General features: G+C 68.3%; 89 protein-coding genes, 2 tRNA genes and 1 pseudogene (1 of these 92 running past the window's edge). 54 read left to right on the forward strand and 38 right to left on the reverse strand.

Annotated features, from left to right (window positions below; translation table 11 throughout):
- The first annotated feature begins 148 nt into the window (after window positions 1-148).
- From VF106_RS47315 to VF106_RS47325, 3 genes are all read left to right on the forward strand, one after another.
- Window positions 149-1,093, forward strand: a complete 945-nt coding sequence (locus tag VF106_RS47315; protein WP_330846677.1) for a helix-turn-helix domain-containing protein — start codon at window positions 149-151, stop codon at window positions 1,091-1,093.
- Entirely contained in the window at window positions 1,059-1,184 is a 126-nt protein-coding gene (locus tag VF106_RS47320) for a DUF397 domain-containing protein (RefSeq protein WP_330846766.1), read from the forward strand. The genes VF106_RS47315 and VF106_RS47320 overlap by 35 nt, the downstream gene beginning before the upstream one ends.
- Window positions 1,185-1,323: 139 nt before the next feature.
- Window positions 1,324-2,418 (forward strand): Gfo/Idh/MocA family protein, encoded by a 1,095-nt coding sequence (locus tag VF106_RS47325; protein ID WP_330846678.1) that lies wholly within the window; start codon window positions 1,324-1,326, stop codon window positions 2,416-2,418.
- On the opposite strand, the gene VF106_RS47330 is transcribed toward VF106_RS47325, so the two are convergent.
- Window positions 2,419-3,393 (reverse strand): LLM class flavin-dependent oxidoreductase, encoded by a 975-nt coding sequence (locus tag VF106_RS47330; RefSeq protein WP_330846679.1) that lies wholly within the window; start codon window positions 3,391-3,393, stop codon window positions 2,419-2,421.
- 171 nt (window positions 3,394-3,564) lie between these two features.
- On the opposite strand from VF106_RS47330, the gene VF106_RS47335 reads away from it, so the two are divergent.
- From VF106_RS47335 to VF106_RS47360, 6 genes are all read left to right on the forward strand, one after another.
- Entirely contained in the window at window positions 3,565-4,371 is an 807-nt protein-coding gene (locus VF106_RS47335) for an ABC transporter ATP-binding protein (protein WP_330846680.1), read from the forward strand.
- Window positions 4,368-5,147, forward strand: coding sequence for an ABC transporter permease (locus VF106_RS47340; protein WP_330846681.1), 780 nt, complete (start codon window positions 4,368-4,370; stop codon window positions 5,145-5,147). Before VF106_RS47335 ends, VF106_RS47340 begins: the two co-directional genes overlap by 4 nt.
- 92 nt (window positions 5,148-5,239) lie before the next feature.
- Window positions 5,240-6,097, forward strand: coding sequence for an ABC transporter substrate-binding protein (locus tag VF106_RS47345; RefSeq protein WP_330846682.1), 858 nt, complete (start codon window positions 5,240-5,242; stop codon window positions 6,095-6,097).
- Between the two features lie 54 nt (window positions 6,098-6,151).
- Entirely contained in the window at window positions 6,152-6,676 is a 525-nt protein-coding gene (locus VF106_RS47350) for a GNAT family N-acetyltransferase (protein WP_330846683.1), read from the forward strand.
- A 110-nt stretch (window positions 6,677-6,786) separates the two neighbouring features.
- The gene (locus tag VF106_RS47355) at window positions 6,787-7,992 is read left to right on the forward strand and encodes an AAA family ATPase (RefSeq protein WP_330846684.1); all 1,206 of its coding nucleotides are present in this window, start codon (window positions 6,787-6,789) and stop codon (window positions 7,990-7,992) included.
- Between the two features lie 4 nt (window positions 7,993-7,996).
- Window positions 7,997-8,668: an RloB family protein gene (locus VF106_RS47360; RefSeq protein ID WP_330846685.1), complete on the forward strand. Its 672-nt coding sequence runs from the start codon at window positions 7,997-7,999 to the stop codon at window positions 8,666-8,668.
- Here the strand turns inward: VF106_RS47360 and VF106_RS47365 are convergent.
- The 3 genes from VF106_RS47365 to VF106_RS47375 all read right to left on the reverse strand — a co-directional run bounded on the left by VF106_RS47365 (window position 8,607) and on the right by VF106_RS47375 (window position 10,835).
- Window positions 8,607-9,383, reverse strand: coding sequence for an alpha/beta fold hydrolase (locus tag VF106_RS47365; RefSeq protein WP_330846686.1), 777 nt, complete (start codon window positions 9,381-9,383; stop codon window positions 8,607-8,609). The genes VF106_RS47360 and VF106_RS47365 overlap by 62 nt on opposite strands.
- Window positions 9,380-9,715 carry a ferredoxin family protein gene (locus VF106_RS47370; protein WP_330846687.1) on the reverse strand — a complete coding sequence of 112 codons (336 nt, stop codon included), beginning with the start codon at window positions 9,713-9,715 and terminating at the stop codon, window positions 9,380-9,382. Before VF106_RS47370 ends, VF106_RS47365 begins: the two co-directional genes overlap by 4 nt.
- Window positions 9,716-9,830: 115 nt before the next feature.
- Window positions 9,831-10,835 carry an NAD(P)/FAD-dependent oxidoreductase gene (locus tag VF106_RS47375; RefSeq protein ID WP_414639236.1) on the reverse strand — a complete coding sequence of 335 codons (1,005 nt, stop codon included), beginning with the start codon at window positions 10,833-10,835 and terminating at the stop codon, window positions 9,831-9,833.
- Window positions 10,836-10,937: 102 nt separating this feature from the next.
- On the opposite strand from VF106_RS47375, the gene VF106_RS47380 reads away from it, so the two are divergent.
- The 7 genes from VF106_RS47380 to VF106_RS47410 all read left to right on the forward strand — a co-directional run bounded on the left by VF106_RS47380 (window position 10,938) and on the right by VF106_RS47410 (window position 17,858).
- Complete coding sequence (locus VF106_RS47380; RefSeq protein WP_330846689.1) at window positions 10,938-12,134, forward strand: Rieske 2Fe-2S domain-containing protein; 1,197 nt, start codon at window positions 10,938-10,940, stop codon at window positions 12,132-12,134.
- A gap of 1 nt (window position 12,135) precedes the next feature.
- Window positions 12,136-13,062, forward strand: a complete 927-nt coding sequence (locus VF106_RS47385; RefSeq protein ID WP_330846690.1) for a DODA-type extradiol aromatic ring-opening family dioxygenase — start codon at window positions 12,136-12,138, stop codon at window positions 13,060-13,062.
- Complete coding sequence (locus tag VF106_RS47390; protein WP_330846691.1) at window positions 13,059-13,904, forward strand: alpha/beta fold hydrolase; 846 nt, start codon at window positions 13,059-13,061, stop codon at window positions 13,902-13,904. The genes VF106_RS47385 and VF106_RS47390 overlap by 4 nt, the downstream gene beginning before the upstream one ends.
- 115 nt (window positions 13,905-14,019) lie before the next feature.
- Entirely contained in the window at window positions 14,020-14,874 is an 855-nt protein-coding gene (locus tag VF106_RS47395; RefSeq protein WP_330846692.1) for an alpha/beta fold hydrolase, read from the forward strand.
- Window positions 14,871-15,803, forward strand: a complete 933-nt coding sequence (locus tag VF106_RS47400; protein ID WP_330846693.1) for a quinone oxidoreductase family protein — start codon at window positions 14,871-14,873, stop codon at window positions 15,801-15,803. The genes VF106_RS47395 and VF106_RS47400 overlap by 4 nt, the downstream gene beginning before the upstream one ends.
- The gene (locus VF106_RS47405; RefSeq protein ID WP_330846694.1) at window positions 15,800-17,077 is read left to right on the forward strand and encodes a hypothetical protein; all 1,278 of its coding nucleotides are present in this window, start codon (window positions 15,800-15,802) and stop codon (window positions 17,075-17,077) included. Before VF106_RS47400 ends, VF106_RS47405 begins: the two co-directional genes overlap by 4 nt.
- 10 nt (window positions 17,078-17,087) lie before the next feature.
- Window positions 17,088-17,858 (forward strand): IclR family transcriptional regulator, encoded by a 771-nt coding sequence (locus tag VF106_RS47410; RefSeq protein WP_330846695.1) that lies wholly within the window; start codon window positions 17,088-17,090, stop codon window positions 17,856-17,858.
- A gap of 683 nt (window positions 17,859-18,541) precedes the next feature.
- On the opposite strand, the gene VF106_RS47415 is transcribed toward VF106_RS47410, so the two are convergent.
- The 5 genes from VF106_RS47415 to VF106_RS47435 all read right to left on the reverse strand — a co-directional run bounded on the left by VF106_RS47415 (window position 18,542) and on the right by VF106_RS47435 (window position 25,531).
- Entirely contained in the window at window positions 18,542-19,306 is a 765-nt protein-coding gene (locus tag VF106_RS47415; RefSeq protein WP_330846696.1) for an enoyl-CoA hydratase/isomerase family protein, read from the reverse strand.
- A complete protein-coding gene (locus VF106_RS47420; RefSeq protein WP_330846697.1) occupies window positions 19,303-21,399 on the reverse strand; it encodes a CaiB/BaiF CoA-transferase family protein in 2,097 nt (698 codons plus the stop codon). The genes VF106_RS47415 and VF106_RS47420 overlap by 4 nt, the downstream gene beginning before the upstream one ends.
- The gene (locus tag VF106_RS47425; protein ID WP_330846698.1) at window positions 21,396-22,874 is read right to left on the reverse strand and encodes an AMP-binding protein; all 1,479 of its coding nucleotides are present in this window, start codon (window positions 22,872-22,874) and stop codon (window positions 21,396-21,398) included. Before VF106_RS47425 ends, VF106_RS47420 begins: the two co-directional genes overlap by 4 nt.
- Window positions 22,875-23,178: 304 nt before the next feature.
- Window positions 23,179-24,435, reverse strand: a complete 1,257-nt coding sequence (locus VF106_RS47430) for an amidohydrolase (protein ID WP_330846699.1) — start codon at window positions 24,433-24,435, stop codon at window positions 23,179-23,181.
- 88 nt (window positions 24,436-24,523) lie between these two features.
- Window positions 24,524-25,531, reverse strand: a complete 1,008-nt coding sequence (locus VF106_RS47435; RefSeq protein ID WP_330846700.1) for an Lrp/AsnC family transcriptional regulator — start codon at window positions 25,529-25,531, stop codon at window positions 24,524-24,526.
- Between the two features lie 122 nt (window positions 25,532-25,653).
- On the opposite strand from VF106_RS47435, the gene VF106_RS47440 reads away from it, so the two are divergent.
- From VF106_RS47440 to VF106_RS47460, 5 genes are all read left to right on the forward strand, one after another.
- Window positions 25,654-27,210: an ABC transporter substrate-binding protein gene (locus tag VF106_RS47440; RefSeq protein WP_330846701.1), complete on the forward strand. Its 1,557-nt coding sequence runs from the start codon at window positions 25,654-25,656 to the stop codon at window positions 27,208-27,210.
- A gap of 131 nt (window positions 27,211-27,341) precedes the next feature.
- Window positions 27,342-28,340 carry an ABC transporter permease gene (locus VF106_RS47445; RefSeq protein ID WP_330846702.1) on the forward strand — a complete coding sequence of 333 codons (999 nt, stop codon included), beginning with the start codon at window positions 27,342-27,344 and terminating at the stop codon, window positions 28,338-28,340.
- A complete protein-coding gene (locus VF106_RS47450) occupies window positions 28,333-29,988 on the forward strand; it encodes a dipeptide/oligopeptide/nickel ABC transporter permease/ATP-binding protein (protein ID WP_330846703.1) in 1,656 nt (551 codons plus the stop codon). The genes VF106_RS47445 and VF106_RS47450 overlap by 8 nt, the downstream gene beginning before the upstream one ends.
- On the forward strand, window positions 29,981-30,757 hold the full coding sequence (locus VF106_RS47455; protein ID WP_330846704.1) for an ABC transporter ATP-binding protein: 777 nt from the start codon (window positions 29,981-29,983) through the stop codon (window positions 30,755-30,757). The genes VF106_RS47450 and VF106_RS47455 overlap by 8 nt, the downstream gene beginning before the upstream one ends.
- Window positions 30,754-31,974, forward strand: coding sequence for a metal-dependent hydrolase family protein (locus VF106_RS47460; protein WP_330846705.1), 1,221 nt, complete (start codon window positions 30,754-30,756; stop codon window positions 31,972-31,974). The genes VF106_RS47455 and VF106_RS47460 overlap by 4 nt, the downstream gene beginning before the upstream one ends.
- Before the next feature lie 35 nt (window positions 31,975-32,009).
- Here VF106_RS47460 and dmpG read toward each other — a convergent pair whose 3' ends face one another.
- Together dmpG and VF106_RS47470 are read right to left on the reverse strand one after the other, a co-directional pair.
- Window positions 32,010-33,035, reverse strand: a complete 1,026-nt coding sequence (gene dmpG / locus VF106_RS47465; RefSeq protein WP_330846706.1) for a 4-hydroxy-2-oxovalerate aldolase — start codon at window positions 33,033-33,035, stop codon at window positions 32,010-32,012.
- 115 nt (window positions 33,036-33,150) lie between these two features.
- On the reverse strand, window positions 33,151-34,044 hold the full coding sequence (locus VF106_RS47470) for an acetaldehyde dehydrogenase (acetylating) (protein WP_330846707.1): 894 nt from the start codon (window positions 34,042-34,044) through the stop codon (window positions 33,151-33,153).
- Window positions 34,045-34,084: 40 nt separating this feature from the next.
- On the opposite strand from VF106_RS47470, the gene VF106_RS47475 reads away from it, so the two are divergent.
- From VF106_RS47475 to VF106_RS47500, 6 genes are all read left to right on the forward strand, one after another.
- The gene (locus VF106_RS47475; RefSeq protein ID WP_330846708.1) at window positions 34,085-34,846 is read left to right on the forward strand and encodes an IclR family transcriptional regulator; all 762 of its coding nucleotides are present in this window, start codon (window positions 34,085-34,087) and stop codon (window positions 34,844-34,846) included.
- A 41-nt stretch (window positions 34,847-34,887) separates the two neighbouring features.
- Window positions 34,888-35,637 (forward strand): hypothetical protein, encoded by a 750-nt coding sequence (locus tag VF106_RS47480; protein WP_330846709.1) that lies wholly within the window; start codon window positions 34,888-34,890, stop codon window positions 35,635-35,637.
- 93 nt (window positions 35,638-35,730) lie between these two features.
- Entirely contained in the window at window positions 35,731-35,853 is a 123-nt protein-coding gene (locus VF106_RS47485; RefSeq protein WP_330846710.1) for a hypothetical protein, read from the forward strand.
- 92 nt (window positions 35,854-35,945) lie between these two features.
- Window positions 35,946-36,018, forward strand: a tRNA-Thr gene (locus tag VF106_RS47490).
- Between the two features lie 2 nt (window positions 36,019-36,020).
- A tRNA-His gene (locus tag VF106_RS47495) sits at window positions 36,021-36,097 on the forward strand.
- Between the two features lie 44 nt (window positions 36,098-36,141).
- On the forward strand, window positions 36,142-38,307 hold the full coding sequence (locus tag VF106_RS47500) for a hypothetical protein (RefSeq protein ID WP_330846711.1): 2,166 nt from the start codon (window positions 36,142-36,144) through the stop codon (window positions 38,305-38,307).
- A 511-nt stretch (window positions 38,308-38,818) separates the two neighbouring features.
- On the opposite strand, the gene VF106_RS47505 is transcribed toward VF106_RS47500, so the two are convergent.
- The 3 genes from VF106_RS47505 to VF106_RS47515 all read right to left on the reverse strand — a co-directional run bounded on the left by VF106_RS47505 (window position 38,819) and on the right by VF106_RS47515 (window position 45,427).
- Window positions 38,819-39,556, reverse strand: coding sequence for a YcnI family copper-binding membrane protein (locus VF106_RS47505; protein WP_330846712.1), 738 nt, complete (start codon window positions 39,554-39,556; stop codon window positions 38,819-38,821).
- A gap of 19 nt (window positions 39,557-39,575) precedes the next feature.
- Window positions 39,576-44,678, reverse strand: coding sequence for a hypothetical protein (locus VF106_RS47510; protein WP_330846713.1), 5,103 nt, complete (start codon window positions 44,676-44,678; stop codon window positions 39,576-39,578).
- A 227-nt stretch (window positions 44,679-44,905) separates the two neighbouring features.
- Entirely contained in the window at window positions 44,906-45,427 is a 522-nt protein-coding gene (locus tag VF106_RS47515) for a DUF4352 domain-containing protein (RefSeq protein WP_330846714.1), read from the reverse strand.
- A 355-nt stretch (window positions 45,428-45,782) separates the two neighbouring features.
- On the opposite strand from VF106_RS47515, the gene VF106_RS47520 reads away from it, so the two are divergent.
- A complete protein-coding gene (locus VF106_RS47520) occupies window positions 45,783-46,976 on the forward strand; it encodes an MFS transporter (RefSeq protein ID WP_330846715.1) in 1,194 nt (397 codons plus the stop codon).
- A 95-nt stretch (window positions 46,977-47,071) separates the two neighbouring features.
- Here the strand turns inward: VF106_RS47520 and VF106_RS47525 are convergent, their stop codons facing one another.
- From VF106_RS47525 to VF106_RS47535, 3 genes are all read right to left on the reverse strand, one after another.
- Window positions 47,072-47,824, reverse strand: coding sequence for a hypothetical protein (locus VF106_RS47525; protein ID WP_330846716.1), 753 nt, complete (start codon window positions 47,822-47,824; stop codon window positions 47,072-47,074).
- Window positions 47,825-47,864: 40 nt separating this feature from the next.
- On the reverse strand, window positions 47,865-48,968 hold the full coding sequence (locus VF106_RS47530; RefSeq protein ID WP_330846717.1) for an LLM class flavin-dependent oxidoreductase: 1,104 nt from the start codon (window positions 48,966-48,968) through the stop codon (window positions 47,865-47,867).
- 364 nt (window positions 48,969-49,332) lie between these two features.
- Window positions 49,333-50,046, reverse strand: coding sequence for a nitroreductase (locus tag VF106_RS47535; protein ID WP_330846718.1), 714 nt, complete (start codon window positions 50,044-50,046; stop codon window positions 49,333-49,335).
- 83 nt (window positions 50,047-50,129) lie between these two features.
- Between VF106_RS47535 and VF106_RS47540 the strand changes: the two genes are divergently transcribed.
- Together VF106_RS47540 and VF106_RS47545 are read left to right on the forward strand one after the other, a co-directional pair.
- Window positions 50,130-51,596: a type I 3-dehydroquinate dehydratase gene (locus VF106_RS47540; protein ID WP_330846719.1), complete on the forward strand. Its 1,467-nt coding sequence runs from the start codon at window positions 50,130-50,132 to the stop codon at window positions 51,594-51,596.
- On the forward strand, window positions 51,593-52,792 hold the full coding sequence (locus VF106_RS47545; protein ID WP_330846720.1) for an acyl-CoA dehydrogenase family protein: 1,200 nt from the start codon (window positions 51,593-51,595) through the stop codon (window positions 52,790-52,792). Before VF106_RS47540 ends, VF106_RS47545 begins: the two co-directional genes overlap by 4 nt.
- A gap of 352 nt (window positions 52,793-53,144) precedes the next feature.
- Here the strand turns inward: VF106_RS47545 and VF106_RS47550 are convergent, their stop codons facing one another.
- From VF106_RS47550 to VF106_RS47565, 4 genes are all read right to left on the reverse strand, one after another.
- Window positions 53,145-54,836, reverse strand: coding sequence for a copper resistance CopC/CopD family protein (locus tag VF106_RS47550; RefSeq protein WP_330846721.1), 1,692 nt, complete (start codon window positions 54,834-54,836; stop codon window positions 53,145-53,147).
- Window positions 54,837-54,853: 17 nt separating this feature from the next.
- Entirely contained in the window at window positions 54,854-56,059 is a 1,206-nt protein-coding gene (locus VF106_RS47555; RefSeq protein WP_330846722.1) for a LuxR C-terminal-related transcriptional regulator, read from the reverse strand.
- Between the two features lie 1,026 nt (window positions 56,060-57,085).
- A complete protein-coding gene (ligA, locus tag VF106_RS47560; protein WP_330846723.1) occupies window positions 57,086-59,077 on the reverse strand; it encodes an NAD-dependent DNA ligase LigA in 1,992 nt (663 codons plus the stop codon).
- Between the two features lie 46 nt (window positions 59,078-59,123).
- The gene (locus VF106_RS47565; protein WP_330846724.1) at window positions 59,124-59,783 is read right to left on the reverse strand and encodes a GntR family transcriptional regulator; all 660 of its coding nucleotides are present in this window, start codon (window positions 59,781-59,783) and stop codon (window positions 59,124-59,126) included.
- A 41-nt stretch (window positions 59,784-59,824) separates the two neighbouring features.
- Here VF106_RS47565 and VF106_RS47570 point away from each other — a divergent pair, with 41 nt between their 5' ends.
- Entirely contained in the window at window positions 59,825-60,241 is a 417-nt protein-coding gene (locus VF106_RS47570) for a VOC family protein (RefSeq protein ID WP_330846725.1), read from the forward strand.
- A gap of 2 nt (window positions 60,242-60,243) precedes the next feature.
- On the opposite strand, the gene VF106_RS47575 is transcribed toward VF106_RS47570, so the two are convergent.
- Together VF106_RS47575 and VF106_RS47580 are read right to left on the reverse strand one after the other, a co-directional pair.
- On the reverse strand, window positions 60,244-61,233 hold the full coding sequence (locus VF106_RS47575; RefSeq protein ID WP_330846726.1) for a hypothetical protein: 990 nt from the start codon (window positions 61,231-61,233) through the stop codon (window positions 60,244-60,246).
- Between the two features lie 182 nt (window positions 61,234-61,415).
- A complete protein-coding gene (locus VF106_RS47580) occupies window positions 61,416-61,634 on the reverse strand; it encodes a DUF8836 family protein (protein WP_330846727.1) in 219 nt (72 codons plus the stop codon).
- A 62-nt stretch (window positions 61,635-61,696) separates the two neighbouring features.
- Between VF106_RS47580 and VF106_RS47585 the strand changes: the two genes are divergently transcribed.
- The 4 genes from VF106_RS47585 (at window position 61,697) to VF106_RS47600 (ending at window position 66,396) form a co-directional block, all read left to right on the forward strand.
- A complete protein-coding gene (locus tag VF106_RS47585; protein WP_330846728.1) occupies window positions 61,697-62,542 on the forward strand; it encodes an LLM class F420-dependent oxidoreductase in 846 nt (281 codons plus the stop codon).
- 84 nt (window positions 62,543-62,626) lie between these two features.
- Window positions 62,627-63,895 (forward strand): cytochrome P450, encoded by a 1,269-nt coding sequence (locus tag VF106_RS47590; RefSeq protein ID WP_330846729.1) that lies wholly within the window; start codon window positions 62,627-62,629, stop codon window positions 63,893-63,895.
- A 61-nt stretch (window positions 63,896-63,956) separates the two neighbouring features.
- Complete coding sequence (locus VF106_RS47595; protein WP_330846730.1) at window positions 63,957-64,712, forward strand: alkaline phosphatase D family protein; 756 nt, start codon at window positions 63,957-63,959, stop codon at window positions 64,710-64,712.
- A 277-nt stretch (window positions 64,713-64,989) separates the two neighbouring features.
- Window positions 64,990-66,396, forward strand: coding sequence for a helix-turn-helix transcriptional regulator (locus tag VF106_RS47600; protein WP_330846731.1), 1,407 nt, complete (start codon window positions 64,990-64,992; stop codon window positions 66,394-66,396).
- Window positions 66,397-66,829: 433 nt separating this feature from the next.
- Here the strand turns inward: VF106_RS47600 and VF106_RS47605 are convergent, their stop codons facing one another.
- From VF106_RS47605 to VF106_RS47615, 3 genes are all read right to left on the reverse strand, one after another.
- Complete coding sequence (locus tag VF106_RS47605) at window positions 66,830-66,979, reverse strand: hypothetical protein (protein WP_330846732.1); 150 nt, start codon at window positions 66,977-66,979, stop codon at window positions 66,830-66,832.
- A gap of 301 nt (window positions 66,980-67,280) precedes the next feature.
- A complete protein-coding gene (locus tag VF106_RS47610; RefSeq protein ID WP_330846733.1) occupies window positions 67,281-67,733 on the reverse strand; it encodes a hypothetical protein in 453 nt (150 codons plus the stop codon).
- 14 nt (window positions 67,734-67,747) lie between these two features.
- Window positions 67,748-68,218, reverse strand: a complete 471-nt coding sequence (locus tag VF106_RS47615; protein WP_330846734.1) for an Imm1 family immunity protein — start codon at window positions 68,216-68,218, stop codon at window positions 67,748-67,750.
- 642 nt (window positions 68,219-68,860) lie between these two features.
- Here VF106_RS47615 and VF106_RS47620 point away from each other — a divergent pair.
- The 4 genes from VF106_RS47620 (at window position 68,861) to VF106_RS47635 (ending at window position 72,898) form a co-directional block, all read left to right on the forward strand.
- On the forward strand, window positions 68,861-69,262 hold the full coding sequence (locus VF106_RS47620) for a WhiB family transcriptional regulator (protein WP_330846735.1): 402 nt from the start codon (window positions 68,861-68,863) through the stop codon (window positions 69,260-69,262).
- The gene (locus VF106_RS47625) at window positions 69,259-69,591 is read left to right on the forward strand and encodes a hypothetical protein (RefSeq protein WP_330846736.1); all 333 of its coding nucleotides are present in this window, start codon (window positions 69,259-69,261) and stop codon (window positions 69,589-69,591) included. The genes VF106_RS47620 and VF106_RS47625 overlap by 4 nt, the downstream gene beginning before the upstream one ends.
- A 65-nt stretch (window positions 69,592-69,656) precedes the next feature.
- A complete protein-coding gene (locus tag VF106_RS47630) occupies window positions 69,657-70,460 on the forward strand; it encodes a hypothetical protein (RefSeq protein ID WP_330846767.1) in 804 nt (267 codons plus the stop codon).
- Window positions 70,461-70,504: 44 nt separating this feature from the next.
- Entirely contained in the window at window positions 70,505-72,898 is a 2,394-nt protein-coding gene (locus tag VF106_RS47635; RefSeq protein WP_330846737.1) for a hypothetical protein, read from the forward strand.
- Window positions 72,899-73,459: 561 nt separating this feature from the next.
- Here VF106_RS47635 and VF106_RS47640 read toward each other — a convergent pair.
- Complete coding sequence (locus VF106_RS47640) at window positions 73,460-75,091, reverse strand: recombinase family protein (protein WP_330846738.1); 1,632 nt, start codon at window positions 75,089-75,091, stop codon at window positions 73,460-73,462.
- 216 nt (window positions 75,092-75,307) lie between these two features.
- Between VF106_RS47640 and VF106_RS47645 the strand changes: the two are divergent.
- From VF106_RS47645 to VF106_RS47665, 5 genes and pseudogenes are all read left to right on the forward strand, one after another.
- Window positions 75,308-76,135, forward strand: a pseudogene (locus VF106_RS47645) (alkaline phosphatase D family protein); the annotation flags it as partial.
- 16 nt (window positions 76,136-76,151) lie between these two features.
- Entirely contained in the window at window positions 76,152-76,889 is a 738-nt protein-coding gene (locus VF106_RS47650) for an SDR family oxidoreductase (RefSeq protein ID WP_330846739.1), read from the forward strand.
- 163 nt (window positions 76,890-77,052) lie between these two features.
- The gene (locus VF106_RS47655; RefSeq protein ID WP_330846740.1) at window positions 77,053-77,904 is read left to right on the forward strand and encodes a hypothetical protein; all 852 of its coding nucleotides are present in this window, start codon (window positions 77,053-77,055) and stop codon (window positions 77,902-77,904) included.
- Between the two features lie 75 nt (window positions 77,905-77,979).
- Complete coding sequence (locus VF106_RS47660) at window positions 77,980-85,992, forward strand: beta-ketoacyl synthase N-terminal-like domain-containing protein (protein ID WP_330846741.1); 8,013 nt, start codon at window positions 77,980-77,982, stop codon at window positions 85,990-85,992.
- Window positions 85,989-87,440, forward strand: a complete 1,452-nt coding sequence (locus tag VF106_RS47665; protein WP_330846742.1) for a tryptophan 7-halogenase — start codon at window positions 85,989-85,991, stop codon at window positions 87,438-87,440. The genes VF106_RS47660 and VF106_RS47665 overlap by 4 nt, the downstream gene beginning before the upstream one ends.
- 17 nt (window positions 87,441-87,457) lie before the next feature.
- On the opposite strand, the gene VF106_RS47670 is transcribed toward VF106_RS47665, so the two are convergent.
- Window positions 87,458-87,766 carry a hypothetical protein gene (locus VF106_RS47670; RefSeq protein WP_330846743.1) on the reverse strand — a complete coding sequence of 103 codons (309 nt, stop codon included), beginning with the start codon at window positions 87,764-87,766 and terminating at the stop codon, window positions 87,458-87,460.
- Between the two features lie 128 nt (window positions 87,767-87,894).
- On the reverse strand, window positions 87,895-88,458 hold the full coding sequence (locus VF106_RS47675; RefSeq protein ID WP_330846744.1) for a TetR/AcrR family transcriptional regulator: 564 nt from the start codon (window positions 88,456-88,458) through the stop codon (window positions 87,895-87,897).
- A gap of 48 nt (window positions 88,459-88,506) precedes the next feature.
- On the opposite strand from VF106_RS47675, the gene VF106_RS47680 reads away from it, so the two are divergent.
- The 3 genes from VF106_RS47680 to VF106_RS47690 all read left to right on the forward strand — a co-directional run bounded on the left by VF106_RS47680 (window position 88,507) and on the right by VF106_RS47690 (window position 92,244).
- Window positions 88,507-89,025 carry an FBP domain-containing protein gene (locus tag VF106_RS47680; RefSeq protein ID WP_330846745.1) on the forward strand — a complete coding sequence of 173 codons (519 nt, stop codon included), beginning with the start codon at window positions 88,507-88,509 and terminating at the stop codon, window positions 89,023-89,025.
- Window positions 89,026-89,128: 103 nt separating this feature from the next.
- Window positions 89,129-90,958, forward strand: coding sequence for an FAD/NAD(P)-binding protein (locus VF106_RS47685; protein ID WP_330846746.1), 1,830 nt, complete (start codon window positions 89,129-89,131; stop codon window positions 90,956-90,958).
- A 56-nt stretch (window positions 90,959-91,014) separates the two neighbouring features.
- Window positions 91,015-92,244, forward strand: a complete 1,230-nt coding sequence (locus VF106_RS47690) for a putative PEP-binding protein (RefSeq protein WP_330846747.1) — start codon at window positions 91,015-91,017, stop codon at window positions 92,242-92,244.
- Window positions 92,245-93,060: 816 nt separating this feature from the next.
- Here the strand turns inward: VF106_RS47690 and VF106_RS47695 are convergent.
- The 4 genes from VF106_RS47695 to VF106_RS47710 all read right to left on the reverse strand — a co-directional run bounded on the left by VF106_RS47695 (window position 93,061) and on the right by VF106_RS47710 (window position 100,143).
- Window positions 93,061-94,293, reverse strand: a complete 1,233-nt coding sequence (locus VF106_RS47695) for an alpha-L-fucosidase (RefSeq protein ID WP_330846748.1) — start codon at window positions 94,291-94,293, stop codon at window positions 93,061-93,063.
- Complete coding sequence (locus VF106_RS47700; protein ID WP_330846749.1) at window positions 94,290-97,388, reverse strand: alpha-mannosidase; 3,099 nt, start codon at window positions 97,386-97,388, stop codon at window positions 94,290-94,292. Before VF106_RS47700 ends, VF106_RS47695 begins: the two co-directional genes overlap by 4 nt.
- Window positions 97,381-98,736: a 6-phospho-beta-glucosidase gene (locus VF106_RS47705; protein WP_330846750.1), complete on the reverse strand. Its 1,356-nt coding sequence runs from the start codon at window positions 98,734-98,736 to the stop codon at window positions 97,381-97,383. The genes VF106_RS47700 and VF106_RS47705 overlap by 8 nt, the downstream gene beginning before the upstream one ends.
- Before the next feature lie 654 nt (window positions 98,737-99,390).
- Window positions 99,391-100,143 carry a DeoR/GlpR family DNA-binding transcription regulator gene (locus VF106_RS47710; protein WP_330846751.1) on the reverse strand — a complete coding sequence of 251 codons (753 nt, stop codon included), beginning with the start codon at window positions 100,141-100,143 and terminating at the stop codon, window positions 99,391-99,393.
- A 123-nt stretch (window positions 100,144-100,266) separates the two neighbouring features.
- On the opposite strand from VF106_RS47710, the gene VF106_RS47715 reads away from it, so the two are divergent.
- From VF106_RS47715 to VF106_RS47730, 4 genes are read left to right on the forward strand one after another with little or no spacing between them, the layout of a single operon-like run.
- A complete protein-coding gene (locus tag VF106_RS47715) occupies window positions 100,267-101,238 on the forward strand; it encodes a PfkB family carbohydrate kinase (RefSeq protein ID WP_330846752.1) in 972 nt (323 codons plus the stop codon).
- Between the two features lie 8 nt (window positions 101,239-101,246).
- Window positions 101,247-102,530: an extracellular solute-binding protein gene (locus VF106_RS47720; RefSeq protein WP_330846753.1), complete on the forward strand. Its 1,284-nt coding sequence runs from the start codon at window positions 101,247-101,249 to the stop codon at window positions 102,528-102,530.
- Window positions 102,531-103,502 (forward strand): carbohydrate ABC transporter permease, encoded by a 972-nt coding sequence (locus VF106_RS47725; protein WP_330846754.1) that lies wholly within the window; start codon window positions 102,531-102,533, stop codon window positions 103,500-103,502. It abuts the gene before it with no gap.
- The gene (locus VF106_RS47730; RefSeq protein WP_330846755.1) at window positions 103,499-104,326 is read left to right on the forward strand and encodes a carbohydrate ABC transporter permease; all 828 of its coding nucleotides are present in this window, start codon (window positions 103,499-103,501) and stop codon (window positions 104,324-104,326) included. The genes VF106_RS47725 and VF106_RS47730 overlap by 4 nt, the downstream gene beginning before the upstream one ends.
- Window positions 104,327-104,384: 58 nt before the next feature.
- Here the strand turns inward: VF106_RS47730 and VF106_RS47735 are convergent, their stop codons facing one another.
- Complete coding sequence (locus VF106_RS47735) at window positions 104,385-105,263, reverse strand: hypothetical protein (protein WP_330846756.1); 879 nt, start codon at window positions 105,261-105,263, stop codon at window positions 104,385-104,387.
- A gap of 185 nt (window positions 105,264-105,448) precedes the next feature.
- Here VF106_RS47735 and VF106_RS47740 point away from each other — a divergent pair, with 185 nt between their 5' ends.
- Window positions 105,449-107,872 (forward strand): ATP-binding protein, encoded by a 2,424-nt coding sequence (locus VF106_RS47740; protein WP_330846757.1) that lies wholly within the window; start codon window positions 105,449-105,451, stop codon window positions 107,870-107,872.
- A 310-nt stretch (window positions 107,873-108,182) separates the two neighbouring features.
- On the opposite strand, the gene VF106_RS47745 is transcribed toward VF106_RS47740, so the two are convergent.
- Window positions 108,183-108,335, reverse strand: coding sequence for a hypothetical protein (locus VF106_RS47745; RefSeq protein ID WP_330846758.1), 153 nt, complete (start codon window positions 108,333-108,335; stop codon window positions 108,183-108,185).
- Between the two features lie 376 nt (window positions 108,336-108,711).
- Here VF106_RS47745 and VF106_RS47750 point away from each other — a divergent pair, with 376 nt between their 5' ends.
- Complete coding sequence (locus VF106_RS47750) at window positions 108,712-110,391, forward strand: GAF domain-containing sensor histidine kinase (protein WP_330846768.1); 1,680 nt, start codon at window positions 108,712-108,714, stop codon at window positions 110,389-110,391.
- Window positions 110,392-110,394: 3 nt separating this feature from the next.
- On the opposite strand, the gene VF106_RS47755 is transcribed toward VF106_RS47750, so the two are convergent.
- Genes VF106_RS47755 through VF106_RS47765 form a run of 3 tightly spaced genes read right to left on the reverse strand, consistent with a single transcriptional unit; the run spans window position 110,395 to window position 114,472 of the window.
- Window positions 110,395-111,042 (reverse strand): response regulator, encoded by a 648-nt coding sequence (locus tag VF106_RS47755; protein ID WP_330846759.1) that lies wholly within the window; start codon window positions 111,040-111,042, stop codon window positions 110,395-110,397.
- 26 nt (window positions 111,043-111,068) lie between these two features.
- The gene (locus VF106_RS47760; RefSeq protein WP_330846760.1) at window positions 111,069-112,133 is read right to left on the reverse strand and encodes an acetate/propionate family kinase; all 1,065 of its coding nucleotides are present in this window, start codon (window positions 112,131-112,133) and stop codon (window positions 111,069-111,071) included.
- On the reverse strand, window positions 112,121-114,472 hold the full coding sequence (locus VF106_RS47765) for a phosphoketolase family protein (RefSeq protein WP_330846769.1): 2,352 nt from the start codon (window positions 114,470-114,472) through the stop codon (window positions 112,121-112,123). Before VF106_RS47765 ends, VF106_RS47760 begins: the two co-directional genes overlap by 13 nt.
- Window positions 114,473-114,731: 259 nt before the next feature.
- Here VF106_RS47765 and VF106_RS47770 point away from each other — a divergent pair, with 259 nt between their 5' ends.
- Window positions 114,732-115,343: the 5' portion of an Acg family FMN-binding oxidoreductase gene (locus VF106_RS47770; protein WP_330846761.1), read on the forward strand. 288 nt of this gene lie beyond the right edge of the window; only the first 612 of its 900 coding nucleotides appear in the window; it begins with the start codon at window positions 114,732-114,734; its stop codon lies off the right edge, out of view.

Here is a 115,343-nt window from a genome sequence, read left to right on the forward strand (position 1 = left end):
GCCTGCGCCGTCTTCCGTCGACGTAACCATCCACTCAGGACGCTACGTTCCTCGTCGGACAACACCACCGGGGCGACTTTCGGGCTCGGCACGCCCACACTCTACCAACTACCGACGAACTAATGACTCAGGACACTAGCGTGACGGCATGGGCATTCGTTACTCGTCGGCCGCTTGCCGGGAACTCGGCGGGCTGCTGCGCCGGATCCGGGACAACGCGGGTCTGACGGCCATGGAAGTCGCCCGCAAGGTGGGCTGGCCGCTGACGAAGATCTCGCGCATGGAACACGGCTGGCGAACCGTGACCACCACGGAGGTGATCCTCTACGCGGTCGTGTGCGGCCTGACCTTGCCGGAGGCGGAACCGCTACTCGAACTAACGAGACGAGCCGAACGCAAGCAGGGCTTCTATCTGTCAGACGAACGAATCGGAGGCTCGCTGCAGTCGCTGATCTTCCACGAATCCTCGGCCGAACACTCGATCATCTATGAACCGCACCTGATCCACGGACTGCTGCAGACACCCGAGTACGCCCGTGCCCGCATCCGTGCCCTCAACTCCTCAGGCGTCTCCGAAGAAACAGTTGCAGGCGGTGTTCGCACCCGAATGGAGCGGCGACAGGTTCTGAATCTCTCGCGGTTCACGATCTACATCCACGAACAGGCGTTGCGATTCCGGGTCGGCAACGACCGGATCATGCATGAGCAACTGCTGCATCTCGTGCTCACCGCCGCGCTCGATAACGTCACAATCCGGATCGTGCCGAGCACCGCCGGCCGGTTCGGTGACGCGTTCCACCTGATGGCCTTCTCCGAGCACCAACCGATCGTGTACCTGGACAACCTTCGGTTCGGCGGCCTGATCCTCGAAGATCCAGGCTATGTGAACAGTTATCGCGAGCAGGTACCGATGCTCGCTGAGGTGGCGTTGGATGCGGGACAATCTCGGGAGTTCGCGGCCGAACTGGCCGACGCGTACGACCGAGGGAGTTGGCGTGTCACAGCTGATCTGGCGCAAGAGCAGCCACAGCAACGACGTGGGAACCAGTTGCGTGGAGGTGGCGTGGTCGACCCGACCCCGATCTACGAGTGAGGGGGTATTGGTCCGCGATTCGAAGAACCCGGATGGCCCGGTGCTCACGGTCCCCACCACCGCCTGGCAGCACCTCCTCACCACCCGCTGACCTGAACCCTCGCGAGTCGCGCGGGGGCCGAACGCGCGACTCGCGGAGTTGGACGGTTCGGTGATCGGAACGTCGTGCTCGTGTCGGGTGACTGTTGAGTGCTCTCATGGCCGGGTTCCCGAAAAGATAAGGAGAACTCGTGGCGACGACCAAGCCGATCCACCGCGTCGGCATTCTGGGGTGCGGCAACATCTTCGGCCGCTACATGACCGGGCTGAGCCGCTTCCCCGAGCTGAACGTCGTGCGGGTCGCCGACGTCGACACCCAGCGGGCGAAGCAGGCCGCCGACGAGTTCGGTGTGTCGGTGTGGGGCGACGACGGTGACCTGTACGCCGACGACTCCGTCGACATCGTCGTGAACCTGACTCCGCCCGTGCACCACGCCGCCACGATCATCGCCGCCACGCGTGCCGGCAAGCACGTCTACGTCGAGAAGCCGCTCGCCACCACCGTCGAGGCCGGGCGTGAGGTGATCGCCAACACGTCCGGGCGCATCCTCGGTTCCGCCCCCGACACGTTCCTCGGCAGCGCCAGCCAGACCGCGCGCCGGGCGCTGGACGACGGGCTGATCGGCGAACCGGTCGGCGTTTCGATGTTCGTCGGGCACAGCAAGGCCGAGCGGTGGCACCCGGACCCGCGGTTCCTTTTCCGGGCCGGCGGCGGACCCGTCCTCGACATGGGGCCCTACTACCTGGCGATCCTCGTGAACCTGCTCGGGCCGATCCGGTCGGTGGCCGCGGCGAGCCGGATCGGCGCACCGGTCCGCACCCTCACCGCCCCCAACCGGGCGGCCGACAGCGTCGAGGTCGAGGTCGCGACCCACGCCTCCGCGGTGTTCACGTTCACATCCGGGGTTCTCGGCACCGCACAGCTGAGCTTCGACGTCTGGGACAGCGAACTGCCCTACATCGAGGTGTACGGCACCGAAGGCACGCTGTCCCTGGCCAACCCCAACAACTTCGACGGCGATGTGCGCGTGAAACGGCACGAGGACGAGTCGTGGCGCGTGCTCGACCCCGTGGTCGAACTGTTCGGCGCCGTCGGCACCCGCGAGCAGCACCGCCGCGGCCTCGGGGTCCGGGACCTGGCCGACGCCATCGAGGGCGGCCCGCACCGCGCCAACGCCGAGTTCGCGTTCCACGTCCTCGAGGCGTTGTGCGCGGTCGACGATTCCTCCGGCAAGGGCACGATCATCCAACTGGACAGCACATGTGAGCGCCCACAGCCCAGGTGATCACCTGAGTGGCTGGACCCGGTCGGCGAAGTCGGCCACGAGCCGCTCCGGCAGGTCGTAGGAACCCACGTGCTGCAAGAAGATCGCCGTGGCGCCGAGCCGACCGGCCTGTTCGATGCGGTCCACGATGTCCTCTGGCGTGCCGAAGAGGCAGAACGTGCTGGCGAACGCGACCGCGTCGTCGTCGCTGATCCACTGTGCACAGACGTCGACGGCGTGGTCCCAGTCCTCGGCGTGGACGAGATCGGGATAGACACCGGGGATGTCCGCCGGGACATCGACGTCGATACCGGCCGCGGCCAGTGCCGTGCGCCCACCTCGCTGTGCGATGCCGGCACAGATCGGCTTGAGCACGCGTGCGTCCCGCCGCAGGTCGTCGGTCACCATGGCGTACGCGGAAACGGTGATCTCGGGGTCCCGGCCGGCTTCCCTGACCAGCTCGACCGCGCGTGACAGCGGCGCCGGCGCGACGCCGGACAGCAGGATGGCGCCGTCGGCCAGCTCGCCGGCGAGGCGCAGGTTGCGGGGACCGGTGGCCGCCACGTGGACCGGAATGTCCGGGTGCGGGTCACGCATCCTGGCGCCGTCGACCTCGTCGCCGGCGACGAGTCTTCTGATCTGGTCGATCCCGGCCCGCAGGTCGGCCTGCGTGCTGGGCCGCAGCCCGACCGGTTCCACCGAACTGTGGCCCACGCCGAGACCGAGGAAGAACCGGCCCGACGCCTCTTCCGCGACCGTTCGGCACAGCGACGCCACCACGCTCGGATGGCGCGTGACGACGTTCGACACGGCGGTCCCGAGCCCGAGCGTCGTGGTGCGCAGGGCGGCGGCGAACAACGTCAGGTAGGAGTCCCGCCACAGGAGCTGTGAGTCCGGGACATACAACGTGTCGAAGCCGGCAGCCTCCACGTCGGCAGCGAACGCCGCGACCTCGGTCGCCGGGCGGCAGGGCGGGACTCGGACACCGATCCTCATCGGCCGAGAGTAGAGCCGCGCCCGGCTCCGCCACGGCCTCTTCCGGATCGCTCACCGGACCGGTCACCGGTCCGCCTGGCGAACCGGTGATGTTGTCCGGGCGCGTGAGCTGGTGCTGTGCTCCCCGGAACGCACGCGGACGTGCAGCCGTCACACGACCCGGGAGCCGACATGGCCGAGACCGTGCCACCACCCATCTCCCCACCGGCCATCGCCGCGTTGTCGCTACGCGGCGTTCGCGTCGCGTTCGGTGAGTTCGTCGCCGTCGACGACGTGGACCTCGAAATCCATCCGCACGAGTTCCTCTGCCTGCTCGGCCCGTCGGGCTGCGGGAAGTCGACGCTGCTGGCGCTGATGGCCGGCTTCGCGGCACCGAGCGCCGGCACGATCGAGATGGGTGGCGAGCCCATCACCGGTCCCCGTCCCGAGCTGGGCGTGGTGTTCCAGAGTTCAGACGCCCTGTTCGACTGGCTGACAGTCGCCGACAACATCGCCTTCGGACCACGCATGCGGGGCATGAGCAAAGTGGACCGCGCGCCCGTCGTTGCCGAGCACCTTCGGCTCGTCGGGTTGTCCGGCGCCGCGGACAAACGTCCGCCACAGTTGTCCGGCGGCATGCGCCAGCGGGTGCAGATCGCCCGCGTGCTCGCCAACTCACCGGACATCGTGCTGATGGACGAGCCTTTCGGCGCGCTCGACGCCCAGACCCGGACCGTGATGCAGCGGGAGCTGGACCGCATCTGGCGGGAACGCAAGAACACCGTCGTGTTCGTGACGCATGACATCGACGAGGCGCTCATCCTGTCCGACCGGATCGCGGTGATGAGCGCCGGTCCGAAGGCCGGCATCAAGAGCGTCTACGACGTGACACTGCCGCGCCCAAGGGACGAGGACTCTTCGTCCTATGTGGATCTACGACATCAGATCCGCGAGGACATCGCCGTGGAGGTCGAGAAGTCGTTGGGAGAGCAACCATGAGCCTGGTGGCAACGGAAACCCGGCGTTCCGCGCGGAAAGCCGGCTACACGGTCGTCTCGCTCGTCGCCGGCATCGCGGTGTGGCAGCTGGCGGCCTGGTACTTCGGCCCGGGCCTGGTCAGTGCTCCTGGTGTGACGTTGCAGGCGGCGATCGAGCTGACCAAGGACGGCACGCTGATCGAGTCGTGCCTGGTGTCACTGCGCCGAATCCTCATCGGGTGGGCGTCGGGCATCGTCGTGGGTGTCCCGCTCGGGATCCTCATGGGCCGGGTCAACGCCATCCGTGTCCTGCTGGACCCGTACATCGAGTTCTTCCGTTTCATCCCGCCGATCGCGTTCGTCACGGTGGCGATCGCGTGGTTCGGCATCGGCGAGACGTCCAAAGTGGTCCTGATCTTCTACACGTCGGTCTTCATCATCACGATCAACACGATCGCCGGTGTGCTGGCCATCAACGAATCGAAACTGCGTGCCGCGGAAAGCCTCGGCGCGGGCAAGCGGCAGATCCTCGTGTCGGTCGTCCTGCCCGCCACCATCCCCCACGTCGTGACCGGCGCGCGGCTCGCGCTCGGCAACAGCTTCCTCACCATCGTGTCCGCCGAGATCGTGGCCGCGCAGACCGGGCTCGGCTCACTGATCTGGACCTCCCGCAACTACGGCCGCATCGACTGGATCTTCGTCGGCATCATCGCGCTCGGCATCCTCGGCTACCTGTGCGACCGCGCGATCCGCCTCATCGCCCGCGCCACGCTGCGCCACTACAACGTCAAGGTCTAGGAGGCCTTCGGATGAAACGGCTATCTCTGGCAACAGTCGCGTTTGGACTAGTGTTGGCGGCGTGCGCCCCGGCCGCGTCGGACGGTGGCGGGATGAAACCCGTCGTCCGCATCGCCACCGGCGTGGACCCGTCGTTCACCCCGGTGTACGTGGCCGCGGAGAAGGGCTTCTTCGACAAGCACGGCGTGACGGTCGAGTACATCACCACCGAGGGCGGCCCGACCATGACGCAGGCGGTCATCGCGGGCGAGGCGCAGATGGCGACGCAGTCCGACGCCACGACGGTGACGTTGATGGCGTCGAACGCCGGACTTCGTGCCCTGTCGGTGTTCGAGCAGTCGTCCACCTACATCAAGGTCGTGTACGGAAAGGACGTCAAGACCCCGAAGAAGGTCGGTGTCGTCCCCGGACTCATGGCCCTCGCCACCGACAGGTACCTGAAGAGCAAGAACATCGATGGCGTCGAGAAGGTCACGGCCACCCCGCCGGACATCCCCACGCTGCTGGAACGCGGCGACATCGACGCGGCGGTGATCTACGAACCGTGGGCGTCCCGCGCGGCAGAGCAGTCCGGCGGCTCGATCGTGGGCGACATCGGCGACTTCGGCCTGAGCTACGCACAATGGCTCGTGGCTGACGAGAAATGGCTCAGCCAGAACGAGAAGGCGGCCGCGGGTGTCGTGGCCGCGATCGAGGAGGCGGGTGCCTACGCCACCAAGAACCCGGACGAGGCCGCCCAGATCACCGAGAAGGCCATCAAGATCCCGAAGGACCAGGCGCTCGACATCACCAGCGAACTGGAGTTCGTCACCCGCGACTTCACCGACGCCGACCTCGACCAGGCCAAAGCCGCGGCCACGTTCTTCGTGGACTCCGGCGCGATCAAGTCGGCCCCGGACGTCGGCAAGCAGGTGTTGAAGGGCTGGTACACCGAACACGTCAAGTCCTGACAGCTTCGCGGGGCGGGCACACGGCGCCCGCCCCGCGTCTGCGAACATCGGGGTGTGAACTACCGGGAGGCGACGGCGGGCGATGCGGAGGCCATCGCCGACCTGCACGCGGACAGCTGGCGGCGACACTACCGGGGCGCACTCCTGGACTCCTACCTCGACGGTGATGTCGTCGAGGAACGAAGAACCGTGTGGACCAACCGACTCTCGCGACCCGCGCCGGACCGGCACACCGTGGTAGCCGATGTGGACGGTGCCATCGCCGGCTTCGCACACACCGTCCTCGACGCCGACCGAAGGTGGGGCTCCCTCCTCGACAACCTCCACGTCCGTCACGACTTCACACGCCAGGGAATCGGCGCACGCCTACTGACCGAGACAGCACGAGCGGTAACCCGGTCCAGACCGTCGACCGGCCTGTACCTGTGGGTGCTCGCACAGAACACCGCCGCCCAGGCGTTCTACCGCACACACGGCGGCATCCGCGTCGAACGCGAACTCGCAGGGCCCTTCCCGGGCGGCGGCCGAGCCTTCGCGTTCCGGTACGTGTGGCGGGATCTTTCCGAACTGATCGGATAGCTGGCCGTCCCTTCAACTGGTCGTCGACGTGTCGACAGCGGTAGATTGTCGTCGGATCATGACGAAATCGGCGTTGTGCACGTCGCTTGGCTGCTGGAAGGAGGCTCATCGTGCTGATTCGGTTCGAAGTGTCGAACTTTCGTTCGATACTTGATCCAGTCGAGCTGTCGATGGTGGCGGTCGACAAGGATCGGAGTGAGACGCACGCTGTGCCCAACCTGGGCGAGAGCCTCCTCCCGGTCGCGGCCATCTTCGGCCCCAACGCCTCGGGCAAGTCCAACGTCCTGGCCGCAATGGAATGGCTTCTGTCCGCGGTGCGTGATTCCCTGCGGTTCTGGGATGGCGAGATCCCGTTCGAACCCTTTGCGTTTGCCGAGAGCCCGGTGCCCGCGGAGTTCACCATCGAAGCCGTCATCTCGGGCGTACGTTTCGAGTACGTTGTTGAACTGGACCGGGAAGCCGTCAACCACGAGGGACTTTTCCATTATCCAGAGAAAAAGCGGCGACGCGTCTTCGAACGTGAGGGCACCAAGGTGACGTTGCAGCGCGGGCTTGGCAGCTTGTCCGGAACTCGCGAGCTGCTGACGGCGCGGACATTGGCGCTGTCCATCGCGCGGCGATTCGACGAGCCTCTCGTGGCGGAGTTCGCTCGTTACCTGCTCAGCGTTCAAGTGCTTGGTGTTGGGCCGTACATGGATCTGTCGCGCGTGCCGGAGGTGCCGAACTTCCCGACACGGCGTTTGTTCGAGGAGCTCGTCGATGACGGGCCAGATCGAGCGCAGGCGCTGGCCATGCTGCGTATGGCCGACCTCGGCATCGACGACGTCGCGATCGATGTGCACGAACAACGGAGAAAAGTGCGTCTCGTCCATCGAACGGCCGGTGGGCCGATGCCGCTCGAATTCCATGCCGAGTCGGCCGGCACTCAGGCATGGTTCAGGCTGATTGGACCGGTCCTGGCAGCACTCAAGGAGGGCTTCCTCGTCCTGTTCGACGAGTTGGACGCGAGTTTGCATCCCACTTTGTCTGCACACCTGGTCCGCCTGTTCCACGATCCGGCGACAAATCCCAAGGGTGCGCAGTTGGTCTTCACATCCCACGACACGAGCCTGCTCAACTACCTCAACCGCGACGAGGTCTGGCTCACCGAGAAGTCGGACGATGGCGCGACACGGTTGGGAGCGCTGGCGGAGTTCGCCGGTGAACGGGTGCGGAAGTCACAGAACCTCGAAAAGGCATATCTGCACGGCCGGTTCGGCGCACTCCCGGACGTGGACCGGACCGAGATGCTACGTGCACTTGGATTGATCGGCTGACCCGGTGCCACGAAGGACTCGCGCGAAGGACCTCAGGCGAAAGGTCGCCAGCCGACCGGAACGCAAGACCGTGGTCATCTTCTGTGAAGGCGAAGCGTCCGAGCCGGACTACATCAACGCGTTGAAGCGGCTACCGGAGGTTCGGGGCAACACGTCGATCAACATTGAGATCGCCACGGAGCGTGGAGTACCGCTCCCGCTGGTCCGGCGGGCCGTCGAGCGCGCCTGCGATGACGAGGTCGACGAGTGCTGGTGTGTGTTCGACGTCGAGTGGCCCAAACACCATCCGAATCTGGACGAAGCCGTCCGCTTGGCGCAGGAACACGGCATCAGGCTCGCGATCTCGAACCCGTGCTTCGAACTCTGGCTGATCCTGCACTTCGAGGAACAAACCGCCTTCCTGAGCACGGCCGACGCCGAGCGGAAGAGTCACAAGCTCGACGGCCGAGCAGGCAAGCGAATCGACGCCGCGGCCTATATGGACCGAAGGACCACGGCGACCGTACGCGCGTTGCGTCTTTCGCGTCGTCACGAGAAGAACAGCACTATTTTCCCGCGACAATCCGTCTTCGTCGATGAACGACCTTCTTGCCGCGATCGAACCGCCCGCGTGATCAGGTGTTGCGGAGGAACTCGTTCACGAATGTCGCGACTTCGTTCGGGCACTGCTCCATGACCGGGACCGTGCCGCCCTCGATGGTTCGTACTTCGACCGATCGCGCGTTGACCAGGTGCTCACGCAGCACCGGTAGGCCACGCATCCCGAACGGGTCGGCGGAGGCGCCGAGCAGCAGCACCGGCGCGGTCACCAACCCCACGCGGTCCTCCATCACATAGCGGCCACACGCTCGATGACCCTCCACGGGGTCGACGGCCAGCGCGTCACGGACGAACCGTTCCAGCAGGTCGGGTCGGCCGGCTGGGTAGTACGGCTGCCGAATCCGCCAGAGCGACGTCAGATGGCTGCCGTCCTCGGCGCACGGCACGTTGTCCACGGCGGGGGAGTGCGTCCGGTACTCGGGACCGGTCCACGGCGTCGACGACAGGACCAGCGCGCGCACGCGGTCCGGTATGGACGCGGCCATTTCCATGGCCACCACCGCGCCCGTGTGGTGGCCCAGCACGGCGACGTCCGGCACGCCGAGCGCGTCGAGGAGCGCGAACGCGCCGGCCGCGAACTGTTCGATCCGTTGCGGGGCGGGCAGCGGCGCGCTCATACCGAAGCCCAGCATGTCCATCGCGATCACGCGCCGGTTCACGGCCAGCAGTGGCTGTACCTCACGGAACTCGTCGTGTGAGCGCGGGGTTTGGTGCAGCAGCAACAGCGCCGGGCCCGAACCCGCCGACGCGTAGTGCAGGTGGCCGAACGGGGTCTCCGCGTACGCCCTCACAGGCCAGCGACCAGCGCGGTGTCGACGCCGACGTCGCCGATCTTCTGGGCGCCGCCCGGGTCGCCGAGTGGTTCGGGGCGCCCGGGCAGCGGAAGGGCGAAGAACGCCCGGGAGTCCTCCAGGTGCACGTTCAGAACATCGTCCTTCCGTGCGACCCGGTCGACCGTGATCGCCGAGACCGGGCACTCTTCCTCGCACGCGCCGCAGTCGATGCACTCGGTCGGGTTGATGTAGCTCTTGCGCTCACCGACATAGATACAGTCGACCGGACAGACCTCGATACAGGAACGGTCGAGTTCGTCGACGCAGTCGGCACCGATCACGTAGCTCATGCCGCCCCCTCGCTCGCTCCGTGGCGCCGGTACGCTCCGCAGGCTCCGCTACACCGGCGCCCTCCGCGGGAGAGGTGCCGTCCTGAATATCGATGATTCACTCCGCAAGCTCCGTTCATGCGGCTCCTTCCGTGGAATGGCCGGGAAACAGGGTGAGTGACGGGTCGATGTCGACGGCCGCGTGGTTCACCGCGGTCGCCACCTCGCCGAAGCCGACGGACATCAGCTTGACCTTGCCGTCGTAGGCGGTCAGGTCGCCTGCCGCGTAGACGCCGGGGAGGTTCGTCCGCATCGCGCGGTCCACCGCCACCGAGCGGGCTCGTAGCTCCAGACCCCAGTCGCGCAGTGGGCCCAGATCGCTGACGAAGCCCAGCGCCGCGATCACATGGTCCGCCGCCACGACCGTTTCCTCGCCGGACTTCGCCCGCAGCGTCGCCTTTTCCAGGCGGTCGGCGCCTGTTAGCGCTACCACCTGCGTGTCCGTGTGGATCCTGGCGTGGGAACGCACCCGGTCGAGCGTGGCGGCGTGGCCCCGGAACGACGCACGGCGGTGCACCAGCGTGACCGACCGGGCGATCGGCGCGAGCGCGTCCGCCCAGTCGAGTGCGCTGTCACCGCCGCCGACGACCACCACGTCCTGGTCCTCGTGCGCCGACGGGTCCACCACGAAGTACGACACGCCATTGCCGACCCACTCCGCGCCGCATTCCAGCGGCCGGGGTGTGGGGGTGCCGATGCCGGCCGTGAGCACGATCGCGCGGGAACGGACGGTCGTGCCGTCGTCGAGCGTGACGGTGAGGTCGTCCGACAGTGCCACGGCCTGGCGCCCAAGAAGGAACGTCGGGTCGTAGGCGGCCGCCTGCTCGACGAGGGCGCTCACGAAGTCCCGGCCGCGGATCGCGGGAATCCCCGCCACGTCCCGGATCTCCTTCTCCGGGTACAGCGCCATCACCTGGCCGCCCGCCTGCGGCAGCACGTCGACGACGGTCGTGCGCAGGCCGCGAAACCCGGCGTAGTAGGCGCCGTACAACCCGGTCGGGCCGGCGCCGACGATCAGGACGTCGGTCTCGTAAGTCGTCACGAGGCTGACGGTAAGGACGGCGCGTGCCGGCGGCCGCATACCGCGGACCGCTCACCGGAATGCGCAGGTCCTGGGCTTCCGGGTTCGGTAGGCGGACCGACATCCTTGGTTCGGCGGGAGCGCCGGTGGTCTGCTCGGAGCGTGACCGAGACCGTGAACTCGAAGCCCGCCAGGCGGCACCGCGCGGGCCGGCTCCCGGGCCGCCAGGACTGGTCCAGCTGGCCGCACTACCAGGCGGCGAACGCCGGCTTCCGCGGCTACTGGTATCCCGTCTGCTTCTCGAACCAGGTTGGCGAGAAGCCGCACGCCGTGACCCTCCTGGGGGAGCGGCTGTTCGTGATCCGCGACAAGGGCAAGGTCTTCGGCATGAAGGACCGGTGCCCGCACCGGGGTGTGCCGCTGAGCTTCGGCAACAAGCAGTTCCCGGGCACAGTGTCCTGTGTGTACCACGGGTGGACATTCGACCTGGAGACCGGCGAGCTGAAGGCCGCGATCACCGACGGTCCACAGTCCCCGATCTGCGGCAAGGTCACCCAGCCGACCTACGACGTCGAGGAACGCCTTGGCATGGTGTGGGTGTTCGTCGGCGACGGCGAGCGGCCACACCCCATCGACGAGCAGCTGCCCGAGGAACTGGTGGACAACCCGGCCGTCGTGGGGGTGCGAATCCAGTCACGGGAAGGGAACTGGCGCTTCGCCTGCGAGAACGGCTACGACGAGGGGCACGCCAAGTACCTGCACCGCACCTCCCTGTGGCGGCTGTTCAAGCCGATGCCGGTGTGGAACACCACCAAGATCGTGCGCCGCGGCCGGTGGATCTTCCGCGTGCAGCAGGAACAGCACTGGGAAGCGGACTTCCCCGGGCTGGGCCCGTGGTCCGGAACGGCGTGGTACAAGGCCCGCCCGCCCAAGACGACGACCAACGTCGGCAACACGGCCACGCACCGCGAGGTCAACCCGACGATCGCGGCGCAGGAGTTCCCCGGGTTCGCGTCGGTGAGCATGCCGGGCGTGCTGAGGATCGTGTACCCGACGTTCATCCACTACGAGTTCTACGTGCCGGTCGACGCCGACAACCACCTGTATGTGGGTGTGCTGGCCGACTTCCGGAAAGGCTTTCGGGCGCTTCCGTTCTACGCCAAGTACCTCGGCGCGGTGCGGTGGCTGTTCCACGGCCAGTTCTCGGGGCAGGACAAGTGGATGGTCGAGGTGACCGACGCGCCGCCGGAGAAGCTCTACCGGCCAGACGACTCGCTGCTGCAGTGGCGCAAACTGGCTGAGGACGTCACCGAGGAGCGCATGGACCGGTTGCGTGCGCAGGGTCTGGTGGGGGACTGACATGTCGGGGATCGTGCTCGGGGTGGGAGCGTCCCACTCCACCTTGATGAACACGCACTGGGACAAGGTCGTGCACACCGACCGTGCCGAAGCGTTTCGTGACGCGCTTTCGACCGCCCGCCAACGGATCGCGGACGCGGCACCGGACGTCGTGGTGATCGTGGGCTCGAACCACTTCCGCGGCTTCTGGCTCGACCTGATCCCGTCGTTCACGATGGGGGTGGGCGAGGTCATCGCCGCCGGCGAGTCCGGCACACCCAAGGGTCCACAACGGACTGACCCGGAGTTCGCGCAGGCACTGGCGACCCAGCTGGTCGAGGCCGGCACGGAGGTGGCGATCTCGGCACGGCTGCAGATCGACCACGGGCAGTCGCACGCGATCCAGTACCTTCTGGACGGTCTCGACGTGCCGGTGGTTCCGTTGGTGGTCAACGTCTTCGCGCAACCACTGCCCACACTGGACCGCTGTGTCCAGCTCGGGAAGAACCTGGCCGCGGCCGTCGACCGGCTGGACCGGCGCGTGGTCGTGATCGCCTCCGGCGGGCTGTCCCACCAGCTGCCATGGCCGAGCGACTGGACCCAACCCGACGGCGACGACGAGGAGTTCCTCGTCGAGGCCTGGCTCAACGGGCGAGGGGAGTGGGAGCGCTACGACAAGCGGCGACGGGAGATCATCGTGGCCGCCCGCCCGACTATATTCCCCGAGTTCGACCAGGCGTTCCTCTCCGACCTCGAAAGCGGCGAGCTCTGGCGCTACGCGTCGATGACGACCGCCGAGCTCGAGGACGCCGCCGGCAACGGCGGCCAGGAACTGCGTACCTGGCTGGTGATGGCGGCCGCGTGCGGTTTCGCGCCGGGCAAGGCGCTGGTCTACTCGCCGATGCCCGAGTGGCTCACCGGCATGGGAGCGGCGGTGCTGGAACCATGACTGTGCCCGAGAGCCGGTTCGCCGACGCGGACGGCGTCACCTACCACTACCACGAGCTGGGCGCCGGACCCGACACGATCTTCCTGCACGGCGGCGGCCCCGGCTGCACCGGCTGGAGCGACTTCGGCCCCGTGACACCGTACTTCGCGGCCGACCGCCACTGTCTGCTCGTCGACATCCTCCAGTACGGCAAGTCGGACAAGTGTCGCATCCAGGGTCCTATGTGGAACTTCCACGCCGCCAAGACCGTCGCGCTGATGGACACACTCGGGGTGGAACGCGCGGACTTCATCTGCAACTCCTGGGGCGGCACGATCGCGCTGTGCCTGGCCGCCCGGTACCCAGACCGCGTCCGGTCGCTGGTCGTGACGGGGAGCATGCCGGTGTTCTACGGCCCGCTCGCGCCGCTGCCAGAAGGTGGCCGGCGCGGCCGGAACGCCCGCGACGTCTACTACGGCGGCTCCGGCCCGAGCATGGCCAAGATGCGGGACCTGATCACCCGGCTGGAATGGTACGACCCCGACAAGTTGCCCGACGAGACGGTCGAGATGCGGTGGCGGCAGAGCCTCGACCCTGGCGAGCGTGAGCTGGCCGCCATGTCCGACTCGCCACGCGGCGACTGGCAGGACCTCACCGAGGAACTCGGCCTGATCGAGGCGCCCGTGTTGTTCATGTGGGGGCGTGAGGACGCGTTCCTCACCCCGGACTACCCGCTCATGCTGTCGCGCATGGTGAAGCGCGGAAACCTGCACGTCATGGACCACGTGTCCCACCACCTTCAGGAGGAACGTCCGGCCGCGTACCACGCGGTGGTGGACGGGTTCCTCCGTTCGTTCGAGTGAGGCGTTCGATGAAGTGGCTGATGATCCTGCTCCTACCGGCCCTGGTCTACGCGCTGCGTAAGGCATTCGCCAGGAGCAACACCCAGGTACACCGAATCAACCAGGGGAGCGACCGATGACGATCTGGACCGAACTGGCCGGCACCGACTTCCGGATGACCACAGTGGACGCCGGCGGGGTGCCGACCCGGTCGCTCCAGGCCGGTGCCGGTGAACCGGTGATCTTCCTGCACGGCACCAGTGGCCACCTGGAGGCGTTCACCCGCAACATCGGCGCCCACGCGCCGCGGTACGCCTGCCACGCCATCGACATGCTCGGCCACGGCTACACGGGCAAACCCGACTACCCGTACGAGATCCCGCGCTACCGCGACCACCTTTTGTCATATTTGGACGCGTGTGGCATCGAGAAGGCCCACATCGTCGGCGAGTCCCTTGGCGGCTGGGTCGGTGCGCGGACGGCGATCGACGACCCGTCCCGCGTGGCGTCGCTCCAGCTGCTGTGCGCGGGCGGCACCGTGGCGAACCCGCAGGTGATGGAACGCATCCGCACGAGCACCCGTGAGGCGGTGTCCAAGGACGACATCGCGCTGACGAGGGCACGCATGCGGCTGCTGATGGCGAACGAGGAGGACGCGACGGAGGAACTGGTCGAGGTCCGCCACGCCATCTACCACCAGTCGGACTTCGTCGCGAACATCGACAACCTGCTGTGCCTGCAGAACATGGAGGTCAGGCTGCGCAACGTGTTGCGCCCGGAGCACCTGGCGCAGATCGCCGTGCCGACGCTGGTGGTGTGGGGCAGGAACAACCCGTTCGGCGACGTCCCAGAGGCGACCGCGATGCACGAGGCCATCCCCAGCTCGGAGTTGGTGCTGTTCGAGGAGTGCGGGCACTGGCCGCAGCACGAACAGTCCGAACAGTACAACGAGATCAGCCTGGAGTTCCTGGCGAAGCACTCTGTGTCATGAAGGCGGCACGGATCCATTCGTGGGGCGGGCGACCGAGTCTCGACGAGGTCCCCGACCCGACGGGCGAGACCCTGGTCCGGATCGAGGCGGCGGCTGTCGCTCACCTCGATCTCACCGTCGCGAGCGGCAACTTCCACATCAAGCCCGACCTACCGCACATCGGCGGCGTCGAGGGCTGCGGGATCGTCGTCTCGTCGGACGTGCACGAACCCGGCACCCGGGTCATGCTCCGCGGCGGCGGCCTCGGCCTGATGCGCGCCGGCACATGGGCCGAACTGGTCGGGACGCGCAGCCGCAACGTGGTGCCACTGCCCGCGAACCTGTCGCCCGAGCTGGGCGCAACGTACTTCGTCCCGACCACGACCGCGTACACGGCGCTTCATGTGGTGGCCCAGTTGGGCGGTGACGAGACCGTCATCGTGGCCGGAGCCGCCGGAGCCGTGGGTTCCATGGTGGTGCAACTCGCGCTCCGGGCCGGGGCGACCGTGATCGGGCTCGTGGCCGGTGAGCAGGTCGATCGGCTGCCGGACGGTGTCGAAGCCGTGCGGCTCGACGACGAGGCCCGGGCCGCCGAACTGACCCACGAACGGCCAGCCACCCTGCTCGTCGACACGCTCGGTGGGCAGGGGCTCGCCGGCCGGTCGCGGTGGGTGCGGCCCGGCGGGCGGGCGGTCGCCGTCGGCTACGTCGCCGGCACGGACGTCAGGCTGGACCTACCCAACTGGCTCCTCGAGGATGTGGCGTTGCTGCCGGTGAACATGATCCGCCGCGACGCCACCGCGCGTGAGCACGCGCCCATGCTCGCGCGGCTGCTCGCCACGGGGGAGCTGGCCCTCGAGGTCGAGTCCTTCGACATGGCCGACGCCGCCACGGCACTCGACCGGCTCGCCACCGGCGGCCTCCGTGGCAGGGCAGTGCTCACGCCATGATCGCCGACGTGATGGCGCACGTCACCCGCGAACGGCTCGCGGAGGCCGTGTGCGGCCTCGTCGACGTGGCGAGCCCCACGGGTGACGAGGCGCCGGCCGCGGCCTGGCTCGCCGGGTACCTCGCCGACGCCGGTCTCGCCGCCAACGTCCAACCGCTCGACGACCGGCAGGCCAACGCCGTCGCCGTTTTGTCCGGTAAGGACGGTCCGTCCACCCTGCTCTACGCCCCGCTCGACACGTTCACCACCGGCGATCCCGCGCACGACCTGCCGTGGGCGGGACCCGAGATGCGGCCGGACATGCTGGCGCGCGCGACCGTCCACGGCGATCTCGTCCAGGGGCTCGGGGCCGGCAATCCCAAGGGGCACGCGGCCTGTGTGGCCGTCGCGCTCGCGGCGCTGGCCCGGTCGGGTGTCGAACTGCCCGGTGACGTGGTGGCCGGCTTCGGCGCCGGTGGCATGCCGAGCTTCGCCGTCGACAGCGGTGGGCGCCGCAACACCGGGCACGGCGTCGGCGCCGGGTTCCTGCTCGAACGCGGGTACACCACCGACTACGCGGTGATCGCCAAGCCGGGCTGGCACGTCTCCCACGAGGAGGTCGGCCTGGTGTGGCTGGACGTCCTCGTGCCCGGCATCCACACGTACGTCGGCAGCCGGCACCGCCTGCCGTACGACAACGCCGTCGCGCGGGCCGGCGAGGTGGCCGCGCATCTCGAACAGTGGTTGGCCGAGTACGCCGAGCGCAACGAACACGAGACGATGCGTCCACAGGGGATCGTCTCGTCGGTCACCGGCGGTTTCGAACGGCTCGCGGCCTCGACGCCGGCGGCGGTGCGTCTGCGGCTCGACGTGCGGATCACCACCGCGCAGTCCCCGGCCGCCGTGACCAGGGAACTTCGGGCGGAGATGCGGCGGTTCGGCGCCGAGGTCGCGCAGGTCGCCGCCATCCCGGCCACACACACGTCACCTCGGTCGCCGATCGTGCTGGCAACCGTCGGTGCCTGGGAGGCGGTCACGCGGGAACGCCACGAGCCCGTCACGGGGAACAGCGGCGCGACCGACGCGAACATCCTCCGGATGCGGGGCGTGCCCACCGCCAGGGTCGGCATGCCCAAGGTGACGGCTGGGCCGGACGGGGGTCCGGTCGACTTCACACTCGGGATGAACCTGGTGAGTCTCGACGCGATGGCTCGCCTGGTCGAGGTGCTCGTGCGTACAGTTTTTGCCATCGCGGAGGTCGAGAAGGGGGCAGCGTCCACACGAGAGGCGGGTTGACGTGGAACCTGTGCATTCGCGACCGTACGGAGAAGGGCTCGGTGAGGGCGCCAACAGCGTGCTGGGCAAGGCCAGGCTGATCCTCGAAGCGTTCCAGATGGACGATGCCAACCTGTCGCTGTCGGAGTTGTCCCGCCGCAGCGGGGTGTCCAAGGCGTCCGTGCACCGGCTCGCGCAGGAGCTGCTCGAGTGGGGCATGTTGGAACGCTCCGGCACCGACTACCGGCTCGGCATGCGGGCGTTCGAGCTGGGCTCACGGGTGCCGCGGTTCCGTGTCCTGAGGGACGCCGTGCGCCCGTTCATGGAGAGCCTGCACTTCGCCACGAAGGAAGCGGTGCACCTGGGAGTCCTGGACGGCCTGGAGGTGCTGTACCTGGAAAAGGTCGCCGGCGGCCCCCAGTCCGCCAAACCGACCCGCATAGCCGGGCGAATGCCGTTGTACCCCACCGCGACCGGGAAGGTACTGCTCGCCTTCTCCCCACCGACGGTGCTGGAACAGGTCCTGGCACGACCACTCGATCGACTCACCCCGTCGACCGTCGCGTTGCCCGGCGTGCTCACCGAGCAGGTCCGCAAGGTGGTGCGCTGCGGACACGCGATCGAACTCGAGGAGGTCGCGATCGGCTACTGCTCGGTCGCCGTACCACTGTTCGGCACGAGCGGCCTGCTGCTGGGCGCGTTGTCGATCACCGCCCCGACCTTCCGCGCGGACACGGGAAAGTTCGTCAGCCTGCTCACCGGGGTGAGCCGCAAGGTCACGGCGTCCCGCCAGATCAACTAGAGCCCGACGGGAAGACACGCACGGTGGGCGCTGCCGCCCGGTGAAGTGCTACAAGTCGCGTTCGAGGCAAAGGTGGTGTCCTGAAAGGCGCGCTGGGGACGTTCGAGACAGAGCCGGTGTCCTGAAAGGCGCGCTGGGGACGTTCAATGGCATGAGCGCGTCTTTCGTGACAGTGGGGATGTCTCGAGCGCGTCTTTCGTGGCGGAGGCGCGGCCCTGTGGGGCCTGCTGCGCGGGGCTGCCGGCGTAGCGGTTTCGCCCCTGTGTCCTCGATGTCGTGAAAGGTTGGGCCTGGCCGGTGTGAGGAAGCGTCCTTCATAACGCCCAGCGTGAAGAAGGCTCCCTTCAGCACCCTCGCCGCGACGGGCCCTGCGATCGGGCCTTGCGTTGTGGCCGGCTGGTACGCCGCGCTTCGCGGGCGCTGGCTGGCGAAGCGCTCGGCGGGGGCGGTGCCATGAGAGGCGCGTTCAAGACGAAGCTGCTGTCCTGAAAGGCGCGCTGGGGACGTTCAATGACATGAGCGCGTCTTTCGTGACAGTGGGGATGTCTCGAGTGCGCCTTTCGTGTCGGAGGCGCGGTCCTTGCGCGGCCTCGCTGTGTGGAGCCGCGCGCTCCGCCGGCCACGTCCGCTCCGCGGCAGGAGCGATCAGCGGACTGGGCTCGCCCGGTGGTCAGGGGCCTCGGCTAGTGGCCCGTGAACTTCGGTGATCGTTTGTCGAGGAATGCCTGTAGGCCCTCGGCCGCGTCCGACAGTTGGATGTTGCGGAGCACGTACTCCTCCTCCACCGCCATGGCCTCCTCGATCGGCAGCCCCCAGCCGCGGTCGATCACCTGTTTCACCAGGCCGATCGTGGCTGTTGGCAGGGCGGCGAGCCGGGCTGCCTCCTCGGCGACGACGGTCTCGAAGTCGTCGCCCGCGACCAGGTCGACGAGACCCTGCGCCAGTGCCTCCGGGGCGCTGAGCCGGGTGCCGTCCATGATCAGGCGCTTCGCCCGGTGTGGGCCGATCAGCCGGGGGAGGCGTTGCGAGCCGCCGGCGCCGGGGAAGATGCCCAGCCGTGTCTCCGGGAAACCGAACGTGGCCCGCGCGTGCAGGATCCGCACGTCACACGCCAGCGCGAGCTCCGCGCCGCCGCCCAGCGCGTGTCCGTTCAGCGCGGCCACCACCGGCTTCGGCGCCAGCTCGAGCAGTCGCTGCACCTCGACCCAGCGGCGCATCGCCCGGTAGACGTCCGCGTCCAGCTGGCGCATCACCCGGATGTCCGCGCCACCAACGAAAATCTTGCCCGTGCCACGGACGACGACGCACCGCACCGCCGGATCGTCGGTCACCGCCGGCAGCGCGTCGATGAGCCCCTCGATGACTCCGGGATCAACGGTGTTGGCCGGCCCGTTGTCGAACACCACCGTCGCGATCGGACCGTCGTGGGTGATCCGGAATCCGGTCATTCGAGCACTCCATCGGCACGCAGCGAGTCGAGTTCCGGCGCGGTCAGGCCCAACAGCTCGGCCAGCAGCTCGTCGGTGTGTTGCCCCAGCAACGGCGCGGGCGTCCACACCCCGCCCGGGGTGTCGTGCAGGCGGGCCACCACGCCCTCGTGCGCGACCCTGCCGGCGAGCGGATGATCCAGCTCGACGTAGAAACCGCCGGCCGCCAGCTGCTCGTCGCTTTCGACGAGGTCGCGGCCGTCGCGTACCGGGTAGGCCGCGATTCCCTGTGCCTGCAGGCGAACGGCCAGTTCATCCGCGTCCTCGGTGGCGACCGTCGACGGGTCGAGGTCGTCGGTGGCCACGGCGATCCACCGGTCCTCGCCGCGGGTTCGGAGGACGCGGGTCGTCTTCGGAGGTGGTGGCGTCAGCATGGCAGGGCCCAGGTGTGCCGCCATCGCCTCCAGTTGGGACAGATCGACATAACCACCGTGGCCCCGGTACAGCAGGTCCAATGTGGCCAGTGCCGCGGCGTTGGCGGCCACGATGTCGCCGAGGCCGAACGTCAGACCCTGGTTGCCGGTCTCGTGGGTGAGACCCGACATGGCCGCGAGCGTGTCGGCGAAGGTCACCGCCCGCCGCCATGGGCCCGTCTGGCCGACGCCCGCCATCGACACCAGGATCACGTTCGGGTTGATCTGCCGCATTTGCTCGTACCCGAGACCCCACTTGTCCAGCACACCCGGACTGAAGTTCTCGATCACGACGTCGACCTCGGCGACCAGCCGTCGCAGCACTTCCTGTGCCCGTGGTGTGCGGAGGTTGAGCGTCATGCTTCGCTTGTTGCGGTTGAAGTTCAGGAAGTAGCCGCTCTCGTCCGGCGACGCGCCGGGCCGCAGCCGCATGGACGGGGCGAACCGGGTCGGGTCCTGTCGGTGTGCCGACTCGACCTTGACGATGTCCGCGCCGTGCTCGCCCAGGATCTTGGTCACGTACGGGCCGGCGAGCACCCATGTGAGGTCCAGAACGCGCGTCCCGTCGAGCGCCGCACCACGTCCCGACGCCGGCGGAGGCAGGTCCCTGGCGGGCCAGTCCACTGTGTCTACATGAGCCGGAGCAGACAGACGCCTTCGCGACGCGAACGGGAAGCCCACGTTCGTGACCGGCCCGGACGGCGTGTCGATGTCCACGAAGAAGTTCCGATACCGCAGCTGCGGGTTGTCGGCCAGTTCGCTCGGCGCGGCCACCGCGGCCCACGGCAGCGCACGCGCCCTGGCCTCCGACGCGATCTCGTCGACCGTGCGCCGCGCCACGAACGCGGCCACCACGTCGTCCACGTGCGGCCGGTTCTGCCAGCGGTACACCGGGTCCTGCCAGCGTTCCTCGGACAGATCGCCGGCCTCGTCCTCCTCGACCAACCAGGCGAGCAGGTCCGTCCACATGCGATCGGGGCCGGAGTAACCGCCCGCCACGTGACCGTCCTTGGCCGCGAACACCCGGTGCGCGACGTGCCCGTAGACGCCGGATGTCCGGCCCGGCACCGTGCCCCCGTGGAGCCACGCGATCGCGCCGGTCTCGAGTGTCGCCGCCACCGCCTCCTGCACGGACACCTCCGCGAGCTGACCGCGACCGGTGCGTCGCCGGGCCAGCAACCCGAGCAGCGCGGCAATGGCGGCGTGATCGCCGGCCAACTGCCCAGCCTGGTCGCGAGGCGGCGGAACGGGCGGCTGGCCAGGATCACCGCCGAGCCAGGTCATGCCACCAGCGGCACTGGCGACGAGGTCGTCAGCCAGCCAGTCCTGGCGAGGCCCCCACATGCCGAACGGGGTCACCACCACGTGGACGACGTGTGCCCAGTCCTCCGGGGACGCCTCACGCCGGGACGGTGTGCGCAACCGACGCAGCGGCCCCGACTCCAGCACGACGTCGGCCCCGGGCAGCAGCCGCGCCAGCACGGTGTCCAGGTCGCCTCGGACGACTCTTTTGCCGGCGTGCCAATGCAACTCGTCCGACGAGGTGCCATCGTCAACCCGAACCACGTCGGCGCCCAGGCCGACGAACAGCCGTGCCGCCTGCGGGGCGAGATCGTCGGTGAGGTCGAGGACTCGAATCACATAGTCTCCTTGTCGGCGTCCCAGGCATCGGCCGGAAGGCCGCGAGTGCGCAGTGTGGCCCGAGAGATCTTGAGGTTACCGTTGCGTGGCAAGGAATCCTGGATGCTGACAAACCGGGGGACCGCGAACCGGGGCAATCGCTCCCTGCAGTGCCACCACACGTCGACCGGGTCTACAGAGGACTCCGGCACCACGACGGCCAGCACCTCGTCCTCCGTCAGTTCCGACGGCACACCGACGACCGCCACCTCCGAGACACCCGGCAACGTGGCGATCACCTCTTCGACGGAGTCCGGCGAGATGTTCACGCCCCGCCGCCGCACCACGTCCGCCGACCGGCATTCGAAGTACAGCCACCCGTCGTCGAGCCGGACGCGGTCGCCGGTGCGGAACCAGCCGTCGCCCCAGGCTCGCGCGGTCGCCTCGGGGTCGCCCACGTACTCGAGGAACGTCAGATGGGGTCGGGTCGGCCGCACAAGCAGTTCACCGTCGACCACCTGGAGCTGGTATTCGGGCACGGGCCGTCCGGCCGCGCCGGGGCGGACGTCACCGAGGTGGGTGGTGGACACGTCCCCCAACTCCGTGCAGGCATAGGCCTGGTGCAGCGTGATGCCGAAGCGCTGCGCCATGGCCGCCACCATCGGCGCGGGCGCGGGCCCACCGTAGGCACGCCGGACGAGGTGGTTCCGATCGTGCGCCGACGGCGGCTGGCGGAGCAGGATCGCACACACGGCGCCCATGAAGTTGAACGCCGTGACGCCCTCGGCGCGGACCACGTCGAGGAACCGTGACGCGGAGAACCGCCGGTCGATGACCAGCCGGGCGCCGGAGATGACGGCGGGGAGGAACCCGGCGTGGCGGGCGTTGATGTGGTGCCAGGGAAAGAAGTTGTAGAGCACATCGGTGGCGTCGTATCGCATGGCGCGCTGAACCCGTGCCGCCTGGCCGGGCCCGGCGGCCACCGGCAGCAGCGCGCCCTTGACCTGCCCTGTGGTGCCGGAGGTCGTCATGACGAGCGCCGGTTCACCAGGATCGAGCCGCCGCAACCCGACGGGCCGGCCGGAGTTGGCCAACTCGTCGAGCGACACGATCACGGGCACGGACGGGTGCGACCCGAGCAGGCCAAGGAACGGACGATCCCGCAGCGCGTCGGGAGTGGTCACGGTGGTCACGCAACCGGCTGACCTGGCAAGCGTTTGCGCCCACCGACCGTCCACTTCGGGATCGAGGGGCAGCTCCACCGCACCCAACGCGGAAAGCGCCGTGGTGACGGCGATGGCCTCTGGCCCGGCGGGCAGGCACGTGGCAACGGCGTTCCCCACCCCGACGAGACCGGCCAACCCACCAGCGATCGCCATCGACCGCTCCCACAGCATCGCGGCGGTCCAGCCGGGCGAACCCACCAGCCGCACCAACTCGTCGTCGGGCCGACTCTCGGCCCGCGCCGCGACCACGGCCGCGAAGGAGGGGAACATGGCTCCGATCATTGCCGCGCCTCCCGCACGGCCAGAGCGCTTCGGTCCGCTCAACGAACCGCGTCGAAGGTGCGCTGCGATGTGGGGTGTGTGGCTCGGGTGGCGGGTTCGTGGATTGGGTGTCGTGTGCCGGGCTGGTCGAGCGTCTGGCCGGGCCGCGGGCCCGCGCTGCGTTGTCGCGGTAGGCGCGTTGGGGGCATGGCCGATGTCCTGAAAGACGCGTTGATGGCGTTGGATGACGGGAAAGCGTCTTTCGGGACATCGCTCGACCTGCTCACCCAGCCCGCGCGGTCGTCGGTAGCCCTCAACGAGCCGCTCTGATGAGTGTCTCGAGGATGTCGATCCCCAGTGGGATGGCTCGTTCGTCCACGTCGAAGGTGGCGCTGTGGTGTGGGCCGGGGCTCGCGGCGCCGACCATCAGGTACGCGCCCCACCCTCCGCGTTGCTGCACGTGGCGGATGAGCAGGTTGGCGTCGTCGCTGCCTGCTAGCGACCGGGTGCGCTCCACCGCGTCGACGGCGTCCTGTGCCTTGGCGGCCGCGATGATCAGGTCCACCAGTTCGTCGTCGGGGCATACGGTTGCCGACTGGCCCATCAGCGCGAGCGAGACCGAGACCCCCTGCGCGAGTGCCGAACCCTCCACAATGGACCGTACGCGGTCGACCAGTTCGTCGACCGTGTCGTCCACGGTGGCCCGTGCCTCGCAGGTCATCGTCGCCGTCGACGGGACGATGTTCACCCCGTCGCCCGCCACCAGTGTGCCTACGTTGAGTCTGGTGTCCACGGAGCCGAACCGTGGGATCGCCATGATCGCGAGCGCGGCCATCGCCGCGGCGAGCAACGCGTTGCGGCCCGCTTCGGGGGTGCCGGCTGCGTGGGAGGCCTTGCCCGTGAAGTCGACCTTCAGCTTGCGGGTGGCCATGCCGCCGGTGAAGCTGCCCACGACCGCGCCGACCGGTGTGTCGCCAGCCACGTGCACGGCCAGCATGCGGTCGATGTCGTCGGCCACGCCAGCGTCGAGCATCGTCTGCGCGCCGCGGACGCCTTCCTCAGCCGGCTGGAACAGGACCCGCAGCGAACCGGGGAAGTCGTGGTCGGACAACCGGTGGAGCAGTCCGACACCCATGGTGGTGTTCGCGTCGTGACCGCACGCGTGCATCGCCCCGTTGGTCGACGCGAAGCCGTTCGGCACCGGGAAGTGGGTCGGGTCGGTGGACTCGCGCATCGGCAGCGCGTCGATGTCGACCCGCAGTCCCCACCGCGGGCCCGGCCGGTTCCCCGCGATGTCCACCACCAGCGCGGTGCCGTTGCGCCGGAAGTACTCGGCCCGCTTCGGCGGCACACCGGACGCGACCGCGCGGTCCGTCCATTCGTCCAGAGTAGACGCTGACGGGTAGTTCACGACCGGCGCGAGGTGCTGTGCGTCGGCACCCGTCAGTACGGACACCGGCAGTCCCTCGATCGCCTGTTCGATCCGGGCGGCGGTGCCGATCTCGACGAATGCGGGTTCCGGGTTGCGGTGCAGTTCCCGGCGGAAGGCGCTCAGCTGCTCGACGTTCACCCGCTCACGCTAGGAAACGTGCCGCGAAATAGTGGTGATCAGCGTGGACTCGGCACGAAACTCCCGAATTCGCGCAACCGTGTGCACGCTAGTGCTCGAAGACTGGCTGGTCTCCCAGTGGGACGAAGCGGAGCCGGCGGCTGTCGTGGTCGAGGATGTACCCGGTGCGCTTCGCGATCCTCGGCACGATCCACCGATCCTTGATCATGACGTTCGGGAACACCGACGCCACCCTGCTCTCGATGACGTCCAGCTCCTGAAGATCGCGCAGCCACAGGAACGCCGCGAGGTTGGCCTCCCCGGTGACCGACGCGCACAGCCGCACGTTGTCCAGCAGCTTGAGCGCGTTGGTGATGCGTTCCAGGTCCGAGTGCGGGACGTTGAGCCACAGCACCGCCGCGGCGGACCAGCCGAGCAGGGTGTGCGCGAAGTCGACCCGCCACCTGACCCATGGCGCGGCCAGCACCGCGTCGATGTCCCGGGAGATGACGGAGATGGACCGGCCCAGCTTCTTCTGGAGGTCGGCCGCGGTTCGCCGCACGTCCGTCGCCAGCGCGGCCACGATCTCGTCATGCACCGGCTTGCGCTCGCGCGGCGGATCCGACGGGCGCAGGTGCTCCAGCGCCGTGACCTGCGCGGCGGAGAGCTCGTGCAGCCGCCAGTTCGCCCCCTCGACGTAGATCGTCCGCAGGTAGTGGGTGCGGGTGGCGGTGATGCCCGGGATCACCGCGATGTGTTCGTCGATGTAGGTGTCCATGGCGAGCAGCGTGTGCGTCGAGATCATCACGTAGAGGTCCCGTGCCCCGGTCGTGCAGTGCACGCTGAAGATCGGTCCCTGCCGGCCGAGCTCGGCGATGACGTCACCACGGCGGCCTGGCACACACCGGATCTCCACGAGGGCGTTGACTCGCTGCTCCGGTGCCAGCGGCCCGCCCTCGTAGCAGGTCGTCCACACCTGGCGTTGTGTGGTGAGGGCGGTCCAGCGCCGGGAGATCGTCGACGCGTCGACCCGCAGGATCTTGCCGAGCTGGGCCCATGGCACGCGTGCGTGGATCTGCAACGCGTTGATGATCTGCAAGTCCAGAGTGTCCACCATGGCGGCATCATGCGTCCGAGGGGTCCGATAACGCAATTCCATGCACAGTCGCCGCTGGAACGCGCCGATGCGATGCACAGCGACCTACGCTCACTCAAATTCTCAAAGCCCCAGGAGGACCTGTGTTGCGACGTTCGTGGGTCGCGGCTGGTGTGATCGCCGCCGCGGTGGTGAGTCTTGCGGCGTGCGGCACCGATGCCGGCGCCACGTCGACCGACACGGTCAGCATGTCACTGAACACCGATCCGGCCACCTTCGACCCGGCGCTCGCCAAGGGCGGCGACGACTTCACGGTCGCCCGGCTGCTGTTCGACACGGTGGTGCGCCGGGACGAGAAGAACACCCTCGCCGGCGGGATCGCCTCGAAGTGGTCCACTGAGGACGCCGCGCACTACACCCTCACGATCCGATCCGGCCTGTCCTGTTCGGACGGAACGGAGATCAACCCGACCGTGGTCGCGAACTCGCTGACCCGGTTCGCCGCGAAGGAAACCGGGTCGTCGGGCCGGACGCTGGCACTCGGCTCGGCCACCGCGACGTTCACCCCCGACGACGCGGCCGGCACGGTCACGGTGGCACTGTCCGCGCCGTGGTCCGACTTCCTGACCGGACTGACGCTGCCGCAGTCGGGCATCGTCTGCCCGGCAGGCCTGGCAGATCCGGCAGGTTTGGCCGCCGGCACGGTCAAGGGCGCGTTCTCCGGGCCGTACACGCTGAGCTCGTCACAACCCGCCGTGCAGTACGACCTGGCCCTGCGCGGCGACTACAAGGCGTGGCCCGAGTTCAAGAAGCCGTTGACCGGTGAGGCGCCGAAGAAGCTGAACCTCATGCCGATCACCGACTACGCGACGATCGCCAACCAGCTGCTGGCCGGCAGCCTCAACGTGGGCGTCATCGCCGACCAGAACGTCGCCCGGTTCGACAACACCCCCGGCTACACCACGGCCCAGGCGGTGAACACGACGACGTACCTGATGTTCAACGAGCGACCCGGCACCGCGTTCGCGGACCGCCCCGACCTGCGCAAGGCGGTGGCGGAGGCCGTCGACTCACAGGCGTTCAGCGACATCATCTCCGACGGGCGCGGCGAGACGCTCCTGTCGGTCAGTTCAGCGAAGACCGCCTGCGTCAACACGGATCGCTCACTCGTGGCCAAACAGGACACCAAGGCCGCCGGCGAGGTGCTGAAAGGCGTCAAGATCAGGATCGTCGGCACGAACCTGCTCGCCAGCGGCAACGAGTACATCGCAGAGGCACTGCGCAAGGTCGGCGCGGACGTGACGGTCCAGTCGCTCGACAACGCGAACTGGTCCACTGTGACCACCGCAGGCGGCACCGACTGGGACATCAACGTCCAGGGCGACAACAACCAGCTGGGGACGCTCACCTCGTCGCTGCTGCGGGTGATGGGTCCGACGGTCGAGAACGGCGGCCGCAACAAGACTGGTTCGGTCAACGAGGATGGCTACCGCTTCGTCGGTGAGGCCATGACGCAGACCGACGCCAAGGCGAAGTGCGCGGCACTGAAGTCGGCGCAGGAGTCGTTCCTCGACCGGGTCGACGCGGTTCCGCTGGCGACACTCCCGACGCCCGTTGTCGTGGCCGACGGGTTCAGCGTCCGCCTCTTCGACGACTACTTCGACGCCGCCACGGTGCGCGTCGACACCGACCAGTCATGACACTCCCTGTGCCAACCCCGGGATCGAAATCAGGCCGAGCGCTTCCCAACCGCACCTCAGGGGAACGTGACGCAAACCAGCTACAAGTACGTGACCAGACAGAACCCTCCTTTCCCAACGGAACCAACACATTGAATTCCGGGGAGGCGGGACAGTGCCCGGCGCGCGCGCTCTGGTTGCGGTTCGCGGTCCGGCGGTTCGCCAGTCTGGTCGCGATCTTCGTCGCGCTGCTGGTCGTGGCGTTCCTGATCGTCCATCTCATCCCTGGGGACCCCGCGGTCGGGCTCGCCGGCGCCAACGCGGACCGCGCGGACGTCGAGCGGCTCCGCCAGCAGCTCGGGCTGGATCTCCCGATCTGGCAGCAGTTCCTGAACTACGTCGGCGACGTCTTCTCCGGCAACCTCGGCACGTCGTTCCAGTACCGCCAGCCGGTCGAGACGATCGTGTTCAACCGGCTGCCGTTCACGGCCACGATCGCGCTGGCCGGCATCGTGGTCGTGCTGCTGGTGGCGATCCCGCTCGGCATGCTGGTCGGCGTCGCCACCCGAGGCGGCCGGCGGTCCTGGTTGGACACGGTTTTCGGGGCGGTGACGGGGTTCCTTGACTCGGTGCCCGGCTACATCATGGCGTCGTTCCTCGTCGTCGTGTTCGCACTGGGTATCGGGTTCCTGCCGCTGTTCCCGCCCGCGTACGCGCCGCGGTTCGGCGCCGCGTCGTACGTACTGCCCGTCGCCGCGATCGCGCTCGGTCCTATCTGCACGGTTTCTCGTGTGGTCCGCCGGGAGACGGCGGTCGTGCTGGAGGAGGACTACATGCGGACGGCCCGCGGGTGGCGGCTGCCGGCCCTCACCCGACACCTCAGGTGGGCGCTGCCGAACCTGCTCACCTCGACGCTCACGCTGAGCGGGCTCGTGCTCACCGGCATGATCGGCGGCGCGATCGTCATCGAGTCGGTGTTCGCGCTGCCCGGCCTCGGTAGCGGGATCATCAAGGCCATCCTCGACCGCGACTATCCGGTCATCCAGGGCATGGTCATCGTCATCGGCATGATCGCCGCAGTCGTCAACCTTCTCGTCGACGTCCTGTTGGGACTGATCGATCCGCGAACCCTTGGCGGGAACCATGTCTAGGCGTCGCTGGAACCTCGGGTTGGTGCTTGGCCTTGTGCTGCTCGGCATCGTCGTGCTGACCGCCGTCCTGGCCCCGTTCCTCCTCGGCACATCGGCGGAGTCGATGGGCGAGCGGGCCGCCGCGCCGTCCGGCGAGTACTGGCTCGGCACGGACGCGGCCGGGCACGACCTGTTCGCCCGCAGCCTCGTCGCGACCCGCCTCACCCTGCTGATGGCGGCGGGGGCGACGGCGATCGCGGTCGTCCTCGGTGTCCTGTTCGGCACGTCCGTGTGGCTCATGGGACCGCGCCTGCGGGGCATCTGTCTTCGCGTGATCGACGCGATGGTCGCGTTTCCCGGACTGCTGCTCGCGTTGGTCGTCGCGGCGGTGCTCGGCGCGGGCGGCTCGTCCGCGGTGGTGGCGATCGGGTTCGCGATCATCCCGTACTTCGCGCGGTTCACCGCGAACCTCGCCGCGAAGGTGTCGCAACAGGAATACGTGTCCACCGCGCGCCTGCTCGGCGTGAGCAACGCCAGGATCGCGTGGCGGCACCTGCTGCCGAACATGGCCGAGCCGCTCCTCGTGCTCACCGCGTCGACGTTCGCGCAGTCGCTGACCGCGATCTCCGCACTGTCCTTTGTGGGGCTTGGTGTCCAGTCGCCGGACTATGACTGGGGAAAGCTGCTGAACGAGGCGCTGCCGTCACTGCTCGCCGGCCGGGCGTACGAGATGGTGGGCCCGTCGGTCCTCATTGTCCTGACCGGCCTCGCGGCGGTCCTGGTCGGTGACGGGCTCGCCGCGGCGGCGAACCCACGTGCGGCTCGAAAGCAACCAGCCAGCGTCGCGGTCGTGCCGAGCACGGCCGAACCGCGGCCCGACCTCCTGGTCGACGTGCGGGACCTCACGATCAGCAACGGTGAAACACCACTGGTCAAGTGCATCTCCTTCGGTGTCAAGCACGGCGAGATCGTCGGCATCGTGGGGGAGAGCGGGTCGGGCAAGACCCTCACCGCGATGGCCCTCGCACGGCTGCTGCCCGACGGCCTGTCGTCGAGCGCCGCACGGATGTCCCTCGGCGAACTCGACCTGCTGGGGACGATTCCCCCGCGAGTCCTGGCCGAGACGGTCAGCCTCGTCTACCAGGACCCGGGAACGACCTTCAACCCCGCGTTACGCATGGGCACCCAGCTCACGGCGGTGCTGCGCACCCACAAACGCATGGGTGCCCGTGCGGCAAGGCAACGCATGCTCGACGCGCTGCGGGCAGTGCACCTGACCCGGCCGGAACTCCGCATGCGCCAACACCCGCACGAGCTGTCCGGCGGCATGCGTCAGCGCGCGATGATCGCCGCCGCGCTGGCCACCGAACCGCGACTGATCATCGCCGACGAGCCGACGACGGCCCTCGACGTCACGGTCCAGAAGGAGATCCTGCGCGAGCTCAAGCGCGTCAACGCTCAACTCGACACGTCGATCGTGTTCATCTCACACGACATCGGCGTGGTCCGGGCGCTCTGCGACCGCGTGCTCGTGATGTACCACGGCGAGATCGTGGAGGAGATCGCCGCGGCGGACCTCACCGTGGAGTCGGCCGGCCACGAGTACACCAAGGCGTTGCTGGCGGCCACCCCGTCGATCGAACCGAACAAGGAGCTCTCGCATGGCTGAGCCCGCCGTCGACGTCGGCGACCTCGAGGTGAGCTACGGCTCGCTGCGCGTCCTGCACGGCGTCGACCTGACTGTCGCCAAAGGACGGACGGTCGGCGTCGTCGGCGAGTCCGGGTCGGGGAAGTCGACGTTCGCCCGAACACTCGTTGGCGCGTTGCGGCCCACCGAGGGACACGTGCGGATCGGCGGGGTGGACGTGACGGCCGTGCGTGGCCGTCACCGCACCGAACTGCGCAGGAAGGTGCAGCTGATCCCGCAGGACCCGTACTCGTCGCTCGACCCCCGGCGCACGATCGGCGAGGCGCTGGCCGAGGCGGTGGATCCGCGTCGCGCCAACGTTCGTCGCCACCGGGACGAGATCGTTCGCTGGCTGGACACCGTCCGACTGCCGGCCGACACCGTGTCCCGGTACCCGCACGAGCTGTCGGGCGGCCAGCGTCAGCGCGTCGCGATCGCCCGCGGCCTGATCCTGCGGCCCGAGGTCGTGATCGCCGACGAGATCACCTCGGCGCTGGACGTGTCGGTACAGGCGGAGATCCTCGACCTCATCGCACGGCTGCGGCGGGAACTGGAGATCACCATGGTCTTCATCTCACACAACCTCGCCGTGGTCCGGCAGGTCAGCGACGAGGTTCTGGTGCTGTACCAGGGTTCGGTGGTCGAGCACGCCGCGACGGGCGAACTTTTCGAGCGCCCCCAGCACGAGTACACGCGCACGCTGCTGAACGCGGTCCCAGGCGCGCCCGGCTTCGACATCGAGGCCGCATGAGGTTCACAGGAGCCCGCATCATCGACGGCACGGGTTCGTCGCCCATTGTGGACGGTGTGCTCGACGTCGAAGTGGACGGTCGTATCGGGTACGTCGGGCCGGCGACGAACGCCCCGCACAGTGATGCCCGGGTCATCGACCTCGGCGGCCGGACCGTCCTACCGGGATTCATCGACTGCCACGTGCATCTGGGGATGACGCTCGCCGACGGCCCGTTCCACGCGCTGCAGAGCGATCCGGCGCTGGTGGTGCTGGAGTCGGCGGCGAGGATTCGCGCGACCCTCGACGCCGGCGTCACGACCGCCAGGGACCTGGGCGGCCTGTCCCATGGCTTCCGTGACGCGGTGGACCGGGCCCTGATCCCCGGGCCTCGGCTCCAACTGGCCGTCAAACCGATCAGCCACACCGCGGGCCACGGCGACACCCACCTGCCCGGCGGCGCGGTGGTGCCGGCCGTGCCGGAACTGATCGAGATCGCCGACACGGTCGACGAGGTCCGCACCGCGACCCGGCGCATCCTGCGTGCTGGCGCGGACCTGGTGAAGATCTGCACGACGGGCGGCATGGGCAGCCGCCACGACCACCCGGACGACGAGGGCCTGACGCTGGAGGAGGTCCGGGCGATCGTCGACGAGCTGCGCCGCCACGGCGGCCGACCGGTCGCCGCCCACGCCCAGGGCCGGCAAGGAGTCCTGACCGCCATCCGAGGCGGCGTGACGAGCGTCGAACACGGCTACGGCGTGGACGACGAGTGCGTGGACCTGATGGCGGAGCACGGCACGTTCCTGGTGCCGACGCTGTCGACGGTGTTCGCGATCGACCGGGAGACGATGCAGCCGCACCACTACGCCAAGAAGGTGGCGTGGTCGGAGATCACCAGGCACAACATCGCCCACGCCATCGCCCGAGGCGCGAAGATCGCCATGGGCACCGACGCGGGTGTTGGCCCACACGGCCAGAACCTGCGAGAACTGGGCTACCTGGTCGAACTGGGCATGTCCCCCATGGACGCGATAGTGGCGGGCACGAGAACAGCCGCCGAACTGCTGGGCATAGCCAACGAGGTAGGCACCCTGACCCCGGGCAAACAGGCAGACCTGATCATCACGGACGCAGACCCACTACAGGAAATCAAAGCCCTGGGCGACCCACCCCGCATAGAGGTAGTGCTGCGCTCAGGCAAACCCATGAAAGACCTGGCCAACCTACTGGTCTAGACCTCGCGAGTCTCGCTTCTGGCCCCCGCGAAGGGTCAGCGTTCTGCGGCCAGTTGGATCGCCACGTCCAGGATCATGTCTTCCTGGCCGCCTACGTAGCCGAGCTCGCCGCAGCGGCGCAGGATGTCGTGGGCCGGGACCTTGTAGCGTTCCGCCGCTCGTTCGGCGTGGAGCAGGAATGACGAGTACACGCCGGCCCAGCCCTGGACGATCGCGTTGCGGTCCATCTTCGGCCAGCGGGGCAGGTACGGGCGGACCACGTTCTCCGCGGCCTCGAGCAGGCCCAACACGTCCAGGCCGGTGTCGACGCCGAGCCGGTCGAAGACGGCGGCCAGTACCTCCGTCGGCGAGTTCCCCGCGCCGGCGCCCAGCGCGCACAGCGATCCGTCGATGTAGCGGACGCCCGCCTCGTAGGCCAGCACCGAGTTCGCGACGCCCAGGCTGAGGTTCTGGTGCCCGTGGTAGCCCACCCACGCCTCGTCACCGACCTCGGCGACGAGTGCCTCGAACCGGGCCTTGGCCTCGTGCATGAGCAGGGTGCCGGCGGAGTCGGTGACGTACGGGCACTGGCAGCCGGCGTCGACCATGATCCGGGCCTGCTTGGCCAGGTCCTCCGGTGACGTCTTGTGCGCCATCATCAGGAACCCGACGGTCTCCATGCCCAGGTCACGGGCGGCGGCGAAGTGCTGTGGCGACACGTCGGCCTCGGTGCAGTGGGTCGCCACCCGGACCATCTCGGCGCCGGCGTCGTGCGCCTGCTTGAGGTGCTCGACCGTACCGATGCCCGGCACCAGCAGCACCGCGATCTTGGCCTGCTTCGCCTCCTCGCGGGCCGCGGCGATCAGCTTCATCTCGTCGGTGTGCGAGAAGCCGTAGTTGAACGAGGACCCGCCGATGCCGTCGCCGTGGGACACCTCGATCGTGTCAACACCCGCCCGGTCCAGCGCACGGACCGTGTCCCGCACCTGCTCCTCGGTGAACTGGTGCGCCATCGCGTGGCTGCCGTCCCGCAGCGAGGTGTCGGTGATCCGAACAGCGTGCTTGAGTTCCGGCCTGGTCATGCCGCCCCCTCGCCCGCTCCGTGGCGCCGGAACGCTCCGCAGGCTCCGCTACACCGGCGCCCTCCGCGTTCGAGGTGCCGTCCTGAATATCGATGATTCGCTCCGCAAGCTCCGCTCATGCCGCCACCTTCGCTTGTGCCATCTGCTCGCCGACCTGGGCGGCCGCCGCGGTCATGATGTCCAGGTTCCCGGCGTACGGCGGCAGGTAGTCGCCGTTGCCCTTCACCTCCAGGAACACCGCGACCCGGCCGTGGTCGCGCCAGTCGGGGCGTGGGTCGTCGAACTGCGGTTCGGCGCGCAGCGTGTAGCCCGGTACGTACTGCTGCACCTCGCCGATCATGTCGTGGATCGAGCCGGTGATCGCGTCGCGGTCGGCGTCGGGGGAGATCATGCAGAACACCGTGTCCCGCATGATCATCGGCGGTTTCACCGGGTTCAGGATGATGATCGCCTTGCCTCGGTCGGCGCCGCCGACCTCCTCGACGGCGCGGGCCGTGGTCTCGGTGAACTCGTCGATATTGGCCCGGGTGCCCGGCCCGGCGCTGCGGGAGGACACGGACGCGACGATCTCCGCGTAGGGAACCGGTGTGATCCGCGAGACCGCGTGCACGATCGGGATCGTCGCCTGCCCACCGCAGGTGATCATGGAGACGTTCGGCGAGGACAGGTGCGCGGCGCCGTTGACCGGCGGGCACACCATCGGCCCGAGGTGCGCGGGAGTCAGGTCAACGGCCTGGATGCCGGCCTCCTCGTAGCGAGGGGCGTTGGCGATGTGCGCCTTGGCGGACGTGGCCTCGAACACCAGCTGCGGCAACGGGTCCTGGCGGAGCAGCCAGTCCACCCCTTCGGCGCTGGCCGCCACCCCGTTGGCCCGTGCACGGGCCAGACCGTCCGACTCGACCACACCCACCACGTAGCCCACCTCGATGGTGGCGCTGCGTCGCAGTTTCTCGAACAGGTCGGTGCCGATGTTGCCCGGCCCGACGATCGCGGCGGTGACTGTGCCCATGGTCTGGACTCTCGCACCACGACGAGCGCACCATGAAGTCGTGCGTACCGCTGAATGGAACGGCGGGCCGAACTCGGTGCTGGGCCGCGCGATGACCCTGCTGACCGCGTTCCGGCCCGACGAGGTCGAGCTGAGCCTTGCCGAGCTGGCCAGGCGGACCGGGATGGCCAAGTCCACCGCGCACCGCCTCCTGCGCGAGCTGACCAGCTGGGACCTGGTCGAACGAACCCCCGGCGGGGTCCGGTTGGGCATGCGGCTGTTCGAACTGGGCTCACAGGTGCCGCGTCAGCGCGGCCTGCGCGAGGCGGCCGCCCCGTTCCTGGCCGACCTGTTCGAGGCCACGCACGAGACCGTGCACCTGGCCATCCCGGACGGTGTCGAGGTCGTGTATCTCCAGAAGCTGGAGCGCCGCGGCGGCCCGAAGGTCCCGTCGCGCGTTGGCGGCCGGCTGCCGGCGCACTGCACGGGCGTCGGCAAGGCGATGCTGGCGTTCGCCCCGCCCGAGCGGCTCGAGGCGGTACTCGCGGCCGGGCTGCGCCGCCGTGCCCCACGCACGGTCGTGGCACCTGGCCTGCTGCGCCAGGAACTGGCCGAGATCCGCGAACGAGGCGTCGCCCTGGAACACGAGGAGTCCACGGTCGGCATCACCTGCGTGGCCGCGCCCATCCTCGACGCCGAGGGCATGGCGGTGGCCGCCGTGTCCATCACCGGCTGGGTGAACCGCCTCGACCCGGCGCGGTTCGCGTCGGCCGTCCGCACCGCCGCCCTGGGTGTGTCCCGCGTCCTGCGCGGCCCGTCCTGACCCCTGGCGATCTGGGAGCGCTCCCAGTAACGTGTTGGTCCGTGCGCAAAGCGTTGACGCTGGCGGTAGCGGCCCTCCTTCTGGCGATCCCCGCGCCGGCCGGCGCGGCCAACATCCCACCGCCATGCGGTGAACTGCTGTTCTGCGAGGACTTCCAGTCATTGCCGACCGGCGGCGCGACCAGCCTCAGGTGGGGCGTGGACACCAGCCACGGCACGCTCACCGTCGAGAAGCTGAGGCGGGGGCAGAAGGTTCTGCATGTGCACACCGAGGGCAACGGCCGCGCGTTCCTGCGGGTCGAGGACTTCGCCGCCCCGGGCAACAGCTTCTACGGGCGGGTCCGGCTCAGGGTGGACGCGTTCCCGCGGCAACCCGACTGGGCGCACTACACCCTGATCGAGGCGACCGGTCAGGGGCCGGAGATCGTGCGGCCGCTCGGTGGCCAGTACGTGCCCACGCTCGACAAGGCGCTGTGGGGCGTCGGTGCGGACGGTGGCCCGACCGGTGACTGGACGAACTGGCGCGAGTCGGCTCCGTCCCGCGAGGACGTGTGGCAGTGCGTCGAGTGGCGCATGGACGCCTCCGACAACCGGATCGAGCTGTGGTTCGACGGTGTCGCACAGCCCGACCTGACCGTGTCCACCACCGACCACGGCGGCAACGCGGTGGACTTCCTGTTCCCCCGCTTCGACACGATCAAGTTCGGCTGGCAGCTCTACCAGCCCAACGACGCCGGCCACGACCTGTGGCTGGACGACATCGCGCTCGGCGCCGAACGGATCGGCTGCTGACCCCAGTAAATGGATAATGCGCGCCGGTAATTTTATTGACATCCACCGGCGCGTGCGCGACCATGAACGCAAGAAAGCGAAAAAGGAGCAGTCATGACGAGCATGTGGAAGCGAGGCCCGCGACCGCGGGACGCCGCCGCCTGCCCGTCACGCGAACGGCTTTTCCTGCACCAGCATGAGAACACCGTGCTGAACGGTGAGGGCTCCCCACCGTGACGTAGTCACCCGTCACGTCGAGGGAGCCGCCCATCGGAATTCCGATCGGGCGGCTTTCTTTATTTCGCGTGCCAGAAAAATGCTTTTGTACCCGTCCTGTAGCTCAATTGGCAGAGCATCCGCCGGGTGTGCGGAGGGACCCAGGTTCGATTCCTGGCTGGACGGCTGTGGTCGAAGCCGAAGTAGACGAGGCCCCGGACTGTGAATCCGGGCGAAGCCGGTGCGAGTCCGGTCGGCCACCCCATGCCCCTCTCCGCCCGCGTCGATCGACCGGAGGACACTTCTCCAATGCTGGCTCAGACGATCATCCGGAAGACGCTGCGCGTGCCGTGCGGCACCGGTCCCGAGGGGGACGGCGCCGGCGTGGCGCGGCAGATGGACGCGGTCCTGGCCGGCGTCGGGTTCAAGGCCGCCCGTGACCTGCTCGAGCACGTGTCCGGCCTGGCGCCGGGCGCCGCGATGGACCTGGCGCTGCAGGTGATCGGCGCCGTGCGCGGGCTGGTCGGCGACCACGTCACGCACAACGCCTACTTCATCAACTTCCCGGACGGTGTTCCGGACACCGTGGAGTTCTGGGTGCGTTCCCTGCGTAACGCCCTGGTCGCGTCGCGGGCCGTCGGCGACCGGGTGTTCACCGACGCCGAACTGCTCGCCGCACTCGACAACGGCTGGGTCGGGCTCCTCGAGCTGCCGACCTACGGCCGCTACCGGCACACCTACGCCGAACTGCTCGCCGTCCACGACGAGCTGGTCGAGTCGGTGAAGGACCGGGTCACCGTCCTGCACCTCGGTGGCACGGTCGACGACGAGGCCCGCGAGCTGTACCTGGCGCTGGCCGGATCGCCGACGCCGCTGGGGGAGGCGGACCTGGTCCTGCTCGCCCAGCTCGCGGAGACGTGCGGTGAGGTCCTGCCCGAGCGGATCCCGGTGCGGGAGAACCGTGCCGTGATCAACACTGTCCGGCTGGCCGCCGGGCGTCCGCTGGTGGCCGTGGACACCGTGGTCGACGTGCTGCGCGTGGCGTGCCAGGCCAGCGCTGGTGACGTGACGCTGGCCGCGCCGACCCGGTTCCGGAGCTTCGCGAGGCGGGAGCGGCGTGTCCTGCTCGCCGCACTGGACCAGGTGGACGCCGGCAAGCTCGCCGACGTCACCCGGTACGCCGGGCCGTTCAAGCGGCTGGGGGAGCGGCTGCACCCGCACGAGTACCCGCTGTTTCCGCGCGCGCAGGACGTGTTCGCGGTCGCGCGTGGTGAGCGGACGGTTCGGACCTTGGCCGGGCGGGCGGAGGTGGCGTTCGCCGCTGGCGACGTCGGTCGCGCCGCGACGGTCCTCGCCGCCGCGCCTGGCATGCTGCTGCGGTCGCTGGACCGGTTGCTGCGTAACGCGAGCACTCCGGCCGAGCTGGACGCGGTGCTCGACGCGATGGCCGGAGTGCTCCAGTCGGTGTCCGGTCGCGTGCTGTGCTCGGTGCGTGAGCATCTCGCGAACCGCTCGGTCCCGGACGCCGCGCGCGTGTTCATCACCCGCGGCCGCCGCGCTTGGGTGACACCGGACGCCCGTGCTCCGCTGCCGCGCGAGGTGATCGAGCGGGCCGGCGTGCTCATCGACACCGAGCTGGCAGGCCGACTGCCGGTCCACGAGCGACTGGTTGTCGACCCGGCCGTGCTCGACGTCGCGCTGCCGCTGTCGGGCAAGGCCGCCGAGGACGGGTTCGCCGTGCTGCCGCGCGGTTCCCGCTCCCGGGTCGACGGTGAGGTGCTGCGATTCTTCACGTACTGGCGGCAGGCAAGCCGGCGGACGGACTTCGACCTGTCGGCGCTGCTGCTCGACGAGGAGTTCTGCTACGCCGGGCACGTGTCGTGGACCCGCTACCACGAGGGAGGCGCGGTGTACTCGGGGGACATCACCGAGGCCTCGAACGGGGCGACCGAGTTCATCGACATCCCGCTGGACTCGATCGAAGCCGCGTACGTCGTTCCGCAGGTCCACGTGTACTCCGGCGAGGGCTTCGAGCAGGTCGCGGAGTCGATGTTCGGGTGGATGACCCGCGACCGCGCACAACACGGCGCACCGTTCGACGCCCGCACCGTGCGGACCCGCTCGGACATGCGCGGCACCGGCCGCGTCGCGATGCCGATCATGTTCGGCCGCGACACGGACGGCACCTGGACGGCGACCTGGCTGCACCTGTACCCGTCCGGCTCGCCACGCTTCGACCGGGTCGAGGCCAACCGGGTCAGCGCGGGCCTGCTCGCCCGCGGCCTCGTCAACCGTGAGTACCTCACGGTGCGCTACCTGGTGGACCTGCTGCGCGCCAAGGAGATCATCAACTGGGAGCCGGGCACCCGCCTGGCCGAGCCGGTGACCTTCCTCGGACTGCACCGGCCCGAGGACCTGCCGGAGGGATCGACGGTGATCACGCTGGACCGGCTGAACCAGTTGATCCCGCAGTGAGCGGTCGGATAACCTGACCATGCGAGGCCATGAGGGAACTTCCTTCTACGGGACACGGCCAGCGCGCAAGCGCACCGTGCTATTGCTAGTTCCCTCCCTCTCCTCGCGCTGATCACAACCGCTGGCCTGCCGGACATCCGGCAGGCCAGCGGTGCATAGCCGATCTGTGAAGGGCTTTCTCAGCGCTGTGGATCGGCGAGTTCAACGTCGGTCAGTTCCACATGGCTGCCGGCACGGACAAGCCGGGCGACCTACAGGGGTGCGCAGATGCTCGCCCGCGGGCGAGGCCCGCTTCGCGGGCGGTTTTCGTGCTCTCTCGCAAGGTGCGACATCCCCGCAAGATCATCGATGGCTCGAGGCTGAACGAGCCCAACGCGTCTCGCGCCAACCTGAAACGGTGGTCTGCCGAACCTTTCGGCAGACCACCGTTCACCTGTGGCGATCCATGCGATAGGCCGGGTACCACGAGGACCCCGGCCCTGCCCGGGGTCCTCGCGTGCAGGCCTTCAGATCATGCTGCTGGTTGGTCACCTCCCCTGTGGCGCGTCGTTCTGAGGGACACGAACACCGCGCCGAGAGCGGCGATCATCGCTACCAGGGCGATGGTCACCGCCGCCCACCATGCCGGGGGCGCCGGGGTGGCCGACGACGACGCGGCCGGGACCACGTTCGCCGCGACACCGCCATGGCCGTGTTCGCTCGTCGCGGCGGCGTCGAGGGCGAGTACCGGAGCTGGGTGCTCCGGTTCCTGCTCGCCCTCGACCGGCTCGTCGATCCACCGCTGCACCTGGCCGTCGTCATAGGTCTGCACGACCTTGAAGACCAGCCGGTCGGTCTTGGGCAGTGGGCCCGCCGCGATCCGGAACTGCTGGTACTCGCCCGGCTTGACGCCCGCGTCCGGCGACGCCGCGCGCCACTCGATCTGGCTGACCACTTCGGACACCTCGGTCCCGTGGCCGGCCGAGATCGGCGCCGACAGCTTCGTTCTGGTGACCTCGTAGTCCCACCCTGGCTGGGCGAGGACGGCCACCTTCGCGATCGGCGCGTCCGTCGGGAACGCCACCTTCACAGACACCGTGCTCGCGGTGTCGCTCTCCGTCGGAACCCGGAACGCGATCTCCGCGGTATCGCCCTGTGCCACCGTGTCAGCGTGGACGCTCACGTGTGCGACGGCGACCGAGCCGCCTGCCACGACGAGTGCCACCGCGGCGGTCAGGACGACCCCGAACCGGGCGAGCAACCGAGACATGCTCTCCGTTCTCCTTCCGCTAGATTGCGCCGAGTCCGGCGGTACCGGCCGGGAGCACCCGGAAGATGCCCCACATACCGGCCGCCGCCCACGGTTGGCGCATGTCGCCGTACAGGTAGTCGCCGGTCGCGCGGGTGGTGCCACCCGCACCGCCGACCAGCTCGATCTCGGTCGTCTCACCCGCGGTGAACGACCGCGACGCGAGCAGCTGCGACCGTTGGTCGCTGCCGCCGTTCCACATGTTCGGCTCCTGCGGGAACACATGCCCACCGACCGCGAACACATGGAACTGGTCGGAGGCCCCGAGACCCAACCGGATCACGACCGGATCTCCCGCGAAGGCGCGGAGGATCGGTGTCGCCGGATCACCGAACCGTGTCGAGCTGAACGCGAGCTCCCATTCGGGATCCGGGTTCGGCGGCGACGACGTCAACCCCAACCGCGTCGTGAGCGGCGCGCTGGAGTAGTTGATCTGGTTGAACACCGGGGCGTTCGCGACCGGCCGGTTGAAGATCGGGAACTGGCTGTTGACTCCCGTACCGGCGATCACATCCTGGTACTCGTTGATGCTGCGCGAGTACTTCTGGTCGTTCGAGCCCATGCTGATCGCGAACTCACGGAAGCTCCCGCTCGCCGCGCGGATGATCGCCTGGGTGCTCGTCCTGGTCGCCCCGAGGGCGGCCCCGCTCGCACTGTCGAACCAGGTCGACCCGGTCGGCTCGACGATCACCTGACCGTAGGCGCCGTGCCGCATGGACGCCGTGCTCCCCAGGTTCTGGAAGATCGACGTGCCGAGCAGCTTGTCCGCCGCGAACCGGTAGGTGAACGTCTGTCCCGCCGCGACAGTCGTGTCGGGGTTGAGCCCGACCGCACTGCCCGCCGAGGTCTGCGGGTTGTACAACAGCTTCCCCAGATCGAACCCGGCTCTTGTACCGCCGTACTGCGTGCCGGCGGCGATCTGGTTTCGCAGCGTCACTTCGAGACAGTCACCCTGGTTCACCCTCAGTACCAACGGTTCCGGCCGTTTGGTGCCGGCCTTGATGGCAGCCATGTCGGACGTCAACGAGTACATGATGCCGTTGGTGTCGGCCTGTGGGGCCGTCGGCAGTGTCTGGTTGAAGACCGACACGTCGTAGCTGCGCACCGGAGCCGTGCTGGCGCACGGGCTTGCCGTCGACGTGGGTGGGGTGGCCGACGGGCTCGGCGGGTTCGGCCCAGGTGTCGTCTGGGTGTTCCCCGTCGCCGGCGTCAGTACCGGGAACCCGGCACCGGTCGGTGGAGCGGTCCGGTCCGGCAGCGGTTGCAGGTCCGTTCTTCGCCTGTCGTGCACGCGGAAGATGCCCCACGCGCCCGACTCGAAGGCGAAGTTACGGGTGCTGTAGTACAGATAGTCACCCGCCATCCGTTGTGGACCACCCGCGCCTCCGTCGAGCACGTAGTCGAACCGTTCCGAGATACCGGTGGTCGCGGCGTCGACCAGTTCGCCGTCGGCGTTGAACCGCTCCCGGGAGAACCGGTGACCCTGGAACCTCAGTGCTTCGACCCGTTCACTCAACCCGATCGTGCGAATCACGACCGGATCCCCGGCATAGGCGCGGAACAGCGGTGTGGTCGGGTCGCCGTACTTGACGGAGGAGAACACGTACGGATCGACGGTTGTCACCGTCGCGACCACTGTGTTGGCCGCGGTCGGATCATTGACCCGGCTGGTCGCGTTGCGACAGACCTGTTCGCCGTTGAACTCCTGTTTTTGTAGGGCTCCTGGTGGTGTTCGTTCCCCGATGGGCGCCGCTCTCAGGTTGATGGAGCCCTCCTCGCACTCCTGTCCAGCGTTGCGATCGATCCGTCCGACGACGGCTGGGTCGGCTCTCAGTTCAGGTCTACCGCGGCGACCGTTGCCGAGGAAGATCATGTACTCCCGGAACGAACTGCGCACACCTCCTCCGACGAGGTTGCTGGTGCGGATGTCGACGATCGTGCCGCTGCGGACCTGTGCGCCGGTCCTCGGGTCGTGGTACGTCGAGCCGCGTGGTTCGATGATGTGGGCGCCGAACAGACCATGTGCCCAGGACACGATCCCGTTCACGTGGTCGTGCCAGAACACGGTGCCACTGTCCACATCGGAGTACCAACGGTACTGCACGAACTCGACCGACACCGGGTCGCCGACGGCGTGTGCCGAGGTGAGTGCCCGGTCGAAGGTCAGCGTGGTGCCGTTGATCGCGGTGATCTTCCGGATCTCGATGTTGGCCTTCCCGCTGCCCACGGCGATGAAGATGCCGACTTCCAGGTCAGTCACGTTCGACACGGTGACCTGGGTGGCGTTGGCCGCGCTCGCCGCGGTCATCGTGCGGGCCTCGACCGAGTTCGGGTACACCGACTGCTCGTAGGAGAAGCCGGTGATCACACCGTCGGAGCTCTGCGGGTCGAACTGCACGAAGTGCGTGTGCATGTTGACCTTCGGCTGCTGCTCCAGTGTCATCTCGTTGGTCAGCGTGAGCGCCACGCAGTCGCCGACGTTCGACCGGATCGCCAGTGGATCGGGGGCTTTCACCCCGTTCCTGGCATCCGCGATGACCTGGTCCTTGTCCTCGTTGAGTACGAAGACCGTGCCGCCGTCATCTCGTTCCCGCAGTGTCTGCTGGACCGGGACGCCGATCCCGGTGACGTTGTACGTCTTCACCGGCGCGTTCTGCGGGCAGATGCCGTCCGGTCGGGTCGACGAGCCGGTCTCGCCGAGCCAGGCGGCTCCGGTATGGCCGGCTCCGGAGAACGGTGGTCGCATGCCGAGGTGAGGTCTCAGCATCGGCCACGCCGGCCGGCCGTTGTTGGGATTGAACAGGATCGGATTTCGCTGGTCCGGTGTGGCCGATTGGTAGTTCGGCCACACCTGCGTGGTCTCGCGTTCCCCGTTGTACAGCGGTGAAGCTGTCGTACCTGCTTTCTCCCAGTCCCACACGGTCGCGTCGTTGTTGTGGTTCCGCTGGCCGCGTGGCGGCAGCTGGCGTTCGACGAGATCGGACACCAGCACCTGGCTGGCGGTCGGTGTGCCCGACCCGATCACGGTCCTGCCCTCGATGGTCCTGCCGATCAGACCCTGCGAGGTCACCGCGGTCGGTGGTGTCGCCCTGCCGGGAATCACCGCCAGGTCCGGCTGTCTGGTGTCGAACACCCGCCAGAAGGACCACATGCCCGCGATGTAGTGGTGGGCGATGTGGCAGTGCCACAGGAAGTCACCCGCCGCCTGCTGGCATCCGCCCGCGCCGCACTCGATCCTGTTGTCGTAGCTCTCGGCCGGGCCGAGGGTCTGCGAGTCCAACATGGTCGACGAGGCGTTGTTGGGCGGGTTCTTCTGCAACCCGCTTGCGAAGTTGTTCGCCACCGCGTTCGGGTTGGTCGGCCAGCGGTCGCCGCCGCCGTGCAGGTGGTGCACGTGCAGCGTCTCGCCACCGGCGTGCGCCAGCCTGATCTTGGTCGGCTCACCCAGGTACGAGCGCGGCATCGGGGTCGCCGGGTCGCCGTTGGCGTACGAACCGTAGGCCAGCGACTCGGCGGCGTGCACCGTCTCGTCCGTCTGGAGACCGCGCTGCGCCTGCAACTCGAGCCGTCGGTAGTGCGACTCGCTGCGGTAGTTCAGCGCCCGGGAGTTCGGCCGGTAGCTGAGCGTGCCGTACCCGCAGTTGGCGATCAGGGCCTCGTCCCGCATCGCGTGCGGATCTCCGACGCCGAGTCCGTCCGTCGCGGGGACACAGCTGATCGGCGTGCCGCTCTCCCGTGGTGGCCGGCGCACGTTGAACATCTCGTCGCCGACCTCGTGGTACAGGATGTTGAACTCGCGGAACGACGTGCCGCTTCCCGGCCGGATGATGGCGGCGAAGCTGTTGAACGTCCGGTCGTTCGTGCGGTCCTGGCCGGTGTCGGGGTCCAGCCAGGTCGATCCGGCCGGCTCGGCCACGAGCGCGCCGAACAGGCCGTGCAGGGTCAGCTGGGTGGAGTCACCGCCGCTGCGGAACACCCTGACTCCCTCGCCCATGAGCGGGTCGAGGAAGTAGCGGTAGGTGTGGCTGGCCCCTGGTGGCACCATCACGTTGGTCGGGTTGTTGCCGACCGCCTGCCCGCCGTCGCCCGTCGCGGCGTCGTAGGAGACGCCGGCGATGTCGACGGACACCGAGGGCACCCCACCGGGCTGGGTGACGATCGGGTTCGCGGTGAAACCGGGACCACCGCGCGGTGCCTGGGTCAGCTGGTTGGTGAGGTTGATCTGGACGCACTCACCGAGCCGGGCACGCAGGATCAGCGGCTGGATGGCGTCCTGCCGCAGACCGCTGGACACCTTCGCGCCGCTGCCGTCGGAACCGACCGCCGCGTTGGCCTTGAGCGCGGCTTCCTGTGCCCGTACCTCGTTCAGCTTCTCGGCCTGTACGTACATGAAACCGAACGGGTCGTGGTCGCCGAACCGGTTGAGCGTGATGTCGATGTTGATGGCCAGTACGTTGAAGGTGCGTGTCGGCACTCCGCTGCCCCCGCACCCTCCGACGTGCGCGGCCGGTTCCACATCCTCCTGTGCGCTGGCCGACGGCGCGGTGAACCCCGCCGGTACCAGGAACGTCCCGGCGACCAGCACCAGCACGGCCGCCATCGTCGTGAACGCCGCGAGCGGACCACGGTTCGCTCGCCGAGGTAGGACGAGATGGTCGTCGCGCGCGCCGACCATCGCCAGCATCGCCAGGCCGGCGACGAGCACGACCGGCTGCGCCGCGGCGGCGTTCAGCAGGCCGTGGCTGACGAGGCTGGCCACGTCCGTGCCGGCCAACTGGTGCGCGCCGTGCGCCTCGGTGCCGGCCACGCCCGCCAGCTCGTGCAACGGCGTCAGCATCGCGGCGAGTGGCGCGAACAGCGGCACGAAGTACAGCGACAGCAGCGCCGCCGTGCTCAGTGGCGCGGAACGCCCGCCCGTGATGCCGAGCCGCGACGCGGTGCGGCCGGCCAGCCACACGGCCGCGCCGGCCACGGGCACGGTCAGCAGCGCGTCCAGCAGGAAGCTCAGGACGTGGCCTGACTGGGCGCCGGACAGCATCGACCCGGCGTGTCGCGACAGCGTGACAGCCAACGCGACGACCACCGCGAGAACAACGCCGCCTTCCTGCCCCGTCGGGGAGGAAAACGGCGTGTTTGGCTCACGTCTGTTTGGGGTATGGCTGCTACCAGGTCTGGCGCCGCTCGAAGTTGACACAACACCCCTAGGGGTATTGTGACGGAACAATTTCATAGAATTCACCTCTCCAATCTGCCGATGGACGCAGGTATGCCATCGGCAAGACTTGATCCCACACGTCGGTAGATTTTTGGTCAGGGATTGTGCGAATGGTTCGGCGGAGCGCTCACGCCGTCCATGGGAATGGCGAGCCGGTGCGTTGTGTCGCCGTGCGTCCATTCGAGCCAGGCCGGGGATTCGGTCAGCTCCTCGGTGGGGAGGTCGAAGAACAACAGGCCGTTGACGGCGTTACGCGGGGCGAGGCGGGGGAGGTCACCGAACGTGTCCGAGCGCGGCGTCCTGGCCTTGCCCTCCGCGCCGGCACGGAGCGTGAACTCCTCGTCCGGACGGAACGGCCGCGTGTCCTCACTCGTGTTGACGACTGTCACTGTTATTGCCAGGCGCTGGTTACCGTCCTCCGGCATGCCGGGCATCATCGCCGGCGGCATCTTGTACCCCGGCGCGTCCTTGGCCATGTCGTGATCCATGTTGGTCCAGTCCGCGGCGGTGACCTGGGCGGTCAGACTGTCCACAATGGCTTGGTCGGCCACGGTGGCCGCGTCCGGTGAGGCGGTCAGCCTGGTGACGCCAATTGTGCCGGCGGCGAATGCTGCCACTACGACGATGACGACCCTCGTGCTTGGTCGGGGCATTTGAATGCGCACCTCGATATTTGGCAACGGGTAATCACCCTGAACAGGCTACTCAGAATGACGAGTGCCCGAACGGGGAGTAACGTAGGGGGCAGGGATAACGCGAGAGCAGGGTTCTTTGAGAATAGATCACGCTGGGATAAATCGGGAGAGGCAGAACCCCCTAGGGGAATGCACTACTTAGGGGACCACACCTAAGTAGAAGAGATTTTGGAAATCCTTCGCAGGTGACGCGTGCGCCCGGCACGTGTCACTCGGTGCCGGCATGGATGTTCAAGCCCCTCCGGGGTACCCGTGCGGCATCTCAACTTGGAATGGCATGGACATGAAGCCCGTCGTTGCTCACCGGCTGCCGCGCGACCTCTACGTCGCGGCTGGCGCCAGGGCGGCGTCCGTTCTCTGCAACGTGGTCGCCGTTACTGCACTGCTGCTCGACTTCCATGATCGCGGCGCGGGAACGTGGGCGGTGGCGGGGGTGTTAGCCGCGGGCGCTTTACCGATCGTGCTTCTCGCTCCGGTCGTCGGTCCGGTCGTGGACCGGTGGGACAGTCGTCGGTTGATCGTGTTGAGCAGCCTGTGGCAGGCGGTGGTCTGTGCACTGCTGGCCTTCGTCGAAGAGCCGAGGATGATGCTCGCCCTGGTCGCCATGAACGCGTGCGGCACGGCGGTGACCAACCCGCTGTTCCTCGCGTTGACCAGCGTCATGGTGTCCAACGGGCAGTTGGCGCCCGCCAACAGCGTGCAGCAGGGTGCGGTCACCATCGCCACGATGGTCGGCCCTCCGATCGGCGGCCTGCTCACCGGCATCACCGGCGGCGCACGGGTTCCACTGTTGCTGGACGCGCTGATCTTCGTGGCGATCGCGGGTTCGAGCGTGTTGATCGGCACGCGTCGCCGACCGTCGCCGGATGTCCCGAAACCGAACGGCCGTGCGGGCATGGCGATGCTGTTCACCGACCGGATCCTCGCCGCGATGGTGTCGCTCGCGGTCCTGTTGGCGCTGGTGGTCCACCTGATCTACGTGGCGCAGGTGTACCTGGTCCGGGACACGTTCGGAGCGAGCGCACTGGCGTTCGGCATGCTCCAGGCGACACACACGGTGGGGCTGCTGATCGGCGCCGTGGTGGCGAGCAGGTTCAACACGGTGCGCCGAATCGTGCTCGGCGCACCGATCGCCGCCGCGGTGATGTCGGTCGCGATCGTCCTCATTGGACTCGGATGGTCCCTGTCGGCCACGTTCATGCTCTACGTGGTGGCTGGGGTGTGCATGAGCCTGGTGTCCGTCTCGATGGGCACCTTGTTGCTGCTGCGCACACCCGAACCGTCGATCGGTCGCGTGACGGCCGGCTACACCGGGATCCACCGGGCCGCCGGCCTGATCGCGTACGGTTTCGGTGGGCTCGTGGTCGGGCTGTTGCGGCCGGAGGTGGTGTACGTGCTGTCCGGTACCGCGGCGTTGGTCGTCGTGTGCGTGCTGGTGCCGACGTTCCGCCGGGCCTGGCGGCTCTGCTGACGGTGGCTTCGCGGGGCCGGACGGGCGCGAAACGTCCGGCCCCGCGAAGCGTATCCCCGCCCGAGTCGAGCTGCTCTGTACGGGCAGGGCGTTTTCTACCGTGGCACGAAGAACTCGCGGCAGAACGAGTTGGCCGACTCGTCGTCCTTGCGCCGGACGTACGCGGCGATGATGATGATGCTCTTGCCGGTGTTCCCGGCCAGGGCCGCCTCGACCGTGCCGAGGTCGTACTCGGCGTGGAAGGCCGGCTCGCCCGCGTCGTCCAGGTAGGTGTTGATCCAGCTCTCGCCCCAGTCGGCCGGTTCACCCGCGCCCGTGATGCGCAGGGAGAACCTGTCCCCGTGGTCGGTGAGCGTGAACCCCTTGATCCACTTGGTGTTCTGGTTGGTGTTGACCCATTCACCGGTCAGGAACGCGAGGCCTCGCCGGACCTCGCCATCGGCCGGTTCAGCCGAGGAGAGGTGGAAGAACTCGCGCGAGAACTGGCTCAGTCGCTCGTCCTGGAACGACGTGTAGGTCTGGATCACCAGGATGCCCAGCTTCACGTTGGCGGCGATCTCGACCGAGGTCGTGCCGAGCTCGTACCGGGCGTGGAAGCCGGCCACCATGTTCGTGCCGGTGAAGACGTACGGGTTCGCCTCGACCTCGCCCCAGTCGACGAGTTCGTCCGCTGAGCCGTACAGCCGCGCGAAAATCGCGCCGTTCCGTTCGGTCACCTCTACTTTGGCGATGTGGTCGGTGTCCCGCTTGGCGTTGATCCACGTGCCGAGCAGCGGGGTGATGTCGGCTTTCGCGTCCACCATTGCCTTCGCGTCGGCTCGCATCGTCTGTGCGATCGCCTGTCCCATCAGATCCTCCCGGCGGTTTCGGGCCACGTGAAGCGCGTTCTCATCGGACAAGTGTCGTCTGTTCGCGTGCTTCTCGCAGCCTGATCTTCGGCAGAATTTCGGTGCCGAAGAATTCGAGGGCCGGCAGGTCCGGTCGCGCCTGGAACATGAACTGCGTGACGCCGAGCTCCCGGTAGCAGAAGATCGCCTCGACGATCTCGACGGGACCGCCGACCAACGAGATCGACATCGGGCCCATGTAGGGCACCAACCCGGTCCACAGGTAGGGCGTGAGCCAGCTCGACTTGTTCTCGGCCAACCGGAAGGTCTCGGTGAAACCCACCGACTCCGTGGTCTTCCCCCGCCATTCCGCGATCGCGGCCTTGCCGCGGTCGCCGGCGTTCTCGATCACCGCTCTACCGGCCCGCAGCGCGTCGTCGCGGGTGGGGCCGAGGATCAGGTTGGTGATCAGCCCGACCTCGGTGCCGGCCGCCAGCACGGGTTCGATCTTCGGCCGCAGTGTCTCCGGCGCTTCGACGACCCGCAACAGGCAGTCCGCGTGGGTGATCGCGAGTTGCCGTGCCTGGTCGGAGCTGCCTGAGATGTACACCTGGGGCCGGTGCCGGTCCGGCGAGACGAACGGCTGGTTGACCCGGGCGCCCTCGACGCTGACGAACCTTCCGTTGAAGTTGACCGGGAACTCGCTTCGCCACAGCGCGTGGCAGATCGTCCAGAACTCGTCGGTGTGCCGGTAGCGTTCGTCGTGGGTGGAGAAGTCGCCGTAGAAACGCAGTTCGTCCGAGCCCTGGCCGGACACCACGTTGACCGCGACCCGGCCATTGGTGAACGCGGACAACGCGTTGATCTGTTGGACGAAGTGCGTTGGCGAGATGACCGTCGGGCGCGACGCGGGCATGAGGTTGACTCGCTCGGTGGCCAGCCCGAACACGGTGGCCAGGACGATCGGGTCCGCGCGCTGGAAACCGATCGGCAACAGCACCGAGTCCAGGCCCAGCTCCTCGGCCCGGACACAGAAGTCGCGCTGTTGGCCAAGGTTCGCGAACTGGTCGATCTCCGACCGCACCCGGGAGCCTCTGCGCTGGTCGTTGACGCTGGTGGCCGGCAGACTCCAGTGGAAGCGCAACTTTCGGCCGGCCGTTGGCATTCCTCACCCCCGACGAGTGTTTCTGGTAAGAAGGCTAGTTTCGCTCGATCGGGCTGGCCATGGCGGATTCTGCCTAAGACCGGCCGATCCCCTAGGGGTTGCTCGCCGTTGTTGTGCGTGCCCGCGAAAGCTGGGGTAGCGTCGCCTCGTGACGGCTTGAACACGGAGAGAAACTGGGTGTAATCCCCAGGCTCGCTAGTCGTCGCTGACAACTTCACATCTTTCGCGTGTGCGTGATTGGGTGAGCACGTGCCGCGCGTTGCCAATACCTGACTCCCTTACGTTGTAGGAGAGATCATTGACGCGCGCACGTCACCACAGGATTGTGGACCGCGAGTTAAACGTTCCAGTGCCAGATCGACCGTCAGCTCCCGACAGTCCCGTCGGGTGGCGCTTCGTCGTGCCACTGCGCGTATTCCGCCAGCCCGGCTCGTTCCGGCCAGAAGTCGTTGACCGGCACCGAAATGTCCGGATACCCGACGGCGAGCCCGCACACGACAAGGCGATCCGCGCCGAGAGCCAGCTCCGCGCGGATGGCGTCCGGGTAACCCGCCACGCTGAACTGCGGGCAGCTGCCGAGGCCGCAGGCGACCAGGGACAGCATGACGTTCTGCAGGAAGAAGCCCATCTCGAGGAACTGACCCGGCATGGCGTCGACGGGCAGATGGAAGATCATCTCGACGGGAGCGCCGTAGAACCCGAGGTTGTCGCGCTGGTGTGCGCGGCGCGAAGCGCGGTCGTTCCCACCGTGTCCTTTGGCGAGCAGCACACCGACGATGGCCTCCCGCGCCCTGGCGTCGATCGTCTCGTCCGTACGGGCCGATCGGTACTCGTAGTCCGGTCGGGGTGCGACGCCGTTGTCGAACTCCGCGCACAGCCGGCGGGCGAGTGCGTCCTTGTGGCGCCCCGTCACGACCGCCACCTGCCACGGCTGCCCGTTGCGGGTCGACGGGGCGTGCGCCGACGCGCGCAGGACGTTCTCGAGGAGATCCCGGGCCACCGGCTTTTCGAGAAAAGCGCGCTTACAGTGTCGTCCATTGAGGACAGACTGAAAAGTTGTCCACGGAGTGGTGTCCATGACAAAGGATTGTCGCAATGATGAGAAATTTGTCCAGTCCTCAGCAGCGGTCGACCGGTACGGCGCAGCGGAGCTGTGCGGTCGTGGCGACACTGACCACGGCCGTGTGGAAAGGGCGCAGAGATTTACGCGCACTGCGTGGCTTCGTCGACGGCCTGGAGGTTCGCGTCGACCTCACCGGGGATTCCGGGGTCGACCTGTTGCGTGGTCTCTTCGAGGGCGAGCTGATCTACAGCCTGCGCAGCGCGGAGTCCGGGGGCGCGTTCGTCGGAAGCGCGGCCGAGCGGCGGCGTTGCCTCCTCGCCGCGGCTCGGTCGTATGACGTCGTCGAACTGGAGGCCGACCGGGACCTCACGCCGGACGTGCTGGCGGTCATCCCGCCGCATCGCCGGCGGATCTCGTGGTACGGCAAGGCACGTGACCCCGCGGGACTGCGCGCGACCTTCGACCGCATGGCGAACACGCCAGCGCGCCTGTACCTGCTGGCACCCGAGGCGGAGACGATCGAGCAGGCCATGGCCCCGACGCGGTTCCTCGCGAAACTTGGCCGGTCCGACGTCACAGCCTTCGCCACCGGGAACCTCGGGGTGACCAGCCGGGTGCTGGCGCCGTGGTTCGGTGCGCCCGTCGTGTTCGGCGGACTCGGTCGCGACCTCGCCTGGGGCGTGCCACCCGTGGAGCACCTGCTGGCCGACTATCCGTTCCCGGAGCTGCCGCCCGTCGAGCACGTGTTCGGCATCGTGAGCCGGCCGATGCGGGCATCCCGCTCACCTCGCCTGCACAACGCCTCGTACCGTGCACTCGGCCTCCCCGCGCTGTACCTGCCCTTGCCCGCCACGGAGTTCCCCAACTCGTGGCAGGCAATGTGCACGGGGTTCGAACAACTCGGGCTCACGTTCGGCGGGGCGACCGTCGTCGCGCCGTTCAAGGAGGACGCGCTGGCGCTGGCCGACGCCGCGAGCGTGGAGGCACGGCGCACGGGTGCGGCCAACCTGCTGGTGCGCGAGGAGAGGGGCTGGCGGGCGTACACGACCGACCCGGTCGGGATCGTCGGCGCGCTGCGTGCCGCCGGCGTGGAGTTGGCCGGCCGCAAGGCCGCCGTGGTCGGTTGCGGCGGTGCTGGGCGCGGAGCCGCCGACGGCCTGTTGCGGGCCGGTCTCGTCCCCACCATCATCAACCGCGGGCCGGCACGCGGTAGCTACGCCGCGGAGTTGCTCGGCGTCCCCTACCTGCCCCTGGCCAAGTTCGCGCCGGAGAAGTACTCGCTCATCGTGCACGCCACGCCCATGCGTGACGAGCCGCCGTTCGCGGTCGACCGGCTCGCCGACGGCACCGTGGTCGTCGACCTCACCTATGGACCCGACGAGACCGGGCTCGCGGCCGCCGCGCGTGCCCGCGGCCTGGTCGTCGTCGACGGCTGGCGAGTGCTCGAGGTCGAGGTCGACCAACAGTTCCGCCTGCTGACCGGCAGGTCCATCCCCGGCCCGATCGAGTCGCTCGATCATGCCGCCATCCCCGCCGTACCACCGCAAAGGGAGTTCGTCAGATGACCGCTCACATCGATCGAGAGGCGGCCCAGTCAGCCATGTTCGAAGAGTTGTCGGACCTGGCCGACACGTTCGCCAGGCGCGCCGACGGCTACGACCGGACCGCCACGTTCCCGGCGGAGGACTTCGACGACCTGTTCGCCGCCGGCCTGCACGCACCGACCGTGCCGCGCTCCCACGGTGGACTGGGTCTCGGGCCGGTGGGAGGCGACACGCTCGCGCTGTGGCTGATGACCAAGCGGCTCGCGTCGGCGGACCTCTCCCTCGCGCGCTGCTGGGAGGGGCACACGAACTCGTTGGTGCTCATCGACGCGCTCGGCTCCGAGGCACAGAAGTCGCGGTGGTTCGACGGTGTGGTGCACCGCGGCGAGAAATGGGTGGCGTGGAGCGGCGAGCCACGTTCACCCAAACCCGGCGAGGTCAGGCGCTTCGGCACGACCGTGCGGCGTGAGGGCGACGGCTGGGTCGTCGACGGCACCAAGGTGTTCGCGACCAGTGCCACCGGTGCCGACTGGGCGATCCTGCTGGTCGACATGGCCGGCCCCGGCGGCGCACGGAACAGCACCTCCGACGGCGGCGCCGGCGTGCTGATGCTCGCCTGCGAGCTCGCCGACCCGTCGGTGTCCGTCGACAGCTCGTGGTGGGACCCGATCGGCATGCGCGCCACGGTCAGTCACCTGGTCCGCTTCGACAACACCTTCATCCCGGACTCGCAACGCATCGGCGAGGCGGGGGACTACCTCCGTCAGGGGTGGCAGACGGCGTTCATCCCGCACTACGCCGCGAGCTTCCTCGGCGCGGCGGAGGCGGCCTACCAGTACGCCCTCGAGTACGTCATGCGCCAGCACAAGGGCACCGACGCCTATGTGCAGCAACGGGTGGGGGCGATGGCCGTCGCGGTGGAGACCGGGCAGCTGTGGCTGAAGCACGTCGCGGACCTGTGGGACTCGGGGCGCACGGACGAAGCGCGGATGGCCGGTTCCCGGGCACGGCACCTGGTGGAGCATCTGGCTCTGGACACCGTGGACCACTGCGTGCGGGCCTGCGGCGCCCGCTGCCTCGTCCGGCCCAGCCCGGTCGAGCGGATACAGCGGGACCTGATGTTCTACGTGCGACACGACAACGACGATCACATTCTCGCCACCATCGGCCGGAACGCGCTGGGCGAACCACATGACCAGTCGTTCTACAAGCCCTGAAAATTACCTGAGGGGCACCGCATACTAGGGAGTTCTGGCTATTTCCGGTCTGGGAGCGTGACGACACCATTTGGATGGGCCGACGCGTACACGGCGGGGCGGCCTGATCGCATCGAATGAGACTCTCCCAGACCGGGGCCGAACGTGCGGACCCGGTGTGGCTCACCCAAGGGTCTCACCTCGGCGCATCGGGTCCACGTCCCGTCGTGCACGGCGAGTGGGGAGAGCGTGCCCCGCTCGCCTGTGGTGACCGGGTGCTCTCCCCACTCGCAGCTGACCGTCCACTGTGGGGAGTTGCCCCGCGAGAGCCTGGATGGGCCGGGCGTGTGCGCGCGGCCCATCCAGCCTCGCGTCAACGCATGCTGATCTGTGTGTCCACTGTGACCTCGTCGAACTCCGTGGTACGCACGTGGAGGTCGAGGGTCCAGGTGCCCGCCGTCGGGACGATGACGTCCTTTGCGACGAACTGGCCCGGCCCCGTTCTGGAAAGTGACACCGGCAGCGGGTCGATGCCGGACTCCGGCAGTTGCAGCTGCGCCCGCACCTCGGGCACGTTCCGGTTGATCCCGCGCTCGTCCCGGACGTTCAGCACGATCTGGTTGTTGCCGGTGCGTGCCGGGTCGACCCACACCTGGACGTCGCCGGAGTCGGGAAGTGCGAGCGCCTCGAGGTACGGGCCCGTCGGGGCGGCCGCGGCGGTCGGGCCGTGATCGTGGCCGCCCGGTGGGATCGACACCAGCGCCGCGGTGAGCCCGAGCACGACGACGGCGATCCCGGCTTCCCACGCCACGGATCGACGGAGACCGGCGAGCGAGTCCTGCCGTGCCTGCCGGGCGGCTGCCTTGCGGGGTGCCACCGGCACCGACAGCCGCCTGCGGACGAACGTGCGCGACAGCGAGGCCAGCCACAGCAGCAGGCCGAACACGGCGATCTTGAAGATCAGCAGCGTGAAGTACTGCGTGCCAGGGCCGAACTCGGCGAGTTCGCGCCAGGCCTGGAGCAGGCCCGTCACGCCGAGCACCACCACCGCCGTCGCGGCCGTGCGGGAGAACCGCGTCACGGCGACCGTGGCCTCGTCCTCGCGTCCGCCCTTGCCGAGAGCGCACGACGCGAGCACGGCCAGTCCGCCGAGCCAGACCGACATCGCCGTCAGGTGTGCGGCGTCGACGAGCAGCGCGACGCTCGACAGCAGGCCGGCGGCCGCGTGTCCCGTTCCGCTCCAGGTCAACGTGAGCGCGTACCCGAGCACGGCCATGAGCACGATCTGCTTGCGCGACATGGCTTTCAACCGTGTCAACAGAAACGCGGCCAGGCAGAGCAACGCGATCCGCACCAGCAGCAGGATGCCGAAGGTCGTCTGGGCCGTGTCAGCCAGCAGGGCCGGGTCCACGACGTCGATGAGTGACGTGCCGGCCACGTTCGGGCCCTGCAGCAGGAACACCGCGACCGCCGAGAAGACCGACGCGGCCCACGCCCACGTGATCAACCTGCGTACCCGGCGGTCAGCCAGCCCTGGCCGCCAGCACACGACGACGAAGAACGCGCCCCCGACCACGAGGGCCAGGCTCGCGAAGGACAACAGCCGAAACAGCCAGAACGCGACCTCGACCGGGCCGTCCGAGCCGGTCTGCGCGCCCGCGTCGGCCAGTGGGGCCGCTCGCGCGTCGCCGACGCTGAACACGAACGCGCCGTGGATCGGGTGGGAGTCCGCGGACACGACCCGCCAGTTGACGACGTACACCCCGTCGCCGAGCGAGTCCGGCAGCGGCATGCTGACCCGCGTCCCGTCACCGGGCACGCCGCTGGCCGACGGTTTCGCGATCGTGTCCCCGTTTCCGTCGAGCAGGCTGAACCCGTCACGCACCGGGTTGACCGACTCGGTGAACCGGAGCACCACCTCCTCGGGCGCCGTGTCGAGGTGCGTGCCGTTGGCAGGCGTGGACTCGATCAGTTCGGCGTGTGCCCAGGCTTCGGTGTTGGGTAGGAGTAGCAGGCCCACGGTCATCGCGGTGACGGCGAGGGCTCGCATGAGGCGGCTTCGCATGTGGCATCCTCTGGTGATCATTCGTCGAGCAGGCCCAGGTCGTGTGCGGCGACCAGCGCCGCCGCCCTGCTGTGCACTCGCAGCTTCTTGAACAGGTTGCTCTGCAGGTTCTCGACCGTGCGGATGGAGATGCCGAGCATCCGCGCGGTCTGCTTGGTCGCGTGCCCCCGGCTGATGGAGCCCAGGATCTCCTTCTCCCGGGGCGTGAGCGTGAGTTCCCACCGCCGCCAGCCCTCGGCGGCGTCGGGACGTGTCGGCCCGAACAGGGCCCGGATGTAGGTCGAGTTCGCGAGCACGTAACCCTGACCGGCCGCACGGACGGCGGGCACCAGCAGGTCGTCGACCTGGGCGGCGGGCACGGTCGCGATGCCGGACGCCAACGCCTTGGTGACCTGGGAATGCTTGAGCTCACGGCTGTCGACCACGACGTGGCGGGCGCGGTGTTGGCCGTCCGCCGCGGGCCACTCGGACTGTCGTGGGTCCACCAGGACGGTGATCGGCGCGTCGCCGTCCGTTTCCGCCTGTGGCTCCGCGTTGTCGTTCACCACCGGGACGTGGTGTTCGCCAAGGAGTTGGCGAACGTGGTCGGCGAGGCGGCCTGCTGGGGCGACGAGCACGACGCTGAGGCTTCGCCGCCGCTTGGCGTTGGGTGGCATGGAACGTTGCAACGGCACCGCGGGAGCCCGCAGGCCGAGGCGGACGGCGCTTGCCGCGGCGTGGGCCTGGGTGTGCACGTCGAGCTTGCTGAAGATCCGCTTCTTGTGGTGTTCCACCGTGTGCAGGCTGATGCCGAGTTCGGCCGCGACCTGTTTGGGTGGGAAGCCGGAGCTGATCAGGTAGAGCACCTGGAGTTCACGTTCGGTGAGTGTTTGCCTGTCAGGTCCGGCCTGGCGGGCCACCTCGACGGGCAGCGCCGGGGTTTTCACCGCGTCGAGCAGAGCGTCCAGTCCACTCGTGTACGAGACCATGGCGCTGACGCCGACCTCGTAGGCGCGGATGACGTAGGGGCCCGGGAGCGCGTCGTGCACACCCACCATGCGCATCCGGCGGCCCGTCTGCAGCAGGAGCTTGACCAACCGTTCGTTGCTCCATCGTGGCGCGTCGGCCTCGAACACGACGACCGTCGGTCTTCGAATTCTGCAGAGCTGGATCAGTTCCGGTCCGGACGGTGCCGTGCCGGCGATCATGATCCCCGGCTCGCGCACGAGATGTTTGGCGAGCATCTCGCGAACCAACCGGTTCTCGTGTTGTAGGACTACGCTTACAGAAGGGGCGTCAGCCATGTCCAATACCTCGGTTCATGGATTTGAACCGGTACGCATGGCACCGAGCCGCGCCCCCCGCGGGCACCACTCCGGTTCCCACTAACCTGTGCGACTCCGTCCCCAGGTTATGTTCGCACACACGTGTACGCCGGGGACAGATCAAAGGCGAAGGACAATCGCCATTTTCCCTTAGGGGTCAACCGTTACATAGGGGCCGGAGTGTTATGGAAAGAGTCAGCCAGGCCTCGGCGCCATGGCCGATGACGCCGAGACCTGACTCCGGACGCACGCGGTTCCCTGCAAAACCGCATGCGGTGTCTACAGTGGATTCATGATTACCATTCGGGGAATGTCATAGTGACAGGCCCACTGCGACCCGTCACGGTGTCGTGGGCGCCCAGTGCTTCCACGGTCAGCGTGCGCGTACTCCCTGGCATGACGCCGCCGTCGAGGCGTGACCCAGCCCGAATCGTCTGTCGCCAAGTCCCACACGGCTGTGGCACTAGCGACGAAATGTTCTGGCGCCGATTATTCCTGGGAGCCGACGGCGCCTGCGTCACGGAATTCTCCTTCAGAACGGAAGACCTGCACTGTTCAATACGCGGCCCACCCACTCGAGGTTCGATAGCAAGTTCGTATGTTTAGCCCAGTGATTTCTGGTCACTGCGGCCAGTCAGCGGGAAAGACTGCCCCAGACGGCGCAACCAAGAGCCCCGACCAGGCCCCACCGACACCCCAACCCCCGCGAGTCTCGCTTCTGGCCCCCGCGAGTCGCGCGTTCGGCACCCCCGAGTGTCGTTTTCGTGTACACGCGAGCGTTCCCGAAGCCAGCACCCCTCATCCCGATCAGCAACCCGCGCGATGACGCTCTCGCGTTCGGCGTTCCTCGAGTTGTGGCACGCCCGGGCGTTCCCGAAAACGCAACTCGCGGGGGCTGAACGCGCGACTCGCGGGGGCCGAACGCGCGACTCGCGAGTTGGGGGGTTAGGCGATGCCGGCGGTGATCAGTTGTTGCCAGATCTCTGCCTGGTCGACGGCCGCTACGCCGAGCTTTTCCGCTTTGGTGAGTTTGCTGGCGCCGACGTCGGCGCCGGTGATGAGTAGGTCGGTGTTCGCGGAGACCGACGAGGCCGTCGTCGCGCCGGCTTTTTCGCACAGGCGTTGGAAGGTGGGGCGGGGGACCTTCTCGCCGGAGCGTGGGTCGCTGATCGTGCCGGTGATCACGACGGTCTTGCCGGCCAGTGGTGCGTCGGACGCGACGACGGGTGGGAGGTCCTCCTCGCGTACGTCCAGCGAGACGCCGCGTTCGCGCAGCAGTTCCAGTTCGGGGCGCAGCCGGGTGAGGTGCTCGATCAGGGAGGCGGCGACCCTCGGGCCGATGTCCTCGACCGCGACCAGTCGTTCCTCGCCCGCGTCGGCCACCTCCTCCAGCGAACCGAAGCCCGCGCGGCACAGCCGGGCCGCGGTGCCCTCGGACGCCATCGGGATCGCGAGGCCGATCAGGGCGCGGCGCAGCCCAACGTCGCGGCTCGCGTCGATGGACTCGATCATGCGGGTGGCCGAGACGTCGCCGATGCGGTCGAACTCCAGCAGCTGTTCCTTGGTGAGGCGGTAGAAGTCCGACGGGCGTTCGAGGAGCCCCGCCTCGGCGAGCCGTTCGATCCACACCCCGCCGACCGCCTCGATGTCCGCGGCCGCACGGGACGCCCAGTGGATCAGCCTGCGCACGGTCTGGGCGGGGCAGGCCACGTTGGTGCAGAACAGTTCGCGGCTGTTGCCCTGCTCGGTCAGATGGTGGCCGCACGACGGGCACGTGGTGGGCGGCACGATCTCCAGCTCCGCGCCCGTGCGCTTGGACTCGTCGAGCACGCCGGCGACGAACGGGATCACGTCCCCGGCGCGGCGGACCAGCACCGTGTCCCCGATCCTGATGCCGCGGGCGCGGATCACCTCCTGGTTGGCGAGCGTCGCCTTCGTGACCGTGGTGCCGCCGACGAACACCGGCTCCAGGTGCGCGACCGGGGCGATCTTGCCCGTCTTGCCGACGTCCCAGACCACATCGGACAGTACGGTCGTCTTCTCCTCGGCGGCGAACTTGAACGCCAGCGCGCCGCGGGGCGAGTTCGACCTGGTGCCGGCGGCCGCGTAGGCGTCGCGGTTGGCCAGCCGCAGCACCGCGCCGTCCAGGTCGTAGTCCAGGTCGTTGCGGCCCTGCTCGATGGCCGAGATCACGGCCAGCGCGGCGTCGGCGTCGGCGCAGTGGCGCATGTCGGCGACGGTGAACCCGAGCGTGCGCAGCCCGTCCTCCACGTCGGCGGCGGCGCCGCCCGTCGAGGTGTCGAGGTCGAAGGCGAAGAACCGCAGGCGCCGCTCGGCGACCGTGGCGGGGTCCTTCGCGCGCAGGGTGCCGGCTGCGGCGCCGCGCGGGTTGATCAGCGGCCGGTCCGGGTGCGCTGCGTTGTAGGCGGCGAACGTGGAGCGCAGCATCACCGCCTCGCCCCGCACCTCGACCCGGCCCGGCGCGCTGACCCGCTCCGGTATCCCGTCGGTGAGCGCCCGCACCAGGAACGTGACGTCCTCGCCGGTGGTGCCGTCCCCTCGGGTGACCGCCCGCGCCAGCCGGCCGTCCTCGTAGACCACCGCCAGCGACAGCCCGTCCAGCTTCGGCATGACCACCACCGGCTGGCCGGGGAAGCGGCCGAAGAACGCCGCGACCTGCTCGGGCCGGTTCGCCTTCTCCAGCGACAGCATCGGCCGCGAGTGCCGGACCGGCGCGTGCAGCACGGCCGGCGCCCCCACCTGGTCGAGCGGGTTCGGATCGGGCGTCAACTCCGGGTTCGCTGCGATCAGTCCCCGCAGCTCGTCCTCGATCGCGTCGTACTCGGCGTCCGCCACGACCGGCGAGCCCCGGTAGTACGCGTCACGCAGCGCCACGACCTGGTCGGCGAGTTCCTGGATCCGTTCGGCAGCGTTCACAGCGCACAAGTTACCCGCGCCCACCGACAAAAATCTTGAGCGATGCTCAGCCCTGCCGGGTCAGCACGTCGAACGCGTGACGGCGGTGTTCGGCGAACAGCGCGAGGGCGGCGTCCGCGTCCCGGGCGAGCAGGGCGGCGACGAGCGCGCGGTGTTCGTCCGGGATGAGGGCGAGGTAGCCGTCGGAGCTGACGCCGACGCGGGTCAACAGGAACAGGTGCACCTGCGACCGGATGGCCCGCCAGGCCTGCTCGAGACGCTGGTGCCGGGCGGCGGCGTAGACGGCGTCGTGGAACGCGATGTCGAGGCGCACCATCTCGTGTTCCTCCTCGGCGCGGTTCATGCGCCGGGCCGCGTGCACGACGGCCGCGAGGTCCTCGTCCGATGCGTTGGCGACCACCTGCTGGACGGCGAGGTGCTCCAGCGCGCCACGCAGACTGTCCAGTTCGGACACGTCCCGCTGGGACAGCGTCGTCACGGTCGCCCCGCGATGCCACTCGCTGCGGACGAGGCCCTCGCGTTCCAGCCGGAGCAGCGCCTCACGCACCGGGCCGCGGCTCACCCCCAGTGCCTCGGACAGCTCCACCTCGCGGAGTTGCGCACCGGGTGGGTAGACCCCGTCGAAGATCGCGTCCCGCACGCGGTCGGCGACCTCGTCGGCGAGGCCCCGGCGGCGTGCGGGCGCGAGCTTGCCCTGTGCGGTCATGTCGTAATGTTAACATTGCGACATAATATGAAGGAGAACCTATGGCTATCCCGCGCTTCCACCTGGCCATGCCGGTCGACGACCTGGCCGCGGCCCGTCATTTCTACGGCGAGGTGCTCGGTCTCGCGCAGGGCCGCAGCGCGGACACGTGGGTGGACTGGAACCTGCACGGCCACCAGTTCGTCACGCATCTGGCGCCGGCACGCGCGCAGCGGATCCACAACCCGGTCGACGGCCACGACGTGCCGGTGCCGCACTTCGGCCTGATCCTGCCGATCCCGGAGTTCCACAAGCTGGCCGACCGGCTACGCGCGGCGGGCACGGAGTTCGTCATCGAGCCGTACGTGCGCTTCGAGGGGCAGCCGGGGGAGCAGTGGACGATGTTCCTGCTCGACCCCGCCGGGAACGCCTTGGAGTTCAAGGCGTTCGCCGACGACGGTCAGGTGTTCGCGCGCTGAGCTCAGCTGGGCACCGCGAAGATGTGCGTCATGGCCGAGTCGTGCTCCGGCAGGCCCGTGCCGGAGGCGCCGGTCTCGTCGGTCAGGTTGTCGGCCTGGCCCTGGATGGCGCCGGTCGGGCCGGACACGTACTCGGCTCGGACGTAGGCGTAGATCCGGTCGCAGCCCGGGGTTAGCGTGACCGTCGTGTAGAGCGGCACGACCTTGTGGTGCGTCTGCCGGGACACGGTCACGCTCGTCTGGGCGGCGGGCGCGGAAGCGCAGACGGTGTTGCCGCTCATCTGGTTCGCGAACAGGGTGAAGCGGGTGCCGGACGTCGTGCTGGAGTGCCCGCACGCGGTCGGGTAGCAGGACATGTACTCGACGTCCGCGATGACCGCGACCTGGGTATGGCCGGATCCGATGGTGCGGTCGAGAATCGGCGTGTAGACGGTGTCCGCGACCACCGTGTTGCCGTTGGGCAGCGAGGTCTGCATGGCCAGTCCGTTCGCGTCCTCCGCCACGCGGAGCGACGCGAACCTCAGCGTCCCGCTCACCGTCAACGAGGACGTCGTCTCGAACAGTGAGGTGGTGCGGAGGTAGATGGTGCACGTCAGGGTGCCGGTCGAGGTCGCCGAGACCAGGAAGCGGTTGACGATCGTGATGTCACCCCGGCCGGGGTTCGCGTTGGCGGCGGGATCGATGTTCTCGCCCAGCACGACGTTGCTCGAACCCGCGCCGGCACAGCGCACCTCGTTATCGACCAGGTTGACGTGTGCGGAGTCGTACGCCCGTAGTGTCGAGTAGACGTACGCGGTCTGCCCGGCCGTCACCGCGGCCTGGATCTGGCCGAGCGGCACGACCTTGTGCGTCTTCTTGCTGGCGGCGGGAATGCCGGTGATCACCTGTGGTCCAAAGACGACGGACGTCGCCGCCGAAGCCGGTGGCGCGACCCCCACGAACGCGGCGCCGGCGATCGCCGTCAGCCCGACGAACCTCTTCCAGGGCAGCACTGTACGCAACGAAACCCCCAATTCTCCTGCGGCGACAACCGCTTTTCCGTGATCCGACGTTGACACGCTGGCACGGTGTCTGTCAACGTTCAATGTGACACATGAGGGGAGAGATGTCACTCGACGCTTGGCCTGTGTCCATTGTGGACGACACGGTCGCATGTGGACAGACGTGGGTCGGGTCAGCGGGCCGCCACGGGATCCTCGACGAGTGCGAGAACCTTGCTGGCCATGAAACGTGCCGTCCGCACCGGCGTGCCGGTGCGGGTGACCTCCACGACCTCGACCACCCCGCGCCCGATGCTGACCTCCACCCGCCGCCCGGCCCGGGTCGCCACGACCTCGTAGACGCGGGTGGTGTCACCCGCGTCGACCACGATCTCGACGCGGTCGCCCTTCATGGTTCCAGCTTACCGAACTCGCGTTCGATTTCCAATCGTCGGGGACTGCCATACTTGCGCGCATGCGACACGGCATCGTCCTGTTCACCAGCGATCGTGGCATCACCCCGGCCGCCGCGGCGAAAGCGGCGGAGGAGGCCGGCTTCGACACCTTCTACGTGCCCGAACACACGCACATCCCGGTCAAGCGGACCGCACCTCACCCCGGAACGGGCGACGCGACACTGCCCGACGACCGGTACCTGCGCACGCTCGACCCGTGGGTCAGCCTGGCGACCGCGGCGACGGTGACCACCCGCATCCGGCTGGCGACGGCCGTGGCGCTGCCGGTCGAGTCCGACCCCATCACGCTGGCCAAGTCGATCGCGACACTCGACCACCTGTCCGGCGGCCGTGTCACGCTCGGCGCCGGTTTCGGTTGGAACACCGACGAACTGGCCGACCACCACGTGCCGGCCGGCCGGCGCCGCACGGTGCTGCGGGAGTACGTCGAGGCGATGCGTGCACTGTGGACAGAGGAGGAAGCCGCCTACGCGGGGGAGTTCGTGAACTTCGGCGCGTCGTGGGCCTACCCGAAACCGGTGCAGCGGCACATCCCGCTCGTGATCGGAGCGGGCGGCGGGCCGAAGACGCTGTCGTGGATCGCGGCCAACGCGGACGGCTGGCTCACCACACCGCGCGAACAGGACGTGACCGGGAAGATCGCCCAGCTGCGCGAGCAGTGGGCGGCGGCGGGGCGGGCCGGCTCGCCCCAGGTACACGTGCTCGCCACCACGAAGCCGACCGCCGAACTGCTGGCCACCTGGCAGGAAGCGGGCGTGACGGACGCGGTCTGGGGCCTACCGGACCGGTCGAGGGACGAGGTCGAGGCGTTCGTCGGCCGACTCGCGGGCCGTCTCGGCCGGTAGTTCCGGCCACCCGTCTTTCGCCGACCGGTGCGGCACGCTAGAAACAACACCCGCTGTTGATGTTGTTTCGACGAGGGAGAGACAGTGACCAGTACGGCGGAGAACTCGACCGCGCCGGAGTTCGACATCGCCCGGGCACCCGGCTGTCCGTTCGATCCGGCACCGGCCATGCGGGCACGGCAGAAGGACGGCCCGCTGACGCGGGTGCGGTTGTGGGACGGCAGCTCGCCGTGGCTGGTGACCGGCCACGCCGCGCACCGCGCGCTGCTCGCCGAACAGCGGGTCAGCGTCGACCACTCCCGCCAGGGCATGCCGAGGACCACCCAGGGCTCGCCGGACACCATGACCGACGACGAGATGCAGCAGCTGATGGCGATGCTGCAGGACAGTTCCGTACCCGGGCTGAGCTTCATCCTGATGGACGACCCGGAGCACGCCCGGCTGCGCCGGATGGTCACCGGCACGTTCGGTATCCGGCGGATGGAGGCCATGCGGCCGGCCGTGCAACGGATCGTGGACTCGTTCCTCGACGAGATGCTGGCGGGCCCGAACCCGGTGGACCTGGTCGAGGCGTTCGCGCTTCCCGTGCCGTCGCTGGTGATCTGCGAGTTGCTCGGCGTGCCCTACAGCGAACACGAGTTCTTCCAGCTGCACAGCAAGGCCATCATCAACCGGACCTCGACCACCCTGCAGCGCATGGAGGCGCAGATCAAGCTGGGTGAGTACCTGGACAGCCTGATCGACGAGAAGCTCACCAACCCCGGCGAGGACCTGCTGTCGGCACTGGCGGAACGCGTCAAGGCAGGCGAGCTGGACCGCAAAGAGGCCGTGTCGATGGGCGTGCTGATGCTGTTCGCCGGGCACGAGACCACCGCGAACATGATCGCGCTCGGCACACTGGCCCTTTTGGAGCACCCCGAGCAGCTCGCGATGCTGCGGGACACCGACGATCCGAAGCTGGTCGCGTCGGCGGTGGAGGAGCTGCTGCGCTACCTGACCATCACCCACGGCGGGCTGCTGCGCGTGGCCGTTGCGGACTTCGAGCTCGCCGGCCAGACCATCCGCGAGGGCGAAGGCCTCATCGTCGTCAACGAGACCGCCAACCGCGACCCGGCCGTCTTCGCGGACCCGGACCGGTTCGACATCAGCCGCGACGCGCGTCAGCAGGTGTCCTTCGGCTACGGCCCGCACGCGTGCGTTGGCCAGCCACTCGCCAGGATGGAACTGCAGGTCGCCTACCCCGCCCTCCTGCGCCGGATCCCCACCCTGCGGCTGGCCACCGACCTGGACAAGATCTCCTTCAAGCACGACGGGTTCATCTACGGCGTCTACGACCTCCCGGTGACGTGGTGACGTGACCCCCTGCTCACCCGACGGCCACCCACAGGCCAGGTGGGGGCGGTAGACATCGTCCATGACCAACGAGCATGACCGGCGGCGGTTCCTCAGCGGTGCGATGGCCGTCGCCGGTGCGGCGGCCCTCGGCACGCTGCCGGCCGGTACCGCACGGGCCAGTACCCCGGGTGGCTATCCGTTCGGACTCGGCGTCGCCAGCGGTGACCCGACCGCGTCCGGCGTCGTGCTGTGGACACGTCTGGTGCCACGGCTGTTCGAGCCCGGTGGCGGCATGCCGGCCACCCCGGTGACCGTCGACTGGCAGATCGCCGCGGATCCGCACTTCCGGCGGGTCGTGCGCGACGGCACCGCATGGGCGTTGCCGTCGCTCGGCCACTCGGTGCACGTGGAGGTCGATGGGCTGCGCCCGGACGGGGAGTGGTACTACCGCTTCCGGCACGGCCGGCACCTCTCCCCGGTCGGGCGCACCAGGACCGCGCCGGCTGACGGCATGGGCCGACTCGCCCTCGCGGTCGCGTCCTGCCAGGCATGGGACAACGGGTTCTACCCGTCCTATCGGCACATGGCGGACGAGGACCTCGACCTCGTCCTGCACCTCGGCGACTACGTGTACGAGGGCGGCGTCCCCGCGGACGGCGGCTACCGGCACACCCCGACCCCGGACGTCCTGCGCGCCGCGCCGAGGGACCTGGCGCGCTGGCGGATGCAGTACGAGCTGTACAAGAGTGATCCCGACCTGCAGGCCGCGCACGCGCGGTTCCCGTGGACGGTCACCTGGGACGACCACCACGTGTGTCAACCAACAACACAATAGCACGTCTCTACCAGCGGGAACCCGTCCGGCGCACAGTGTCTGGGGGCATGGACGACAGTTGCTGTCGTGGGGTGCTCGTAAGACGCCCCACGTCCCCTTCCAATTGAGTTCGGCGCGCATCAGGCCACACAGCAAATGCGCAGTTTGCGCACGCGCTGGCCGACCCCATGTACGCTGGTCGGAGGCAAGATCGGCTCCAAACCTTTGGTGGGATCAGATGCAGTCTCCCGGCGCACCGAGCGATGCGGGCCGCCGACGCTGCCAGGGATGCGGAAGTGTGCTCGCGGCGGACAATAGTGCGCGCCTGTGCAGCAGGTGTCACAGGGAACAACGCGATCAGCTACGCACACCGCCGGTCCAGCTCAGAGACGAATTTTTCGAAACGGACGAATTCCGGGCAGCCTTCGCGAGTCAGCACATCGGAAAGGTCTTCAAAGCCTACAGAAATCACCCGCGCCATCTGCAGCTGTTCGGTAAGGCGCTAAACCAGGAACTCCTAGGGCGGTGGCTGGGACTCACTCAGGCGCAGATAAGCAAGCTCGAAAACGGCAAGCCCGAGCAGAACCTTGAAACGCTCCGCAACTATGCCAAGATCCTACATTTGCCGCAGCACTTGCTATGGTTCGATCTTCCTGGGCAAAGTCGACTACAGTCGGCGCTACGCTCAAATACGGCCAACGGCACGATCATTCCGGCGACCACTGACGATATCTTGGTTGCCAATACCGGAATGAATACGCTCGAACTACTTCGCCGTGTTCGCGCTTCCGCGATCGACTCATCAACGGTGGACGCGCTCAATATCACTGTTGAACAGCTGTGTTGCGACTATTCACACGCAGACGCCCGCGAGTTGATGACCGTCGGAAAGCAGTGGCTAGGAAAGGTCACTGACCTTCTTGGAAATCACCTAACACTCGCGCAGCATCGGGACATTCTCAACAACGCTGGAATGCTAGCTTTGCTGGTGGGATGCCTCGAATACGACCTCGGTGACGCTTCGTCAGCTGAAGCAACTCGGCGCATGGCAATGGAACTGGGTAAGGAGTCTGGCGATTCCGGAATCGTGGGCTGGTCTCACGAGATGCTCGCGTGGTTCCATTTGACAGCAGGGAACCACCGCGCTGTCATCCCGGCGGCACAAGCGGGAATCGTTGCAGCACCATCGCATTCTGTCGCAGTGCAGCTCTACGGCCAGCAGGCGAAGGCATACGCGCGCATGGGTATGCCGGAAAAAGTACATGAAGCGCTTGAAAGCGGTAGGGAGTTGCTGGACAAATTGCCGTACCCCGACCGACCGGAACATCATTTTGTAGTTGACCCGGACAAGTGGGACTTTTACGCGATGGATACCTATCGAATTGTTGGTGAAGACCAACTAGCACAGCGTAACGCCGATGAGGTTATCCGACGAAGTGTCAATCCGGAGGGCGTAATTGTCTCCCCCATGCGCAGGGCTGAAGCACAGCTGACTTTGGCGGTCATAGCAGCCCGACAGGGCGACATCGACGAAGCAACCTCGCTTGGCATTCGAGCCTTGCAAGACGGTCGACAGAGTCGCCCCTCGCTATTGATGGTCGCTGGCGAGCTTGAACACGAACTGCACACATACGGCAAAGACACAGGTGCGGATTTCTGCGACCTGCTTAGCGAAGTCAAACGAGCCAAGCCGCCCTCCGATTAGGAAGGCGCGAAGCATCAAGCGATTCGGCGACTAGACAAGAAGTATCTGTTGCGTTCCGCCGTCGTCGCGTATTAGAACATCCTTATTGTCGATCTTTACGGTTCGATACAGCAGTTCGCCGTATCCAATGAGACGCCTGATGGCTTCGGTCAGGGTGACGCCCTCATGTTCCACAAAGGCGCGAAGGGCTCGTTCAGTCTCCGGTCCGACGTTCACTGTGATGCGGGTCGCTGACATAACTTCCAGCTTCTCGATTCAGCCGGGGTTTGTTCAGGGGGATAGGTGAAGTCTCGTCGCCCGACCCCTGGGTGGTGAAAGGGTTTCCAGCCCTCTCCGGGGCCGGGCCGCCGAGAACGTCGTTAGCTAAATTACATCCCTACGGCATCGTCTTGTGCTCGCGGGCAGTCCTGGGTATGTCCATGAAGGGTCTGTGTCATTGCGACCCAGCCAACTTGCCTGCTTCATTCAGGCCTTGTTGAGCTTGGTCGGCCGCTTCCTTGTCGCCAGATGCCACAGCCGCATCCCGCTTCTCTTCTGCTGCTTTCACCAGGCCCTTGATCGTGGTCCTTTGCTCTTCTGGCAATGTAATCTCCTTTGGTTAGGACGGTCCTGCCTGACCTGCGTCAGGGGACGGGGGCAGGCCAGGCAGGACCGCACAAGGGCGCGCGCAAATGGGCAGCGCACGCCCGGATTAGGGAACCGCACCCCTTCCGGCTGAAGCCGCCACTTGCCCCGTCGCCGATCGACATTTCAGCTACCGACGACGAGTCCCGGTTTGATGTTTCTACCGGTTGAAGGGTCGACTAACCCCGGCCCAGGGAACTGCGGCCCCCTACCGGACACCCGAAACCCAGGAGGAATCTGGAGGAAGGGTGCCCGGAGCATCATTCGGGGGATGTCTCATGGATGGCGGCGGTTTGATCGCCCCATGGTGTCTGTGGTTCGCGCGAGCTGCTTTGTACTGGATCCCGGGCCGATTGCTCCGTCGGAATGGGATCTCGGGTATCGGCGGAGCGGCGAATAGCGCGAGCTTGCAGCCTTTCACCGAGTTCGATCAGGCGTGCGCCGAGACCGTGTTCCTGGGCTGGTGCGGTTGGTTCGTCGCTCATGGCATCAGCGTTCAGCGCGCGAACAACGTAAGCGGCAACCTTCGTGTTCAAGGTCGAGAGGTCACCCATCAGCGTCAACTCGTCGTGCCAGGATTCCGATGCGCTCACGGTGTCTTCCGTCCCATTCCCGCTTTCGGTGAGAGGACAAAGCTCCGATACCCATGCCGCGAAACTGAGCAAGGGCACGCTTTTGTCTGACATTTTGGGCTCATGGTCGGCACTTCCCATAGGTTCGTCCTCATCTAGTACTTGTCGTACGGACGCCATTCAATGCATGTTGGGCGGGTGCGTGTTATCAGCCACTCGCGTAAAGCGTCACGCGCCTTATCGATAGGTATGGCGGCCGTACGGGGGAACACCGCGCCTGTTGCTCCGTTGAAGATCAGATCTACTTCGGGGAGTGGACGTTTCGGGTTGTACGAGTTCGCGATCGGCAGTTTCGCGTCGTCATGATCCATATAGTTCAGTGCCGCGAAACCCGTGGATGGCCGCACTGTGATCCGGAGTTGATGGTTGGGGAATGGCCCGTCTTTGGTGACGCGGTATTCGACGTCGCCGACCAATAGTGTTGTTTCCCAGATGACGTGTTCAGTGTCCAGGATTTCATCAATCAGGGTGACGGATGCCTGCATTCCGTGCGCGACGCATGCCACGCCGGTGGTGAGCGACGCCGTGAGGATCAGGCGGTCAGGTTCGTCGTGCTGCTGGGCCATCGTCGGGGTTACCTACTCGGAACAGTCGGGAAGAGCCAAGGCTGAGACGTCCCGGGCCGGTGTGGTCCGGTGTCCCGTCCTCACCGTCACCGCATGCGACGGTCGGGTCTATATCGATGTCGGCATGCCGCATGCCGTGCCGGAATATCGCCTGATGAGAGTCCTCTTCGGTTCGGCCACGTCACCCATTTGCGGTAATCCGGCCCACGTTCCCCCCACGAAATCACCCATATTCCCCGGACAGAATATTTCTACTGCTCGACATTCTTTTCCGGAATATGATCCCAAGGTGAACCGCGGCTGACCTGCGGCTATGCCCGCGAGTAATTTTCTATCCTTAAACCTGCATAGTCGCCACCGCGCGATCCGGCCTTACTTAAGACGCGACCCGCAAACCTGCGAGCCGCAGTCAACAGTAAGGATCCAATCAGCAATGAAGAACACAACTTCTACATCGAGCTTGCTTTCCATTCCGGAAGTCGCGTGGCTTCTGGGTGTCGACAACTCCCAGGTGTGCCGCGCCATCCGGACCGGATTACTGCCGGTTGTGCGGTGCCGGGGCAGGGTGTTGGTTCCGGCGCACGCATTCGCCCACCTCGCCAGTAGCGGCGACTCCCGCGTTCCTGTCGGGGGTGAGGCGTGATGAACAACCCCAGCAATTCAGATGTTGTTCTCGGGGTGGTCGCGGGCTGGCTCGATCGGTTCGAGCGGGTGCCGGATGACGTGTTGTGGGAGATCGCGACCCGCGACGGTGCGTGTATGCAGTTGTCCCGGTCGGACATCGAGCCGGTGTGGACCCAGAACGAAGCGACTGACCGGGAGCTGGCCGCGCAGATCTGTGCGAACTGTCCGGTCCAGTGGGAATGCCTGGAACTCCAGTTGCGGACCTCCGGTGATCAGACTCTGGGTGTGTGGGGCGCGCTGCCCGCTGAGGATGTCCGTGCGCTGTATCCGGTGTGGCGGTCCCGACGTCGCCAGCGCGGCACACTGCCCGGTGATCAGAACGGTGACGGGTTTAGTGGTCAGGACGGGGGTCAGCGATGACCTTTGATCTGACGGTGGAACAGGTCATGGCTGGTGCCGGTGTGCTGGTCGTCCTGTTGTGGGTGTGGCGTGCGGGTGCGCGTCGCGCCAAGGCCGCCGCTCACGCGGCGCGGTCAGGAGCCCGGTTGCTGTCCCTGACCGGGCGGGTGTTGTTGGGAGCCGGGGTGATCGTGGGTGTGCAGTGGTTGGTGATCACCCATCCGGCAACCAACGGGTGGGCGGTGCTGGCGGCTTTGGGTCTGCCCGCGTTGTTCTCCTCCTACACGCTCACTCGTGCGTTGACGGTGACCACAGTGGACATGCCGCGTAAGCGGGGTGATCGCCGATGATCACCCCCACTGAAGTCACGCAGCGTCCGGTGCGGTCCGGTCCGCAGGACGCGCGGCACGTGCCGCTGACCCGTGGGCAGCGGTTGGCGCAGGACGCGGCCGAGGCTGCGGAGGTTCGCGCGTACGAGACGCATCCGGACGTAGTTGGGTTGCGGATCGAGCGCGTTCGGTCGCAGGTGGATCGGTTGTGTTGGGCCGGGATCGTGCTGGGGTTGGCGTTCACGATGACCAACGTTCAGGTGTTCGCCGCTGGCGGGGCTGCGGTGTGGTCGTTGCCGTGGTTGGCGGCGTGGGTGCTGGACCCCACGGTGTCGCTGGTTCTGCTCGCGATCCTGCGGGCTGAACAGGTGACCGCGCGGTATCAGGTGCGCACCGGTGAGTGGGTGCGTGGGGCGAAGTGGTTCACCCTTGCGGCCACGTACGTGATGAACACGTGGTCGTCGTGGGTGGCCGGGAGCGCGGCCGGGGTGGTGCTGCACTCCGTTCCGCCGTTGCTGGTGTTCGTCGCGGCCGAAGCCGTGACCGACCTGCGGGACAAGCTCACGGACGCGGTGACAGCCGCTGTGCGGGCTGCTGACGCGCGCTCAGCGAGCGGTGCGGGCGCGAGTGACGCCACGGCCGTTCATGGCGTTCACGGGTCAACCAGCTCGGCGAGCGGTCAGCAGCCGGCGCGGCGGCGGACGTTCGCCGAGTATCGGGCGGTTGCGTGTCGGGCCTGGTCACCGAGTGTGGAGATCACTCCGGCGTGGGTGCGGCAGGTCACCGGTTGTTCGCGTGGTCTGTCGTCCCGGTTGGCGGCCGTGCTGGTCGCCGACGTCGCCGAGTACGGCCACCCCACGAGTGGCGCGGATGGGGAGGGACGGCCATGAACGGCCATGAACGCCCCGTGAACCCCGTGAACCCCGTGAACGCTGTGAACGCTGTGAACGGCGCGGGTGGTCGTGAACGCACGGCGTTGGAACCGAAGGTGTTCGACGCTGAGTTCGTCACCGACGACGAACCCGACCGTGCTGGTACCGACCGGGCGCGCGGAGAACACCGGTTGTCGTGGTGGTCAACGCGGTGGACCGTTCTGGTGCGCGTGGTGGTGATGCTGGCCGGTCGGGTGTGGCAATCGGGTCCGGTGGTGCGGGCGCGGTCGGTGGCCGGGTATCGGGCGCGGAAGGCTCCGGCGGATGCGTTGCGGCTGGTGTGGTTCGTGCTGCGGGGGCACTGGCGGTGGCTGGTCAAGTTCTGGAGTTGGGCCACCTATGCCGATCTCCGCGCAGATGCCCGCAACGCCCGACTCGCCGGTGATGTCGAGGCGCGGCGGACAGCTCAGGAGTTGATCCGGGCGGACGCGAAAGCCCGCTGGGCGCGTGTCGGCATCGTCCTACATCGTGTGACGGTCACCGTTCGGGTACTCGCACCGCTGGCGGTCCTGCTGTGGATCGTGGGTGTGTGGATGGACCGTGCGGACATGTGGTCGTGGCTCGCGGCTATCTACACCGGACTTGACACGGTGTGGACGGTGCTCGCCGTCGTGGTGCCGATGATGCTCTACACGGCACCGCTCGTGTGGGCCGTGGCCGCCGCGTTCGAAGGCAGGGACAAGACACCCGGGGTCGGGTGGCTCATCACCCCGGATCGGGACGACGCCGATTCCTGGATCGATGAGCGGATGATCTCGAAAGCGTTGGCACATCTGGGAATCCGCCCGCTGAACGCGTTCTTCAAGGACGGTGGACAACTCACCTACACCATCACGGCACGCACGGACGGAGACGGCACCTACGCACAGGTCCGGTTGCCGCTGGGGGTGACGGCCGACATGGTGGCCGCGCAACGCCCCAAGTTGGCCGCCAACCTGGGCAGGGCAGCCCTGGAGACCTGGCCCACGAAGGGTGAGGAAGACGGCATCCTTGACCTGTGGGTAGCCGACAAAGGCACCCTCAGCGGTGGTGCGGGTGAATGGCCGCTGCTCCACGAAGGACAGGTGGACCTGTTCGACGGTGTCCCGTTCGGACTGACCCAACGCGGTCTGATCGTCAACGCGCCGTTGATCGGGGCCAACTGGTTGATCGGTGGCCGACCGGGACAGGGCAAGTCCTCAGCCCTGCGCACCCTCCTGTTGGGTGCGTCGCTCGACCCCACGGCGGAGTTGTGGGTGTTCGTGATGGGCGAGTCACCCGACTTCGACCCCTTTGCGCCACGGTTGTCCCGCTACTGGATGGGGATGGATGACGCGGTGGCCGAAGCCGCGTTGACCGCGCTTGCTGACCTGACCGAGGAGATGGAACGGCGCGGTAGGACACTGGGCGAACAGCCGGGACGGCCACCCAAGGTTTCCCGCAAACTCGCCAACCAGCGTGACCTGGGACTGCACCCGTTGGTGTGTGCGATCGACGAGTGTCACGAGCTGTTCCAACACCCGAAGTACGGCAAGCGTGCCGCTGAGCTGGCAGTTAGGTTGATCAAACGCGGCCGAAAGTACGGGATCGTGCTCCTGTTGGCCACTCAATCGCCCACAAAGGACAGTATTCCGCGGGAGGTCACCCGCAACGTCTCATGTGGAGTGTCGTTCTCCGTCGCCGACCAGGTCGCCAACGACGGACTGTTGGGGTCTGGCAAGTATCGGGCGGGCATCCGGGCCACCGACCTGAGGATGAACACCGACCGGGGCACCTGCGTCGCGGTCGGAGTCACCGACAACGTGTTCGAACTGATCCGCACGTTCTACGTGCCGTTCGAAGACGGCATAGACGACGTGACACCGATCATCGATCGCGCCGTGGCACTCGTGGAGGAGGCCGGACGCGCGATCGACGTAGCCGACCGGGCGCAGATCGAAGCCGCGCCGGTCGATCACCTCGCCGACATCGCCACAGTGTTGGACGGGGAACCACGCATGCGGACACAGGTCGTGGTGACGCGGCTGGCCGCACTCAACCCCACCGTCTACGAAGGATGGTCACCCACCGACCTGACCGCCGTACTCGCCGAGTACCGCATCACCCCCGGCAAGAGCAACGGCGTGATGGTCGTCCGTGCCGAACACGTCACCAACGCACTCAACCACCGCACCACCCACCCACAAGGCGGAGAGCCAACCGGGGAGACACCGGGGACACGGGGAGTTCTCCCCACAGCCTCCCCACCGCTGAGTCCCCCTGCTGACCTGGAGAAAGACGACTCGGGGAGGCACCAACAGGGCCAGCCGACAAGTCCGCCACACCCCCGAAATCGACGAGTGCCGCCACAGGTGCCGGACTCCCTCCCCAACACGGATGGGCCTGACACGGACGGGGGTGGTGGTCACGGCGACTAACCCGCCACCGAACGCCCACAGCCCATCCCGGAACCGAGGAAGCGATGATGATCAGCAAGACGTGGTGGGACCCGATCAGGAGGACTCACGGCACGACCAACGACGGGCGGTCTCCACCCCCGCACACGAGGACGGGACCACCGGTGTCAGCGACAGTGTGCGGGTACCGCTCCCGCGCGAGGGCGACGCCCGGCCGGACGGCACCGTGGAGCGGTCGCAGACAGCCGTACGGCGGACGAAGGACCGTAGGCGGTCTGGTTCCTCAGCCGGCACCGGTACGGACGCACAGACGGACTCACGGGGTTCTGCGCAAGCTGACCGGTTTTCGGCCATACTCACGGCGGGTCCAGATGGCACGGTGTGGGTGACCGTCGAGGGGGCAGATTTCGCGCAACTGGCCGCCCGGATCAGTGCGGTGTGCGATGTGCTGAACCGGACGCGGCCACCCCGGTAGCCGACTCGTTTAACCGGGTGAGTGGTTGCGCTGCTGGCCCATCATGACAAGAGAACCCCTCCGCCCGCATGGCGGAGGGGTTCTCTTGTCTCCTGGCTAACCGAGGTTCAGTCGTCGCCGTGTACTGACTCCGTAGGTTCTACTGGTGTCCAGTCGAGTAGATCGGTGATCTCTATCGTCTCACCGGTAACGGCCCGGTCGTACCATTCGGCTATTTCCGGCATCGCTTCTCGCCACCCCTCCGGCAGACGCCAGCGACCCGACACCCCGCCGTCAGGTCGCTTCTGCGCCGCGAACGCGAACCCCAAATCCAGCCACCGAAGACGCCGGTCTTCCGGCGTCATTGCCGCTAGCTCTTCCTGCCAAGTCCGGTCAGTCGGAACCCATTGCACACCCCCGGGGTCGGCGGGAAGAGCCCTCAATGTGTCGATATCGGCCAGAATCTTGTTTCCGTCATTCGTGATCCGTCGTCGGTCTTCCGGCGACTCCGCCCGCGCTACCCCCGACATCAACTTGCCGTATTCCCGTTCCAACTTCGCTATTTCATTCGCATGGTTCGTTGGCGGCAACACAACACGCTCACGAACCGGAACCAATGCAAAGATCTTGTAGAAAGCCCGTACGGCCAACGGCTCCACTTCTTCCGCTCGCATCGAGAGGCCGTGTTTACCCGATGGGCAGCGCCAATACTGATATTCGTACACCGCCGTTGTTCCATCCTTGCGGGTCCGTTCTTGGTGGGCGAGATGGTGCCACAGCGGTTCAGCGCATTCCGGACAGATCAGGACGCCGGAGAAGTCGTAAGGCTGGTTGCTGCCTCGCGTCTTCCGGTTCGCCTTTTCTTCCAGTCGTGCGGATATTTCCGCCTGTTCGGCAGGCTCGAAAATTCCTAGCTCGACAAGGTCCGGGTTTTCCAGTAAGCGACGAAGAGGAGACCACTTCCATGTGTATCCCTTGAGTTCGACCGTTGCGGGATCTTCTCCCCGACGTTCCGCCGACAACTGCAACTGCCGATCCCGTGGGGACACGACCTTGTTCTGTGTCAACCACTCGCACATCTCGGTAAGACTCTTCCCTGTCCGTGCCATCTTGGAAAGCTTGTGAAGAATCTTTACCGCGTACGGATCCAGTCCAAGAATCCAGCCGCCACCTGGCAACTCGACCGGCATAGTGCCGTAGATGTGTCCTTCCCCCGACCAGCGACCTGTCTCTTTAAGAGCTGCTTTCGACGCGCGGAAACGCTCTCTCATCCGTTCGCGTTCCATCCGGGCGAACGCGGCAATCAGCGTGATCAGGAACTCAGACATGGAGTTGCTGGAATCGATACCCTCCGCAATACAGATCAGCCGCTTACCCCGTGCGCGGCACCACTCCAGCAACGTCAGCGCGTCCTTGACGTTCCTAACAAGCCGGTCCAGCTTGGAGACAACAAGCGTCTTCCATGGGCGAGGAGGGGCGTCCGACAACCACGCTTTCAGACCTTCCCGCTTGAACGGGTCCAGATCACCCGAAACATGGAGATCCTCCACCGTGTCAACAATCGGAACGCCGTACGCGGTCACCCAACGGTGCGTGTCCCCGATTTGGGTCTCGTTAGACAGGGACTCATCGGAATAGTGCGACTGGCGGGTGTAGCAAACCGCCCCGTCATTGTCCGGCGTGAACGGGATAACCGGGGCCTTGTCGCTGAGTTGCTTCCGGAACTTACGCCGTGTTTTGCGGGCTGGTGATGCGCTCATCGGTTACACCTCTTCTGGCCGTGCGTTTGCGCCACCGTCCGGGATGCCGCAGTAGCCAATATCGCCGAATTGCTCGGTGACGTACACGACCACGGCCTGACGACCGCACGTGCACAGCTCACCCGGTTCTGCCGGACGCTCGCTAGACTCGTATCCGCTGGTCAACCGTCTGCCTCTTCGCTAGGGAGTGTAGTTGGTTGACTCACTTGGTGGGACCACGAGGTCCAGAACGACTACGCCAACACACAGTCGCAGTACGAGGGCGACATCGGGGCGTTGCGGGCCGCCGCCTACCAGGCGTGGTACGAACACCAGCCCGTGCGTGCCCCCGCCAGGCCCGGTCCGAACGGGCCGAGGGTGTACCGCAGGCTGCGCTGGGGCCGCCTCGCGCAGCTCGACGTGCTCGACGGCCGGCAGTACCGGTCGGTGCCCCCGTGCGGATGGGGCGAGGCCGACGCGTGCACCGCGGCATACGACCCGTCGGTGACGATGCTCGGCACCGAGCAGGAACGGTGGCTCTACAGTGGACTTGCCGCGTCGACCGCGCGCTGGAACCTGTTGGGCAACAACGTGATGCTCGGCCGGCTCGACCACGACGGCGCGTCGGGCGACCGCTTGTGGCACGACGCGTGGGACGGCTTCCCCGCCGCCCGCAACCGGTTGACCGAGGCGTGGGTGCGGCACGGCGTGCGCAACCCGGTCGCGCTGACCGGCGACTGGCACTCGACGTTCGCCAACGACATCCTGCGCGACTTCGACGACCCGTCCTCGCGTGTGGTGGCGTCGGAACTGGTCGGCACCTCGATCTCCAGCAACGGCGACGGCGAGGTCTACGGCCCGTACTACGGTCCGATGATCAAGTTCAACCCACACATCCGGTACTTCGACGGCGACCGCCGCGGATACCTGCGATGCGTCGTCGAACGCGACAGCCTCCGCGCGGACCTTCGTGTGGTGAGCACGGTGAGCAGGCCGGACGCCCCGGAGTCGACCCACGCGTCGTTCGTCGTCGAGGACCGCCGCCCAGGCCCGCAGGTGGTGTAGCTGGGACAATGGGGGCATGGCACAGGTCGCGGTGATCACTGGGGCGGGTTCTGGCATCGGGCGGGCGGTGGCCGTCGAACTCGGCAAGGCGGGCTTCGCGGTGGCGCTGGCCGGCAGGCGGGAGGACAAGCTCCAGGAGACCGCGGCACTGGTCGGCGGCGACACGCTCGTCGTCCCCGCGGACGTGGCGAAGGCAGACGACGTCCAGGCCCTGTTCGAGCGGGTCCACGCCACACACGGCCGGCTGGACCTGCTGTTCAACAACGCCGGCATGAACAGGCCGGGAGACGTGGGTGAGCTGAGCCTCGAGGACTGGCAGCGGGTGCTCGACGTCAACCTGACCGGCTCGTTCCTCTGTGCGCAGGCCGCGTTCCGGCTGATGCGTGACCAGGACCCGCAAGGCGGGCGGATCATCAACAACGGGTCGATCTCCGCGACCAGTCCACGCCCGGCGAGCCCCGCGTACACGGCCACCAAACACGCGATCACCGGCCTGACGAAGTCGATCTCCCTGGACGGCAGGCGCTTCGGCATCGCGTGTGGACAGATCGACATCGGCAACGCCGCGACGGACATGGGTGGCCGGATGGCACAGGGCGTGCCGCAGGCGAACGGGACTGTCGCGGCCGAACCGGTCTTCGACGTCCAGCACGTCGCGGAGGCCGTCCGGTACATGGCGAGCCTGCCGCTCGACACGAACGTCCAGTTCATGACGATCATGGCAACGTCGATGCCGTTCATCGGCAGGGGTTGAAATACCGCCGGTTGCCAGTGGATTTCCCACTATCGGACCATTGTGGTCGAAAGCGCGCGGATCGAGTATCGAAAGGACGGGTGTTCTTTCGGCTGGGGTGGTGACTCTTCGCGTGGTGGAAACATCGGCAGAGACAAGGCGACCGACGAGGACCGGTGTCGCGGTGGCGGCCAGCATCGTCGCCGGCATCGTGCTCTCGATCCTGTGGTCCTACGAGTTCGTCGACAGCGTGATCGGTGACAACGTGGCGAACACACTCCTTGGCGGCGACGCGAAAGCCGAGCCGATCACCGGCTCCTTCGCCGGCCTGGTGTTCGCTTTCGTCTCCGGTTTCGCGGGCACCTTCACCGCATGCAACATCGCGATGGCCGCCTCGATCGGCCCGATGAGCCAGGCGAGCGGGAGCACGGATGCCATGCGTGCACTGCTCCGTCCGCTGGGTGCCTTCACCATCGGCATGGTCTCGGTGTCGGCGGTCTACGGCTTCGTCGGCGTCCTGTTGGGCGACAACCTGCCGCAACTGTCCAAAGAGATGGTCGGTACCGTGCCCGTGCGGTTGATCCAGTCGTCGGTCGTGTTCGGTGTGGTCGGCATCATCTTCATCTACCTGGGGTTGGCCGCCCTCGGCGTCGTGAAGGACGTGTTCGCCGGCCGGCCGACGGCGCGGGTGGTGTTCCTCGGCGCCCTGGTCGGTGCTTTCCTCATCGGCCGGCCTTATCCGATGTTCGTCAAGCTGTTCGAGTGGGCGTCGGCCTCCGGCAACCCGTTGTACGGAGCCGCGACGTTCGCACTGCAGTCCCTCGGCAACGTGTTGCTCGTGTCGTTGCTGTTCGCGGCGCTGATTCTCGGTACGAGAGGCCGGTTCCTGCGCTGGTTCGCCGCCAACCCCCGCCGAATGAGCCTGGTCAGCGGAACCATGCTGCTCGCTCTCGGCGTGTTCACGGTCGTCTACTGGGATCTCCGAGTTCCGTCGATCTTCGGCATCGGCTGGTTCCCGGAGATGCCGTACAACTGAGTCCTGCCCGAACGAACAACGGAGTCTGCCCCGCTGTCGCGTCGCCCGCACGTATCATCGGCCTGGTGGCACACCGTGGGGGACACCGTTAGCGGCATCCGGCCCGTGCCGGCGCTACTCACCGAGAACGCCGTGCGGTATGGCGAAAAGCTCGCCTTCGCCGACGACCGGCGACAGGTGAGCTGGGCCGGCCTGGCGCGACGAACCGCTCAACTGGCCGCCGGCCTCGACGTCGACCGCGGCGCGCGGGTGGCTTTCTGCCTGGACGGTGGCGTGGAACTCGTCGAAGGAATCCTCGCCACCACCAGGGCCGCGGCGATCGGTGTGCCACTGAACCCACGTGCCACCGACACCGAACTGGCGGCCCTGCTGGCCGACTGCGACCCGGCCCTGGTGGTCACCGACCAGCGGAACCTGCCGCGCGTCACCCGACTGGCCCCCACCGCGCGGGTGATCGACGACCTCACCGGACCCGAGCCCCCACGCGACGACCTCGGACTGGACGAGCCCGCCTGGCTGCTCTACACCTCAGGCACGACCGGCACTCCGAGGGCCGCGGTGTTCAGCCAGCGGTCCGCACTCTGGTCCCCGGTCGCCTGCTACCGACCGCTGCTGAAACTCTCGCCGGAGGATCGCCTGCTCTGGCCGTTGCCGCTGGCACACACCTACGCCCACTCGCTGTGCGTGCTGGGCACCACGGTAGCCGGGGCGAGCGCGCGGATCACCACGGAACCGGCCGCGCTCAAGCATGTGATCGGTGAGTACGCACCGACCGTCCTGGCCGGGGTTCCGCTCATCTACCAGCAACTCCTCGACGCGGGCCTCACCACGGTGCCGTCCCTGCGCCTGTGCGTCACCGCCGGCGCACCGAGCGCTCCGGAACTGCGGGAGCGTGTGGAGACACAGCTCGGCGCCCCACTGCTCGACGGATACGGCTGCACCGAGACGTGCGGCAAGATCGCCATGGAGACACTCGACGGGCCGAGGGTGCGGGGCAGCAGCGGCCCGCCACTGCCCGGCATGGAGGTCCGGCTGGTCGACCCGGAAACCGGCGAAGACACCCCGGAAGGCGAGATCTGGGTGCGTGGTCCGGGCGTCATGCTCGGCTACCACAATGGGTTCGAGGCGCTCACAGACGGCTGGTACCACACCGGTGATCTCGGCCGGTTCGGCGAACACGGCTGCCTGACCGTCACAGGACGGGTGAACGACCGAATCGTCCGCGGCGGCGAGAACGTCGACCCGGCGGAGGTCGAGCGGGTGCTGGTCGGCCTGCCCGGTGTGCGGGACGCGGCCGTGGTGGCGAGAGCGCATCCGCTGCTCGGTGAGGTGCCGGTGGCGTTCGTGGTGCCGGCAAAGGAAAACCTCGACCCGGTCGCGGTGAGAAGGGCGTGCGCGGAGGTCCTGTCCGCACACAAGGTGCCCGACGACATCCTGTTCACACCGGCCATTCCCCGCACGGCCGCCGGCAAACCACGCCGGGCGGTGCTGCGTGAGGCACTCGCCGAACGCCCACCCGAGCCGGAGTTCGCCAACCAAACCCGAGCCGCACTGCTCAACCTGGTACGCAAGGAAACCGCCGCGATTCACGAGGGGGAGGCAGACCCAGCCACCGCGTTCGCAGACCTGGGCCTGACCTCGATGGGCGCGATGACCCTCTGGCAACGACTCAGCCAACGCACCGGCCTACGCCTACCCGCGACGCTGGTCTGGGACCACCCAACCCCAGCCGCGGTGGCGGCATACCTCGAAACCCGCCTGAACAGCAGGACACCCACGACAGTTCACCCACCCAACCCGAGCGAAAGTCCCACTCGTGCGCCCGGGGGCCCCCCGGTTTCCACGCTATCGGGGACCACCGACACTGAAGCGGGTGCCGAGGGGGTTGTCCACAGCCGGGAAACTGTGAGTCGGAGCGAATGGGCCATTCGTATCTCCGGGGGCCCCCCAATTTCGACGCTACCGGAGGGCACCGACAGTGATGCGTCTGCGGAGCGGGTTGCCCACAGCCGGGAACGTGTGAACCCGAGCGAATGGGCCGTTCGTGTCCCTGGGGGTCCCCCGATTTCCACAGTATCGGAGGGCACCGACAGTAACGCGGGTGCCGCGGGCGTTGCGCACAGCCGGGAACCGGTGAGTCCGAGCGAAAGTCCCACTCGCGCGCCCGGGGGCCCCCCGGTTTCCACGCTATCGGGGACCACCGACACTGATGTGGGTATCGAGGGGGTTGTCCACAGCCGGGAAACTGTGACTCGGAGCGAATGGGCCGTTCGTATCCCGGGGGGTCCCCCGATTTCGACGCTACCGGAGGGCACCGACAGGGATGTGGGTGTCGAGGGGGTTGTCCACAGCCGAGATCCTGTGAGTCGGAGCGAATGGGCCGTTGGTATCCCTGGGGGTCCCCCGATTTCCAATCTACCGGAGGCCACCGACAATTCTGTGGCGATCGTGGCCGCTGCCTGTCGTTATCCCGGTGGGGTGCGTTCGCCCGAGGATCTTTGGCGGTTGGTTGTCGATGGCGTGGACGCGACCGGGGAGTTCCCGGACGACCGGGGTTGGGACATGGCCGCGCTCTACGACCCCGACCCGGACCACATTGGCACCACCTACACCCGGCGCGGTGGCTTCCTTTACGACGCGGCGGATTTCGATCCGGTGTTCTTCGGTATCTCGCCGCGTGAGGCGTTGGCCACCGATCCGCAGCAGCGCCTGCTGCTCGAGGTCGCGTGGGAAACCCTGGAACGGGCCGGGATTCCCGCGCCGGACGTGCGCGGCACCAGCACCGGGGTGTTCGTCGGGCTGATGCACGCCGGTTACGGCAACCGGATGGCGCCGCACGAGTTGGAGTCGCAGATCGGCATCGGCTCGGCGGCCAGTGTGGCGTCCGGGCGGCTCTCGTACGTCCTGGACCTGCGCGGCCCGACCATGACGGTGGACACGGCCTGTTCGTCCTCTTTGGTCGCGATGGACCTGGCCGCGTCGGCGCTGCGGGCGGGGGAGTGCACCCTCGCGCTGGCCGGCGGGGTGACGATCATGTCCAGCCCCAACCCGTTCATCGCGTTCAGCCGGCAGCGCGGCCTGTCGCCGGACGGTCGGTGTCGGTCGTTCGCGGCCGGCGCGGACGGCACCGCCTGGGGTGAGGGCGTTGGCCTGGTACTGCTGGAAAAGCTGTCGGACGCCCGGCGCAACGGCCACCCGGTACTGGCCGTGTTGCGCGGGTCGGCGGTGAACTCCGACGGCGCGTCGAACGGGCTCACCGCCCCCAACGGTGCGGCACAGCGGGAACTGATCCGGCTGACGCTCGCAAAGGCGGGACTGCGTCCGTCCGATGTGGACGTCATCGAGGGGCACGGCACGGGTACCGCGCTCGGCGACCCCATCGAGGCCAACGCCGTGCTCGCCACCTACGGGCAGGGCCGCGACCCCGCCGATCCCGTCTGGCTCGGCTCGGTCAAGTCGAACCTCGGGCACACCCAGAGCGCCGCCGGGGTGGCGGGTGTCATCAAGATGATCGAAGCGATGCGGCACGGCGTCCTGCCCCGGTCGCTGTACGCCGAAGAGCCGTCGTCGCATGTGGACTGGTCGACCGGCGCGGTGGGACTGCTGGACCGGGCACGGCCTTGGTCGGCACGGGAACGGCCACGCCGGGCGGCGATCTCGTCGTTCGGCATCGGCGGCACCAACGCACACGTGATCATCGAGGAACCCCCGGCGGACTCGCCGACGGGCGGCACACGCCAGTTCACCACAGCCCCGTTGCTGGTCAGCGGCAGCGACGAGGCCGGTCTGCGTGCCCACGCCGACCTTCTGGCCACCGCGCTGGCCAACGCGAACGCGCTGGATGCCGCGTACTCGCTCGCGACCACCAGGACACCGCTGTCCCGGCGTGCGGCCGTGACGACCGACGACCCTCTCACCGGCTTGCGTGACCTGGCCGCGGGCATCGACAACCCGGCGGTGCGTACCGGCACGGCACGCAACGACGTCCGGCTCGCCCTGCTCTGCGCGGGACAGGGCACGCAACGGCTGGGAATGGGTCGCGCATTGGCGGCCTTCCCCGTTTTCGACCGGACGTTCAACGAGGTGTGCGAGGAATTCACGCCGTTCCTCGACCGGCCGCTGCGCGAGGCCATCGCCGATCCGGAGTTGATCAACCGCACCGACTTCGCACAACCCGCGCTGTTCGCCTTCGAGGTCGCCGTGCACGCATTGCTCGCCGAGTGCGGGGTGTGGCCGGACTACCTGGTCGGCCACTCGATCGGTGAGCTGGCCGCCGCCCACCTCGCCGGCGTGTTCTCCCGCGCCGACGCCGTGCGGCTCGTCGCCGCGCGTGGCCGGCTGATGGCCGCCCTGCCACCCGGCGGTGCGATGGTCGCCGTGCGCGCGTCGCTGGCCGACGTGTCGAGCCGGCTCTCCGACGTGTCCGGTCGGGTCGCGATCTCGGCGGTCAACGGACCGAACTCGGTCGTGCTGTCCGGTGACGAGAACGCGGTGACCGAACTGGCCGCCGCCCTTGGGGGTTCCGCCACCCGGTTGCGGGTGAGCCACGCGTTCCACTCGCCACTGCTCGACCCGATGCTGGACGAGTTCCGCGAGGTCGCCGAAACCTTGTCCTACCAACGACCGTCCGTGCCCGTGGTGTCCACTGTGACCGGTCAACCCGAACCGGACCTGATGGCCACCGCGGAGTACTGGGTGCGGCAGGTACGCGACACGGTCCGGTTCGGCGACGCGGTGGGGTGGCTCGCGGACGCGGGTGTGACCGCGTTCGTCGAAGCGGGCCCTGTGCCGGCGCTGAGCGTGCTCGCCGAGGAAAGTGTTGCGGCGGAAGCGGTGTGCACGTCGTGTGCGGACGATGTGCTCGCGGCGCTGGCGGCGCTGCACGTCCACGGCGTGCCGGTCGACTGGCACGCGGCGTATGCCGGCAGCGGCGCTCGGCGTCTCCCGCTACCCACCTACCCGTTCCAGCGGCAGCGCTACTGGCTGGACACCGTCCGGCACCCTGTCCCGACTGGACATCCGCTGGTGGGAGAGCCGCGACCGGACGCCGACGGCCCCGAGGTGCGGCACTCCGGCGTTCTGTCCACCGCCCGCCAGCCCTGGCTCGCCGACCACATGATCGGCGACCGGGTACTGGTGCCCGCCACGGTGTTCACCGAGCTGGCTTTCCACGCGTCCGGCGCCGACCACTTGGCGGAGCTGACGTTCCACACACCGCTGACGCTGTCCGAGCCGGTCGAGATCCAGGTGGTCACGCGGGACAGTTCGATCACGGTCTGGGGCCGCCCGGCGGATGGCACGGAAGCGTGGACCAAGCACGCCACCGCGACGACCGCTCCGGCCGCCGCGCCGCCCGATCCCATGACCTGGCCGCCCGTCGGCGCGGAGGAGATCGCCGTCGACTACGCGCGACTCGCCGCCCAGGGCCACCACTACGGGTCCGCTTTTCGTGCGGTGACCGCACTGTGGCGGCGCGGCCACGACCTGTTCGCCGAGCTGACACTGCCGCCTCAGGAAGCGGTGACGGCCGGCTCGTACACGCTGCACCCCGCGCTGCTCGACGCGGCACTGCATGCCGCGCTGCTGGCCGACGGACCGGGGGAGCCGCGGGTTCCGTTGGCCTGCAACGGCCTGACGGTGTACGCGAGGGGTGCCACCGCCGCCCGAGTCCACCTCGTGCGGCTCGGCGAGGACGAGGTTCGCGTCACGCTCACCGACCAGGCGGGCCGGCCGCTGGCCACGATCGAATCCCTGGTCACCCGGGCGATCCCGACCCGCGCCCCGATGTACAGAGTGGACTGGCGGCCAGCGCAGGTCGGCGAAACGGCCCCGCAGTACGAAGTACTCGACGTGACAGAACTCGACGTGCCGGACACCGACCTGCCCAGTCGGGTCCGAGTGCTCGTCACGGCCACGCTGGCGCGCGTGCGTGACTGGGTCGCCGGCACGCGGCCGGGTCGACTCGTGGTGCTCACCCACAACGCCACCGGCGACGATCCGGACCTCGCCGAGGCCGCGGTGGCCGGGCTCGTGCGCAGTGCCCAGTCCGAGCATCCCGGCCGGATCGTGTTGGTCGACGGTCCTCGGCCGGCGCTGGAGGAGGCGCTGCGGACAGGCGAACCCCAGGTCGCCATCCGCGACGGGGTCGTCGTGGTGCCCCGACTCACCACTGTGGACCCGACAGCCGGTCCCACGCTCGCAATCGATCCACAAGGGACTGTCATGGTCATGGGCGGCACCGGCGCGCTCGGCGCGAGCCTTGCCCGGTACCTCGTGGCCGAACACGGGGTCCAGCACCTGCTGCTGGTCAGCCGAAGCGGCCGGACCCCGGACTGGGCGGCCGACCTGCCGGTGACGGCGGTCGCGTGCGACGCGAGCGACCGGGCAGCCGTCCACGCTCTGGTGGCGTCCTGCCAGCCGCCGTTGACCGCGGTGTTCCACCTCGCCGGAGTGGTGGCCGACGGCGTGGTGGACGGCATGACGCCGGACCGCGTGGCGACCGTCCTCGGGCCGAAGGCCGATGCCGCGTGGTACCTGCACGAGGCGACCAAGGACCTCGGGCTGGCCGCGTTCGTGCTGTACTCCTCGGCGGCCGGCGTGCTCGGCCGGCCGGGACAGTCGAACTACGCGGCAGCCAACGGTTTCCTCGACGCGCTGGCCCGGCACCGCGTCGCGTCCGGCCTGCCCGCGCAGGCACTGGCCTGGGGACCATGGTCCACAGTAGACGACGAAGGCATGGCCGGCCGCGTCGCGCGGCACCACCTCGAAGGCGGGATCAAGCCGGTCACCGAACAGGAAGGCGTCGCGCTGCTCGACGCCGCGCTGCGCACACCGGAGCCGGTGCTGGTGCCGATCCCGCTCGACCTCAAGAACCTGGACGGACCGCCGATTCTCGCGGACCTGTTGCCCAAGCGTCCGAACCAGACCGAGCCGTCCGCGCCACCCGCCGCGGACAGACCCGGCGCATGGCGCGACCGTCTCGCCACCGTGCCCACCCACGAGCGCGAAGCCGTACTGACCGAACTGATCCGTGCCGAGTTGGCCTTGGTGCTGGGCTTCCCGGACACGTCGACGTTCCCAGCCGACCGCTCGTTCCCCGAACTCGGCTTCGACTCGCTGAGTGGGCTGCAGGCACGCAACCGGCTCAGCGCGTTCACGCGTGTGCGGCTCGCGGCGACGGTCCTGCTCGACCACCCGACGCTGCCGGCACTGACCGCACACGTCCACGCGGCCCTGCGTGACGCACTGCCGGAGCCCGAGCCGGCACCGCCGTCCTACGGGTTCAGCGCCGTGTACCACCGCGTGCTGCGCGAGCAGGGACCGTTCGAGGCAATGGCGTTGCGACACTTCGCTTCCTACGCGATGCCGACCTTCGGCCTGGCCGACCGTGCCCGGTATGCCGTCGAGCCGGTCCAACTCGCCGACGGCGACGACACCACGCTGGTGTTCGTCCCGGACTACCTCACGCCCTACCACCGCGTCCCCAGCGGCCTGGCCAAGCAGTTCGACGGCGAACGCGACCTGGTCCTGTTGGAACACCCCGGTTTCGGCGAGCGCCGCGCGGTGCCGGACAGCGTGACCACGCTCGTGCGGACGCACGCCGACGCGGTGCGTGCCCTCGGAAGACCGGTCGTGCTGGTCGGTTTCTGCGCCGGCGGTGCGATCGCCCACGCCGTGGCCCACGACCTCGCCGCATCGGGGCGACCACCGGCCGGCCTCGTCCTGCTCGACTCCCATGTGGGCGTGCTTCGCCGCGACGACCCGCGCGGGCTGGCCCTGATGGCCGCCGGCGCCGCCCTGCCGGAGGACACGCAGCTCGACGACTCGCTGCTGATCGCCGGCGGCGGGTACGCCCGGCTGCTCGCGGACTGGGAGCCCGAACCGGCACCGGTCCGCACGCTGCTCGTACGTTGTGCGCCGACCGACCACATGCGACGGACCGACCCCGACCGGGACTGGCGTCCACAATGGCCGCTGCCGCACGACACCGCGGACGTCCCCGGTGACCACTACTCCCTTGTCCACCACGACGCCGGCACGACGGCAGCGGCGATCCGCGCCTGGCTGGGAACAGGAGACGTCGCATGAACCCGGACTACGACCTGATCGTCGTGGGCGGCGGCCCGGCCGGCTCGACCGCAGCGACGGCCGTGGCCATGCGGGGACACCGGGTTCTGTTGCTGGAGCGGGAGGTCTTCCCGAGGTACCAGATCGGCGAGTCGCTGCTGCCCGCCACCGTGCAGGGACTGTGCCGCATCCTCGGTGTCGCCGACGAGGTCGACCGGGCCGGCTTCACGGTCAAACGCGGCGGCACGCTGCGCTGGGGCCGCGATCCGAAGCCGTGGCAGTTCTCCTTCTCGATGACACCGCGCCTGCCGGAGCCCACCTCGACCGCCTTTCAGGTGGAACGCGCCCGCTTCGACGAGATCCTGCTGCGCAACGCCGGTCGCGCCGGGGTCGACGTGCGCGAGGGCAGCGCGGTTCGCCGGGTCGTCGCCGACGGCGAGCGGGTGCGTGGCGTCGAGTACACCGACCCCAGCGGCACAACCCGGACGGCGCACGCCACGTTCGTCATCGACGCGTCCGGGAACACCAGCCGGATCCACGGCCAGGTCGGGGACGCGCGTGTGTACTCCGACTTCTTCCGCAACCTGGCCGTGTTCGGCTACTTCGCGGGCGGACAGCGGCTCCCGGAACCCAACAGCGGCAACATCTTCTGCGCCGCGTTCGACGCCGGCTGGCTCTGGTACATCCCACTGCGCGACGACCTGACCAGCGTCGGCGCGGTGATCGCACCGGAGCACAACCCGGCCGTCCAGCGCGATGCCCGTGCGGCCTGGCAGGACATGATCCACGCCTGCCCGGAGGTCAGCGAGCTGGTGGCGGGCGTGCCCGTCGCGACCGAGCCGCCGTACGACAAGGTGCGAGTGCGCAAGGACTACTCGTACTGGAAGAACTCCTTCTGGACGCCCGGCATGGCGCTGGTGGGCGACGCCGCGTGCTTCGTGGACCCGGTGCTGTCGTCGGGCGTGCATCTGGCGACCTACGGCGCCCTGCTGGCGGCGCGTTCGGTGAACGCCAGCCTGGAGGGCAAGGTGCCCGAGAACCGTGGCTTCGCCGAGTTCGAAACGCGCTACCGGCGTGAGTACGGTGTGTTCTACGAGTTCCTCGTTGCCTTCTACGACATGGAACGCAACGACCAGTCGTACTTCTGGCAGGCGAAGAAGGTCACGAAGGTGGACGCGGGCGAGGCGGCCGCGTTCGCCGAACTGGCTGGCGGCCTGGTCTCCGGCGACGCCGCGGTGGACCCGTCACAGCTCGGCGCCCGCTGGGGTGCGGCCTCGGCGGAACTGGACAACGCGGTCGACCGCCTGGCCACGACGGACGACCGCGTCAACCCCCTGCTGGCGTCCCGCGTCGTCGGCGAAACCTTCCGCACCGGCAACGACCTCACAGATCAGGCCCTGTACGGCGACCCGGTCGTCCACAACGGACTCTCAGTCACCGAGGACGGCCTGTCCTGGACCGAGGCTTGACGGCGCTTGCCCCCAGGTCAGCACCAGTAGCGTACGTAGCTGAAGTACTGGCGTAGCGCCCAACCGCTGCCCAGGTAACCGCCGCTCGAGGTGTAGAAGTTGCCCTCGATCCAACCCGTGTGGCTGGGGGAAAAGCCGCTGTTCAACAGGTCTCCGGTGATGAGATATCCACGAACGTTCCCGCCTGGCGCGTCGCGGTATGTGCCGTCAACCCCGGTGAACACGTACTGGTATGTCGGGAATTCGCACCTGGCGGTGGTGGCGGCTGATGCCGTTCCCGTGGTGACGAGCCCCATTGTCACCATCAGGGATATCGCGAAGGTCATGATACGTCGAAGCAATGTTCGTCCTTTCATGAATGCGTGCCCGACCTTCTCGCTTTTACGCAATCATGAGCAAGGGGCCACCCATGAGAATCACCCCGGTGGGTTACCGCAAAACGTTTTACCGGTGATCAGGACGGCCAGTTCCGGAGGGTGACGTCCAGTGCGTCGAGGAGTCTGTCCCATGAGGCCTCCACGTCGCCCGAGTAGTCGAAGCCGCCCGACCGCTCCAGGCTCACGAAGCCGTGGAAGGCGCTGTGCAGCAACCGCACCGCGTGGTTCTCCTCGCGTTCCGGTAGGTCGTAGCCGCGCAGGATGGCTCGGGTCATCTCCGAGTGCCGGCCCGCGGCGCTGGTGGCCGCGGTTTCCGGATCGAGTCGCAGCTGTCCGGCCGCATAGCGCCCCGGGTGTTGCTTCGCGTAGTCCCGGTACGCGGTGGCGAACGCGATCAGCGCCTGCTTCCCGGCCCGGCCGGCCAGTGCTTCGGCGACCCGGTCGGCCAGCTCGGCCAGCGCCAGCAGTGCCACTCGAACCCGCAGGTCGTGGGCGTTGCGGATGTGCGAGTACAGGCTCGCGTCCTTCACCCCGAACCGGCGCGCGAGGGCGGAGACGGTCACGTTCTCGAAGCCGACATCGTCGGCCAGTTCGGCGGCTGCCTCGGTCAGACGCTCAGCCGTCACTCCCACGCGTGCCATCTGCCTAGGATACATAACCATTTGCCTAGAGGTATTAGTCTGGTGCCTATGAGGTCGGTATCAGAGCGCGACATCCGCTCGTCGTTCGTGAACTGCAGCAAAGGGGAGGCGAAGCGGTTGGCCATACCCAGGGACCTGGCCGAGTGGCCGTGGGACGACCTGGACTTCCTCGGCTGGCGCGACCCCGCGGCGCCGGAGCGGGCCTATCTCGTCATGGAGGCCGGCGACGGGTTGGTGGGCATCGTGTTGCGGCGGGCCACGCCGCCGGCCGGGCGGATGCGGCGCAGCATGTGCTCGCTGTGCCTGACCACCCATACCGGCGACGGTGTGTCGCTCATGACGGCACGCAAGGCCGGGCGCGGCGGGCAGTCGGGCAACTCGGTGGGCGCCTACATGTGCACCGACCTTGCCTGCTCGCTTTATCTGCGGGGGAAGAGGGACGCCGGGCCGGGCGGGCGGATCCACGAGTCGTTGGCGTTGCCGGAGAAGGTCGAGCGGACCATGGCCAACCTCGCCGGGTTCGTGGACAAGGTGATAGAGGACAAGATCAGCGCAACCTGGAAGTAGCCGTCCGGCGCGGATTGCACTAGTTATGGCAGTGATCCAAACCGGATCCTCAGGTATTCTATTTTGACTGTCATTTTGCGCCCCCCGCGCCGGAGAGGACGAGATGATCAACGACTTCGGCCGGCAGCGCAACGTGATCATCGTTGGCACGGGTCTGGGTGGCGTGGCCACGGCCATCCGACTTCTCCAGTTCGCCCGGGAGCCGGTGCGGATTCTGTTACTCGAAAAGCGTCCCGAATATCGGCACGCCGGGTCGGCATATCATGCGGAAAGCAACCACTGGCATCACGTCTTCAATATTCAGGCCGGTCGGATGTCGGCGTTCCGGGAAGACGTCGACGACTTCGTGAACTGGGCCAACCACGAGGCGGACCGCACGGGCTGGTCGGCCGAATGGCGTGACTTCACGTTCACCGAGTCCGGGCCCGCGCCACGGCGAATCTATCCCGACTATCTCGCCGACCGCCTCGCCCAGGCCGCACGCGAGGCGTTGCCTGGCGTCACGTTGGTCGAGGCCGACGGTGAGGTCGTCGATCTGGAGGTGTCCGGCGAACGGATGGAGGTCGTCGTCGAGAACCTTTCGCTGCCTTTCGGTGAACAGGCCACCGAAAGGGCGGTTCTCGAGGCCGACCATGTCATTCTCGCGACCGGACTGGAGCGGAAATATCCGTCTTTCGCGGCCGGCGTGCTCGACCACCCCGCGTTCGTGCGGCACCCGTATTCGGCGGACGGACTCGAGCGAATCCTCGGCCTTCCGCGCGACGCCGCCGTGGCCGTCGTCGGTTCGCTGCTCAGTGCGTACGACTCGGCCACGCTGCTCCTGCGTCGCGGCCACACCGGCAAGATCCACCTGATCTCGCGCTCCGGCCTGACGCTGCGGACCTACCCACCCGATCACCAGCACCGCGTCTTCCAACTGCCGCCGCCGCGACTCGGCCCCTACGTCGGACAGGAGGAGTTCGTTCGGAGCCTGCGGCGCGAATGGGAGCAGGCCTGCGCGATCGTCGTCCGCGATCATCCCGACGTGTCGGCGGCGGTGGTGACGGAACGGGTTTCCAAGGCGTGGGAGCCGTATCTGCCGGACATCATCGCCGGCATCCCGTCCGCCGATCTCCGTGCCATGCTCGACCGCTACGGAAGCCTGCTGGCCGTGCTGCGCGTGGGCGTCATGGCCTACACGGCCGGCACGGTCGACGCGGCGATGGTCAAAGGAGGTCAGGTCGAGGTCGTCGCCGGCAAGGTCGAGGAGATCCGCGACGCCGGCGCGGACGCGCTGGCCGTGCTCGTCTCCGGGCAGCGGTCGACTCAGCGCATCGAAGCGGATCTCGTGATCTCCAACTTCGGCCGGGAGTCGAACTACGAGCGTGCCGACTCCAGGCTGTGGGCGAACCTCCTGCGGAAGGGAATCGCCTGCCCGCACCGGCGCACCGGGCGTGGCGTCGAGGTGGACGACCGCGGCAACCTGGTCGGCTCGGCAGGTGTCCCGTCCGGGCCGATCTCGGTGGTGGGCAGCCCGCGCGAGGGCGACGAGATCGTCCGGAACGGTAGGACGGGTGCGTTCACGTTCAACCTCGCCGCGATCAAGAACCATTCGGTGGAGGTGGCGGCGACCGTGCTGTGCCAGCTCGAGTCCTGCTACGACGAGGCCGCGACGGTCGTCGACGCACTGGAGCTGACCGAGGCGTTCGCGCACGCGACCACGCTCGACGTGCACCGCATGACCGCCCGTCGCCGCGACGACCGCCAGACGTTCGGCGCCCGCCTCGACGACAGCCTCCGCACGATTCACGACATCACGGCTCGAGAAGGCGGATCTCCCGTGACCGACCGCGCATTGCGGTTCGTCATCAGCAAAGCCGCCGCGACGAGGTTGAAGGACCTGTCCGTGACGCCGCGAGATCTCCGCGCGCACCTGGGCATCGAGCGCCGCTGAGCGACGACGCATACGAGGAGATGCGTGCGCGCTGACCCAACTGCGAGCCTGGCGGCATGGCTGACACCGCGGGCGCTCGTGAGATCTTCGGGGTCCTGCTCGTCGATTCGGCATCGACGAGCGTGCGCGGAACCTGCAACCACACCAAGGAACCCGTCCCCGGCGCCGTGCTGGTCGCCGAACACCTCGGCCCGGAACTCTACGACGCCATCGTCGCCTCGTCCGCCGTGATCTGCGCCGGCGGCGGACGGACCGGCCACATGGAATCCCTCTGCCGCGCACGGGGAATTCCGGTACTGCGTGTCGACCGGCCCGAGCTGGACCGCCTCACCGGCCCGGTCACGGTCCGGACCGACCGCCAGTCGATAACCCTCGGCGACGTCGAGACCCCGACGCGGGCCCAGCGGTCCCTCGACGTCACACCCGGCGACCTCGGCTCGATCTGCGTGGTCATCGCCGACGCGACCGACATCGAGGCGACGAACGCGATCAGTCCCCGGATCGAGGAGCTGACCAGGTTCTTCCTGCGTGAGGAGTTCGCGTGTCTCTTCGCGGGCCTGAGCCCACTCGACGCACTGAGGGCGGGCCCCCGCGAGGCCGAGGAGTACGGCATCGCCGTCGGATCGGAACTGTGCACGATCGCCAAGGAACTCCTTCCCGGCCAACGTCTCGTGATGCGCCTGCTCGACCTCCGGTCGGACGACGCCGCCCAGATCACGACCGGCGTCGAGGTAGGACCCGAACCGAACCCCGACCTCGGCCTGCACGGCGCGCGGTGGTTGCTGAGGGAACCCCACTACCCGCTGGCGTTCCGGGCACTCCGCGCCCACGTGCGGGAACGCCTCGGCCCGGACGCGGACCGCCTGAGCTTCGCGGTCCCGTTCATCAACGACCACGAGGAGTTCGTCCGCCTGCGGCTACATCTCGACCTGCCCGACGACGTCCCGCTGTCGGTCTTCGTCGAGACACCCGCCGCCGTGTACTCCGCGTCGGCCTTCTGCTCAGCCGGCGCCAGCGAACTGTACGTCGGCACCAAGGACCTCGTGCAGTTCTACCTCGCCGCGGACCGCAGCAACCACCTCGTGGCCTCCTCCTACCAAACCCGCCACCCGGCCATCATGGCCGGACTGCGCCAGGTCGTCACCTCGGCCCGCCGCGCCGGCACCCCGGTCCACGTGTTCGCACTGGCCGCCGACATGGCCCACTACGTCCACAACATCCCGGCGAACGGCTTCATGATGTGCACCGGAGAGGTGCGGCAACTGGCCCGCCCGAGCGCCGCTTAGCGCTGTGCCGAGCAGGGCTCCGGTGACGTCGGGGTGCACGAGTGTCCCTTTCGCTCGGACTCGTCGTCGAAAGTTGTCCACAGGGCCCCGCGACCAGGGGTTTTGTCTCTGCCGGTTGGTACGATGGCCTCGGGGTGGCCCCCCGGGTATGGGTGGGGGATGCCTACGCAACCATCTGTGTTGGCGTTGATCATGAACGGCTCGTTCGGGGGCGAGGGCTGTTCTGAGGGGTGCCGTTCGGGATTCGCGCCTCGGGGACGTTGTTTGGCCGGTCTCTCGGCATGGCACGGTCGAAGTCCGCTTCGCGGGCGGTTCGAGCCGGTGGCCGGTTTCCGGATGCGTTGAAGGGCACCCTCGGGACATCAGCCACCCGGCGGGCGGCACAACCCTGCTCGCCCATCCGGAGAAACAGGACTTTGACGGAGCCCTGCGGTATGGGTGGGGATGCCTGCGCAACCATCTGTGTTGGCGTTGATCATGAACGGCTCGTTCGGGGGCGAGGGCTGTCCTGAGCGTGCCGTTCGGGACGCGCGCCTCGGGGACGTTGTTTGGCCGGTCTCTCGGCACGGAACGGTCGAAGCCTGCTTCGCGGGCGGTTCGAGCCAGTGTCCTGCCCTGAAGGGCACCCTCGGGACGTTCAACGTCCTCAAGGGCACCCTCGAGACATCAGCCACCCGGCGGGCGGCGCAACCCTGCTCGCCCGTCCGGAGAAACAGGACTGTGACGGCTCAGGCATCCCCCACACATACCGCGGGTCTGGGTTGGCGTTGATCATGAACGCGAAACGATGCCAGCCGCGGCCGGTCCGTTCGCTGTTCAGTTGAGTGCTAGTTCGATTACCGGTACGAGGACGTTCGGGCGTTGGGTGGGGAGGTGGAGCACCAGCGCGCCCGGTGGGCCGGCGGCCTGGAGGTGCGGGAGGTTGCCGTCCTCGTCGACGGTGCTCAGTTGGACCTCGGCGCCGTCGTGGAGGAAGGACGCGTAGTTCGCCGAGACGCCCGGGAACACGAGGGAGCCCGCCGGCCAGCTGAAGACGTGCACGAACAGGCGGTCGCCCGCGCGGGTGAGGCGGCAGTCGGGAGGGGGAGTGAGGTCCGGGGCCCCGGAGGCGCCGTGGATGGCGTCGGTGTGGAGCGCCGTCCACTCACCGATCGCGGCGAGCAGTTCCCGTGCCCGGGGTTCGAACGCGCCCCGACCGTCCGGGCCGACGTTGAGGAGCAGGTTGCCGTCCTTCGACACGCTGTCGACGAGAACGCGGACGATCTGGCCCGCGTCCAGCCACTGCTGGAACTCCGGTGCGTAGCCCCACGAACCGTTGAGCGTGCGGCACGCCTCCCACGGCACGCCCCGGCCGTGGTGCGGCGAGGCCTCCTCCGCGGTGGCGAAGTCCTCGCTGCCCGGGAGGTCCAGGCGGTCGTTGAGCAGCGTGTGCGGGCTCAGCGACCGCACCATGGCGACGAGCTCCTCCGCCTTCCAGTCCGCGCTGCCCTTGCCGACCGTCACCCGGTGGTCGTCGGCGTAGGAGAAGTCCAGCCACAGCACGTCCGGTTGGTGTGCGGTCAGCAGCTCCCGCACCTGGCCGTGCAGGTACTCGACGTACCGGTCCATGTCTCGGCCGGTGTTGTCCACATTGTCCGTCCATTGTGGATGCCAGCCGTCGATGGTGAAGTCGGGGTGGTGCCAGTCCAGAAGGGAGTGGTACAGGCCGACGCGCAGCCCCTCGGCGCGGAACGCCGCCACGAACTCGGCCACCAGGTCCCGGCCCGCTGGCGTGTTGGTGGACTTGTACTTGGTCAGCGCCGAGTCCCACAGGCAGAACCCGTCGTGGTGTTTGGTGGTCAGCACGGCGTACCGCATGCCGGCCGCTTTCGCGTCGCGGGCCCACTGTGCCGGGTCGAAACGGTCGGCACGGAAGTTGTCGAAATAGCGCTGGTACTCGTCGTCGGTCAGGCGTTCCCGCTGCTTCACCCACTCGTGCCGCGCGGCGAGCGAGTAGAGTCCGAAGTGGACGAACAGCCCGAACCGGGCCGACGTGAACCACGTTGTCATGTCAGGGCCTCTCGCGAGAAGCGGAGCGTCAGTACCTGGAACGGGCGCAGCTCGACCGGGATCTCGCCGGCCGCGCCCACGATGACCTCGGGTGCCGGCACCGGTCGCTCCAGCAGATCGACCACCTGTGCCGTGGCGAACGGGAAGCCGGGCCACACCCGTGCCGCCGCCCGGCCACCGAGCGACTCGTAGAGCCGGACGACGACGTCACCGGACCGGTCGTCCGCGAGCTTGACCGCCTCGACGACGACCGCCGGGTTGTCCACGGTCACGAGCGCCGGGGGTGGCCCCGCGTCACCCCCGGCGCCGGTGGTCACTCGCAGCGGCAGGTTGAGCGCGTAGCCCTCCGCGACCGCGTCGGCGACGGTCGCCGACGGCAGCAGCGCGTACGTCAGCTGGTGTGGCCCCTGGTCGGCGTGCGGGTCGGGGGAGTGCGGGGCGCGGACCAGGCTCAACCGGACCGTGGTGGTCGTGCCGCCGTCCGACCGCGTCGTGCGGCCGACGTCGTGGCCGTAGGTCGAGTCGTTGAGCACGGCCACGCCGAAACCCGGCTCGCCGACGTGCAGCCACCGGTGGGCATAGATCTCGAACTTCGCCGCGTCCCAGCTGGTGTTCGCGTGCGTCGGCCGGAAGACGTGCCCGAACTGGATTTCCGCCGCACTGCGGTCGGCGTGCACGTCCACCGGGAACGCCGCCTTCAGGATCTTCTCCGACTCGTGCCAGTCGATCTCGGTGACGAAGTCGACGCGACGGCTGCCCGCGCGCAGGCGGATCGTCTGCGTGACCTGGGAGTCGCCGAAGGAGCGTTCGATCCTGATCCCGCCGAGCAGCGGGCCGGGCTCGACCACCGTGATCGAGTCGGCCGCGGTCAGGTCGACGTGCCGGCGGCGGTAGTGCGCGTCGATGTCCCAGGCGTCCCACTCGTTCGGCAGGTCGTCGTGCAGCTGCAACAGGTTTCCCCGGTGGCCGGGTGGCAGCAGCTCCCGGCCGGTGGTCAGGTCGAGCACCGAGATGAGCAGGCCGTCGTCGTCGAGGAACACCCGCACGAGGCCGTTGTCCAACGAATGGCTGCTCACCAGCACCTCATCGAGATGCCCGGTGCCGCGACCCAGCGGCGCCATGCCCATGGCCGGCGTCGTCGCGTACACCGCCACGTCGCCGGTGTCGAGCTTCTGCACGTCCTGCGTCGGCGTGGCGAGTTCCCGGGGGACCACGACCACCTCGGCTCGGGGGAACGGGCCCGCGTTGCACACCGAGGGCGCGGTCGCCACCGCGGCCATGGACGCGGTGATGATCCGCTCCAGACCGTCGCGCACCCGTGCGTAGTTCTCTTCCGCCTCGCGGTGGACCCAGGCGATGGAGCTGCCGGGCAGGATGTCGTGGAACTGTTGCAGCAGCACGATCTTCCACAGCCGGTCGAGCTCGTCGTACGGGTACTCGACACCACTGTGGACGGTCGCGGTCGCCGCCCACAGCTCGGCCTCCCGCAGCAGGTGCTCGCTGCGCCGGTTGCCGGCCTTCGTCCTGGCCTGTGTGGTGTAGGTGGCGCGGTGCAGTTCCAGGTACAGCTCGCCGGACCAGACCGGGGCGTCCGGGTATTCCTCTTCCGCCGCACGGAAGAACGCGTCGGGTGGCTCGATCACGACCTTGGGCGAACCCTCGAGGTCACGCAGCCGGCGAGCCTTCTCCATCATCTCCCGCGTGGGACCGCCGCCGCCGTCGCCGTATCCGAACGGCACCAGCGACCGGGTGCCGCGGCCCTTGTCGGCGTAGTTGCGGACCGCGTGCGCCAGCTCCTTGCCCTCGAACGTGGCGGTGTAGGTGTCCACGGGCGGGAAGTGGGTGAAGATCCGGGTGCCGTCGATGCCCTCCCACCAGAACGTGTGGTGCGGCAGCTTGTTCGTCTGGTTCCACGACAGCTTCTGCGTCAACAGCCACCGCATCCCAGCCAGCTTGGCCAGTTGCGGGAACGCGGCGGTGTAGCCGAAGGAGTCCGGCAGCCACACACCGTCGCACGACACACCGAACTCGTCGGCGAAGAACCGGCTGCCGTGGATCAGTTGGCGGGCCAGTGCCTCGCCACCGGGCAGGTTCGCGTCGGACTCGACCCACATGCCGCCGACGGGCACCCACTGCCCGGCCTTCACCGCGGCGGTGATGCGCTCGAAGACCTCCGGGTGATGCTCCTTGACCCACGCGTACTGCTGGGCCTGCGAGCAGGCGAACACGAACTCGGGATACTCGCGGGCCAGCGCGGTGACGTTGGCGAAGGTCCTGGAGGTCTTGCGGATCGTCTCCCGGACCGGCCACAGCCACGCGCTGTCGATGTGCGCGTGCCCGACCGCGTGCAGTGTGTGCGCGCTCGCGTGCGCCGGCCGCGACAGGGCAGGGGCGAGCACCTTGCGGGCGTCCGTCGCGGTGCCCGACACGTCGTGCATGTCCAGTGTGTCCAGTGCGCGTTCCAGCGTGCGCAGGATCTCGTGCCGCCTCGGGTCGTGCACGTCCAGTTCGGACATCAGCTCGGCGAGCACCTCGATGTCCAGCGTGAGGTGCCAGACCTCCTCGTCGAGCACCGCGAGGTCGGCGCGTGCCAATCGGTACAGCGGCGTCTTGCCCGCCGTTGTCTTGTCCCCCAACGGGGTCGGCACGAAGCCGCCCGCCAGGATGTCCGGGTTGGCCGCCGCCTCGACCAGCAGCGTGATCTCCTCACCGGAGACCGGGACGTAGTGGTTGAGCGGCGCGATTCCCTTGATCGGCCGGCCTTCGCGGTCGTAGACGAGGCCTTCCGCCTGGTTGCCCGGCCAGTCACCGACGAACCCGAGGTCGACGACGGCCTCCACCCGGCGACCCGCCCAGTCCCGTGGCACCGAGCCGGTCAACCGGAACCAGCTCGTCGACCACGGCGCCCCCCACGCCATGCCGACCTCGAACGGCCCGTAGTCGGCGCCGAGCGCCTCGGTCACCGGCACCGGTTCGTCCGGCACGTGCCAGACCTCGACGTCGAGCGGCACGGCCGCGGCGTACCGGGCCGGCCGGATCCGCTGGTCCAGCGCCCGTCTGAGTCGGGCCTCCACCACCTGTCTGTCGTCATGCACGGTTGTTCTCCCTCAAGTAAGCCAGCTCGGGGATCTTCCGCAGGTACCCGTCGAGGAGCCGCCGTGCGACGGTCACCGAGTCGACGAGGGGGTGCAGGGCCAGCGCTTTGAGCGCGGCCGTCGGATCGGCGTGGACGGCGGCGTCGATAACGGCGCGCTCGACCGTTTTGATACCGCAGACGAGTGACTGCGCGTAGTCCGGGAGCTGGTCGATCACCACGGGCCGCGCGCCGCCGGCGTCGACGACGCACGGTACCTCGACCACCGCTTCGCTGTCCAAGATGGACAGCGTGGTTCGGTTGCGCACGTTGAGGATCAACGTGGTCCGCTCGTCGTGGGCAATTGCCCGCATGATGGCGAGCGCCACCTTCTCGTAGCCACCCGAGGTGAGATCGTCCGAGTCCCGGTCGCCTGCGCCCGCCGCCTCCCGGCTCTCCGCCCCGTAGGTGACCTCACGCTCGATCCGCGCGGACTCCCACGCCGCGAGCGCGTTGTTCGGCTCGGCGCGCACCGACTCGTAGAAGCGGCGCTGCTGCTCGGTCAGGACCGCGCCGCGGCTGTACCGGGCCTCCCGGGCGGCGGTGACCGCGTCGCGGGTGAAGTAGTAGTAGTGCAGGTACTCGTTGGGGATGGCGCCGAGCGTGCGCAACCAGTCCGCGCCGAACAACTTGCCTTCCTCGAAGGACACCAGCGCCTCGGGGTCGGCCAGCAGCCGAGGCAGCAGGTCGCGCCCACCCACGTGCACCCCACGCAGCCACCCGAGGTGGTTGAGACCGGCGTAGTCGAACCACGCCGTGGCCGGGTCGACGCCGAGCGCGCGGGCGACCCGCCTGCCGAGCCCGACCGGGGAGTCGCAGATGCCGATGACCCGGTCACCGAGGTGGTGGGACATCGCCTCGGTCACCATGCCGGCGGGGTTGGTGAAGTTGATGACCCACGCCTCGGGCGCGAGCGCGGCCACCCGCCGCGCGATCCGCACCGCGACGGGCACCGTGCGCAGACCGTAGGCGATCCCACCCGCGCCGACGGTCTCCTGCCCGAGCACGCCCTCACCGAGCGCGACCTGCTCGTCGACCACCCGGCCCTCCAACCCGCCGACCCGGATGGCGGAGAAGACGAAGGTGGCGCCGGTGAGCGCCTCGTCGAGGTCGGTGGTCATCGTGACGCGCGGCGGGTCGACAGTGTCCTCGGCCTGCTGGGCGAGGACGTGCCCGATCGCATCGAGCCGACCGGCGTCGAGGTCGTGCAACACCAGGTCGGTCACCCGCCCCGGCTCGCGATCGGCCAGCAACGCCTGATGGACGAGCGGAACCCGGAACCCGCCGCCACCCAGAATCACGAGCCTCATGGCGTGATCACCTCCATGCCCTGGGGGCGGCCGCGCGGGTGGAGTCCGCTGGGCGCGTAGCGCCCGGCGGGTTTGTGCTGTTCCAAGGGTGCCCCTGGCGACGCTGAACGTCCCGAGGGTGCCCTTCAGGACATCCGGGAGCCGGCCCGACTTGCGCAGTCATCGGTGGATCAGGGCTCAACGTCTCGAAGGGCATCGTGCTGACCGCGCGCGGTTCTGTGGATCCGGCGGGCGAAGTCCGCTTCGCTGGCGGTTTCCGCGCGCTGGCGCTGTCCCGAAAGACGCTTTCGGGTCGTTGAATGTCATCAGCGCGTCTTTCGAGACATCGGCGATGCCCCGAACGCGTCTTTCGGGACCCAGCGGGTGCGCGTCGGGCGCTGCGCGCCCGACGCCCGCGAAGTGTCTGACCAGGCCCGCAACTCTCTCGCAAGGTTCGACATCGCGACAAGATCATCGGTGGATCCGTCCTGAAGGTGGCCTTCAGGACACCGGCCCCGGTGCACGACTGTCCCATTCGCTCGGACTCGTCGGACAAAGTTGTCCACAGGGCCCGCTGACCAGCGGTTCTGTCGGTGCCCCCCAGTAGAATGGGACCGGGGCCGCCCCCCGGGATCGGGTGGGGGGTGGGTATGTACTGGGTGGCGATCATGAGTTTCATGTTTCGACCACCTCGACGTCCGCTGCTCGTAGTGCTTCGCCGGTTGCGCTGTGGATCGGGCCGTTGGTGACCACCACGTCGACGTCCTCCGGGCCGCAGACCTTCGCGATGCCCGTGCCCGGGAACTTGCTCGCGTCGGCGAGCAGCACCACCTGGTCGGCGGCGGCGATCATGGCGCGTTTGAGTGGCACCTCGACCGCGGTCGTGTCCATCACGTGGCCGTCCGGGCGTACGCCGCTCGTGCCGAGGATCAGCCGGTCGGCGTGCACCTGACGCAGGTTGTCCTCGGTCAGGAAGCCGACCAGTGAGTGGTAGCTGCGCCGGACGATCCCGCCCAGCAGCACGATCTGGATGTCCGCGTCGTCCTTGAGCTCCTCGTAGACCATGAGGTTGCTCGTGATCACGGTCAGCGAGCGGCCGTGCAGGGTGCGCGCGAAACGGTGCGCTGTGGTCCCGATGTCCAGCAGGACCGCCTCGCCGTCCCTGATCAGGTCGGCGGCCGCGCTGGCGATCGAGTCCTTCTCCTCGACACGTTGCATCGCCACTTCGGCGAACGGGTCGTCGGTGTCCGCGGCGGCCACCGCTCCGCCGTGCACACGGCTGAGCCGGCCCTCCTTGTCCAGTTGGACGAGGTCGCGGCGAATGGTCGCCTGGCTGACGCCCAACCGCTCGGCGAGGGAGCTCACCGCGGCAGGGCCGTCCCGGCGGAGCGTGCGCAAGATCAACTCACGGCGTCCTTCGGGAAACATGATGCGGACAGTATCAGTCAAGAACGCGCATGGCCATGCTCATCTGAGCGTGACTATTGCAAAATCGGACTCTAGGGCGCACGATTTTGCGCAACCCTGCGCGGCCCAGTAGGAAGGAGCAGCATGGACACTTTGGACACCGACGTCTTCCTCTCCGGGCTGCTCTTCCTCGACCTCGCCTTCACCGACTTCGAGCACCCGCCAACGCCCGGCGTGGAGGTGTGGACCGGCGGCATGGGCACCGGTCCTGGTGGCATCGCCAACTTCGCGGTCGCGCTCAGCCGGCTGGGTCTGCGCACCTCGCTCGCCGCCGCGTTCGGCGCGGACTTCGCGGGCGACTACTGCTGGCACGTGCTGGCCGACGACGAGTCCGTCGACCTCTCGCGGTCGCGCCGCTTCCCCGGCTGGGCGACCCCGGTGACCGTCGCGCTCGCCTACGCGGGCGACCGTGCGCTGGTCACCCACGGCCAGGCGCCGCCATGCCATGTGGACGAGCTGATCGGTGAGCCGCCGGTCAGCCGTGCCGCGGTGGTCCACATCGGACTGGAACCGACGGCGTGGCTGGACAAGGCACGCAACGCGGGAAGTCTGGTGTTCGCCGACGTGGGCTGGGATCCGTCCGAGGAGTGGTCACCCGCGCTGCTGGAGCAGGTCGCGCAGTGCCACGCGTTCATGCCCAACGCCTACGAGGCCATGAGCTACACCCGCACCGACAGCCCCCGCGCCGCGCTCGCGAAGCTCGCCGACCTCGTGCCGCTGGCCGTGGTCACGTGCGGCGCCACCGGCGCGATCGCCGTGGACGGCACGACGGGGGAGACCGCCACGGTCAGCGGGCTCGACGTCGAGGTCGTCGACCCGACCGGCGCCGGCGACGTGTTCGGCGCGAGCCTTGTGGCGGCCACACTGGCCGGCTGGCCGCTCGCCGAACGGCTGCGTTTCGCCAACCTGGCCGCCGGCCTTTCCGCACGCAAGCTCGGCGGCGCACCCGCGGCGCCCGGCTGGCCCGACATCGCGCAGTGGTGGCACACGGCCCGCGCCGACGCCGACCTGCGGCGCGACTACGCCTTCCTCGATCGCGTCATCCCCGAAGGGTAGGAGTCCCCATGGAACTGTCCCGTCGACGTTTCCTCCAACTCAGCACGTTCGGCATCGCCGCCGGCGCCGCCGCCGCGTGCTCGACCTCCACGTCCGGTGGCTCGGGAGGCGGCGCCAATGCCATGGACATGTGGTACTGGACCGACGGACTGAGTGAGAAGGTCGTCGGCGACGCCGCCAAGAAGTTCACCCAGGTGAGCCTCAAGGCACAGCAGATCGGCGGCAACTTCAAGGAGAAGCTGGTCACCACCATGGCCAGCGGCAGCGACTTCATCCCGGACATCACCGGGATCAAGGGCGAGGACTTCGCCTCCTTCACCCCGCAGGCGGACCGCTTCCAGAACCTGCTCGACCTCGGCGCGGACAAGATCGCCGGCGAGTATCTGGAGTGGAAGTGGAAGAAGGGGATGACCAAGGACGGCAAGATGATCGGCTTCCCGATCGACATCGGGCCGACCGCGCTGTTCTACCGGCGGGACATGTTCGAGAAGGCCGGGCTGCCCACCGAACCGGACCAGGTCACGGCGCAGATGTCCACATGGGAGGACTACTTCACGGCCGGCACGCAGCTGAAGGGCGCGGTCCCCGGCGCGTTCATGGTCTCCGAGGCCTGGGCGATCTTCAACATCGCGGTCGGCCAGGGCGATACCCGCTACGTCGACGAGAACGAGAAGTTCGTCGCCGACCAGGACCACATCCGCAAGGCCTGGGACCTGGCCACACAGACGATCAAGCTCGGCATCGACGCGAAGTCCCAGGCCAACACACCGGACTGGAACGCGGGCCTGACGAACGGCAACCTGTCGAGCCTGACCGGTGCGGCATGGGTGGCCATCGACATCAAGACGGCCGCGGCGAGCTCCACCGGCCTGTGGGGCGTTGCGCAGGGGCCCGGCGGGACCGCGAACATCGGCGGCTCGTTCCTCGCCATCACCAAGGAGTGCGAGAAGCCGGACGTGGCGTTCGAGATCATCAAGTGGATCCTCAGCCCGGACAACCAGGCCAGGGGCTTCACGGACTCCGCGCTCTTCCCGTCGACACCGGCGACCTACAAGATGTCCGCGCTGACCAACCCTGACCCGTTCTTCGCCGACCAGGTCACGATCGACGTGCTCGGCCCGGCCGCCGAGGAGATCCCGGTCCAGTACGAGAGCCCGCACGACCAGGAGATCTCCGCACCGTTCCAGACCGAGCTGACCAATGTGGAGTCTCAGGGCAAGGACCCCGACCAGGCCTGGTCGGACGCGGTCGCCGAGGCCAAGAAGATCGCCGAGCGGGTCGGGGTGAGCTGAGTGGCGGCGGTGCGCATGACCCCGGTCCGGCGGCCACCCGAGGAGGTGGACAAGGCCACCCCTCGGCGGGCCGCCGGCCGCCGCCGCGTCCTGGCGCACTGGCCGCAGTACCTGGCGATCTCGCCGTTCTACGTGATCTTCGGGGTGTTCGGGCTGTTCCCGGTCCTGTTCTCGCTGTTCCTCGCCTTCCAGCGGTGGGACGGCCTCGGCGAGATGCAGTTCGTCGGCCTGCAGCAGTTCCGCTTCCTCATGGAGGACGGCACGTTCTGGCTGTCCATGCGGAACACGTTCATCATCTGGTTCATCTCGACGGTGCCGATGCTGTTCATGGCGCTGGTGATCGCGGCCATGCTGAACTCGACCATCCGGTTCACCGCCTTCTACCGGGTGGCGTACTTCATCCCGAACGTGACGTCCCTGGTCGCGATGGCGATCTTCTTCGGCGCGGTGTTCAGCAAGAACTTCGGTCTGGTGAACGCGGTCCTGCGCGGTATCGGCCTGCCGACGGTCTCGTGGCTGACCGAACCGCTCGGCATGAAGATCGCCGTGGCGACCGTGATCACGTGGCAGTGGACCGGCTACAACGCGATCATCTATCTGGCCGGGCTGCAGACGATCCCCACCGAGCTGTACGAGGCGGCCAAAGTGGACGGTGCGGGGCCAGTCCAGATCTTCTTCCGCATCACCATTCCGATGCTGCGCCCCATCATCCTGTTCACGGTCATCGTGTCGACCGTCGGCGGTATGCAGACCTTCACCGAGCCGCAGGTGCTGTTCGGCACCAACACGACGCTGAACCCCAACACGGGTGGCCCAGGCCAGGGAGGCCTGACCATGGTTCTGTACTTCTACCATCAGGCCTTCGACAACCGTAACTTCGGCTACGGCGCGGCGATCGCCTGGCTGGTGTTCCTCGTGATCATGCTGTTCGTCGCCATCAACTGGCGCATCGTCGCGAGGAGGCAGAAATGAGGTCCGTGCGGACACGTGGCGTGCTGCTCCATGTGATCCTGCTCCTCGGCGTCCTGGTGTCGATCTTCCCGTTCTACTGGATGATCGTCATGGCGACCAACAACACCAGCGCGATCTACCAGTACCCGCCGAAGTTGACGATCGGCGGTGAGTTCTTCACCAACCTCCAGCACGTCTTCGAACGCATCGACTTCGTCGCCGCGATGGGGAACACGATCGTCGTCGCGACCGTCACCACGCTGCTCGTGCTGTTCTTCGACTCGTTGGCCGCCTTCACCTTCGCCAAGTTCGACTTCCCCGGCCGACGTGTCCTCTTCGGACTGTTGATCGGCATCTTCATGCTGCCCGCACAGCTCTCGCTGATCCCGCAGTTCGTGATCATGGCGAAGATCGGCTGGGTCGGCGAGCTGCAGGCGTTGATCGTGCCGGCGGCGGCCAACGCGTTCGGTATCTTCTGGATGCGCCAGTACATCTCGAACGCGGTGCCGGACGAACTGCTCGACGCCGCGCGCCTGGACGGCTGCAACTTCTTCCGCCAGTACTGGCATGTCGCGTTGCCCACGATCCGGCCGGGCCTGGCATTCCTGGGGATCTACACGTTCATCCTGGCGTGGAACGACTACGTGTGGCCGCTGATCGTGCTGGTCAACCCCGACCGGCTGACGTTGCAGGTGGCGCTGTCGCAGCTGAACCGCTCCTACGGCAACGACTACAGCATGATCATGGCCGGTGGCCTGCTCGCCGTGCTGCCGCTGGTGATCATGTTCGTGCTGTTCGCCCGCAACTTCATCGCGGACGCCGTGAAGGGCGCCGTCCGCGGCTGAACAGTAAGGAGGCGTTCCGGGCCGTGGCCCGGAACGCCCTACCCCGCCCCTGCGGTGGTCAGATCGAGCAGATGACGTACACCTGCAGCTGCCAGTTCTCGTTGACGGTGCCGTTCTCGCCGGCGATGGCGCCGCCCGAGCGGTTGCTCGGTGGGAACATGGAGCTCAGCGCGAGCCGGCCGTCGAGGTTGGTGTCCGAGCCGAATGTCTGTGCTCCCAGGCCGTGCGCGAAGGTGCTGCCGTTCTCGCAGGCCTTGCTGACGCTTCGCGACGGGTTGGAGCCTGGGACGAGTTGGGCCTGATCGATCCTCTTCGTGGCCGCTGGGTTGGCGCAGATGGCGAAGCCGTCCATGGACCAGTTCGGCGTCATGTTGGGGCGGGCGGTGGCCCGGACCGTGACGCTCCTCGGGGCGAGCGTGATGCCGGGGATGATGTCGTGGACGAGTACGGTGCCGTTTCCGCTGGGGCTGATCTCGAACCCGGTGCCGTACATCTGCATGCCGGTCGGACACCGTGAGTCCGTTTCCTTACTCCGCACGGTGTTGGGTCCGTCGGAATCCGGGACGACCTGGAGGCCGGCGGTGAATGTCCCGCAGATCGCCCACGCGGTCACGTTCCACGCCCCCGTGACCGCACCGAGCGCGGCGGCCCGGACCCGGAACGCGGTCGGTGGGTTGCCCACCGGGACGACCGCCTGCAGTGCGACGTTGCCCGCGCCGCCTCCAGTGATGGAGCCGCCTCCGCCGTAGGCGAACTCGCCCTGGTCGCACGGGACGGAGAGTTCCTTGACCGACTGGGTGTTGTTCGCGGACTGTCGGGACTCGACCTCGGGGTTGGCCACCGCGTGTGCGGGGGCCACCGGCAACGCGATGGCCGAGGTCGTGATCAACCCGGCTGCCAGCGTGGCCCCCAGCAGTAACAACCTGCTTCGTTTCATGCCGTGACTCCTGTCTTTCGATGAAACTCGCGGCGCTGACTGTGCTGGCCACCCGGCCCGGACGGCGGAATTCCGGACATGAATTTGGAACGCGCCCAATTACCGCTGCGTGCCGGGGGTAAATTGGCCGCGGTGTCCGGGCTGTCCGAGAATCGGTCCGGCCCGGACGGGAAGGCACTGGGGCCATGACCGATACGGGACGTACGGCGATCGTCCGGTTCGTCGACGAGCTGAAGAGGCTGCGGCGGCGGGCGGGAGAGCCCTCGCTCAACCGGGTCGCGGCGTTGACCGCGGACCTGTCGCACCCGTTGCCCCGCAGCACGATCAGCGACAAGCTCAACGCCAGATCCTTGCCGGAATGGGAGTTCGTCACGTCGTTCGTGACCGCCTGTGCCACGCACGCCGAACAGTCCGGCACCTCCTTGCCCCCGGGCGCGGTCGACCTGAGCCGGTGGGCCAACGCGCACCTGAAGATGCTTCGTGCGGTGGACAGCGCGCACACCGCCGGGCGGCTCGCCGTGTCCGCGCGGGCCGAGCTCGACCGCCACGCCCCGGAAGCCACGGTGGCGCCACGACAACTGCCCGCGGCACCACGGGACTTCGCCGGCCGGGACGCGGAACTGGCGGTGCTGGACCGGATCGCGGACGGGACCGCCGCACCCGGCGGCACGGTGGTGGTCTCCGCGATCGGCGGAACCGCCGGCATCGGCAAGACCACGCTCGCCGTGTTCTGGGCTCGCACGGCAGCCGACCGTTTCCCGGACGGGCACCTCTACGTCAACCTGCGTGGCTACGGCCCCGGCACACCGCTGACCCCGGCCGAGGCCGTGCGTGGCCTCCTCGACGCGTTCGCCGTGCCAGGAAAGGAGATCCCAGCGACCCTCGACGGGCAGACCGGCCTGTACCGCAGCCTGCTCGCGGGCAAGCGGATGCTGGTGCTGCTCGACAACGCCCGCGACGCCGAACAGGTCCGGCCGCTGCTGCCCGGCTCGGCGGGCTGCCTCGCGCTGGTGACGAGCCGGGACCGGCTCGCCAGCCTCGTCGCGGTGGAGGGCGCCCACCCGCTGCGGCTGGACGTACTCACCCCGGCCGAGGCACGCACCATGCTCGCGGACCGCGTCGGAGCCCAGCGCGTCCTGGCCGAACCCGAAGCGGTGGACCGAATCGTCGCCGCGTGCGCCGGGTTGCCCCTGGTCCTGGCGATCGTCGCCGCGCGGGCGGCCACGCACCCCGACTTCTCCCTCACCGACCTGGCCGAGGAACTGACCAGCGCCCACGGCCTCGACGCGTTCACCGGCGGCGACCGGACGGTCGACGTGCGAGCCGTGTTCTCCTGGTCCTACCGGGGCCTCGACCCCGCCGCCGCCCGGCTCTTCCGGCTGCTGGGCCGCCACCCGGGGCCGGACATCGGCACACCAGCCGCGGCCAGCCTGGCCGGCGTCCCGGTCCGCGAGGTGCGCGCACAGCTGCGCGCGCTCGCCGACGCGCACCTGCTGTCCGAACACCGGCCGGGCCGGTTCGCCTGCCACGACCTGCTCCGCGTCTACGCGGGGGAGCTGGCCGAGGAGCAGGACAGCGCCGAGGAACGTCAGGCTGCCACGCACCGGATGCTGGACCACTACCTGCGCACCGCGAACCGCGCGGCCCACCTGCTGGACCCGTACCGAACAGTGCTCGAGCCACCCGAACCAGCGGACGGCGCGACACCCGCGGACCTGCCGGACACCGAGCACGCGCTGGCGTGGTTCACCGCCGAACACCGTGTACTCATGGCCGTGGTGGCCCAGGAGGACATCGGCTTCGACGCACACATCCACCGGTTGGCACGAACGCTGTCGGCCTACCTGTACCGCGCCGGCTACTGGCACGACTGGGTGTCCGCCGAGGAGGCCGCGTTACGTGCCGCCCAGCGCAGCGGGGACCGGCGAGAGCAGGCCTACGCCCACCGCGGCCTGGCCCGCGTGTACCTGAGACTGGACCGCGAGGACGCGGCACTCGCCCAACTCCGGCAGGCGCTGGACCGGTACGCCGACCTGGGCGACCAGATCGGACAGGCACACACCCAGCTCAACCTCGCCGAGGCCTTCGACCAGTTCGGCCAGCACCCGATGGCGTTGCGGCACGCCCGGCTCGCGCTGGACGGCTACCGCGCCGCCGACCATTCGGCCGGGCAGGCGAAGGCGCTCAACAGCATCGGTTGGACCCTCAGCCAGCAGGGCCAGCACCGCGACGCGGTCGACTACTGTCAGCAGGCCCTCGACCTGCAACGGGAACTGGGCGACCGCGACGGCACGGCGGACACATTGGACAGTCTCGGCCACGCGTATCACCAGCTGCGGGACTACGAGCAGGCCAGAACCTTCTACCAGCAGGCGGCCGAGGAGTTCCGGGAGACCGGCAACCGACCCGAGGAAGGCCTCACGCTCGATCACCTCGGCGACGTGGCGGCGGACGCGGGCGATCTGCCCACGGCACGGGCCCACTGGCGCCGCGCGGTGGAGCTGCTCGACCGGGTGGGCCCGGCAGAGCACGTGGACGCCATTCGCGCCAAACTGGCTCGCAGCGAGGAAAGCCCAGCCGTCGTACGGACCAGCGACCGCGGCAGGTGATCCCCCGACTGCCCGCCACGGCTGTGCGTGGATGGCGGTGCGCTGCTGGCGGTCGGTCGCGCTGAACATTGAGGTGTTGCTGGATGCCGGAGTTCGTCATGACTCCATTTTCGACGGAGGTGGGTGCTGGGCGCACCCTCGAGTCCGAGCGAAAGTCCCATTCGCTCGGACTCGTACCGGGGGGCAAAGGTGTGGGGCGGCCCAGTCGGCGATTCCAGCGCGTCCAGCAGTTCGAGTTGGCCGTGCAGAGTGTCCTTCGGCGACGAGCGAAGAAAGGCCCGGAGCTGGTTCGCGACCCCCGGCGGAGTAGTCAGATCGTCCAGGTGTCGCTGGACAGTGCCGAGGTCGAGGGCGGGTTCGGCAGGTCGTTGACAGCCCACACGATGCGGAGCAGTTCGTTGGTCATGACCGCCGCTGCCCATCCGACCTCCACCGGATCGCCACGGCGGTGCACCGCCAGCACGTGGCGCCATGGTGCGGCGTAGTGAGCCTTGATCGGCGCGGGAGTGCGTTACCGGGCTGGCCCCGCAACTCGGCAAGCATCTCGTCGACGACGCGCCGGTGCGCCGCGGTGGGGAACCGGTCCTCGACAGGCACAAGCACGTCAGGGCAGGCAGCGTGCGGTCCCCGGCCAAGTCAGGCTGAACCGAATCCGCCACGCTCCGTGACCAATGGTCGTCGTGTGAACTAGCCCGGAGGGCTGATCCTTCTCCAGGTTTCGGGGCCGCGGCGGATACGCTGACCTCTGTTCATGTGGCACCGGGGAACCGGTTCGAGAGGCGGGGTTAGACATGCCGGACGCCGATGGCAGTCCCAGACCGCGACGGTCGTCGGTGGGTGTGTCGTTGGCTGGTCTTCGGCTCGACGAGCTGCTGGGTGAGTTGCAGGATCGGCTTGCCGAGATTGGGAAGACGCGGGACCGGTTGCAGGGTCTGCTGGACGCGGTCGTCGCGGTGGGTGCCGGGCTGGAGTTGGCTGGCACGTTGCAGCGGATCGTGCAGACCGCGGTGGAGTTGGTGGATGCCCGTTACGGTGCGTTGGGTGTGCTGGGTGATCAGGAGGGACTGTCGGAGTTCGTCTACGTCGGTATCGATCACGAGACGCGGGCGGCGATGGGGCACCTGCCGGAGGGCAAGGGCCTGCTCGGTCACCTGATCGAGCACCCGTACCCCATCCGGTTGCCGGACCTCACCGAGCACCCTTCCTCGGTCGGGTTCCCGGCCAACCACCCGCCGATGCGGAGCTTTCTGGGCACGCCGGTACGTGTCCGTGACGAGATCTTCGGCAACCTCTATCTGACCGAGAAGAAGGGTGAGGCGGAGTTCAACGACGACGACGTCGTGGTGTTGGAGGCGTTGGCGGCCGCGGCGGGTGTGGCGGTGGAGAACGCGCGGTTGTTCGAGCAGGCGCGGTTGCGGGAGCGCTGGCAGCACGCCTCGGGCGAGGTCAACGCGTTGCTGTTGGGAGGCGCGGAGAGCGAGGAGGCCTTCGAGCTGATCGCCCGCCGCACCTGTGAGTTGTCCGGGTCGGAGACCGCGTTGATCCTGCTCGCGGACGACCCGGGCGACACGCTGCGCGTCGAGGCAGGCGCTGGGGTGCGGGGCGAGGAGATGGTGGGCAGGCGGGTCTCTGCGCGGATTCCGGCGATCGCACCGGTCGTCTCCGACCGGCAGCCCACGGTGTACGCGGACTTCGCGGAGGTGCTCGGGGCGGAGGCGGACCTGTTCGGTGAGTTCGGGCCGGCGGACGCGGTGCCGTTCGGGTCGGCGACCGGCGCCATCGGGGTGTTGTTGGCGTTGCGGAACAAGGGTGAGCATCAGTTCGGGCAGGAGCAGCTGCCGATGTTGGCGTCGTTCGCGGCGCAGGCGGCGTTGGCGTTGGAGCTGGCCGACAAGCAGCGGCAGCAACGCATGCTGGACCTGCTCGCGGACCGGGACCGGATCGCCGGTGACCTGCACGACCACGTGATCCAACGGCTCTTCGCGGCCGGGATGAGCCTGCAGGCCATCGTGGGCCGGATCAGCGACACCGAGGCGCGTGGCCGGGTCACCCGGGTGGTGGGTGAGTTGGACGAGACCATGCGGGACATCCGCACGTCGATCTTCGATCTGCACACCGCCGGCGAGGAGAACGCCTCCAGCCTGCGGCGGCAGATGCTGGACCTGGTGGCCGAGGCCAGCGCGAACACCGAGATGTCGCCGTCGGTGCGGATCTCCGGCGCCGTGGACACCCTCGTGCCGCCCCACATCGCCGAACACGCGCTCGCCGCGTTGCGGGAAGGCGTGAGCAACGCGGTGCGCCACGCCCACGCCACCGACATCGTGGTCACCGTCGAGGCGGGCACCGACCTGGTCATCGGCGTGACCGACAACGGGGTGGGCATGCCGCCGGACGTGGCCCGCAGCGGCCTGCTCAACCTGGAACGCCGGGCCAGGGAATGCGACGGCTCGGTGACCGTGTCGCCGAACGGAACCAGTGGCACCCGCCTGGTGTGGCGGGTTCCGTTGCCGCCGCTGTGAGGGTCACCGCCCCGGCTTGCGGGCCCGCAGCTCGGCGGCGAGGGCCGCGGCCTGGGTGCGGCGTTGCATACCGAGCTTGTTGAGCAGGTGGGACACGTAGTTCTTGATGGTCTTCTCGGCCAGGTGGAGCTGTTCGCCGATCTGGCGGTTGGTGAGGCCCTGGCCGATGAGATCGAAGACGGCGCGTTCCTGCTCGGTGAGTTTGTTGAGGGGGTCCTGGGTCTCGCGTGCCGTGCGGATCCGGTTCATCAGGGCGGCCGTGGTCTTGGGGTCGAGCAGGGAGCCGCCGGCGCCGACGGTGCGGATGGCGTTGAGCAGGTCGAGCCCGAGTACCTGTTTGAGCACGAACCCGGACGCGCCGGCCATGATCGCGTCGAACAGGGCCTCGTCGTCGGCGTAGGAGGTGAGCATCAGGCAGTTCAGGTCGGGCATCATCGACTTGAGGTCGCGGCACAGCTCGATGCCGTTGCCGTCGGGCATGCGCACGTCCAGCACGGCCACGTCCGGTGTGACCTGTGGTGCGCGGGCCATTGCCTCGGCGACACCGGAGGCCTCGCCGACGACCTCGAGGTCCTCGGTGGTGTTGATCAGGTCGGCGATGCCCCTGCGCACGATCTCGTGATCGTCCACCAGTAGAACTCGAACCGTCACCGGGGCCTCCTCATCCGTGATGAGGTTCAGGTTATGCCCAACGCGGCGCGGACCTGACGCGCGATCTCGACGTCCTCCCGGGCTGGGATGACGAGGGTGCGGACGGCGGCGCCCGGAGCGGTGATGTCCAGGTGACCGGCTTCGTTGGCGTCGGCCGTGATGCCGACCCCGAGGAACGCGAGTCCCTCGGCCGCGGCGGCACGCACCGCGGGCTGGTGCTCGCCGACGCCGCCGGTGAAGACGAGCACGTCGAGCCCGCCGAGTGCCGCCGTCATGGCCGCGATCTCCCGCCGCAGCCGGTGCACGTACACCTCCCACGGCAGCGAGCCTGGCGTGACGTCCCGGAGGTCGCCGCTGCCACCGGTCAGCCCGGCCAGCCCACTGTGGTGCTCCAGCACGTCGGACAGCTCGCGGGCGTCCACCCGGTCAAGTAGCCACAGCACGAGCCCCGGGTCGAGATCACCCGAACGAGTGGCCATGACGAGGCCGGCGAGCGGCGTGAACCCCATGGTCGTGTCCACCGAGCGCTCGCCGCGGATGGCGGCGAGCGAGGCGCCCGAGCCGAGATGGCAGCTGACGATCCGCTGGTCCTGGCCGACCACCTCGCCGACCCGGCGCGCGATGTTGGCGTGTGACAGGCCGTGGAAACCGTAGCGGCGCAACGACCACCGCTCGTTCCACTCACGCGGCAGGGCGTAGGTCGCCGCCGCGTCGGGCAGGTCGTGGTGGAAGGTGGTGTCGAAGCACGCGACCGCCGGCACGTCGGGCAGGACGGCGCTCACCGTGTCGATGCCCGCGACACCGCGTGGCTGGTGCAGTGGCGCCAGCTCGCCCAGCGCCGCGATCCGGTCGCGCACCGACTGGTCCAGCCGGACCGGGCCGGTGAACTCGCTGCCGCCGTGCACGATGCGGTGGCCGACCGCGTCGATCCGGTCCAGCCGGTCGGCGAAACCCTTGATGTCCTCGGTCTCGCCGGACCAGTCGTCGAGGGTGACCGCGTCGACGACCTCGTCCGTGCCGTCCAGCAGGGCCAGCTTGAGGCTGGACGAGCCCGCGTTCACGACCAGCACCCGCGCCATCAGAAAGGCCACGCCCAGTCACGGACCTCGGGCAGGTCCTCGCCATGCGTGCGGGTCCACTGGCGGTGGCGGGCCCGCAGGTCCTGCATCTGTTGGCGCAGCAGCGCGGTGCGGGCACCCAGACCGGGCACCCGGTCCAGCACGTCGATGACCAGCCGGAACCGGTCGAGGTCGTTGAGCACCAGCATGTCGAACGGGGTCGTCGTGGTGCCTTCCTCCTTGTAGCCGCGCACGTGGATGTTGTCGTGGTTGACGCGTCGGTAGGTGAGGCGGTGGATCAGCCACGGGTAGCCGTGGTAGGCGAAGATCACCGGTTTGTCGGTGGTGAACAGCGCGTCGAACTCGGGATCGCTCATCCCGTGGGGATGTTCGGTGTCGGGTTGCAGGCGCATCAGGTCGACCACGTTGACCACCCGTACGGTCAGGTCCGGCAGCTGCTCGCGGAGGATCGAGGTGGCGGCCATGACCTCCAGCGTGGGCGCGTCGCCGGCACAGGCCAGCACGACGTCCGGTTCACCGCCGTTCTCGTTCCCGGCCCAGTCCCAGATGCCCGCGCCACGGGTGGCGTGCAGGACCGCCTCGTCCATCGGCAACCAGTCGGGTGTCTCGTTCTTGCCGGCGACCACGACGTTGACGTAGTCACGGCTGCGCAGGCAGTGGTCGGCCACGGACAGGAGGGTGTTGGTGTCCGGTGGCAGGTAGACGCGGATGACCTCGGCCTTCTTGTTCATCACGTGGTCGACGAAGCCGGGGTCCTGGTGGGAGAAGCCGTTGTGGTCCTGGCGCCACACGTGGGAGGTCAGCAGGTAGTTCAGCGAAGCGACCGGCCGCCGCCACGGCAGGCTCTTGCTGGTCTTGAGCCATTTGGCGTGCTGGTTGAACATCGAGTCGATGATGTGGATGAAGGCCTCGTAGCAGGAGAACAGGCCGTGCCGGCCGGTCAGCAGGTAGCCCTCCAGGAACCCCTGGCACAGGTGTTCGGACAGCACCTCCACCACCCGGCCGTCCGGCGCGAGATGCTCGTCGACCGGGAGTACTTCCCCCTGCCACTGCTTGTTCGTCACCTCGTACACCGCGTCGAGCCGGTTGGACGCGGTCTCGTCCGGGCCGAACAGGCGGAAGTTCGTCATGTTGCCCGCCACCACGTCCCGCAGGAACCGGCCGAGCACGCGGGTCGGCTCGGACGTCGTGCCGCCGTGCTTGCCGACCTCGGCCGCGTAGGAACGGAAGTCGGGCAGGTCGAGCGGACGCAGGAGCAGGCCGCCGTTGGCGTGCGGGTTCGCGCCCATCCTGCGGTCGCCGTCCGGCGCCTGCGCCAACAGCTCCGGCCGCGGTCGGCCGCGGGAGTCGAACAGCTCCTCGGGGCGGTAGGACCGCAGCCATTCCTCGAGCTGGGCGAGGTGCCCGGGGTTGTCGCGTACCGCGGCGAGCGGCACCTGGTGGGACCGCCACGTGCCCGTGACCTGCACACCGTCCACTTCGGCCGGGCCGGTCCAGCCCTTCGGCGAGCGCAGCACGATCACCGGCCACCGGGGCCGCCGGCGATCCCCTGACCTGGCCCGCAGCTGGATCGCGGCGATCTCGTCGAGCGCGCCGTCGAGGGCGGCCGCCATGTCCTGGTGCATCCGGTCCGGGTTCTCGCCGCTGACGTAGCGGGGCGCGTAGCCGTAGCCGCGGAGCAGCGCGTCCAGCTCCTCTTCCGGGATACGGGCCAGCACTGTCGGGTTCGCGATCTTGTAGCCGTTGAGGTGCAGGATCGGCAGCACCGCGCCGTCATGCGCGGGATCGAGGAACTTGTTGGCGTGCCAGCTGGCCGCGAGCGGCCCGGTCTCCGCCTCACCGTCCCCGACCACGCAGGCCACGACGAGGTCCGGGTTGTCGAACGCGGCGCCGTAGGCGTGCGCAAGGGAGTAACCCAACTCGCCGCCCTCGTGGATCGAGCCGGGGACCTCCGGGGCGACGTGGCTGGGCACGCCACCGGGGAAGGAGAACTGCCGGAACAGCTCCCGCATGCCCTGCTCGTCGCGCGACACGCCGGGGTGACACTCCGAGTAGCTGCCTTCCAGCCAGGTGTTCGCGAACAGCGCCGGACCGCCGTGACCTGGGCCGATCACGTACATCATGTTCAGCGCGCGTGCCCGGATCACCCGGTTGAGGTGGGCGTACACGAAGTTCAGGCCGGGCGTGGTGCCCCAGTGGCCCAGCAGGCGCGGCTTGATGTGCTCCCGTCGCAACGGCTCGCGCAGCAGCGGGTTGTCCAGCAGGTAGATCTGGCCGACGGACAGGTAGTTCGCCGCCCGCCAGTACGCGTCGAGCACCCGCAGTTCGTCCTGGTCGAGCGGGGCGGTCATGGTCTGGGTCACCGTTCGTCTCCCTGTCGTTCTCGCTCGGGGTGTCGGGTGCCCAGCCCGGGCGAGGGCTATTCAGTTCGGCTCGATTCTGTGAGCCCGGCGGTCGCCCGGTCCGGAGTCCAAGGTCCCCTTTCGGCGGTGCGTTGGTCCCTCCGCGGTTCGGGCAGGGACGAAAGACCCTGTCGACAAGGGAACGAGGACGCTGTCGCCGCGGTCGCCGGCGGGCCACGCTGGACACGGGGTCGCAGAAAGGGACGCCATGACTGGGTGGACGCTCAACGAGAAGAACCTGGTCGCCACGGCCGCGGCGGCGGCACCCTCGGTCCACAACACGCAGCCGTGGGTGCTGGAGTTCCATGAGGACCACGAGGTGAGGCTGTACGAGCGGCTCGACCGGCCGCTGCCACACCACGATCCGCTGGGCCGCGACCGGCTCATCTCCTGTGGCGCCGCGCTCGAACACGTTCGGCTCGCCATGCGGATCCTCGGTTGGCTACCCCAGATCGCGCTGCGGCACGACGGCGCCCGCGTGACGACCACCGGCCGAGCCGAACCGTCTACAGTGGATCGTCGGCGGCACGGTGCGATCGTGGCCCGGCACAGCCATCGCAGGCCGTTCGCGGCGCGACCAGTGGCCGCCGCCCTGCGCGCGGAACTGCTCACCGCGCACCACACCGACGGCGTCGGCGTGCGCCGCCTGTATGACGACGAGACCCCGGCGCTTGCCCGACTGCTCCACCACGCCGCGCTCGCGCTCCGCGCCGACGATGCCTACCAGCGCGAGCTGGCGGCCTGGACCGCGCCCGTGCGCGACCCGCTGCCGGGAGCCGGCGTGTCCTCGGCCATCCGCCGCACCTCGACGCTGCCGTGG

This window comes from Actinophytocola sp. (assembly GCF_036378875.1).
Taxonomy (GTDB): Bacteria; Actinomycetota; Actinomycetes; order Mycobacteriales; family Pseudonocardiaceae; genus Actinophytocola.

Excerpts from the sequence above, each read along its gene's own strand:
- VF106_RS47765 (WP_330846769.1), bottom strand. The coding sequence starts at position 114,472 with ATGACCGCCCCGCTCGACCAGGACGAACTGCGGGTGCTCGACGCGTAC.
- VF106_RS47335 (WP_330846680.1), top strand. The coding sequence starts at position 3,565 with ATGGCCGAGACCGTGCCACCACCCATCTCCCCACCGGCCATCGCCGCG.
- VF106_RS47525 (WP_330846716.1), bottom strand. The coding sequence starts at position 47,824 with ATGGGACAGGCGATCGCACAGACGATGCGAGCCGACGCGAAGGCAATG.
- VF106_RS47395 (WP_330846692.1), top strand. The coding sequence starts at position 14,020 with ATGACGATCTGGACCGAACTGGCCGGCACCGACTTCCGGATGACCACA.
- VF106_RS47585 (WP_330846728.1), top strand. The coding sequence starts at position 61,697 with ATGCGACACGGCATCGTCCTGTTCACCAGCGATCGTGGCATCACCCCG.
- VF106_RS47640 (WP_330846738.1), bottom strand. The coding sequence starts at position 75,091 with ATGAGCGCATCACCAGCCCGCAAAACACGGCGTAAGTTCCGGAAGCAA.
- VF106_RS47340 (WP_330846681.1), top strand. The coding sequence starts at position 4,368 with ATGAGCCTGGTGGCAACGGAAACCCGGCGTTCCGCGCGGAAAGCCGGC.
- VF106_RS47565 (WP_330846724.1), bottom strand. The coding sequence starts at position 59,783 with ATGACCGCACAGGGCAAGCTCGCGCCCGCACGCCGCCGGGGCCTCGCC.
- VF106_RS47685 (WP_330846746.1), top strand. The coding sequence starts at position 89,129 with ATGATCAACGACTTCGGCCGGCAGCGCAACGTGATCATCGTTGGCACG.
- VF106_RS47615 (WP_330846734.1), bottom strand. The coding sequence starts at position 68,218 with ATGGCCCAGCAGCACGACGAACCTGACCGCCTGATCCTCACGGCGTCG.
- VF106_RS47485 (WP_330846710.1), top strand. The coding sequence starts at position 35,731 with ATGACGAGCATGTGGAAGCGAGGCCCGCGACCGCGGGACGCCGCCGCC.
- VF106_RS47715 (WP_330846752.1), top strand. The coding sequence starts at position 100,267 with ATGGACACTTTGGACACCGACGTCTTCCTCTCCGGGCTGCTCTTCCTC.
- VF106_RS47535 (WP_330846718.1), bottom strand. The coding sequence starts at position 50,046 with ATGGACACCACTCCGTGGACAACTTTTCAGTCTGTCCTCAATGGACGA.
- VF106_RS47545 (WP_330846720.1), top strand. The coding sequence starts at position 51,593 with ATGACCGCTCACATCGATCGAGAGGCGGCCCAGTCAGCCATGTTCGAA.
- VF106_RS47680 (WP_330846745.1), top strand. The coding sequence starts at position 88,507 with ATGAGGTCGGTATCAGAGCGCGACATCCGCTCGTCGTTCGTGAACTGC.
- VF106_RS47570 (WP_330846725.1), top strand. The coding sequence starts at position 59,825 with ATGGCTATCCCGCGCTTCCACCTGGCCATGCCGGTCGACGACCTGGCC.
- VF106_RS47460 (WP_330846705.1), top strand. The coding sequence starts at position 30,754 with ATGAGGTTCACAGGAGCCCGCATCATCGACGGCACGGGTTCGTCGCCC.
- VF106_RS47735 (WP_330846756.1), bottom strand. The coding sequence starts at position 105,263 with ATGAAACGAAGCAGGTTGTTACTGCTGGGGGCCACGCTGGCAGCCGGG.
- VF106_RS47695 (WP_330846748.1), bottom strand. The coding sequence starts at position 94,293 with ATGACAACGTGGTTCACGTCGGCCCGGTTCGGGCTGTTCGTCCACTTC.
- VF106_RS47650 (WP_330846739.1), top strand. The coding sequence starts at position 76,152 with ATGGCACAGGTCGCGGTGATCACTGGGGCGGGTTCTGGCATCGGGCGG.
- VF106_RS47710 (WP_330846751.1), bottom strand. The coding sequence starts at position 100,143 with ATGTTTCCCGAAGGACGCCGTGAGTTGATCTTGCGCACGCTCCGCCGG.
- VF106_RS47370 (WP_330846687.1), bottom strand. The coding sequence starts at position 9,715 with ATGAGCTACGTGATCGGTGCCGACTGCGTCGACGAACTCGACCGTTCC.
- VF106_RS47720 (WP_330846753.1), top strand. The coding sequence starts at position 101,247 with ATGGAACTGTCCCGTCGACGTTTCCTCCAACTCAGCACGTTCGGCATC.
- VF106_RS47580 (WP_330846727.1), bottom strand. The coding sequence starts at position 61,634 with ATGAAGGGCGACCGCGTCGAGATCGTGGTCGACGCGGGTGACACCACC.
- VF106_RS47595 (WP_330846730.1), top strand. The coding sequence starts at position 63,957 with ATGACCAACGAGCATGACCGGCGGCGGTTCCTCAGCGGTGCGATGGCC.
- VF106_RS47405 (WP_330846694.1), top strand. The coding sequence starts at position 15,800 with ATGATCGCCGACGTGATGGCGCACGTCACCCGCGAACGGCTCGCGGAG.
- VF106_RS47675 (WP_330846744.1), bottom strand. The coding sequence starts at position 88,458 with ATGGCACGCGTGGGAGTGACGGCTGAGCGTCTGACCGAGGCAGCCGCC.
- VF106_RS47435 (WP_330846700.1), bottom strand. The coding sequence starts at position 25,531 with ATGGTGGACACTCTGGACTTGCAGATCATCAACGCGTTGCAGATCCAC.
- VF106_RS47425 (WP_330846698.1), bottom strand. The coding sequence starts at position 22,874 with ATGTTCCCCTCCTTCGCGGCCGTGGTCGCGGCGCGGGCCGAGAGTCGG.
- VF106_RS47470 (WP_330846707.1), bottom strand. The coding sequence starts at position 34,044 with ATGGGCACAGTCACCGCCGCGATCGTCGGGCCGGGCAACATCGGCACC.
- VF106_RS47315 (WP_330846677.1), top strand. The coding sequence starts at position 149 with ATGGGCATTCGTTACTCGTCGGCCGCTTGCCGGGAACTCGGCGGGCTG.
- VF106_RS47330 (WP_330846679.1), bottom strand. The coding sequence starts at position 3,393 with ATGAGGATCGGTGTCCGAGTCCCGCCCTGCCGCCCGGCGACCGAGGTC.
- VF106_RS47375 (WP_414639236.1), bottom strand. The coding sequence starts at position 10,835 with ATGCGGCCGCCGGCACGCGCCGTCCTTACCGTCAGCCTCGTGACGACT.
- VF106_RS47530 (WP_330846717.1), bottom strand. The coding sequence starts at position 48,968 with ATGCCAACGGCCGGCCGAAAGTTGCGCTTCCACTGGAGTCTGCCGGCC.
- VF106_RS47670 (WP_330846743.1), bottom strand. The coding sequence starts at position 87,766 with ATGACCTTCGCGATATCCCTGATGGTGACAATGGGGCTCGTCACCACG.
- VF106_RS47415 (WP_330846696.1), bottom strand. The coding sequence starts at position 19,306 with ATGACCGGATTCCGGATCACCCACGACGGTCCGATCGCGACGGTGGTG.
- VF106_RS47455 (WP_330846704.1), top strand. The coding sequence starts at position 29,981 with ATGGCTGAGCCCGCCGTCGACGTCGGCGACCTCGAGGTGAGCTACGGC.
- VF106_RS47555 (WP_330846722.1), bottom strand. The coding sequence starts at position 56,059 with ATGCTCGCCAAACATCTCGTGCGCGAGCCGGGGATCATGATCGCCGGC.
- VF106_RS47705 (WP_330846750.1), bottom strand. The coding sequence starts at position 98,736 with ATGAGGCTCGTGATTCTGGGTGGCGGCGGGTTCCGGGTTCCGCTCGTC.
- VF106_RS47690 (WP_330846747.1), top strand. The coding sequence starts at position 91,015 with ATGGCTGACACCGCGGGCGCTCGTGAGATCTTCGGGGTCCTGCTCGTC.
- VF106_RS47610 (WP_330846733.1), bottom strand. The coding sequence starts at position 67,733 with ATGGGAAGTGCCGACCATGAGCCCAAAATGTCAGACAAAAGCGTGCCC.
- VF106_RS47740 (WP_330846757.1), top strand. The coding sequence starts at position 105,449 with ATGACCGATACGGGACGTACGGCGATCGTCCGGTTCGTCGACGAGCTG.
- VF106_RS47730 (WP_330846755.1), top strand. The coding sequence starts at position 103,499 with ATGAGGTCCGTGCGGACACGTGGCGTGCTGCTCCATGTGATCCTGCTC.
- VF106_RS47345 (WP_330846682.1), top strand. The coding sequence starts at position 5,240 with ATGAAACCCGTCGTCCGCATCGCCACCGGCGTGGACCCGTCGTTCACC.
- VF106_RS47500 (WP_330846711.1), top strand. The coding sequence starts at position 36,142 with ATGCTGGCTCAGACGATCATCCGGAAGACGCTGCGCGTGCCGTGCGGC.
- VF106_RS47520 (WP_330846715.1), top strand. The coding sequence starts at position 45,783 with ATGGACATGAAGCCCGTCGTTGCTCACCGGCTGCCGCGCGACCTCTAC.
- dmpG (WP_330846706.1), bottom strand. The coding sequence starts at position 33,035 with ATGACCAGGCCGGAACTCAAGCACGCTGTTCGGATCACCGACACCTCG.
- VF106_RS47385 (WP_330846690.1), top strand. The coding sequence starts at position 12,136 with ATGTCGGGGATCGTGCTCGGGGTGGGAGCGTCCCACTCCACCTTGATG.
- VF106_RS47665 (WP_330846742.1), top strand. The coding sequence starts at position 85,989 with ATGAACCCGGACTACGACCTGATCGTCGTGGGCGGCGGCCCGGCCGGC.
- VF106_RS47450 (WP_330846703.1), top strand. The coding sequence starts at position 28,333 with ATGTCTAGGCGTCGCTGGAACCTCGGGTTGGTGCTTGGCCTTGTGCTG.
- VF106_RS47620 (WP_330846735.1), top strand. The coding sequence starts at position 68,861 with ATGAACAACCCCAGCAATTCAGATGTTGTTCTCGGGGTGGTCGCGGGC.
- VF106_RS47625 (WP_330846736.1), top strand. The coding sequence starts at position 69,259 with ATGACCTTTGATCTGACGGTGGAACAGGTCATGGCTGGTGCCGGTGTG.
- VF106_RS47400 (WP_330846693.1), top strand. The coding sequence starts at position 14,871 with ATGAAGGCGGCACGGATCCATTCGTGGGGCGGGCGACCGAGTCTCGAC.
- VF106_RS47390 (WP_330846691.1), top strand. The coding sequence starts at position 13,059 with ATGACTGTGCCCGAGAGCCGGTTCGCCGACGCGGACGGCGTCACCTAC.
- VF106_RS47505 (WP_330846712.1), bottom strand. The coding sequence starts at position 39,556 with ATGTCTCGGTTGCTCGCCCGGTTCGGGGTCGTCCTGACCGCCGCGGTG.
- VF106_RS47550 (WP_330846721.1), bottom strand. The coding sequence starts at position 54,836 with ATGCGAAGCCGCCTCATGCGAGCCCTCGCCGTCACCGCGATGACCGTG.